Raw genomic sequence first — 115343 nt, forward strand, 5'->3', positions numbered from 1 at the left:
TCCACATTCTTTTTTATTTTGAATGTCCGCAAAATCCGTCCTACATCGGTCCTACAGTATGTATCACATAATCACATGACAGATTATATCCTTTTGTTATCTTTGCTTCTCCAGTCTCACATCCGTGTAGTGTCCTGCACTCCGCCAGAAGCTCCGGTCCTGCTGCTCTATGAATTGCACCATCTACACCGCCTCCGCCAAGAAGAGAGTTATTTGCTGCATTCACAATTGCCTGCACATCTGTTACTTTTGTTATATCTCCCATTAAAGTCTTAATTAAGTACATTTAGTTCCATCCTTTCCAGATATCCGGCTGATAACCAAATGTTGATTGCTTTCCGTTTCTTACTACTGGTGTTTTAATTACTTGTGGATTCTCAAGCACTTTTTCAAGCTTATCTTCATCTGCGATATACTTAATAAGAGCAAGTAAATCTTTGTCCTTACCATCCCAGTTAACCATATTTTCTAATCCACCATTTGCCTGAGCTACTGAATTAAATTCTCCTTTGCTCATACCTTTTTCTTTCATATCAATGAACTGATACTTTATGCCCCGCTCCTTGAAAAAACGCTCCGCCTTCTTAGTATCATTGCATTTCTTTGTTCCAAATATCTGTATATTCATATCAGTATTCCTTTTCTATCTCTCCATCTATTCCATACATTTTCTTGAATGCATCAAGGTCTGCCTGGTTCTTAATCAGCATAACCTCTTCTATTTTACCTGTATGAATATCCTTAAAACCTGCAACTTGTTCACCATTACATATGCTGGCCTTAATTACCGGTTTCTTATTTTCCTTATCATATGTCTTTGTAACTGTCTTTTTCCTAAATAGTCCCACTTTGAGCACCTTCTTTTGACTTTGCCATCAGTATAAGTTTTTCAAAGGACTGTGCAAAGCGTACATCATCTTCTTCCGTATGCTTTCTCGGTCCTTTCATATGATTCTTATGAGAGCTGCGTCTTGCCTTCTTGTTAAGATGTCGCTCCATAAGCATCTGATCTATGTTCTCATTCGTGTACCACTTGCCTGATTGGTGAATAACATATGCACCTTTCCCAAGTGCCATTGCAGCGACACCATAATCCTGCGATACTACTACATCCCCTTTATGACATATGCTAATTAGTTTATAATCTACTGCATCTGCTCCTGCGCCTACCACAATCACCTCACTGTAATCAGAATACAAAATATGATTCGTATCACACAGCAATGTGATGGAAATATTGTATTTCTCTGCTATTGTCTCAACAATGTCCACTGCCGGACACGCATCCGCATCTACAAATATCTGCATTTTTTCTCAAATCCGCTTTCTTCAGTTGTGGCTAACTGGTGTTCGTACTTCTATAAGATTTCCTGATGGATCATAAAATCTTACAAGCTTCTGTCCACATTCAAGTTCCATTAAATCCGTAACATAACTTACAACATACTTGCCAGACTCCAGTTTTTCAATAATACCTTCTATATCATTATCTTCAAAATAAAGTTCTGTCATATTGTTATGTGGAGTTGTATGTATTTTTGTACTATCATACCATACATCTACATCCTGCAATACAAGCCCCTCTGACATTATCACATTACCTTCCTGCCTTGTAATCACACGCAGTCCAAACAGTTCTTCATAAAAATCAATTGATTCGTCAATGTTATCAACAATAATCAATACATTTTTCAAACTCATATTTTATGTTCCTGCCTCTCCATTTCTTTTTGAATCCATGTCATAATTACATCTACAAGATAATCCTGCTGCACCTGACTTAGTTCCTTGCCAGGCTGCATTTTATGCCACTTTCGGATGCGCTCCCTGCAGCATGTTGCTGTAGCGTGCTGAGCAATAAATACTGGATGTCCACGCATTGGTGTCTGTTTGCCATCATTTGCTATATATGCCGGAGCTTCTCTCTTTGCAATAAAATCCTTTGCATGTTGTCTTATTGTATCAAGACCTTTTTCATTTATGTAATCAATATCTTTCTGCTTCAGATGGAAACTGCTTCTGAACTTGGAATTATCCAGTCTCTCAAATAACTGCTTGTACCATTCATCCTTAGTCATATCATCACCACAAATCGTATGGTTTCATGGTTTCTGAATTTCGATATTCATGTTTCTCATAATATCCTATCAGATTACCCTCATCTCTGAGTGCCACCATGTAAACATCTTTATTCTGTTTCTCATTATGAAAAGTATAAACGATATTATGTCTTTCATCTGCTGCAAACCAGTCCACTACCTGCTGTATTCTATCTCTTGATTCCGGATTATGGCAGTCTAACAGGCTTCTTCCGATAAGTTTGTCGCCTCCTCGCTTCGCATAGCTGGTAACAGCTGCCGGATTCATGTAGATAATCTCATGTTTGAGATTGCATATAACAACGGATGCCCTGTCCTGATCAACAATGCTCTTATAAAAGCTGACATATGATTTAAACTCAATCAACTTTTCACTATCAAGCCTCTTCTGAAGTTGTGGTTTCTTTCTTCGATAATAATCGTATATCTCTCCATCTGGTATCCAGATTTGTGCCTCATTTATCTTATCAAGTACAGCTTCAACAATCTGTTCATCAGCTAATGAATCCGGGGCTTTTTCATGTTCTGCTACATATTTTTTATATTCTTCATACACCCAGCCTGTAATCTTATCCTTCTGTTTCATCTTGAGATTACTAAACTTCTTGTTCATCTGTAAAAGCTGACCATCTATCTTTTTATGTGTTTTTGTCTTTTTACTTTTTGCCAAATTTCTCCCACCTTTATATAATTAATAACTTTTGCTAGTATAGCGCATGTTTCGCATTTATCTTTTCACATTATAACATCTATCAAATTGATCCGCACTAAAAAAGGACGCAGAATCTCTCCCACGTCCTCAAAACTATCTGGCTTTATCTTCTCTTACCTTTGATACTTCCTTATGTGCCGCTTCCTGCTTCACCTCATCCACACCTCTAGCATCAAATGCATCTGCATTATACTGATACTCCTGTGGTTCAGCAACCATCGGTGAATATACAACCTCTGCTTCCACTCGCTCAGCTTCTGCCCTCTCCGGCTCTGTCTGTTCCTGTTCCTTTGTTTTCACATTCTCCATATACTTTTCCTTATCAAGCTGCACATTCATAGCCAGATTATCCAGCTTATCTATAGATGCATCCAAATGCAGCTCCATTGATACAAACAACTTTCTCACTGCTTTCATAGGTGCAAGCACCGCCTTTGTAATGGGATGTTTCTGCTCTTTCTGTGAATAATCCACCTCTGGCTTGTCAGCAAAAGTACGGAATGCATTAGCTGCTGTCTGACCAGCTTCACGAAATCCTTTTGTAAGAAGCGCTGTCTTTGCTATATCCTTATCCGTGGTCTTGATTGCACCTCTTACATTCTCTCGGATATCAAGAAGCCTTTTCTTAATTGCTAAGAACTCCGACACCCTGTATAATGCAGTTCTTCCCTTTGCCTTTGCTTCATCAACTATGCTCTTTGCTGTAGATTTGACCTGTTCTTTCACTTCTAATACCTGTGACTTTATCTGCTCACATCTGGTATTAAGTCGCTCCTGTGCTTCTGACAATGCCTTTTTTGCATTATTGACAAGTGTATCTTCCTGCATTTCTTTGATCTGGTTCTGCATGTTGGTGAGTTCTTCCATCATGGAATCAATCTTTTTCTCCAGACCATCCACATAACTGCATATTTCAAATACATCATTTGCCTGCTCTTTCATGGTATTCTTTTTTAGTAATTTGAGAAGTTCCCTTATAACCTCCTCATTGGTAAGTGTTTTTCCTGCTTCCATATCCATTCTGTTTCCTCCATTCTGTAAATGGGGCAGCCTTGGCCGCCCCTGTACTCTGATTACTGATTATCGAAAGGGCGTCGCCTCTTTGTCCTTCTCTTTATCGGGATTGCCATGATGTTTCTCTGCACTCTCTCTTGCCTTTTCGTTGCTCTTATCCTTTGCTTTCTCATATTCAGAGATAATCTCATTATAGAGTTTTTCCCTGAAATCCTTTGTGACCGGATAGCAGACATCCTGATAGATTGGCTTGCCCTGCTCATCCACCTGCTTTGTCTTATAAGAAGGCATTGATACAAAGATTTTCTCTTTACCCTGCACGATATTGATATTATTTACGATGAAACTGTTTTCAAAATAAATGCGTGCAAGTCCCTTGATGTTACTACCTTCCCTCTCATAAGGTGTCACAGTTACGGAAAACTCCGGCATTTCCTGTGTACGCTCCTGCTTCTGTGTCTCCTCTTTCTCCGGTTCCTTAATTCTTGCATAGGCATCAAGGATATTGGTATAGAGTTCCTCTCGAAACTCTGCTGTAATAGGATTGCACACATCCTTATAGATCACACCGTTGCTTTCATCACGCTCATTGGAGCGGTATCTTGGCATTGATACGAAAAGCTCTCCCTTATCCTTATTCTCAAGGATTGCAATATTGGTGATCTTAAATGAATCACCGAATACCACTGTTGCAAATCCTTTGATATTGCTGCCCTCTTTTGCCCTTACTTCGTTTACCTTAATTGAATACTTCATATGCTATTCCTCGCTTTCTTTTTGTTCTTTGTTTTACTCCGGTATGATAAACTCACACCAAAGCTGTTCTATCTGTTCACAAGACAATCTGCCATTTAACCAGTTGCCAAGTGTAACGACCATTCCGTCCTGCTCATAGTAGAGCCACTCCTGTGTTTCAATGTTCCCCTCATACACGATGGTCACATCAAAATCAGGCATAAATAATCCTTCCACTGCATCCCATACACAGGCTATTCCCTGTCTGAGTGTCAGATTCAGGCTTTCGACATACACAGACCAGCCGCTTACGACTATCTGAAATTCATCATCAATCTCTGCAATATCATCCTCGATGTCAATTAGCTCTTCCATTTCCGATACTGCCTCTTCTATCTCACCTAACCGGTATCTCTTATTCATCCATCTCCGCCTCCTTATAAATGCACCTGACTACAAAACGCATGGTTCCTTTCTGGGAACAGGTAAAAAGAGTTAGTTCTTTTTCATCACCCTGTGTCTTGATGCTGTTATCATACGGATTTACTACATCTGTCTCTGTTACCTCATAGATATGCTTCTGTCCATTTTTGTCGGTTATCATTACTTCATCACCTATGGATATCTGACTTAGTGGTGTAAAAAATGTGCCATATCTGCTGCCATTGTGACCGCACAATACACAGTTGCCACTCTCCCCAATCCCTGCTGTTTCTTCTATATGACCGATCCCGGCATTAAGCACTTTACTTGTGGTTCCTTCCATTACCGGATACCGGATATCTATGCCCGGTATCTCAATGATACCGATAACACCGCCTTCTTTAAAAATGGCTTCATCCTCTTCACTAATGGAGGTTTGCTCTTCCTCCACACCTGTTTCTTCATCGTAATCATCCTCCAATGTCTGCTCAAATTCACTTATGAGCTGTTCTGTCTGTTTTTCTCCTGTTGCCCGCCAGAAAAAAGGGACTGCCATAATGGCAATCCCTGCTGTAATCAGTAGTCCTGCGACCACTTTTCTTATGCTCATATTATTCACTCTCCTATCGTGTTCTGCCCTCTCTGTCGGCTGGATAAGCACCTTTATCCTCTGCCACAATTGCTGCAGATTCCATCCTGTCATCTGTTTCTCTTTCTTTCTCCGGTCCGCTCAGGTCTGCATCCACAGCCTTTGCGTTCTCAAGGTCAAGCTGAGCATTCAGTTCACACTGCCTTGCCAGTTTTTCTTCCAGTTCCTTGCTGTATGCAAATGGCTTGTCATACTCTGCCTTTGAAGCTTCAAGGTCATTCTGGTACTGCTCAATCTTCTTTTCTAAGAAATCAATGTTCTCATGGAGTCCATTGAACAGGTTTTCCAGCTTTACCATGCTGCCGACCGGACTTGTGGAAAGTTCTGCCTTGTACTCAGTCTTTCCACGAAGCACCATATAATTGATGTCAAGGAAGTTCTTTTCCACAAGCAGCTCAAATCCATGGAACTTGCCGATTGCAGTTGTCTCTCCGGTCTTGCATTTGCTGATTGCTTCAAGCATCATCGTTCCGCCATCCACACGCTCAGTGTAAGTTGCTTTGCCTATAGTAATGGCAAATTCCGGATTATCAATCAGCTCCTTATCCCTTGCCTTTACATCCTCACGGACATTGGCAAGCTTTTCTGTTGCTGTCTTAATGAGCTTCGGGTACTTAATCATAAAGTTGTCCTGAAGTCCATATCTCTGATTGTCATAGGATGCCTTTAAGAGCTTTAATCTCTGGACATCATTGTCAATCTCCATCTTTTCTTTGATCAAAGGATTACCTGTGGCAACCGCCTTAATCTCTGCATAGGAAAGTGTTGCCTCGTCGATATCCTCGCAGCTTCGGCTTACTGCCTTGCTTGTCATAACCTGACTGATGAAACGCTGCTTATTTTCAACGAGCGACCAGTTGTATGCATCAAAGGTTCCTTTGGTGACATATCTGTAGATTGCCACCTCTTCATTTTCGTTGCCTTGTCGTATGCCTCGTCCTTCCCTCTGTTCAATAGAAGAAGGCTTCCACGGACAATCCACATGATGCATTGCAACAAGGTGTGTCTGCACATTGACACCCGTTCCACACTTGTCCGTTGAACCAATAAGAACTTTCTTTTTACCTGTCCTCATCTCCTTAAAAAGTGCATCCCTCTGTGCATCTGTCTTGGCATCATGGATAAATGCTATCTCTTCTGCCGGAATACCATACTGGATAAGAGTTTCCTTCAGATAATCATAAATAGTGAAGTCCTTATCCGGTCCCGGTGTGCCGATATCCGAAAAAATAAGCTGGCAGCCTATATGACCGTTGGCATTTCCTTTCTCATATTCTTTCCACACATTTTCTGCTACCTTATTGAGCTTTCCGTCAGGATTATTTGGTGCATCCTTATCAATCAGTCTTGCATCTGTTCCAAGAAGTCTTGCCTCATGGGTAATCTTTAAGAAGTTATCCACACTTGGATCAACTCCACCACCTCTGATACGCTCTGCCCTCACAACAAAGTCTTCCATAACCTGCTTCACATACCAGTCAGGCTCCGACTCCACAATAATAGGCTTGCCTCCTCTGAGGGCTGGCACATCAAGGTCAAGCATGTCTGCGGTCTGCACATCAGCTACCTCTCTAAAGATATTCATAAGCTCCGGCAGATTCGTAAACTTATTAAACCTGCTCTTAAAACGGAAACCGCTTCCCTCTACAGTAAGCTCAAGTGCTGTTGTCACTTCACCAAAGTTCGCTGCCCATGAATCAAAGTGATAAATCCCCATCTCTTCAAGTGCCGCTTTCTGTAAGTAAAGCTGCATGACATACATCTCACACATGGTATTGGATATTGGCGTACCTGTCGCAAACACAATGCCTCTGCCATCATTTATCTCAGACAAATACTGGCATTTAAGCTGCATATCCGTTGACTTCTTCGCTCCACTGCTGCTGATACCTGACACATTATTCATCTTGGAAAAAATCGCAAGGTTCTTAAAATTGTGCGCTTCGTCAACCATGATAGAGTCCACACCAAGTTCCTCAAAGGTTATAAGGTCATCCTTCCTGCTCTCATCTGATAAGGATTTCAGCTGCTCCTCCAGCTTTTTCTTCTGGCTTTCCATCTGTTTTACAGTCCAACGCTCCCCGTTACGCTCCTTCATCTCATCAATCGCATAGCTGATTTCATCAATCTGCTCATTGAGCATTCTTTCCTTTCTCTCTGCTGAGATCGGGATTTTTTCAAACTGCGAGTGCGACATGATGATACAGTCATAGTCACCTGTTGCAATCCTTGATACGAACTGCTTCCTGCGGCTCTTTTCAAAATCACGCTCTGTGGCAACCAGGATATTTGCTGACGGATAAAGCCTTAAAAACTCTGATGCCGTCTGACCGATAAGTGGCTTTGGAACAACCATGATCGTCTTATTGGCAAGTCCGAGTCTCTTCTGCTCCATGCAGGCAGCCATCATCTCAAAGGACTTTCCGGCACCAACGCAGTGTGCCAACAGGGTGTTTCCTCCAAGAAGGATTCTTGCCACCGCATTCTTCTGATGTGGCTTTAACTCAATCGCCGGATTCATTCCCGGAAACTGTAAGTGACTTCCATCATACTCACGCAGACGGATGTTATTGAATGTCTCGTTGTAATACTCCACATATTTCTGTCTTCGCTCCGGCTCTGCAAACAGCCATTCCTTGAACTTCTCCTTGATCATGTTCTGCTTTTCCCTTGCAAGCATTGTCTCGTTCTTATTGACTTCGTAATGATATTTGCCATCACCGTCATCAATCCTGTCCCTTACTGTTACAGTTTTAAGATTCAGCGTATCCTCAAAAATAGAATAAGCATCCATGCGGCTTGTACCATAAGTCTTAGTAGCTGCCACTGAATGCTTATCCATGCTCTTATTCTCGATGAACCATTCCATGCTCATCTTATTTAAGTGTACCTGAATGCCTGTATTGTAAAACTGGCTTCTGACTGCCCTTGCTCTTCTTGGTGTATTGAGAAGCTCATAGATAAACTGCTCATAATCAAGCGACTCAATCCATGTCGTACCAATCTTTACATCAATATCCGAGGCTTCAATCCATTCCGGCTGCACCTTTTCAAGTGCTGCCACATTGCCTGCAAATCTTTCTGCCTGCGGATTGTCTGTATCAGCCGCCATAGCCTTTGCTACACGAAGTTTGTCTCTCACATTTCCCGAAAGATACTCGTCTGCTGTCTCCCAGCCGATGTCGGGATTGTTCTCGTTGTAGCGGTCTGGATTGAGGAAAACCAGTCCGTCCAGCTCTTCCACAAGAACTGCCCTTTTAAGCTCTGCCAAAGCATCATCACTTAGCGTTATCTCATCCACTGTCTGTCCGGACTTTTCTGCAAGTTCTTCCTTTGCATTAATAATATCCGGCTCATAGATAGAAAGCATATAGGCAAGATTTACATATCCAAATTCATTGACGGATACATTTAATGCTTCCACAGCGGTCTCCACTCTGTCTATGACTGTCTTTGCCTTAATCGTCTGCTTATAAAACATATCCGCTTTTTTCACCTCCCCATCTTCGTTTACTTCCTCAAGGCTGCAAAGAAGTGGATAATCGCTGTCATCCCTGAATGCTATTCTGTTTGCTTTTGAAGTAATGGCTCCATACTGCTTTACGAAGGCATCATATTTTACATTAAGAAGTTTCTGCTTATCAGAAAGCTCCTCCTCGCTGCAGCCATCCATCTGGATATCAATCAGCTCTCTTGTTATCTGTCTGATTTCATCAAGGCTTCGGATTCGCTCTTCGGCAGTCTGTGATACTTCTTTTTTTACCATCTCGGAATTTTCCCTGTAATAGAGTTTTCCTTCAAAAAATGTGTAAGTGTAGTTTCTCACATCCGGATCAGCCGGGATAACTTCCTCCGTCTGCTCCGCCTCATCTGCCACTCTCTCAAAATCTGTCATCTGGGCTTTGATATTACCGATAGCCTTATTGAGAGTCTCATACATATTGAAGTTCTCATCATTATTCACACAGACTGTATATCTGCTGTCCTGTCCGTAAATCCTTGTGTCATATTCCATAGATCCAAGCATCATCTCCGGATGCTCTGCAAAATAAGAGTTGACTGCAATGCCATTCTCAGTTACACCAAGGTGTACCCAGTCAGGTTCAATATCAATCTTTCTCTCCCTCTTCTGCAAAAACAGGATATCTGCTGTCACTTCGGTTCCTGCATTATCTTTAAATGCAGTATTCGGAAGTCTTACTGCTCCCACAAGCTCTGCTCTTTCAGCCAGATACTTTCGGATAGTAGGATTTGCCTTATCAAGTGTTCCCTTTGTGGTGATTACTGCAACCATGCCTCCCGGTCTTACCTGGTCAAGTGCTTTTGCCAGAAAATAATCGTGGATACGAAAGTTATACTTGTTGTACTTCGGATCAAATACCTTATAATCTCCAAATGGCACATTTCCGACAACTACATCAAAAAAGTTATCCGGATATGTGGTATTCTCAAATCCTGTAATACTGATATTGGCATTCTGATAAAGCTGCTTTGCGATTCTTCCCGAAATGCTGTCAAGCTCCACTCCATACAGCTTTGCTTCATGCATTGTTTCCGGCATACTTCCAAAGAAGTTACCGATACCCATAGATGGCTCTAATACATTGCCGCCTCTGAAACCAAACTGGACAAGTGCCGAATTTATGCACATGGCAATCTCCGGTGAAGTATAAAAGGCGTTATTTACTGTTGCCCTTGCAGCACTGTATTCCTCATCAGATAAAAGGTCTTTCAGCTCTGCATATTCTTTGCTCCAGCCTGCGTTATTCTCATCAAATGCCTGTGACAGTCCGCCCCATCCGACAAACTTCGACAGAGTTTTCTGTTCCTCAGGTGTGGCAAGCCTGTTCTCTGATTCAATCTGCTTTAAAGTGCGGATTGCATCCATATTCCACTGGTATCTGGTCTTAGCACCGCCTTTTTCCATTTCCCAGAGGTTGTAGTGGAAGTTGTGTTTTTTCTGTACTGCATCATCTGAAACCACATGTCCATTCTCATCAATCTTGGTTTCCCAGCCATTCGCTATTGCTCTTTCCCTGGTTTCAAGACGATTGGCTTTTACACTATCCTCGATATCAAAGAATCTCTTATAGACCGGATTCATCTTATCCCTGTCAGCCTTCTGCTTTGTCTCATGATAATACTTCTTCTGGTCTTCTCCGCAGTAAAATGGCTGTTTTACCATATAGGATAAAATCTCGTATAACTCACGCCAGTCGAGAGCACCTTCCTTTCGCACACCATTCCTGTTCTTATAGCTGATCTTCACATATCCGCTTCTGATTGAGTACTCCACAAGACCATACTTATTGTTGGAATATGCTTTTCTTTCTGCATTATCTGTCCCTAATGCGATATCCCTGATAAGGTCAAGTTTATTGGGCATAAATGCAAAATCAGACTGCACAACATCCATAAGAAATGCTTTAAATGGTGTGTAACAGCTGCAATCTGTCACCAGAATCTCAGCTGCATCACGCAGGTCTTCATCAAGCTCTGCTATCCTCTTGGCATAATCAATCGGTGTAATATACTGCAATTCTGATGGATCTTTTTCAGTTGTTTCAGCTTCTATCTCAGCACCATATTCTGCCTGTGTTATCATCCGGTCTTCATCGGCAGCTTCCTGTGGTGTCATGCCTTTTGCACTTACATAATCTCTGTTAGAAGCATAGCTCTCCGGCTCATCCGGTATTGCATAATCATCAATCTCTGATTCTGCCTCCTCCGGTTGCACTTCCCGGTATTCGGCATCAATGACCTCATCATCCTCACGGAGTCCGTCCATCGCAAGCTCATCAATACGAGGTGTCTCAGGCTGGTATTCCCCTGTAAGAATAAGGACACCAAGCTCTTTTTCGATATCTTTCCACGAAACATATCCTTCTACCTCTCCATCCTCATCTCGCCACTGAAAACGCAGTCCGTTCCCATGAAATGTGTCATATCCGTGCAGTCCCAGTCCGTCAACCGGCCAGCCTGCACCTCCCTGACCATATTCTGCTTTGATACGCTTTGCCCTGGTTCCTGCATCAATCTCTGTTTCAAAAATCTTGCATACCCTGCCCTTGCCACCGATAAAACCTGTACCTCTCATAAGCACCTGTTTGATATACTCACTTGGTACTGTGGATGACTTCTTTGGATTCAGGTAATTGTATTTACCTGCTAATGCAGCTTTTCTGTCCTGCTCGAACTGACGCATAAACTGATTATTGTTTTCATCCTCAGTATGAATGGTGCCAATGCTTGCCTGCCCGTTCTGGTCGAAAAAAAAGGAAGCCTGTGTATATTCGGCTTCCTTACTGACACCCAATGAATTGATTTCATCAAGTTCCCTATTCAGTTCTGTATCATCTGATTCTAGTGGAATCGCATCACTATCTGATTCAGTACCACTTCCTCTGCCTGCATCTTCGCCTGCTCTCTTATCTTCCACATCTCCATTGTCGATGACAGATCCTGTGGCTTGTGCTTCGCCAGATACTGCATCTCTAACTGGTCGTACAGCTGGTTCGCTTCCTCCTCTACCGCTGACATCTTCTCGTACATCTTCCCGAATCTCATCAGCGTCTTGTATCTTGCCGGCTCGTTCTCTTTGAGATAGTTCATCGCCATCCTTCCGTATTTGCCCAGCTTCGTGAGATCCTCCGTCTCGTCCGGCATCTCTATCTGCGGATAAAACAGTCCGTCCACTTCCTTGTAAGTCATTTCTTCTAACATATCCAATTCTCCTTTCGCTCTCGATTGCCTTTAAGTTACGACTAAATTCTCTAAGAACACTACAGGAGACATCGCATACAATGGAACCAAGACGGTAAATGATCTCTTCGTCTTTGATATTTACGATCTGACTAAAATCCTGTTCTTGCACAGATAAGTCAAATCCGCATCTCGTCCCTACAACAAACATGACACTTGCATATACAAGCTGCTCCATGTCCATTTCCTGCTGTAAGCCATTGCGTTTCTTACTTTCTTCCTTTATCACACTACCTGATAGCTGCATAAGCTCGGTCATTCGGTCTCCGAACTCTTCTTTTATTATAAGCCAAACATCCGTTCCTGTAAACTGTTTTAGTGTATTTTTTAGAGACTCCTTATCATCGTTATCGTACTGCTCAATCTGACCTTCTGATACGAGAAAATCCACATAATCCTTTAGATTCTCTCCATCTAAGTCCCATGTCAGCTTAACATTCTTCCCTCCAGTATCACTGATATCAAAGATATACCTCATGCGTGGATTCAGTGCCCTTGACGGGAAGATGGCGCAGCCTTTCGCACCACGCTTTACATATCTTCCCACCTTTTTCCAGGTATCATAATCTGCCATGAGTGTGCTTTTTTCCGGAGGTCTCTGAGCTGTTACCATAACGATATTGTCAAATTCATAGCGGTATAACTGACCTGCGACCTTTAACACATCCTTCCAGTTCTTTTCTGATCTGGTGATGTTACCAATTTCAGAATCGTATATCGCTTTGACCTTCATATCAATGCCCATACCTTTGTCCTCCTCTACTTAAACATCTCTGCAAACAATCCCTTAAATAGCTTTAACTCATCCTTATCCAGCTCGATTGCAAATTCATTGTCGATTGCCTGTTTTTCGCATTTATCCTTTTTCTTTGCAATCTTACGCACCACACGAAGAATCACATAGCAATCCTTGGACTTTGCAATGCTCTGTTTAAAGGTCAGCTCATCCTCATCGACTGACTTCTGTGTCTGATAGATAATCTCTTTTAACTTATCATTGATACCATCTACTTCCTCAAGGGAAATAATAACGGATGCCTTAGAAGCACCCGATCTGTCCCACTCCTTATGAAGTTCCTTTACTAAAAACTCCATGTTCTTAATTACTGTTATTGAATCACTTTTCATCTTGCTCTTCCTCCGTTTTCTTTTAATGAAGAAGGGAGCTGACCTTCGCTGATAGGCGCAAAATCAACTCCCTTCATGTCCTCTGCTCCAAGGACTATCTGCTCTGCATAATACATATCCATTGCCTTATTGATGGCATCATCAAGCGACTCTGCCTTTACTTTCTGTACTCGTGAAAGCACTTCTTTTATCTCAACATCAAATTCCTGTTCCATATAATATCGCCTCCTGTAAAAATCTCATCACCGGCTCTTTTCTTCCTTTACCTGTCTTTCCTTAAAGCCTTCATCGTACTTTCCATCTTCCAGCCTGTCGTAAAAACAGTCCTCTTCAATCGTTCCAAAATCCTCATACATCTGGTAAAGGAAGTCATTCTGCAGCTTCTTTGGTACATCATCATCCTTTGACATATCCTGATAAAAATAGAACTTCTGCTTGAGCTTTGCCCTGTAATCATAGATATCCTCTATCTTTTCCGGTGTGCCATACTCCCTCTTGTATGCCTTGAAATTTGTAGTTGAAAGTGTGGAACCTAGATAAATGCCATGCTCCCACGATACCCCGATTGTGGTATTGTCCTTTGTAGGCTTCTCATCCTTCGGATAACGCTTATACTCTGTCGCACCAAGGGCGATTGTAAGGGAACCTGACTTCATATCCATCACCACAAGATTCCTTGGTGATAATGCTTCAAGCACCATGTAATCATGGTCATTGAAATTATGAAATGTCTGTCCCCTTTCAAATGAGCGGTTCTCCATTTCATAATGCAGGTTAAAATCATCTACCCAGCCCTTATCGGTCATTCCAATCTCCTTAAGCTTTGCAACACATTCATAAGAACTGGCTTCTTTATCAAACCGAAATTCTTTGGAATCGTTATAAAATCCCTGAAGAAAGTGTCCCAGCTGAATATCATCCAGACAGAATCTCGCAGATACAGTTACATTTGCTGCCCTGTAATACTCTGTGAAGTTATCTGCCTCACCAAGTGTCCTTCCAAGCTGCAACAAATTTTCTGCAAGCTCTGACATGTCATCAACTGCTATAAAACTCTTATAATCATCCAGAGTCATCAGCATATTTGTCTCTGTTCCCCTGTCGTTTTCTGTTACCAGTATCATATCTTTTAAATCCATTCTTACCTCCAGTCTCAGAGAGGGACTATGCCCTCTCTGCAAATTTCCTGTTATGGTCTTCCTATCACAACAATCTTTCCTGTGCTTGCCACATCCCTGTAGACCACACCAAGACTTTCATTAAGTGCCTCTACCACTTTGCCATTTCCGACATATACTGCCACATGGCTGATGTTCTTATATCTTCCATTGCTTGTAAAACTATAAAAGATTAGGTCTCCCGGCTGTAACTCATCAAAGGAGACTGTCTTTCCGGCTTCATCCAGTCCCTGTGCCTCCGCTGCCGCTGTAGTTGCACCGCCGTAACTAATATCCACACCTGCATCCTTCCACGAATAATAGGCTAAGGAACTACAGTCATAATAGTTACCGCTGTCTCTTAAATCCTGACTATAAGGAAAGCCAACTCTGTGAAGTGCATAGGAGCAGACTGTTTTCTGCCTGCTGTCTGTAATTTCGTTTAGGATGGCATTGATTTCATCCTCAGTCATGGAGCTTACTCCCGGACTTCCGCCTCCGCCGCCACTTCCGCTTCTGGCATATCCAAGCTGTCCCATAAACTCCGGACTCATGATCTGCTCAAGCATTTCCACCTGATCAGAGTTAAACCCATAGACTGAAATCATATCCCTGTACGATTTCAGTGTGACATTCACATATAGAACCGATTTTGTGACAGTTGTTACATTGCCATCTGCATCTGTTTCTTCCACGTCCTTTGTTCCGGTGCTTGTGGTGTATGAACACATATCATTTACAACTGCCTGCAGCCAGCCTTTTGAAGTGTCATTCATGACTGTTGCAGTATCTCCGACACCATGCTTGACCATATAGACTGCCATGATGTCATAGTAATTGCTTGGATTTTCTTCCATACCTTCATAATCCACATAGACAAGCTCTCCAAGGTCATATCCGGTGTGCTCATTCACTTTCGTGTTCACATCCCAGTTAAACTCCTGCACATAGGCACTCGTTACTGTCTGCACGGTATCTCCTGATTCAAGTGGTGGCAGGAATAAAGCAAATGGAGAATTGTAAAGGATTGCTATCACCGCTATAACCGGAACCGCAATCATGGCAACTACAAGAACAAGTAACAACAGCACCAGTCCGATAATCGGTACAGCTGCCTTTACCCAGGTAATCGCTTTTCGCACAATCAGATCCTTTACCAGTTTTGCCACGCTGTCTGTCTGATTCTCCTGTGCTTTCATCTTATCCAGAAAGAATTTTATCTTCCTGCTCCGGTTGGTCATCTTTTCATCCTTGACCTCTATGGACACACCTGCAGCATATCCGGCTGCCATGCCGATTGCAGTACCAACTCCCGGTGCAACCGCTGTTCCTGCCGCTGTAGCAGCTGCCTTTGTCGCAGTTTTTGTTGCAACCTTGGCAGTAGTCTTTGCTGTTTCTTTTGCCGTCTCTTTAGCTACCGTCTTGGCTGTATCTTTGGCAGCTTTCTTTGCTGTCTTTTTTGCCAGCTTCTTTCCTGCCTCTACCTTCTTGATACGCTTCTTTGCCTCGGCTGCCGCCTTTTTCCTGAAAAGTGCTGCCCCCTTGGAAGCAGTTCCGGTAACAGGTTGGCTTGCTTCATATGCAAGATATGCTGCCTGCGATACCTCATGCCCGCCTTCCACCTGCTCCGTTACTGCCCCGGCTGCAAGTACACCTGTTCTTCCTGCAATGTGAAGATTGGTGTTCTTAGTCTTGATGGAAGTGTTTGATTCTCTATAGTTTCGCTTAAATCTTGATAATCCCTTATTCTTCGACTCTGACTGATGAATGGTACTCTTGCGATAGGACTTCTTTTTATCATCAGATACCTTTGCACCGATAGTCTTAGGACCTTTCTCTACTGTATAGATGTTGCTGCCTTTAATCTTGGCTCCCTTTGGTTCGTGGGCATGAATCTTGGCTTTCTCCTTGGTGTGAATGACCATTGGCTTGTCATCCACCTTTTTAATTTTCATTTTCCTCACCTCCTATCGTGAAATAAAATAAGCCGCTAAGGAGCTTAATTACTCCTTAACGGCTATGTAAAATCATCCAATATTCAATTTTAAAAGCTCCGTAGAACTGGAATTTTCTGTTCCCTACAAATTGGAATTTGTCTATCGGCTCCAAGCCATAACCAACTCTTTTTCGTTGGTATTATCATCCGTGTTTTCTGATTGAACTACAAATTGTTCTCTCTGATAAAATTGAATTGCACGGATATTCTTATTATAAACGCTCAAATACATATTGGATTTAATGCCTTTTGCATAATTCAATAGTTGTTTCCCAATGCCTTTCGACTGCATATCTTCTTTTACGAATAATCCCGCAATATAATTATCTGTCAATCCAATAAAGCCTTCTATTTCTTTTGTGCCATTGTTTTCATACACATATATTTCTGCTTGTGGAAGAATCTTTTTTACCATATCATAATTATCCATCCAATAGTGCTTTGATATGAAACTATGTGCTTTAATGTTTATATCAAGCCATATCTGCATAACAGCAGATAAATCATTTTCCTTGACTGCTCTTATCATAATATAACCTCTACAAATTTGAATTTACAGTTATCTATACTCATTTGGAATTTCGATATGAAATGTCTCACACAATAGCTTCACATCATGTACATCATTTTCATCAAATTCATATCCCAAATGGAACATTACTTGACTATATGGTTCAATACAAGAAACCTCTATCTCCTCAATTTTTCCTTTACCAGAAAAAGTTTCTACCGGAAAGTTATCCCCCTCATAAAGAATTTCACCTTCGCCCGTATATTCAAAACAATGCAAATCAACAATCCTGTTTTTCGCATCTTTCCATACAGTATGGTTCAATGTTGTATATTCCATCTTAATCTCATAAAAGTCATTATCTTTCATTATCTCTATAAAGTTCTGATAATCTTTCTTTTCTACAAAAATATCAATATCGTTATGGACTCTTGACTGATGTCCAAGCAACGCATCTACCCCCCAGCCACCATCAAGAAAGACTTTAATCTCGGCATCTATCGCGAGTTGAAGAATCTGTTTTACATCTGTAATATTGACCATCTTATCCTCCATTCATTACAAATTTCTTAATCCACTATAATCTAACTCGTATATTTTATCACATACCTCATCAATATACTTTCTATCGTGAGAAATACTGATAATAGCTCCCGGGAACTCTCTAAGCATTTTTCTGATTACAGGTCCCGATAAGGGCGAAAAGTTTCTTGTTGGTTCATCTAAAATAAGTACATTTGCTCCGCTCAAACTCATACTTAAAAGAAGCACCTTGGCCTTTTGCCCTCCGGACAGTTCCCTTATAGGATGTTCCATTTCATCCGCAGTATATTTAAGGGAACCAAGATATGTTCTAATTCTTGTTCTTTCTTCCTTGTCTCCGGATTTATCAAGAAAATCAACAGGAGTCATATCCAAATCAAGTATCTCTTCATAGTTTTGCGGCATATACTCTGCCTTAATATCATCTCGCTGCGAAAGTTCTTCCGCTATTTTTCTTAAAAGAGTCGTTTTTCCCACTCCATTAGCGCCAATAATACATATTTTCTCCGAGCCTCTTATTTTCAAGTTAATGTCTTCAGCCAAAACCCTTTCCTCATCCTTAGTCGTAAGTTTTGCAAGAGTATACTCTATAACTGTTTTTCCTGCCGGAATAGATGAATCTTTGTCTCCCAGTTTAAAGAAAATAGCCTCCTCCTGTTCCGGCATCTCCGTCATGTTTTCATCTTCCTTTTCAAATCTTCGTTCCATAGACTTAACTGCGTGCATTTTATCTTTTAAGTTTTTGGCTTCGGCTGGTGACTGTCTGGAACAGTTCCCTAATGCGTTCTGAACACTTTGCATGATTTTTCTGTATTTTTCATCACGAATCTTTTTTTCTTTTCGATCATTTAATGCTTGTCTTTCCTGGCTCTCAAATTTATGAAATCTTTCTTCTAAATATTTTCTGTAAGGAATTTTTGCGACTGTATATCTGGTCTTTGTTTTTCGCACAATCTGTTCAATATGAATTACCATATTCGCTGTATTTTCTATCAAAGTTTCATCATGAGAAATGAAAAGTACTATGTGCTCCCAGTCATTTATTATTTTTTCAAGGATTTCCAGCGTATTGATATCTATATCATTTGAAGGTTCATCCAACAAAAGCACAGTCACATCCTGAATAATAAGTCTCATTAGGTGTGCCTTAACTTTTTCTCCACCCGAAAGACTTCCCATTTTCTGGTCACTATAGAAAAATTCACTTGTCATTCCGAATTTTCCGGTAATTTCAGATAACTCTTTCGGTGTTCTATTCCAAAACATTTCTTCTGCAGAAAAGAACTCATAAATAGTTTTTTCTTTATCTTCTTCAGATATTTCCTGTGGAAGATAACCGAGTATTTCTTTTCCGACCAACCTTTCTCCTTCAGCTTCTATATAATTATCAATAAGTAATGGATTGTAAATCCACTTCATCAATGTTGATTTTCCATTTCCTTCTTCACCAATGATTACCGCCTTATCACCTTTATTTAGTACAAGGTTAAATTCACTAAGTATGACTCTTAAATCCTTTTTATGTGTTAAATTTAAATTTTTTATCTGTAACATATTGGTTCCTCCTTTCGCCTGTGTGCAAAAGTAAAAAACGAGCCTTTTTTGCATACACAAAAAGACCCGCCAAATAAACCTTTATATATTCTCACAAATGAAAACAAAGGAAAATCTCTTGCGATAATCTAATTCAAGCGTACACAAAAACAAGCCTGTGTACCACAGGGCTTAAATCATATATGTCTTGCTCAAACCAAATTATCTGTTATACATCTCCTCACCTTTCACTTCATGTGCCTTTCTTTTTTCTGTTAATCATACTAACACATTGTTACGTAATTGTATATAGTTTTTATTATCCACCTCTGCAAGCCTATCTGCAGTATAAGAAATCATTGTCTAATATAATTCATTTATCTCACCGCCAAATTCAAATTTTCCATCCCTTAATGATTACTAGTATTCCTTAGAAATCGTTGCCACATCATACATTTCCATAAATGTATCCAAATCAGCTGTGTCACGAATCAGCATAATCTCGTCAAAGTGTCCGGTATATATATCCTTAAACCCAGCCACCTGTTCTCCAGTACAAATGCTACATTTAAGAACTGCCTTTTTGTTCGTCTTGTCATATTTGGGTCTTTGTGGTTTCTTCTTAAACATAGGTAATACCTTATTCATAATCATCAAGGCCGGACTTACATCCGACCTCTTGATTATACTATAGAATCATATAAATTTCATCTGTTATCCTTACGACATTGCCTCTTTTTTCTTCTGCTCCGCAATCTTCTCGTGGATATTTGTGTTATACAGTCTGTAAAGATCTGTATCTTTACTAATCTGATTGTCAAACGGAATCACCACAGAACCACACTTAATAAGTCCCATTCCGGATGCTGTATTGGTTACGAAACGAAGCTGTGCCTCTGATACCCCGATAACCTCCGCCATCTTTGAACTATCTGTATTTGCCTGCTTCAAGAGTGCCACAAACTCAGAGTTTGCAAGCATTGTGGTTGCTGTGTAATTCTGCAACAGATCGACAACATTCTGCGTGATACCGGTACAAAGACCTCCCTGCTTTCTTACCTTCTTCCAGAGCTGCTGCAAGTATTTTGCAGAATACTCGGAATTAAGCAGAACATGGAACTCATCAATATAGAGCCATGTTGCCTTGCCTCTCTTGCCATTCTCAACAATCCTGTTCTGAATGGATTCCATCATAACAAGCATTGTGATAGGACTAAGTTCTGTACCCAAGTCCCTGATGCCATATACTGTAAATCTGTTATCCACATCCACATTTGTCTGGTGATTGAAGATGTTAAGCGAACCATTTACGAAAAGCTCTAGTGACAGTGCAATGTCCTTTGCTTCCTCCTCCGGCTGCGCCATAAGGATATCGTAAAAATCACTCATCACCGGGATATACTTCTCTTTGCTTCTTGCAATGTCGATATACAGCTTTCTCACGCAGCGGTCAATGATTGACTTCTGTCTTGAATTTAAGCTGTCTCCGATACACTGCTCACAAAGACCAAGCATAAACTCGCCTTTTTCTCTTACCATTCCCTTGGAATCATTCGGATCAAGGCTCCATACATCCATCTCCAGCGGATTCACATAGTTATCCGTGTAAGTGGACATATTTACCACTGTTCCACCATAAGTCTCAGCAATATCAAAGTATTCGTTCATTGGATCTATGACGATTATCTCATCATCTCCCGACAAGAATACGCTGCCCATTTCCATCTTACAGAAGAAGGATTTACCGGAACCCGGCACTCCGAAAACGAAGCCATTTCCGTTTATCAGCTTCTTTCTGTTACCGATATTCACATTCTTGCTGATCTGATTGATACCATAATAGTTCCCTGTGCTGTCATTTAATTCCTGCACATTGAATGGCATAAGCACCGCAAGTGACTGGGTAAGAAGGGTACGCATTGTCTCCACCTGTCTTACACCAATCGGAAGCGCTGTGTTGAGTGCCTCCCTCTGCTTTAAGTAGTGTGTATCAATCGTACAGCTGTTACGCTTTCCGATAGTCTCCACTGTCTCACAGACGCTATCAAGCTCTTTTTTGCTCTCTGCCATAAGAATAATAGTAACTCCCACGAAGAAAAGGCACTGGTCATTCTCACGGACATCATCCATGATTTCCTCAATCTCCTTTTTCTCCGTTCTCTTGGCATATGAAATTTCCGTAGAAAAGTCGTTATTCTTATTACGGACTCTCTGCTGCTTAATGATATCCGACTCAATACCAAGGTATTTCTTCTGAAGCACCTTTGTAGTCAAATCCTTAGGAACAGGCACCACATCAATGCTCGTGATGGAATGAACCGGAAGGGAAGTAATCTCATTGATAAATCTGTCTGACAAACTGCTCGGATACTTTTTGATAAAAAGTGCCTTGCAGAATTTACTCTCATCCTCAAAATGGTCCGGGAAATATTTCACCATCCCATTGCACAGATCATTTCTAAAATCTGCTCCGACCTTCTTTGCCTTTTTGATATCAAAATCAAAGCTGCCCTCATCTCCAAGATGATAATAATCATAGAGCACTTTCAGTCTCTCATTGCCATTAAGCGGAACAATCTCTGCCCCAAGCTCAATGAAAGCCTTGTGTATCGTTGCCTCAAGGGTAGCAAACTGTGCCTTTGCCTCCTCGAAGTTCTTTCTCTCAATCGTGATTGTCAGGTATCTCTCCTGCTCAATCCCCTGTCTGCCCTCAATAATCTTCTCCTCAATGATGTCATTGTAGATTCTTCTATAATTATTGAAGCCATCGTTTTTCTCAGCAATCAGAACCTTGTCACGGAGTTCATCCATGTTTTTGTTCTTATTGTTGATCGTAATCTTATAATTACAGTCCAGCGAATTTAGGAACTTGCAATACCTCTCGAAAATACCGATCTGCTCATCCTCCGTTGCTGTCGTGTAATTGATGTCCTGAAAGCGGTAGCATTTGGAATACTTATTTTTGCTCACTTCAAAAATGCCGTTTTCAGCCACCGCCATAATCTCTATGGTTTCCTGAATGGATTTAGGTGTCTTATACAAAGGCTCACTCGCCTTCTTTAATAACTTAAATCCGTCTGTAAATAAACCCATGTCTCTAACCTCGCTTTCTTATAATGAAAGCCCGCCGGGAACTTCACCCTGCGGGCTGTGTTCCCGACCTTGCGGTCAGATACTATTCGTTTCTAATGCATTGCCTTATATGCTGCAATGCCTGCTGCTGCCGCCACAATGACTGCGACAAGTCCAAGCAGCATGTTTCTCGTCTTTTTCTTCATTGCTTCAAACTCCTCCTGCTTCTTTACAGCCGAATCAGCTGTTACAGTCTCCGGTTCAGCCTTTCTGCCTTTCTTCTTTACCTGTTCATTCTGTTCTGCTTCTAACTGCTTTATTGCAGGCTCTCCCTCTGTTGATACATAGGTAAGTGTCCTGTTCCCAAACATAAAATGCAGTTTCTTTCCCATATACTCGTAGAAATTCATCCCATTAAAGGAATAGAAACCACCAAGTGCAATCGGTGCCACACAGGGAATTGCCACATAAGCAGAACCCGTAAGACCGATATACTTGTAAAGAAGAAGGACGATACCGCCACCAACCACTACGCTTGCAATGGAAAATATAAGCTGCCTTGCAGTAAGTCCCATCGCAACCGATTCCTGATAGCGGTCAATATCCTTGTTTACTTCGATTACCATTGTCCCTGCCTCCTATCTTGATAAATCCTTTGTCTCCGGCTTTCTTGTCATTCCAATATTCGCCTCATACTTATCCATTCCATCCGGACACAGTTCTCTAAGCTTATCTACATTGAACAGATAAAGCGGATATTCGCAGAAACCACTCCTTTGCGTGAATCCTGTAAACTCTCCAATGTCATTGTCTGTAATAAACTTTTCAATATCCGGCATGTCATTCACATTCAGATATCCGCAGTAATTTGGTGCTGCAACCGACAAATTCACAGTCACATCCCCAAAATGCTCCTCATGTCCATCTTCATTACACATAAGACCAATAAACATTGCCCTGTTATTCATATACTGCTGGATATCAAATGTCACCTGCGTTTCTCCGGTTATGCTTGAATTATAAGTAACCTGTTTCTTTTCATTATCCATTTCTGCCTCCTTCTATAATCCAAATGCCTTGCTTGTAAGTGTCTGTGCTCCCTTCACACTTCCAACAGTCATTGCTATCGTAAATGTCATTTCACACAGATAGATAAGTGTCTGTGCCCAGTCAGCGTAACTTCCTGTAAATGCCGGAAGTCCTGCATTGATAAATGCATTACATACCACAATTGCAAGTGCCATCGTTACTGCCTCGAATACACACGAAAGAAAATATTTGCAGTAGGTAGCCATTGTATGACTGACCATTCTGTTTCCTGCCATTGTGGAGCATGCAATCGCACCAAGCGGCACAATAATCAGTATCTTTAAGAACCTGAAATACACTGTGTAAATGATAAAGAATCCACAGATAATAATGATGATTGCAAGCAAAGCTGTAAGTATCAGCATTACCAGACTCTCACCAAATCCGAGTCCCTTAATGATGTCTGCCTGTGTACTGTCAATGGCAAGCTGCGTCGTTGTCCCGGCAGATATAAGTCCCACCAGATTTCCTATGGAAGTAAAAAACGCTTTCATAATCGTGACATTATTTGCAACAAACCATTCTGCAAGTCCCAGTCGGATAAGCATACGAAATATAGACTCAAACCTCATCTCATCTTTTACATCTATGCTTTCCGAGCAGAAACCGATAACAAAGAACAGCACAACGAGGGAAGAGCCGACCGCTACAAAGACCGGCTCAATACCCTCAATAACTGCCCAAGGACCTCCGCCCTTGAAACTGACCGGTGACTGTCCAAGCATTGCAAAGACCAGGGATATCTGATTGTTCCAAAACCCAAACACCGCCTCAAGAAGTGCAAGGATCTTGTCTCCAAGCTTAAAAATATCCATACTTGTTATTCACCTCTTTCCTTTTACTAAAAGGGGAACTCTTTTTCCCCAATCTTAGAAGCCTAAGAATGTCAGTACTGTTGAAATACCAGCCATCATGACACCTGCTACAATTCCTTTCAGTGCAGAGTTCATAGTAGATGAATCCTGCTGCTGATAGGCTTGTGCGAACTCCATGACATTCTTTGCAAGAATGATGACACCAACAGCACCAATGACTGCAATGATAAGTGTCTTTAAGTTCTCAAGCGGCTGTGTTACTGCGGAAGTACCTGTACCTGCAGCAAAACAAGTAGTGCTCATAAGCATTACTCCCATAAGTGCTCCGGATACTGCCGGAACCATTCTTTTCTTAAAATGAAGTAATCTTCTCTTCATGCCTTTTCCCTCCAAACCCTTGTTTTCTGCACTATTGCAGACTGAATTGTTAGTTACTGTAATCTGTTCTTTTCTCATGATAAAAATCTCCTTTTTCTTGATGTGTGACAGATATGGAAAAAGCCAGAAAGGAATGTACACATTCCAATCCGGCTGATTTCCGAACGGAATATATACATTCCTCTCTGTCTTTGTTTTTTTACTATATGATTATCAGGCAATGCCTGTTGTAAAGATTAATCGGGCTTTCCCCGATGCGTTGTGCTTCAACCACCTCCTTTTATGGCATGAAAAAAGCACTCTAACCTATTATTGGCTAAAGTGCTTTGTAAAACAGTTATTAAATTATTTATCAGTCAGACAAACTTGAATTTATAGTCCTCTCAAAACCAATTTGCTTTTTCTTCTCGAAATACGGGAATATCACTATCTCGATATGGATTGTAATTATGAAGATTGCAACCAAACTCTTTTAATGATTTTATTTTGTTATCCTGTGTCCATACAATTAAAGATATTCCGTCAAATTCTTCAACATTTCCATTATTCATTTTGTTTTTAAAATACCACTCCACGATTGTTTGATTGCCTTGATGAAAAAATTGCTTAATCTCCCAGACAAGAACACTTCCACGTGTATTCCATTCGTCAAACCAGTGCTTTACCGTTTTGCGGTTTTCATATTTAGGACTCCAACTCTCAGTATATACAACATCATCTGTAAAAATATTGTCAATTCCTAAATCTGCTTTCTTAATCCACATATCAAACCATAATCGGATAATTTTTTCTCTCTCGTTCATAAAGCACCTCCACAACTTCCGATTTGTAAGTTTCTTTAATCTCACATAGACACAGTATACCACAACTTCTGTGCCTATGCGATAACTTACTGCTTCTTTCGATAAGAACTCATCTTCTCCACCGTTACCTCTGGATAGAAATAAGTCAGTATCGTTGCTCTAGGAATTCCTGCCGCAAGTGCCATCTTTAGCTCCTCTTTCTGCTCAGGTGTATATGACCAATGAAGCATTCGGTTTGTAATAGTATCTTCCCACTTAGGCTTTTCCCTTTCAGGATTCCTTACAGGCTTACTACCAGCGTTTCCACTAGAACCACTGGCAGTTGCTGTACTATCTGCTTTCTGCGATTCATCGACATACTCAAGCTCATTTGCCTGTTCCCTGTCTATCTTTGCTTTCTGCTCTGCTTCATCCTGCATGGAGAATCTTCTGCTTAATTCCGCATCGCCAAGCATCATAAACTGCTCATAGGTTAGAGAATCTATATACACATTCTCGCCCTTATCCTTCAGTTTTTCATAATACTTAACTGCCTTGTCTGAAAGAATCTCAAATGGCGGACCGATAAGATTATTTGCTCCTCTTATCTCGTGAACATAAGGCTCTCCCTTGCCATCTGCTGTCTGGTTAAACATCGGATGATTAAATGGAATAAACTTGTTGTCCATGATAGGATCAAATCCACGGATAAAAATAATACATTTCTTATTATCCAGCTTTCTTACCTCATCGGGTGTAAACAGTTCCCTGCCTAAAACATCATAATTTCTTGACGAGCTTCCCTGCCTCCCCTTTGTCTCTCCGCTTGATTTTTTATCAATCGTGCCTTTTCCAAGCAGTTCCGAGACATACTTGTGCGTACTCTGCTCATTGCCTCCAAGATAGATGAAAGTATCGCAGTTGCCTGGAATGGTTTCCCAAGTATCCTTGAAAAGTGCCTTTAACTGGGCAAAGTTCTGTATGATGATAATACTGGAAATTTCCCTGCTTCGCATTGTAGAAAGCAGCGAACAAAAATCATCTGGCAATGCAACATTCGCAAATTCATCTAACATAAATGTCACATGAATCGGGAGTCTGCCACCGCAGTTAAAATCCGCCTGATAGTACAATTCCTGGAATATCTGAGTATAGAGCATTCCGATAATAAAATTATAGGACTTGTCACTATCGGGGATTACACAAAAGAGTGCTGTCTTCGTCTCTCCATCACCATTGACTCCAATACCTATATCAGATAGATTCAGCTCATCCTTAGAAAGAAGTCGTAAAACCTGCTTATTCTCAAGAAATGCAAGTCTTGAGTTTGCACTGATAATAATGGAACGTACTGTATCTCCTGCACCTCTCATACACTTGTTGTACTGTTTTACTGCCGGATGATTAGCTCCAAGTGGAGAACTCTCCTCTAAGAACTTCATTCGCACATCCAGTTTCGATGCCTTTCCCTGCTCTGTCACTTCTGCTTCTCCAAGAAGCTTCAGTACTGTCTCAAAGTTTCTCTTTGCCGGCTGTACTTCAAGCCATACATAATAAAAGATTGACTGTAAAAATAATCCTTCTGCTTTCTCCCAGAATGGATCACTTGGAGTGGAACCCTTTGGTGTGGTATTACTGATAAGATTGGTAATCAGCTTTACCACGTCCGTTTCCTCTCTGATATAGGAAAACGGATTGTAACAGTCTGACTTATCCATCTCAAGCAGATTGATGACCTTCACATTGTATCCGTTATTCTTTAACATCTGCCCGCAGCTTCTAAGAATCTCACCTTTTGGATCAGTACAGATAAATGAACAGTTATGTGGCATCTGCATCAGATTCGGCTTTACCTCATAAAATGTCTTACCGGCACCGGAACCACCGCAGATAAGAATATTTCCATTGAGCTTCAGCCTTCTGAAATCAAGTGATATCTTCACATTCTGGCTTAGTATTCGATTGAAATTCTCGTCCTTATCCGCCAGTATCTTATTAACCTGCTTTGGATTTTCAAATCTCGCTGTACCAAACTCCTTGCCGGGCATATAGTTTCTCTGGCTGGTGTAATACATAACAATAGCCATCGCATAGATTCCTAATGCAATGGCTACCGCTTTTATAGTATTCGTATTGTAATAGTTTGCAAAGGGAGCAGCACATACTTCATTGAATCTGTTCATAAATTCATTAAATGCCACTCCCTCCGACCACGCACCATTTATCAGATAACCAAGGTACCCCGCTAATACTGCACCCACAAGAATGAATATCAGTGATGGTTTTTTCTTTGTTGTCTGCATATAAAACTACCTCGCTTTCTTGGTAGTGACTGTTTTCTGCTGCGTGGTCTTTTTCTGCTGTTTCTGGACTTTCTCATAACGCTCCCTGACAGATGCCTCCACCTTATCATAATGCGTATAAAGCTCTGTTCCCTTCTGTGTTGTTACAACACGATTCTGGCTGTCATACAGCTTATAATCCTTATTGGAATCGAGAAACGTGAGTATAGTCTTTCCATTATGGATGTCCATAATGTTTTCTTTACGAAGCCATACATATCTTGCTTCGTCTCCCCATGTTCCGGGGATTCTTGTCTTAACTGCATGGTCATTCTCCTCAATAATGAGTTTCTTACTGATTGTAACATCCGAAAGATTGGCATTCTTTGATGCGGCTACTGCCCTCATTCTCTCTGCAAGGTCCTGATATCCTCTGACACGGTTGATAAATGCATCCTTATCCATCATGACTGCATGCGTACCATCTTCCTTCTTACTGCCAAGCACACCGATTGTCTCAAGCTGTTTGATAACACTTTCAGCCTGCTCACCATTGATACTGAAATTCTCCTTGACCTGATCCACACTGATAGCTTTCTTTTCCATTGCAAACATTCCGACCTTTTCGATCAGTCCGTCAATGGCGGTATTAACCCTATCCCCTTCTATCGTGTGGCTTTTCTCGTTTCCCTGCTGTTTCTTCAAAAAATCCATCAGCTTGCCAAGGGATTTTTCATCTCCATTCTTCAGATAATCGTCAAATGTGGCAATCTTACCAAACTTGAGCTTCTGTATCATCATATTCACACGGGGAACTGCCTCTGTATGAAAGATTACCTCACTCAGTCCATCTTTCCTGTTACAGTCTGGAAGTACCGAATACAGGATTCCATACTTCTTTGCCATCTTTTCAACCTTTTTCATATCTTCGGTATTAAACTGCAACACCTGTAAATCGCCACCTTTTAAGATCAGCTTTCTCATGGATGTCTTGCCAAGTGACTTTTCATAATCAAGCATCCCTTTTAAGAAATCTATTGCCTTCTGCATGGCAGCAATGCCGCCGCTTCCTACCTTCATGGCAATCTCAATGCCATCATAAGCTACACGGATGATCTGCACCGCTTCCTGAATCTCTTCTGCCATTATCGCACCTCCACTTTCTCTCTGACTGTTGTTTTAAGCGTTTCTGTCTCTGTAGTACGGATTTCCTCGGCTGATACATCAATACCATAAGCAGTCAAAATATCTGCCAGATGATTGATTGCTTTCTCCTCCTCGATACGATACATTTCAAGTGCCACAAGCAGGTTTTCCACCTGTTCCACCCATGCAGGCTTCATATCATATTTAGACCTGTATGTGACCATAATCTCGTCCGACTCAGCTTTATCCGCTGAATGTGCCAAAGCTTCAATAAGAGAAATCGTGTCTTCCTTGCTGCCACTTCTGAATGCGAACTGGACAACAAAGTTTTTCTCTTCCTCTGTAAACTGATGCTCCACACCATTCATTTCTGTTACTGCTTCATTTACTACTGCTAAATTCATAAGTTCCTCCTAATCTGCCATGCTGTTTTCAAGCACAGCAATCTCAATGATCTCCTTCATCTTTTCCGCTGAAATGTTGTTGTTTATAAGCTCTACAAGCTGTGACTCAGTAAGTCCCTTTTCTATTGCACTCTTAATCTGCACAAGCTGCGCCGGAACAAGGTCTCCCGATGCAACCAGCTTTACAATGTCTGCTCTTGACTTTTTCTTAAATGACAGTCTTGCAAAAAGACTTGCCACTCCGCTGTTGCTGCTCTTTCTCACACTTCGCTCAATCGGAAGTCTCTGCACCACATTTCCAGTACCATCAACTACCGGAATCTGATAATAGACCGGAATTCCATTTGCCACAGCCTGCATATTCTGAGGAACTGCAACTGTATCAACCATCTTTTTATCTGCCTGTGATACGGACTGGCTTTCCTGCGGCTCTGCCTTACTTTCTGCCTCTTTCTTATTCTCTGTGGCAACACTTATGATCTTATCTTCCAATGACTCTATTCTGTCTCCCATACGCTTCATCTCCTTATCCTTTTTCTCAATATCATCCCTGAGTCTTGCAATCGTACTGCTTGCCTTATTCAGTTCATTCTGCTGACTGTTGATAAGAGCGTCCTTATCCTGGTTCTCCTTGACCAGACGCTCCCTGACTTCCTCGTCATCTTTGGAAGTTTCTATTTCAGAAAGCTTCTTATTCAGGGCATCATACCTTTCATTCTGATGATTGATCTTTGCAACCACTTCATCCATCTGAGCTACAAGACTTTTCACATACTCTAAATCCTGTGGCATCTGCTCTTTGGCTTTATTAAGCTTTTCTAATACCACATCAAACATCCTGCGCATGTTTACTGCTGTATCATCTTTTTGGACTACCTCTCTGATTGCATCAATCGGCACACCTTTTTCATAGTAATCCAATGCTGTCTGCATCTTAGGTGCTGCCATCCTGCTATCTTTCAGCAGCGTTAACAACTCTTCTGATACACCCTTATGCAGACATTTTGATAACACCTTCATCTGCTCAATGTCATAACTTTTGTTAAGATACAGACCGATTTCATCATCAGTCAGTCCATATTCATAATCGCTTTTGACAAGAGCAATAACCTCACTGTCCATATGCTTATTACGAAGAATCTGTATCTTTCTCTCAATCGCCATTTCACTTAATGGCTCTCTTTTTTCTTCCATATATGCCTCCTAACCACTAAAAAAACAGCCTAACGTACCGGCTGTTCTTTTCTGTCTCTTATTGTTTCTTTGTCATACTGCTTCTCTTCTGCCGAAGCTGATACCGTAAGTTCCTTCCATATTGATCTTCCAAGATTAAGTTCCTTTGATACCGCCCGTTCTGCCTTACAGTCCTGTGCATACTTGCTCTCATATTTTTTTCTAAGACTCTCGACCTCTTCCACACTGTATCCCTGTGCCAGAAGCTCAGTGTTAAGCCTTTCCCATGCATTGTGCTCATCTTCAAAGAAGGTATCCCCACTCTGATAACACGATTCCGCATCATCAAGCCCCCGGATCTGTTCAGCCTTGTCAAAAATATCTTTGAATCTTTCCTTAGCCTTATAGGTCTTACTCTTTTCCTTTGATGCTTCTTTTTTCTTATCCGTCAGATTATCAAGTACCGATACAAGTTCTTCCGCACTCTCAATCTTATGCCTTACCAGAAATAGATACTGCTCCTGCAGCTTATGCATCTTTCGGATATCATCCTTATACTTCCATACCTGACTGTATGGCTTCTTTTTCAGCTTTCCAATCCGGTAAAGCTTTGCATAATATCTTTTCTGCAAGCCTGACATCTTCGCCCTGCGGTATCTTTTGACATAGCACTTTACTATCGCTGCCTGTTTTTCCTCATTCTGTGACTGGTAAAAAGATAAATCTTCCTTAGCAATACGCTCCACAATAGCTTCCTGTGAATAATTCTCGCCAAGAGTCTTACATCTTCTGAATCTTGTCATCCCCTGTGGTCTGACTGCCAGATACTTTCCCTGCTTGACCTCATATCCTTTTTCCGACAGTAGTTCCAGAAATCCTCTGAAATCATTTGCCTGTAAAATGCAGGCATCCAAATCTCTTTTTATCATATCTGCCCACACAAAGCTGCCTTCACGATATTCGCTCCAATCCTTATAATTCTCGTGCTGTTTCTCTTTGCTGCCATCCTCCACATCTATAATGGAAAGACCATACTCCTGACACAGCTTATTGGTAATCGGCTGGATATACTTTGCCCAGTCACCTTTCTCGTAGCGATACTTTTTCCCATCCACAAAGCTTACACTGTTAAATACAATGTGTGAATGAACATGGTCTGTATTATCATGAACCACAAATACCGCTTCATAGGCATCGCCAAGATATTCTGCTACAAACTTCTGTGTTATCTCAAAAGCCCTGTCCGGTTCCACCTCATCCTCTTTGAAGGAAAGAATGATGTGATACCCCTGTCGCTTGTCTGTTTTTCCAAACTGCTTCTTTGTATCCATCATCTGTTCAAAAGCCATATCTGCCTGACAGTTAACAGCTCCCACAAGTCTTCCTCTCTGAGTTTTCTCAGGATTCATCACATAATCCAGTGCCCGTTTCAAATGCCTTGCATGAAAAGAATTCCCGCTGTCCTTCATGTGAAGTATCTTACTGATTGCCAATCTTTACCACCGCCTCGCTGACAGACTGATTCAGCTTTTTCATATATGCCACAAGCTGTTCCTTATCTTTCTTGGAATACAGCTGTGCATTGCTGTTAAATACAATCTGATTGATGTTAATGCCGATTCGGTTTATCTCATTGATAAGCTCTTTAAGAAGTTTCCTTACTTCCGGATAATCATTTGGTTTCTGACTGATTAGAAGCCTGATATATTCGGCTTCATTCATTCCATTTGCCTTTGCCTTATCAGAAAGTACCTTCGCTTCCTGTGGCATAAGTCTTAGTGTTTTCCTTATACAATGAACTTTATCCGCCATAGAATCACCTTCCTCTCTTACCCGTACTGTATTCTCTTACTCCTTCTGCTACTGTTACAGCAACTTTTTCCAGTTCTTTATTACCCAGCTGGGCAATAACCCTGTCTGCAAGCTCTGTGGCAACTTCTATAAGTTCCTTACCATAACAGGTTTTATCAAACAATCTGTCCAGTCTCTTTTCATCTGCTTTCAGACTTTCATACTTGCTCTGATACTCGTTATAGTCGTTAAAATCCTTTGGATCACTCCTGTGTGCTTCCGCATCAAGTATCAGTTCATAGTTCCATTCACAGACAATATCTATAACATCATCTATCGGGTATGGTTCAATTTCACCATTCTCCTCAGCTACATCCTGCCTGTACATCTTCCCATCTGAATCTATGCCAATGGCATAATCATGTCCTTCCATATAGTTAAGCAGAATTGCAGCATCTTCTATCGAAGGGTTTAGTAAGATATCAAATGTGTCTGCCCAGGCAATAAGTTCCTCTGGTTCTGCGATTATTGTAAGTTCTTTATCCATTGCTTTCCTGCACCTCCCTTATCCGTGTTTTGTATATCTCTTCCACCCACACGCCTGTCTGAATCTCTTAGGTTTACGGCTAGATACGCATTAGAGACATCTCTGTCCTAATGCCATCTAGTTAGGGAGAAAATCTCCCTAAAACCCTCTGTTTATGAAAGTGGGGGCGCTTTTTGCCCCCACTTTGCTACTTTGGGGGCGCTTTCTGCCCCCACTTTGTTATTTTGGGGGCGCTTTCTGCCCCCACTTTTATACTGACTTTCATCCGGATTTTGTCGTGTCCGAATTGCGGGGGCGCTTTTCGCCCCCACTTTGACATTTTGGGGGCGCTTTCTGCCCCCACTTTGCTGTTTTGGGGGCGCTTTCTGCCCCCACACATCAAAATCCGGTTTCTCATGCCCTGACTGGTTCATCTGCTCTCTGATTCATCTGGTTCAGATTAAGCTTTGCAGCCACAAGCCACTCGTTGTAATCCTTATATCCGGCTGGAGGCGGACAGTCTTCTACCTCATATCCAAGCTCATAATACTTTCTCATAAGTTCAGCTGCTGCTTTTCTCCCCGGCTCATCTCCATCAAGGCAGAACCGGATGGAAGTTATCTGCGGATGTTCCCGAAGAAATGTTTCAAGTGGTGCATCTGCAAGCATCCCAAGTGCCAGCTTATTTGATTCATAATCCGTGAAGATATCCACATAACTCATAAGGTCGATTGCAGCCTCAAATACTACAAGCTCTGTACTGTTAACATTTACCACATTAAATCCATAGTTCTTATCATTGCCTGTGACATCACACTTGAATGGCTTGCCCTGCTTATCAAACACTCCACGCATACTTGCAAATCTTGTCACTCCATTTTTATCATTTCCTTTGAAAACAACATTGTGGTAATGCCTGCTCTCATAAATCAGTCCATCTTTTAAAAACAGATCTATGACAGTCCTGCTGATTTCTCTCTCCTGATTCAGATATGAAATAAGATAGGAATTATCTCCCGCCGGTTCCGGTAGGACAAATGGCTTTCTCTCCTCTGCCTGCTTCTGCGATACCTGATGAACAAGTGGCTGCTTTACAGGATTCTCGATCCTTCTATATCCTGCAAAATCTAAAAGCCAGAACACAGCCTCTTTTACACTCATTCCACAAAACACCCGCAAGAAATCTACCTGTGAGCCGCCATTGTTGCCTTTGTCAAATTGCCTTGACCATCTGTACCAATGGCTTCTGTTATAGATACGGATGGAATCCATCTCCTTTAAAGTGTGGTATTTGCCAATCCTCTTTACTGTATACCCAAGGCTTTCAGCAACTGCACACAGGTCAACACTCTTTGCTATGGCAAGCTCTTCATCCGTAAATCTTCCATCCATGCTTTCACCTTGCCTTTCCCTGCTCTGCTACAAGCGGTGACTTGATATCAAGTGTCCGGTAATCTGTGCTCAGGGTAATCTTAGGATTATCAATCATGCCTTTTTCCCTGAAACTGAAAAATTCACGATTGTCTCCACCGACTATGATATGGTCAATGAGCGGTATTCCCATCAGTTCACACAGCTTGTTCATGCGGTCTGTCATCATCGTGTCTGCCTTGCTTGGGAATACATTTCCGGATGGATGACAATGGATTAACATCATGCTTGCGGCATTGCTTAAGATACTTGATTTAAACAGTTCTCTCGGATGTGCCATTGCCTCATTTAAAGAGCCAACACTTGCAAAATGCACATTGATAGGTTTTAAATCTGACCTTAGATTGACCACACACACTACTTCCCTGTCAAACTGGCACATACAGTCTCCCATGACAGCAGCTATATCCGCCGGATTATTAAAGGTGTGCTCCAAATAAATCGGAGCATCCTTTACAAGTCTTACCGAAACCACATCAAGCTTGAAGTCATTCTTCTTTGGCATCAGACACCGCCTCCTCTCCAGACTCGACACGGATAACAAAGTCACCTTTCTGGCTGTTTATGAGAGCAATGAGTTCTTCCATTGTAAGTTCCTGCTCCATAGCTGCCTCCTATCTGGACTTTTCCTTCGCGTCATATACAAGGGGAGGTTCTGCAACGATACCATCAAGTCTCTTGTTTGGTGTATCAGTTGCAAGGGTGAGTTTTCTTAAATCCTTATCATAGTGATATACCTGATTGGAAAGTCTCTCGTCCAAAGACACCTCCTGCATATTTACCTCGACTACCATCTGTGCAAGCATCTCAGGGCTTCCCATATCTGAAGATACTGCAATAACCTCATGCACGCTCGAAGGGAGAATATAAAGGTCACTCTCTAAACTCTCTGCCAGCTCATGAAGCTCATTCTCATAAAGCATGGACGCTGCACCATTGATACCCTTTTCATTGGAAATCACCCACATCGTCTGCTCCGGTGGAATCTCAGCTATCATCATCTCTGCGATCTCCTGTGGCATCCCATCCCTTGCGAACATTTCTCTCATAATGTCATTCATGCTACGAACGACAGGTGGGAAGAGTCTTCTTGTGTTTTCCGCTGCACACTTAAAGAGCTGTTCCTCGCTCATTCCAAGTCTTTTCGCAAATTCATTTGTAATTTTTGAACTCTGCACCGCATCCTTATCGGCACTGATTATTACCTTATACACAATAGAAAGATCCTGAAACTCCCTGTGAGGCACCTGTTCCAAAAATGTTTTATTCTGCTCTGTATTGATGAGCTGGAATACAATCTTCTCGTTAGCATCCTTCATAATGCTGTCCACATCAACAACCGGAGCCTGCTCATATGCCCTTTCCATAAAATCACATGCAGCCATAAGTGTTTCCTCAAGATCACCACAGTCCTGATACTTCTTATACATGTCATTGATATAAATCGTAGGCGAAATGTTCCTGCCTTCTTCTCTTAAGATGATGCCATCAAGAGTCACATTCACCTTTTCCACTGGCTCTGCCACAAGCTCCATTCCTTTGAATTTATCAGGCATATAATCCATAAACTTTTCTTTTACTACTTCCTTAAAAATCTCGTAATTCATCATATTACGGTTCCTCCTTAATCTAAAAAAGCTGGGAACATAAGTTACTGGCTTACATTCCCCGCAAGGTTAATTGTTACTGTTTATTCTTTTTCTTTCTTCCACGAAGTCCTACTCCAACACCTGTAATAAGTGCAAGTGCACCGATTCCAAGATAAAGAAGCGGATTTGCATTGTCGCCTGTCTGTGGAAGCTTAGGCTCTGTCGGTACATTGACAAGCTTAAGAGTTGCTACAACAACATCCGGTGCATTGTCATCATATCGAAGAGTTACATCATGAGCTGTTTCATCAAGGATATATCCGTCAGCTGCTTTTGTCTCAACTACTGTATAATGGATATCTTCCTTAAAAGTTCCATCCTCGTTGTAAGTACAGATAGGGAGCTCCTTGCTCTCTGCATGACCATTCTTGTCAGTAGTGAGTATATCAAGCACCTTTCCGTCCTTATCTCTTACTTCAAATACAACACCCTCGATTAGCTTTCCGGTTACTTTGTCAGTTTTCTCAATGACAATCTTTCCGACAACCTGCTCATCCTTCATGGATACCTTCTGGATTTCTGCTGTCTCCTTTACTTCAAAGGTTACATCACTTGCTACCTTATATCCATACGGTGCAGATTCCTCTCTGAGTGTGTACTTGCCAACAGGAAGTCTTTCAATCATATGAGTCTTTCCTGCTTCAGATATCCAGCTCTCAACAAGCTTTCCATCAGCATCAATAACAGAAAGCTTTGCTCCAGGCAACTCTTTCTCGCCTGTGATATCAGTCTTTGAAATCTCTACCTTGATCGGTGCGTTTTCAAATGCTGCGTCAAACTCGATAACCTTTACCTTATCTCCCTGATATGAAGCATCAACATCAAAAATCTTATCAGACTTCACATATCCCTTTGGTGCCTCAATCTCTTTGACATAATACTGTCCAAGCGGAAGGTCAGAGGTAAATGCAGCCTTTCCATCCTTACCTGTTACTGTTCTCTCAATCTGTGTATCAGCTTTTACGATTACCTTGCCATCTTTATTTACGATATCTTCTTTCGCAAATAAACCGAATACTGCTCCTTCAAGTGCTTCCTTAGTCTCTGAATCCGTCTTGGTTACAGTAATCTGCACTTTCTGACGCTCATTTGTCACATCCATTCCTGCGAAAACAACCTTTGTATTCTGGTCGATATAGGAAAGGTCTGCCTCAATCGGTGTATCATCTAATACAAATCCATCAATGGTCTTTGTCTCAACAAGATAATATCTGCCAAGTGGAAGGTCATCAATTCTTGCGATACCCTTATCATTTGTCACAATGGTTGCCACCTTGTCTCCTGCCTTATGATATACAGTGTCAAGTCCATCAGCACTTACGATATCCTCTTTTGCATATATATCAAAAGTTACTCCTGCAAGGCTGTCCTTGAAGTAATTGAAAATGAAATCATACCAGTGTCCCTTCATAAGAGTGGTATCTGTTACAAACTCGCCATCCTTGTTTATCACGATAGAACCAGTCGGAACTTCATCCTTCATCTCTACATGCTGCACTTTGCCCGTGTCCTCTACTGTAAACTGTATATCTGTTGCCTTGATATATCCGTAAGGAGCAAATTCCTCACGAAGAGTGTAAGTCTCTCCTACGACAAGTCTCTTGATCACATGTGCTTCCTTAGCATCAGATGTCCATGTGTCTACCACATTTCCATCCTTATCAAGTACAGTAAGTGTTGCACCTGTAAGCTCTGCACCGCTTGTGATATCTGTCTTTGTAAACTCAAAGGTTGTTGGAGTGTTTTTATACTCGCTGTTATATACAGCAGCCTTAACATCCTGTCCCTGATATTTTGTATCAAAGTTTACTGCTTCCTCATTTGTCACATATCCGGCAGGCTTTACAAGCTCCCTTGCAACATATTTTGCAAATGGATAATCCTTAACAAAAGCAATCTTTCCATTCTCATCAGATGTTGCCTTCTCAAGAAGTGTGCCTTTCTCGATAATTACCTTGCCAGCAACATTCTTGATATCCTCGTCTGCATAAAGACCAAATACTGCACCTGCAATCGGTGTGTTATCTTCTGCATCAAGCTTAGTCACAGACATATCAAGCTTCTGTCTGTCATCTGAGAAAGTAAGGCTCTCCTTGATAACAGGTGTCTTATCATCCACATATGTGAATGTCACTTTCTGCTCATTCGGATTTAATACATATCCGTCAGGAGCAGTTACTTCAACAACTCTGTACTGACCAAGAGGAAGATTCTTGGCTACTGCCTTTCCATCTTTTCCTGTTGTAAGAGTTGCCACAAGGTCGCCCTTGCTGTAATACTTTGTACGGTTGCCATCTGCGTCCTTCTGGTTGTCTGCTGTGAAAATATCTTCCGCTGCATACACCTTGAATACTGCTCCGGCAAGAGAGCCCTCTTTATAGACAAACTCCTTATCCTCAGAGTTTGCAAAAAGTCCGCCCTTAAATCCGTCAAGTACCTCTCCCTTCTTTTCAACAGTAAGTTCTCCTACTGCCGGGGCATCGGAATATTCCACTGTGATGATGGCATCATTGGTATCTCCATCAGTCTCAAATGCTGTGTCTGTATCAACCGAAATGTTGATATAGTTATCGTTTACCACATATCCGAATGGTGCTTTGACCTCTTCAATGCGGTAGTTACCGATTTTAAGTGCTTCCGGTAAGATTAAATCTCCATCCTCATCTGTAAAGAATGAAGTATGCTCTACCTTTGACGGATAAGTTGTGTACTGCTTTACATATTCGTTCTTATCAATATTGAAGATCTTAAACTCTGCGTTTGGTACAAGTACTGTCTGCTTTGTATCGGAATCCTTCTTGATTACACGAAGCTTTGCAGTAAACTCCCTGTCAAGGAATACTCTCCATGTCTGAGGCTTGTCAGGATGGTTCTCGCTGATTTTCACCTCAAATGGCTTGATTGTCTTCATGTTATGTGGAGTCTTTGACTCTACTACCACATAAGTTCCATAAGGAATTGCAATGGAAACTGCATGTCCCTTGTCATCGGATGTGATTATTGTTGCTCCGTTTTCCCCGATTACCACAGGAGTAGCCTTATCAAAGTCATAACTTCCATCTGCCTTTACGGATAAAGAAGATTTTAAGTATGCTGTGAACTCTGCACCTGCCAACAAGACTGCTTCAGTATCATCGCCATTGTCAGATACCTTGATAAGCTGGAATGGCTGCTTGATGACCTGCTCTGCTGATGTTGTGCTTCTTGATACCTCTGCTACAAGGTCTCCCTCATAGTCGCATACTACATCGTGCTCCTCTTCGTCTAAGAGATACCCCTCTGATGGAGTGATTTCTTTCACATAATAGTTTCCAAGGTAAAGGTTATTGACCTCTGCTTCGCCATTCTTATCTGTTGTAAGTGTTGCTACAAGGTCTCCTGCTTTGAATACAACTCCTGTTGCTCCGTCCGGATGCACGATATCGTTTCTCGCATAAAGACCATAAACTGCACCTTTAAGGCTTGCATCTCCCTGGGCTACTGCCTTGCCTGATTCCTTGTCTACCTTGTAGATATGAATCTTTGCTGTCGTTCTGTCATTTACAAATGTGTGACTGAATGATGCCTTTGCCTGTGTTTCAGGTAATACATTGAAATTGAATCTGTAAACATCTTTACTGTTTCTGATATACGCATATGGTGCCTGTGTCTCTTGGATATAATATCCGTTAGAGATTGGCAGATCCACGCTGTAGCTCGCCTTTCCGTCCTCACCTGTAGTTACTGTTTCAAGAGCTGTACCCTTTGTCACAATAACCTGTCCGGCATAGTTTTTGATGTCATTTCCGGCATAAAGTGTGTACTTACCGCCATCAAGAGGGTTCTCTGTGTCAGAGTCCTTCTTTACGACAGATACATCCGCTTTCTGTCTTGTATTCTCAATCGTAGCTGATTCATACTGTACTGTCACAGTCTGGTCCTTATACTCAACTGCTACTGTCTGAGGTGTGGTATTGATTGTATATCCCTCAATGCTCTTAATCTCTGTAACCACATAAGTTCCAAGATGAAGGTCAGATAATACCACCTGTCCGTCAGTTCCTGTTGTAAGGCTTTCTGCCACTACATCGCCAGCATTGTAAACCTTAGTACCATCTGCCTTGTAGATATCTGCTCCAGCAGTTACCTTGAATGCTGCTCCGGAAAGCTTCTTTTTCTCATAAATAAAGTTACTTCCATTCCATGAGCTGAGCACTTCACCTTCCTTGTAGATTGTGATTGCTCCAAGCTGCTCCTTATCTGTTGCAGAGATTCCGGTTGTCTGTCCCGCTCTTACAGTAAGAGTATGAACCTTACCGGAAAGAACATAGCCCTTTGGTGCTGTAATCTCTTTTACATAATAAGTGCCTGCGACAAGTGCAGCTGACTTTGCATATCCGTTTCCATCTGTTGTCATGGTCTGTACTCTGTTTGTGCATCCGCTGTCAGAATAAATTCCATAGACTGCACCGGAAAGCTTCACTCCGCTTGACTCATCTGTCTTTGTAAGCTCACCATATCCGATGTTCTCTGTCTTGACCTTGATATAGGATTTGACAGGATCTGCTGTCGGTCTTTCAGAAATAAACTCCTGATATCCGCTCTTTCCTGTAAGCCAGAATACACAGCTTGATGTTGTCTCAACCTTGCCAGCATTGGATGTGAATGTTCCTGTTGTAGCTGTGGTATTCACACTCGTTGAAGAGATTGTAATACTGTTGCCATTCTTATCAACAGAATATCCGCTGATGCCAAAATCAAAGTCTGATAAGACACCATTGCTGTCAGATAATGTTGCTTCAAATCTCTGACTTCCCTCATTCCACTTCAGCTCATAAGTTGGTGCCTCACTGGTTCTGCGTGATGCAAAACTTGGAAGTGTTGCATTGTAGGAGCTGCTGATATTGTCCCTAAGTCTCTCATAATAGCTGTATGAAGAATCAGGACTTGGTGCTGTGTTACAGAGCTTTCTTGCTGCTGAATCACCGCTTCCGGTTCCAAAGATATCTGCTACAATAACCCATACCATTGCCTGAGTTGCGATATACTCATCGCACTGACTGTTGCTTGGTGCCGCCTTTTGTGTACTGTTAAACCCATAATAAAGGCAGTAACTTAAAAGCTTTCTCTGCTGTGCTGACATTGATGTGCTCGCATCATCGTAGCTGTTCATAAGCTGACCGCCATCTGCTCTTAATCCGAAATTCATACAATATGCAGAATTTCCGTCAAGAATTGAATACAGAATCTTGCCATGATTATATCCGGGCTTCAGCTCACTTACTTCTCCGGAATTTTTGACTGACGCATTCCAGAACGCAATATTTGCCTGCGGACTGGCTGCAAATGCTGTTGTTCCATTCGTAAAGAGTGTTCCAACCAGTGTGAGCATAGCCATAAATCCTGCCATAAAACGCTTTAGTTTCTGTTTCATGTGCTCTTTCCTCCTTAATTTACGCATAAAAAAAGAAAGACATAAGTTTATAGCTTACATCTTTCTTCCTTCTGCTTCTATTCGTTTTTATTTATCTGTGACATCGAAACTCGTAATAGTTTGTACCGCCTGTCGTGTAAACTCCATCATAACTGATGTAGAATACCGGATCTGTTTCCAAAAGTAACATACTTGCAATATATCCTGCGATTGCATCCTCAGATGATAACCGCTGTCCATCAATGGTACTTGCTTTGTTGAGGTCTGTCTCTACAAACACACTATAATAAGAGCCTTCCATACCATCGTAAGGATAATACTCATTGTACTCTTCCTGCGTGATACTGCCGTCATTCAAATGATTCTGTAAATTCTGCTGTGTGGTAATCATCCCTCCTGCCTGACACTTTGCTGTTGCAAGTGACACAACATTCTGTGGACTGTATGCCACGGATGCAGGCTGTGGATTGCTCACATTGTCTTTCGGACTGTCTGTAGTCTGACCACCATTACCTGCATTACTCTGATTTCCGCCAGCTTCCTCATTATCATTTACTGAAGCTTTCTGTTCCGGCTCGTCATTCTGCTCTGGCTTTTCTTCCTGCCTTGAAGCAGTTTCATTATCAGCGGACCGGTTATCTTCCTTATCATTCTTCTCTTCTGAATCTTTAACCTCGGCAATATCTTTCTCTGTCTCTTCGCTTCCAGCTTCGGTTGTGACCTCTGTGACAGCTTCCGTTGCCATTTCTGCTTCTTCAGTTGGCTTTACGCTTTCCGTCTGTTTCTCTGTCTGATTATCAGCCTTTTCCTTACCACCATTACAGGCAGCCATTGAAAAGACCAGTACTGCGGATAATAAGATAATACTTATCTTCTTCATAGTAATCGCCCATCCCTTCTCCGCAAGAGGGACGGGCTTTGTGTTCCGTGCCATCCACCCTTGCGGTGAACTATTTATCTGTAATGCACGGGACACATAGGACTGTCCCGTATTCTGTGCATCTTAAACTCCTTTCATTATACCAGCTCTCTTATTCTAAAGAAATACTGCATAAGTCTTCTGTTTTTCTTGTAATTTAAGAATAAACCCTTTACCTGCATACGCTCACCTCCTCTCAGAATGTGCCCATTCTTACGAATGAAAGAAATATCCTTGCCACCATAGCGAATAGAAGAAGAATTATTCTGGCAAGTCCTAAGACCAGCTTCAAAGCTCCAAGAATTATCCTTAATATCCACTTGAGTATCTCTAAAATTACTGTTCCTACGGCTCCCATAACTCTTCTCATAATAATCAGTCTCCTTTCGACATCCATCCCATTGCAAGTCCTGCAACATCTGCATCGTCCATAACATCTTCTGTAGGTTCTTGTGCTTCACTATTGGCTGCCTGCATTATTACCGGCTGACCAACATTCATCCCGGATATCACTACGCCTAACAGCTTTATTACCTCTTTTCTAGCCTCATTGGTTGCTGCTTCAATGACCTCTTCCTTAATGTCATCAATATCTTCTGACCGGATATATTCAGCCCTCTCTTTTTCCTTCTTCTTGATAACAAAGGTTTCTTTTCCATAATTATCAATGTAAAACTGAATCGCATCTATGATGAACTGATTCTTAGATTTGAAAATCTTCGGATCAAGGTTCTGAATCACATCATTGATTTTCACATGCTGAGGATTGCTCATGTTGAGGCGGACAGAAGTTTTTACTTCATATTCAAGTCTTCTTCCCATCATCTGCCTCCTTATGATAATCGCTTAGTGCTTTTAAGTCCCATTGTGGCAAGCTGCTCATATCCTCTTGCATTTGCCTTTACATCAAGGTTATAGGAAATGTTCTTAGCATCATGACTACCAAAATTCTTCATCACAACTGCCCCGCCTCCGACAAATACAATCGGTGTAGTCTTTAAGTTATACCCAAACTCACGGATTGAGTTATATACCTTATCAACAAAATCCTCTATCTCTGCCTTAATAATGGCAAAGTATTCATCATCAATATCTGACCTGCCATATCGCATGATGTTCTGTATCTCTGACTCGTCTACCTCTCCGTTAAGTTGTCTTACACACTGTTCATTGATAGAACGCATACAGGTAATAAGACCTTTTGGTATCGTCACACACTTTGATTCATCCGGTGACTTGTTGATTACCGGCATAATGTCGATTGTCCAGCTACCGATATCTACTATCAGCGTTTTCTTTGCCATTGTAGGAATCTTGTCCACTACTGCCGCATAGCACTGTGGGAATACTGCCACATCATCAATCTCGATATGATACGGCTCATTCTCATATTTGAAGCTCACCCGCTTATTCTTTGTCAGGTACTTGATAAAATCATTCTTCTCAGCTCCAAACCTTGTAAGTGGAAGTCCTACAGCAAGGAATACCTTTGCCTCTGCAAGACCTCTTCTTTTAAGTTCCTTAGCAACTGCTGCAAGAGTGAGAAGATAAAAGCTGTCATCTTCGACCTTGGTATCCTTTACTTCCTGCCTCACAGTTCCAACCTTATAGAACTTTCCTTCATACTCAAGTACATCGCCGAAAAGTGCCGGAGTTGTTGTAATCTCCTTAACACCTGTGACAAATACCTGAGAGATTGTTTTCATCATTGACCATCCATGATCAATGCCGATTACTTCTAACTTGTTATTCATGTTCCTGTCTCTCCTTCCCTTCCGTAATATTTGCTTCCATATCCTGCTCATCTGTATCTTTTCTCCCTTCCTCTTCCATAAGCTGCTCAATAAACCTCTCTGTTCTGGACGACATTGCAACTAATGAATATAGAAAAACCAGGATGATACTTATTCCGACCAACACTACAATCCAACATAGCTTCATGTAAATACGCCTCCTTCCGTAGATTCTTCTAAGAGACACTTACAATTTGCCTGACATTTTCGTGCCAGTCTTTGGAAATAAACACATTTCAAACATTCGTGCTCTGCCATAAATAATGCTTTCTCATTTCTGGCTACAATCTTTCGGTAACGCTTTTTCAAATAAGAAACATCATATAAATCCTGCTTGATTTCATTCATGGCATTTTGCTTCATTATCGCTGTGTTCAGTGAATTAATGTAGCTGACGAACTTTTCCTCAGTGCTTATATCCACACCTTTAAAAGTTAATTTCATTCACTACTTACCTGCTTTCTACACGGCTCATGCCATGTAGGTGTGCTTTTTTCCCATTTGCCTGCACACATAGGAATTACAGATAAGCCGCATCTGCGTTTACGACGCATTAAGTTAAATTAAATAATGCTATCCTCTCTACCGCCTTTTCGAGAGCCAGGAAGTTCCCTTTGAACACCTTCATAGTTTATTATCCTTCCGCAACAGTATTGACTACCCTTACTCGCTCCACTTTCATTTCTCAATCCTTCAGCACTCTTCGCAAGTATATTTGATTTCCATCAGGTATCTGAACCGGAATTATCACTATATCTGTAATTGTTATTCAATTGTATGAGCTGCTTTGCAACTCGCAGGATTATGATATAGCAAAATTTTGAATCCTTGAACTTCGCCAAAAGAAGTATTTTCAACATATCTATTCTTTTTATGTTAGTCCTCATTTGTGGTCTGTTCGCATTTTTATTATATAGTCCACATTTGTGGTTGTCAATATATTTTCAAAATAATGTACCACTTTTGTGAACTCTGTGTTAAAATATTCATATCAATTTGTTTGAGGTGATTATTAATGGATAATAGACATTCAATTGGAAGTAAAATTCAAAAATATAGAAAATTAAAAGATATGACACAGGACGAATTATCAAAACAGTCCGGTATTTATTTATCTACCATAAAGAAATATGAAAGCGGTGAACGCAATCCAAAACCAGATCAACTTCAAAAAATAGCTGAAGCTCTTGGCATTAGCGTAACTGTATTTCTTGATTACGATATTAATACCGTTAGTGATGTTCTTTCTTTGGTTATGAAGCTTAATGAACAATCTTCATTGAAAATATCTGCTGATAAGGATAAAGATGGCAACTACATCCCCAGCAGCATACACATGACATTTGAAGATTCACAAATAAATGAAGCTATTTGTTCTTATCTAAATTGTAAACAACAGATGGATTTAATTTCCTATGAGGATAATGATAAAGCTGTGATTGAACAGCAAAAAGAATTTTATGATGATAAGATTAACAGATTGCTTTTATTTAATGAACGTATTAAAAAAATCCGCTAAATTGCGGATTTTTCTTTGCTAGGACTCTTTTATAATACTTCTCTTTACATATCCTGAGTAGTTTATCCACTACTCAAATAGCTTTGGTAAATCGTTGGTAAAATCTACTGTAACATCCCCAAAACACTGTAAACTCAAGTATTTTTAATCAAGGTTAGTATATTGCCGTGGCACACGAAAAGTATTTTTATCATCTATCTAAACCTCTTGAATTTACTGATTTTCCTTGATTTTCAGGCATTTTCTCAAATGGTCCGATGCTCGTTCACTTGGCATATCGTAGCATAAATTCGCACATCTTTGCCAGCAAAAGTAGTACAACAAGTAGTAAATTGAGCCTAAAATCGTGTTTTACTACTGGCCCTTTTTTGCGATATATGGCGAAATTCTATGGCAGAGCTTTGCCGTAAATCCTTGCCCTGCAACAAGAGTACGGATTGTACCGGGAATTTTCTGCCGCTTTCATATTTTGCCGTATCGCATACCCGCTGAACTCCCTCTACCACGAAAAGTAGTAACTACTCAGCATTGGCTACTCGCTGCAATTCCTCCTGCGCATCCTCAAATCCGATGTGCGTATAAGTATTGAGCGTCACGCCAATGTCAGAATGACCCATGATGTATTGAAGCGTCTTGGGGTTCATTCCGCTTTTTGCCATGTTCGAGCAGAACGTATGTCTGCAAACGTGCGGCGTGATCTTCGGCATCTGCACTTTATAGATGCTGTTGTACTTCTCGCAAATATGCTGGAAATACTTTTCCCAATGCAGGGCCACCATCGGCATATCGTTTTTATCCAGATAGAGAAAACCGCTTTTGCCGCAAATCATCGGTTCCACTTTTGGTTTTTTCCTGTTGGCAATGATGCGCTTGAAGCACTCATACACATCATCCGTCATAGGGATAACCCGTGTACCGCTGCTTGTCTTGGTGTCCTCGATGATATACTCCATATTCCGCTTCCGCTGCAACTGATGGTTAATGTTAATCTTTCGATTTTTCATATCCACATCCGCCAGCGTCAAACCCACAAACTCTGAAATCCGAAGCCCGGTCTTAAACAGAATATAGATACCATCATAGTATTTGCAAAAATGCTTGTCACTCGCCACAAATTCAAGAAACGCTCTTTCTTGCTTTCTGGTAATCGCTTCCCTTGTCACGCTGTCGTTGACTACGACGGTGGCAAGCTGAAATTCAAATGGATTCTTGCGTATCAAATCATCATCAACGGCCATCTGAAAGGCAGGTCGGACAACACCCCTGATAGAATGGATGGAGCTGTAACCCCTGCCATCCTGCTGCAACTTTATCAGCCAGCATTTCGCGTCAGACTGCTTCACTTTGTCAATCCGGCGCTTGCCGAATTCCTCTTTCTTAATGATATTGAGGACAAAGTTGTAATTGGCCTCGGTATTATGCCGGACGCCTGTTTTCTGCATGAGATATTTTCTTACCAGTTCCTCCACAGTCATTTCACCACCGCGAGGTACAATCTGATCGTCAATATCTTTCTGAATCAGTTTTTCTTTCTCCCGCAGAGAAAGATCGTCCCGCTTGCCCGTTGGCAGCTTATCCGTTTTCTCCAATTTCCAGCTATAAACAAACTGGGGCTTTCCTGTTGCGTCGATATATTTGAACGCATATCGTCCATCTTTGCGTTGGCTCTCTCCGTTGCGAAGAATACGATTTCTGTTATCTCGTCTTTTCTCGCTCACCGTTCATGCTCCTTTCTGTGAAAAGAGCCTCCGCGCGATATACTAACAGTATATCATAGCGGAGGCCCTTTTTCTATTGCTAAATGAAGCAAAACTCGGAGCCAAAAGGCAGAATATATGATCTTCAAGCGCGTATAGCAAATGCTTTTATCATCAGCGAAAGATCAGATGGCCGACAAATCATCCAGAAAGGCTTCAAAGCGTTTCCGCTTAATCAAAACCTTTACTCCATTCTGAATTACAAAGCCAGAATCCATATTCTCGGCTACCAGCTTTCGCATTTTCTTCTCACCAATATTGAAATATTCCGATGCTTCATCAATGGTAAGGCAAAATTTATCTTTTACCTGAACTTCAATTTCGCCTGCCATGATTCACCTCCCTTTCTTCAAGCGGCAGCATAGACTATCATTCCATGCCGCCATGAAAGATGAATAAATGGGCAAGAAACGGACGGCTGGTGGCATCAGCTCCACAGGAATTTCACCTCGGCCCATGCTTGTGGGTGCGCCGCGCAATGCTGTGTGGGCGTTCAACGCGGGAGTATCGTTAGCGTATGTGCCGCTGCTTATGAGCTGCCAACTCTCGGTGTAGATGGTTCTCGCTCACTCATGGAACATGAGGTCATGGCGCATCAACCGACGCGGAACATACAGAATGTGTCCGTTGCCCTATACTGCTCCGATGGCATCCCACCGGGCTTTCTTTTTCAAGGTGCTGCCAGCGGCCCGCAGCAGAGGGAAGAAACAGGGAAAGGGTTAAGCTGTTTCAGCCTCCGGGGGCCGGTTCGTCACGGTATTGTGACGATGGAAGAAATGAGCTTGATTTCCAGACGGCGCTTCATGTACTCGTCCACGCACACATGAGGCTGGCCGTATTCGTCGTAAAGCGTCCGGGTACATAACTTGTTGATGTAGCCCTCGTAGTACCGCAATGCTCGTTCCACAGCCTCGGCATCACCGGCGCGGGCGGCCTTGATCACCGAAAGGGGCAAAAGCTCAATGCCTTTGTAGTTGGGATTTTTCATCCGCGTCTAACCTCCCTCCGGCATCAACGCCATCAATTTTGTTCGCAGCTCTTTCAGCGTTTTAGTCCTGTGCCGCTGGACGGCACTTCTGGACATTCCCATGAGTGCGCCGATCTCGCCGTCTGCCAGTTCCAAAACACAGTGCAAAATCAAAATGCTCTGCGCCTGCTGGGACAGCTCAGCAAATGCGGCGGCCACAAGCTCGTTGTCGATATGTAAATCATAGCCATGCGACGAAAACACAAAATCGTCGCTGGGGTAATGATCTACGGTGTAGAGCTTGTCCAATTCTGCCTGCGGGAGAACGCTGAACGACGTTTCACGGTCGCGCTGGCGTTTCATATCCCGGTGGTAGTTTCGGGCCTCATTTCGCAGTACGGTTTTGCAGAAAGCATCAAACCGGCACTGTTCGCCATAGTCGCGGGGGATAGCTTCCATCTTCTCACCCCCTTTCTGTGGGGGATGTTGTGGTTCTGTCCCTTTCCGCCAACATGACACCGGCAACGCCGTGCGCTGCCCGCTAAACGCCTCTTTTTTGAAAAAATCTCAAAATATTTTTTCGAAGCGGGTTTGTCCTCAGAAAACAGCAAAAAGCGCCCAGCAAGTCGCAACGGACCTGCAGGGCGCAGAAATGTTTTATAAAGATGATTGCTTACATGGTATAGTTCATATTCAAAGCCGGACTGCTCCGACGGAGGGGCTATGCTTTTTTTAACTGATGTAAATCATGTGAGTTCTGGAAAAGCAAATGAGACACGGCAAATTAACCTCCCATCGGCTACCGCGTCCCTGCAAGTCGTCATTGGTTTGTGCAAGCGCAAAGAAACGGCGGCTCTGAAATTCAAAGCCGCCGCTTCATATAGGCGTGTTGATAGGACTGCTGTACGGCGGCTTTTTTCTTTTGCCGTCGCCCGGCAGTTTGATAACAAACTATTCGTCTTTCTGAGAATTATAATACAATTCAAATGTTACACAAATGTCCGAGGTAACTTTGCGTTCGACAGAAAATCAGGCTGAATTGTTACAAAGCTCGGACATTTCAAGGAAATCGGATAAAGTTGAAATCAGCGAAGCAACATTTATTGGTTGCTCCGCTGATGTACTGCTATTCTTCGCGTATGGCAGGCAGAATTTCCGCTTTCTTTAATTCAGCTTTGGCGTATGCGGTAAAGATTAAATATATAACTGCCAGAACAGCAATTAAAGCCAACAGGAACAGCCACGGCAGTTCCAGCGTAATACAATGATTTGCTGCATCTAATTTCCTACAAGCAATTACACTTAGAATGCTTCCGCATACAAGGGATATTGCTAATGAACCTCCAAGGTAGATTCCAATTTCCCTGTTCAGCATTATTTTCAACTGTTTTTGCGTTGTTCCAACGGCTTCAAGCAAACCAAACTCACGTTTTCTGCTCTGGAAATCAACAATAAGCATATTCATAAGACTGATACTGCCAAAGACAAACAGAATAGCAGAGGCCATATACAGAGCATTTATAGAGGCTCTGTATTGATGCTGAATATTTTTAATCGTTTGCTCAATCGTATTTACTTCTATTTTCCCGTTTTTATCCGCGATCTCCTGAACTGCGGTCAAAACGTCGTCAAAACGTCCGTCTGAATTTTTGACTGCCAGAATACCTGTCTGCTCTGTTATCCCTGTCAGTTTTTTTGCTGTATCATAAGTCATAATGAAGTAAGGACTTCCGGGAACAACCGGGCTATTCTCCATTAAATCAGACCTATTGTATGTGCCTACCACAACGGCTTCCACATCAAAGGTGCTGCCATCGAAAGCTCTGCCCGCAATCTTCAAAGTATCGCCAACTTTTGCTATATCTTCTTCAACCAATATTCCATTTTTCTCAACCATATCATCGTAATCTGCCGTTCCAGAGGATAGCACCGCCTGCTTTTCTTCCGTCTGTTCCCGGTTTAAGGTTGGAAAGAAGTCTGAAATGCTTGTGATAGAACCACTTCCGCCCGAAAAAGTAACCGTCATATAAACGCTGTCGAATGCGGTGATTTTTTCTATCCCGTCCACCTTTTCTAATTCCTGCATCAGTGTCTGATCCTCAAGCGGATTTTCTTCCAGTTGCAATTTTGCGCTTCCGTATGGCTCCGCTTCATTATCAAAGGAACTACCCACTGTATTTCTTATTTGTATGAGAATGTTACCGGCTGGATAGTATTTGAAGCTCGCCTGTTTTGCCGGATCAATGGAACCAGCAACCGTAGAAGTAACCAGTAAAAGAGCGCCGCTCACTCCAAGCATTAGCAGCGTCAAGACTGCTTTTTGCTTGTTTCTTTGTATATTTAATTTTGCCAGATTAAACGGCGTAAGTTTCCGATGCAATTTTGGACTCTTTTTTGCCTTTCCAGCATACGCGAGGTATTTCGCGCCCTCTACCGGGGAAGTATTCATTGCTACCCGGACAGGCTTAAAAATGGCAATATTCACTGTCATAAAGGCTACTGCGGCAATCAGTACAGCATAAATAACTGTTGTTTTCAGCCGGAATCCGTCAGGACAACCAATAAATCCAATCAGTACGCCCGTGACAAGTCCTAAAGGAATACCGGTCAAGGCATATAACCGTCCCTCTTTTCCTGCCATCCGCTTAATCTGCCTTTTTGTCATGCCAAGTGTCCGAAGTTGCCCAAACATCTGAACATTTTTTACAATCTTTGTGTAAAAAACACCATAGACAATCGCTGCCGCCAAAATAGCCGTCAATGCCGCCAGCAACGGTACTGGAATCGGAATACCCGATGTTATTACCCCCGACATAACAGCAATATATTCTGTAAGCATTACCTGCTCCTCGACAATGCCTGTATTTTGTATTGCTTTGCTGGCAAAATCAAGAATAGCCGTGGAGCTTATGGCGTCTGTATTCAGCCTTGTATATGCTGTAACCTGAAAAGAATCTTTTGCCAAATCTCGGGCAAGTTCTTTACTGACATAAATAAAATATCCGTTGCTTTCTTTTGTGTCGTCCAGAATACCAGAAAGCGTATATTCCGCTTTCTGCCCTGTGCCGGTCACGTCAAGAGAAATAACATCGCCAGTTTTATACGCTTTTCCTAAAAAGTCAATATAATTCTGCGGAAGCATAATCTCATTTTCTTTCTGCGGCACACTTCCCTGTAAAGTCTTTTCTTCCTGATGCGAAAAGTAATCTTCATCTCCGTAAGCAACCGTGATTGTTTTATCATCCACATAAAAAAAGCCAATAGCGGAGTATTCTCCGATCCATGAAATATCTTTGTTTTGACGCAGCAGGGCTGTCTGTTCATCCGTAACTCCCAAAATGCCAATCTGCGCTTTATTCCTCTGTGTGTTCTTAAATTCCTCTTGCGTACCTGTTGATATTAGGATAATCGAAAAAACCATGCAGACAGAGAGGGCGATTGTCAAAAGTAAAAAAGCCTTGCTTCTCTTATCCGCTTTCATACTCCTATCTGCCAATTTCTTTACAATGGAGCTTGTATCATTTTCAAAAGGCCAAGTCATAGCCCGTCACCTCCTTATCTCACGATTTTGCCGTCCTCAATCCGTACAATACGGTCGGCAAGCTGGGCAATCTCGCTGTTGTGAGTAATCATTACAACGGTCTGGTGAAATTCTGCGCTGGTGCGCTTGATAAGCCCCAGTACCTCGGCGCTGGTCTTACTGTCAAGGTTGCCAGTCGGCTCGTCGGCCAGCACGATAGCCGGTTTGGTTATCAGGGCACGGGCAATCGCCACACGCTGTTGTTGACCGCCGGAAAGATTGTTCGGCATATTTTTCAGCTTATCTTCCAGCCCCAGCAGGTGAACGATTTCATCCAAAAACTTCTGATCCACCGTGTCCCCGTCCAGTTCCACCGGCAGGACAATGTTTTCATACACATTCAGAATGGGAACAAGGTTATAATTCTGGAAGATAAAACCGATGTTGCGGCGTCGAAAGATAGTAAGCTGCTCGTCGTTCTTTTTGGCCAGTTCCTCACCCCGAACGATCACTGTTCCGCTTGTGGGGGTGTCCAGCCCACCCATCATGTGTAACAGGGTGGACTTGCCGCTTCCAGAGGTTCCCACAACGGCCACAAACTCGCCGTCCTCCACGGAGAAATTCACACCGTCAAGGGCGCGGGTAATATTCGGCTCTGTGCCGTAATACTTTTTCAGGTCAATCGTCTGTAAAACACTCATATTCAAAACTCCTTTCAAGGCTTCTGCCTGTTGATAAGTGTATTGTAAAGTCCAAATGTCCAGGAAATGTTACAGCGGCCAAAAAAATTCATTGAAAATCGGGGCGAATTGTTACGCCGCTCGGACATTTCCGCCGAAAACCTGCCACTGGCAGCTTTATCGGCACACTGTTGCGAAAAGACTTACGGCGGGCAGCCGAGAATGACCGTCCGCCGCATTCTATTTTGTCGGCAGCATAATGGAAAATTCTGAACCCTTGCCCGGCTCAGAAACTACTTTGATGTAGCCGCCCTGCCGTGTTACGATCTCGCGGGCCAGATACAGGCCAATGCCCACGCCCTGTTGATCGTGTACTTCTTCCTCACGATAAAAGCGCCGGAAGATAGCGGCCTGATTACTTTCGGAAATGCCCTTGCCGGTATCGGCTACTTTGATCTCCACATACATTTCCCACAGTACCACCGACACAGCAATTTTCCCGCCTGCTGGGGTGTACTTCACTGCATTGTCCAGCAAGTTAAAGAGGGCTTCGGATGTCCACTTGCTGTCATGGGAAAAGGTCAAATTCTCCGGGCAGTCCACAGATACAGCGATTTTCTTTTTTTCCGCTGCATACACGATCCCACTCATGGCTTGCGCCACGGTATCAAAGAGGCAGGCCGGTTTCTTATCCAACTGGATTACGCCCGTTTCCAACCGTGAGGTTTTCACAAGAGCCTGAAAGAGAAAGTCCAGTTTATCTGTCTGGGTGCGGATTCCGCGGATGAAATCGGTACGCTCCGCCTCGGTCATAGGCTTTTCCAGCAGGGTGTCCGTCGCCATTTTCAGATTGCTTACCGGCGTTTTTACCTGATGGGAAATATCCGATACAAGGGTCTGTAACTCCTGTCGTTCCTCGTCCACCCGGCGACGGTTCTCCTGCATGATCTGGTAAAGCCTTGCCAGCCGGTGTCCGATTCTGGCAAGCTGGGTTTCGCTGTCCTCCGGGCGTTCTGGCGCTTCGTTTCCGGTGATCATGTGGTCTAAGGTTTGGCACAGGTCTACGGTAAACTGCGACAGCCGCTTTCCAAATGCCTGCGTCAGTACAAAGATCCCTGCAAGGGCGCACAGCAGCATCGCTCCGCCCGTCAGCAGCGCCGCCGTCTGTTTTGTCACAAGAAACAGGGCTATGGTGATCCCAGACATGGAGAGGACAAGTCCTATTGCCACCCGGCCAAACAGCCGCTTTACCGAGAGGTTTTGAAACTTCATTTTGCCTCGCCTCCCGTCCATTGATAGCCCATGCCGTAAACGGTCTTGATGTAGGGCGCGCCGCCGTCGGATTCAATCTTGCTGCGAATCCGGCTGATGGAGGTTGTCAGGGTGTGTTCGTCCACATACTTCTCGTCTATATCCCACAGCTTTTCCAAAAGCTGTCCACGGGTCAGCACTTGCCGGGGATTTTTGCGAAACAGGTTCAGCATTTTGTACTCCATCGGGGATAGAGTCAGAGGTTTTCCGTTTAAAGAAGCCGTCTGCTCTGAAAAGTCCAGAAACAGCCGTCCATCGTCATAAATGTCTTTAGCCGGTTTGTGGTGTTCCAGCATGGCGAACATGGCTTTGATTTTTCGCTGCAAGGCTCTGATCACAAAGGGCTTTGTGATGTAGTCCACCGCGCCCACCTCATAACCCCGTATCTGGTCGCTCTCCTGATCGTTGGCGGTCAGGAATATTACGATGGTGTCCGGGTGCTGAGGCTTTATTAGCTTGCACAGCTCAAAGCCGTTCCCGTCCGGCAGGTTGATGTCCAGCAGCACTAAATCAAATTCCCGCTGGCGGATGGCGTCGGCTGCGGTTCTGGCATTTAGGGCAGAAGTCACGCCATAGCCGTCTGCGGTCAGGTTATAGGCCACCATCTTATTCAAAAAACTGTCGTCCTCGACAATTAAAATCTGCTTCATATCCTCACTTCCTTTGCTTTTTGCAGATAGTATAACAGGCAAATGTCCGCGAAATGTTACAGCGGACGGATTTTTCAAAAAAGGGTTTCTTCCTTATTATAGGATAGCCCACTTTACAATACAAGGCGAAAAATATGAATTATAAAGTTTGAGCTATACGCATATAGCAGCATTCCATGAGCAACCTATGAAATATAGAATGTAAGTGGGTGATGCAATATGGCGAATATCAAAGACTGCCCTGGCTTTGAAACCTTCGGTGCAGACATAAAGGCAGCGCGGAAAGCAAAGCATCTCACACGAAAAGACTTGGCGGAAAAGGTAAACATCGAATCCCGGTATCTTGCCAATATCGAGAATGAAGGGACGATTCCCAGCCTGCCCGTCGTGATACAGCTTATCAAGATTTGCGGCCTGCCCGTGGAACACTACTTCAATCCAGAAGTCATGCGGGAGGAAAGCGAAGATCGGAAACGTGTCAGCCACAAGCTGAAACTTTGCCCGGAGCAGTATCTACCAATCGTGGAGGGTGCCATTGACGGGGCCTTGAAAATCAAACAGCCAGAAGAAGAAACGGAGGGTGAATAAAAACATCCTCTGTTTTCTTTTTTATGGGGACGCGCAAGCGCCCTCTTTTTTTGCACTTTTTTCTGTCCAGCGGTCTATTTTGCGGGTAGTTTTGGCGTTTGGGAACGTCTTGTTAGCGGAGAAACAGTAACGTAGCAAGCATAGGAAGTGTAGCCACACTTCCGAAAACCGGCCCGCCCCTGTCCCTGCGGGCCGTGGCCGGTTGCTTGTTGGGGAAAGCCCCAAACCCCTGTTCAGAAAGGACGGTGAATGAATGGCAAACCGAACACGAAACTTTGTGCTGCGCGTCCCTGTGACGCCGGAAGAACGGGCCTTGATCCAGCAGAAAATGGCCCAGCTCCATACGAAAAACTTTTCCGCCTATGCCCGGAAAATGCTGATTGACGGGTATATCGTCCACATGGACACCAGCGACATCCGGGCGCAGACCGCCGAGCTGCAAAAGATTGGCGTCAATGTCAATCAGATTGCCCGGCGTATCAACAGTACCGGGACTGTGTACGCGCAGGACATTGAGGACATCAAAGGGGCGCTGGCGAAGATATGGCAGTTACAAAGATACATCCTATCAAGTCAACGCTGAAAAAGGCGCTGGACTACATCGAGAACCCGGACAAGACCGAGGACAAAATGCTGGTGTCCTCCGTTGGCTGCTCCTATGAAACAGCGGACATAGAATTTGAAATGCTGCTGGCGCAGGCGATCCAGAAAGGCAACAATCTGGCCCACCACCTGATCCAATCCTTTGCCCCCGGCGAGGCCACGCCGGAACAGGCCCATGAGATCGGCAAGCAGCTTGCCGACGAAGTGCTGCAAGGCAAATACTCCTATGTGCTGACAACCCACATCGACAAGGGCCACGTCCACAATCACCTGATTTTCTGTGCTGTGGATATGGTAAACCACCGCAAGTACAATTCTAATCGGCAGAGCTACGCCTATATCCGGCGCACCAGTGACCGGCTGTGCCGGGAACACGGTTTGTCGGTGGTACAGGCCAGCCGGGATAAAGGCAAGAGCTATGCGGAATGGGATGCCGGGCGCAAGGGTAAGAGCTGGAAAGCCAAACTGAAAGCTGCCATCGACGCCGTAATCCCGCAGGCCAAAGACTTTGACGATTTTCTCCGGCTCATGGCGGCGCAGGGCTATGAGATCAAGCAGGGCAAATTTATCTCGTTCCGCGCCCACGGACAGGAACGCTTCACCCGCTGCAAGACGCTGGGTGAGAACTATACCGAGGAAGCCATCACCCGCCGGATCAAGGGGCTGGCCGTGGACAGAGGCCCGAACCGGCAGCGCAAGGGTATCACCCTGCGGATCGACTTGGAGAACAACATCAAGGCCCAGCAGAGCGCGGGCTATGCACGTTGGGCGAAGCTCCAAAATTTGAAGCAGGCCGCAAAGACAATCAACTTCCTTACCGAGCATGGCATAGAGCAATATGCCGAGCTGGAAAGCAAGGTCGCGGAGATCAGCGCGGCCAACGACGAGGCGGCTGCGTCCCTCAAAGATGTGGAACATCGTCTTGGGAACATGGCGGTGCTGATAAAGAACCTCACCACCTACAAGCAGCTCCGGCCCGTGGTGCTGGAATACCGCAAGGCCAAAGACAAGGCCGCGTTCTGGCGCGAACATGAAAGCCAGCTCATTTTGTACGAGGCTGCGGCAAAGGCCATCAAGGACGCCGGGATCACAAGGCTGCCCGATCTGGCCGCCCTGAAAGCCGAGTACCGGGAGCTGGACAAGCAGAAAGCGCGGCTGTACGAACAGTACGGCGAAGTCAAGCGAGAGCTGAAAGAATACGGCATTATCAAGCAGAATGTGGACAGCATTTTGCGGGTGATGCCAGGAAAGGAGCAGGCACAAGAGCTATGAGCATACCGAGAATGAATTACCCTCAATATCGCAAGGCCCGGAAGCTGACGCATGAGTGCTGCAACTACTGTGACGGGAACTGCCTCTTGCTGGACGACGGCGAGGAATGTGTGTGCGTCCAGAGCATTTCCTATTCATTGCTGTGCCGGTGGTTTCGTGCCGCTGTTCTCCCGCTGGATGGGGCGCTGTATGCCGAGATCATCCAGAGCCGGGACAGCGTGAAGCGGTGCGCCGTGTGCGGGGCTGCATTTACACCGAAATCCAACCGGGCGAAATATTGCCCGGATTGCGCGGTTCGGATGCGCCGGAAGCAAGAGGCCGAAAGGCAGCGGAAAAGATACCTGCAAGCTACGCAGTTAAGCCGCTGAATAGGCCGCCACAGCGGGCTTCTGGCAAGCGATTGACGGGGCGGCAATAGGATTGCTCCAATCCCCGCCGAAACGGGATTTGAAATGCGTAGAATATCCCCCATAGGAAAACGCCGGGCGCAGGGCCAGCAGGCCGCCGCGTCCGGCGCTTTCTTATGGGCTGTTCAAGATGGCCCAGATCAGTCTGCTTTGTAATCGGCGCTTCATGTACTCGTCCACCCGCACACGGGGCGAACCGTCCAGATCGTAGAGCGTCCGGGTACAGAGCTTGTCCATGTAGCCCTCATAGTACCACAAGACGCGCTCCACGGCCAGAGGATCACCGGCACGGGCCGCCTCGATCACAGATAGTGGCAACAGCTCCCGCCCACAGAAAGTCGGCTGCTTCATTTCGGTTTCCTCCTTTCGTCCTCCAATCGTTTCCGCAATTCGTTCAGGGCCTTGGTGCGGTGCCGCTGGACGGCGCTGCGGGACATTCCCACAAGACCGCCGATCTCACCGTCTGCCAGCTCCAACACACAATGCAGGATTAAAATGCCTTGCTCCTGTTCCGGCAGGCTGGCAAAGGCGTCGGCCACCAGCTCGTCCCGGATATGTAAGGCATAGCCATAGGCTGTGAATAGGAAGCTGTCACTTGGGTATTCGTCTACTGTGCAGAGCTTGTCCATTTCTTGCTGCGATAAGGCGCTGAACTCGATTTCCCGGTTCCGCTGGCGGCCCAAATCCCGCAGGTGGGTTCTGGCCTCGTTGCGGAGAACGGTTTTGCAGAAAGCGTCAAACCGGCAGCGTTCTCCATAACCATCAGGAGTGTACTTCATCTTCTCACCCCCGATCTGCGGGAGAGTGAGAAGCCGGGGCCGATTGCGTCGCCCCCTGTGTCTATGTTGCTGCGGCAGCTCCGGCCCGCACCGAAATACCGCAGGAAACGACAAAATTCGCCCGGCAGGTCGTAGACCCCACCGGGCGAAAATTAAATTGATATGAAGTTTCCTTACATGGTATAGTTCATACCATTGGCCGGAGCTGCCCCCTGTTGGATACAGGCTTTTTTTAAGAAGTTATGCTTTGGAAAAATAGGGTATATCAGCATGGCGGCTCCCTCCGTGGGCCGCCGATCCTGCGCTGGGCAAAGAGAAGCGGCGGCCTTGATTTCTCAAAGCCGCCGCTGGTTTTATGGGCGTGTCAAAAGGGCTGCTGTACGACGGCTTTTTTTCTTTGCCGTCGCCCGGCAGTTGAAACAATACTGTTTATTTGATTTCCAATGAAATGGTTAGTGTATCATTTTCAATTTTAGCGAACACATTGCCGCCGAGCTTGTCAGTTAATAGTTTTACCACAGCAAGCCCCACTCCTGTACCGCTATTATGCCTTGATTTGTCCCCGGTATAAAATCTTTCAAATAGTCGGTTTGGGTCTATTTCCACCTTACTATCAATGGGATTTTCAATGATAAAAATAGCACTCTTTTCTTTGCCTTGCTTCAAATCAATTTTAATCGATCCAGAGGAATATCGAATAGCATTTATAATAAGATTTTGAAAAATACGTTCTACCATACCATAGTCCGAATGGAGATAAACGGAATGATCTGGCAGACCAATTACAGGAGATATGCCTTTTGCTTCCAATGCTGGGGCGTTCTCTGTGATAAGATTTATCAGCAAATTTGTTAAGTTGAAATCTTCACGCACAGGAGTTACTTCTTTTGCGTCTATTACAGAAAGATCGTAAAAGGTTTGTATCAGCTCTTTCATTCTTTCTGCTTTATTAAAAATGGTTTCTATACGCTGTGTTTGACCTGCTGATAAATTCTCCTTTTTTAATAATTGTAAATGGCCAAGTATTACCGTCAGAGGGGTACGCAAGTCATGTGAAATATTAGCAATGGACTCTTTCAAATACATTTCGTGCCGTAATGTGCTTGCAATGGACTGTCTTTGCTTTTCATTATACTGGTTTAATACTGCGGCCAGTTGTTCTATATCTTTATCAACAAGAGAGATGTCCAGCATCTTTTCCGATTTTCCAGTTGTAAGATCGGTCATTTGTTTCGATAGGTTACGGATTTGTCTTTTGATTTGCACATATTTGAAAAGCACTACTATCAAGACTGCGATAACTAAAATTAACAACAGCTTTATTCCAGACACCTCCCTCCTTGTTATTTGAGTTCACATTTGCGAAAGCTAATCCATGAAAAGGTTATCAAAGCAACTATCCAAACAACGCCAACTAAAATGGCCCATGGCAAAAAATAGGTCACAGAAAAAACCGCTTCCCGTATCTGATAGGTTGCCAAAAATGCAACAGGAAGATCGAACATCATTCCATACCCAAGATAAAGGCTAAGAACAAAAGTGACTAAAGCGGTAACAGCTATTGCTCTTGCAGAGCTTCTTAACCAAAAAACAATCCAGATTGCAATAAGAAAAGTCGCACTGTTCAAAAGCAGAGAATATAAAATCGCCTTACTGACCTGATAACAAAGGTTGCCTGCTTCGGTAATACCAAAGCGGACGCTTTCTCTTATACAACCAGCCACAGGATAAACAAGAGCCATGATATTAAATGCAATTAAGTATGAGATTACTTTAGCAAAGAAAATGGTTTTTCTCGAATGTCCTGCATTGACCTCAAGATCAATCGTCCGACTGGAAAATTCCTGTCCTAAAATCAGAGCTAAAATACTGGATATAATAATCAGGAGAAAGGTTGAATCGTAAACCATTCCATTAAAAATATCTGCGAGGGATGTAGCAGCCCCACCCATAGGCCCCATAGCTTCCGGGACATAAGTATCTGCGGTAAAAAAACCAATCAAAAATATCCCTATTAAACCGCACCAATAAAAGATATTATGTGATAATTGATATTTTTCCATTTTCAGTAAGTTGTTCATTCCCACACCTCCTTGTTATTTCAAATCCGAGCGTCGGAACCACAGATAAGTACCTAAGCATAATGCCAGTACCCATAAAAAATCTGAAAACATGAATTGCCCGCCGGATATGTTGGATTGTTGCAATGCCATAAGCCGAAGCTGGCCCATAGGCAATATTTGTGAGATAAGCTGCGCTTGATCTCCATTCATCAAAAAGACCATTAAGAAAAAGAGTACCATCGGCACAGCCATACTCTTTCCTATATCACGGAAAATGAAGGCAAAGAAAAAAGGTAATAGGCACATTGCAAATTGCGAAGCAATCACCATTACAACTATGCCGATGCTTGCCAATGCTCCTTTAGTGACAAACGTACCAATTATGCTATGTAACAACAGTGGAAAAGACAGGATAACCATGCAGGCGATTTGATGAACTACCAGCTTCGCAAATAGTATCTTTCCGCGTCGATGTCCGGCATTGATATATGATTGTAATGTTCTTCTGCCAAAATCATTTCCAACAAACAGGGCAGAAAAGATGATTGTGAGGAAATATAGGATTGGCATATTGTATATCGAAGCAAAGAAAAGGTTGGATGTTTCCCCAACGCTATCCAGTAACAACACACTACTTAAAAGGAGATTAAACAACCCTATTCCCCAAAAATACCAGCTATGGAACAGCTTATAAAATTCAGCTTTTAGGAGATTTGACATTTCCTGTCCCTCCTATTTTGCTTAAAAAGTAATCTTCTAATGTATCACCGGCCACAGAAAGACCTGTAACGAGAATATGTGCATCTGACAAAGCAGCAGCCACTTTTTCCATATCATCGAGATAATCATATAGGCGAATCATGCCATCTGGCATCAGCTTAAAACTATCTGTGTGTAGCGTTTCTTCCAAAACGATCAGAGCTTTTTGTGGATCAGTTGCCTTTATTGAGATATGCCGTTTGCAACGATCATTTAGTTCTCGATCTGATATTTCTTCGATAATTTTGCCTTTGTCTATTAAAATAAACTCTGATGCTGTCTGATACAGTTCCTCTAAGATATGGCTGGATACCAATATCGTCATTCCGTATTCCTTATTCAAGGACTTTAGCAAATTACGAATTTCCACAATTCCAGCAGGATCAAGCCCATTGATCGGTTCATCCAAAATAAGAAATTCTGGTGTATTTAATAGTGCGATTGCAATACCCAATCGCTGTCGCATCCCCAGCGAAAAATTACGGACAGCTTTTTTCCCGGTATCTTTCAGACCTACCATGTCTAAAGTTTTTTGGATAACTGCTTTGTCAGGGATACCACGTTGGATACGCTGTATCTCCATATTTTGATAAGCGGTCATTGTCGGAAAAAGCGCAGGTGTTTCGATCATGCAACCGATCCGCTTTCTCTGTTCCTGCAATTCCTTTTCGACGGTTTTTCCCCACAACGATAAGGTGCCGCTTGTCGGAAACGCTAATCCTGTAACCAATCTCAAAAAGGTGGTCTTTCCTGCTCCATTTTGGCCTATGAAGCCATAAATTTTTCCTTTTTCAATTTTCAAATCAATATGATCTAAGGCAACTGTGTGCCGGTATTCTTTTGTTAAGTCATGTGCTTCCAAAATAACAGAACTCATGTTGTCATCCTCCTTTACATTTTAGTGTAAGGGGAAATCATAAAGAATTTCTTAATTTCTATTTGGAAACCATAAAAAAAGCATAAAGCCAAGAGCTTACCCCTCGGCTTTATGCAAACGGTATCCAATGCCCCACACAGTATCTATAAACTCTTTATCCGGGCAAATGGCTTTCATCTTGTTTCGCAAGTTGCTAATATGGACATTCAAGGTGTTGTCCTCGCTGATATACTCTGTATTCCAAACACTTTGAAACAAATTCGCCTTTGAGAAGATCTTGTCCGGGTATTTCATAAGCAATTCCAGTATAGCAAATTCTTTCGCAGTTAAAGGTAACTCCGCCCCTTGTAGCATAGCTCTGTTGCCGTCTAAATCTAAAACCAAATCATTGCACTTCAAAGATGACGGCGTGCTGTTTTGAAATTGAATCCGGCGTAAGTTGCTTTCAATTCTGGCGAGAACTTCTTCCATATCGAAAGGTTTTGTAATGTAATCATCCGCACCAAGCCGCAACAAATCAATCTTGTTCTGTGTTGTTTCCTTTGCTGAAATTACTATGACAGGAACCGTTGAGAATTTACGAATATCCGCAAGTATAGTATCACCACTCCGATAAGGCAGCATTATATCAAGCAGAATAAGATCAATCTGATGTTCTTGTATGTAGTCTAACACATGAAGCCCATCATACTGACAAAGCACCTCATATCCATTTCCCTGTAAAAAATCAGCCAGCAATTTGCTGATCTCTAAATCATCCTCAACAATCAAAATTTTCATGTTGTTCTATGTTCACCTGCCTTATGTCAGCATTGCACTACACTTTTTATCTCTAATAGATTTAATTATATTTCCTTTCAGGAGAGAATACAAGGCGTAAAATATGAATTATTAGATGCTAGAAGAACACATTTCTATTGCTGGGTACACTGGAAATATGAAACCAAAAGCCAGTAAAAGCCCCTCCTGTCTACGCATTTAGGGGGCAAAAAGCCCACGGAAATCAAGACTTTTCGGCGGTGGTCGGTGGGGTGGCAGAATGATTTATCAAATACCTGCCGGAACGGACTTTGAAATGCGTAGGAAAATCTTTCCGGCGCTGGTTTTCCTGCCGGTTCTGTGGTATGCTGGAATAAGACAAAAAACGACAGGAGTTGACACGATGGCCGAACAGGAAATGTTACTGGACACTGATACCATCAGGGCCGCCGTCGCCGGTGAGAAGTGGGCTAAAGATAAAGTGATCGAACACTACACCCCCATGATCGACGAGCTGGCCGTTGACGAGGATATGAAGCAGCACCTTATTCTGAAGCTGCTGGAAGAACTGCCACACTTCCCGATGGAACAGGAATAAAAAAGAGCGCCGGACGCAGAGGCATACAGCCCCCGCGCCCGGCGCTTTGCTATGCTTGGATTACTCGTCCGTGAAATGGAACTGCCGCGCTTCAAAGTCGGCGTCGTTCATGGCGTCCAGCTTGTCGGCGGTCTGGCGGGCCAGCGCCGCCATGTCCTCGTCCATGTCCGGCAGAGCGGCCCGGATGTTGGCCGCCGTCCTGCGCCGGTCGCTCTTGTGATACATACAGATCAGGTTTTCTTCCTCCACGGTAAACTGCATTGTCATACCTCCAATTCATTTTTCTTGGTTCTGGCCGGGGCCTTTTTCGGGGCTTGGGCCTGTTTGGTTTCGGATAGCTGCCTGCGGATGGAAGCGCGGGGCCTCCGCACTTCCTTGTCCCGGTTCTCGTCCTTGCCGATCACCGCATACAGGCCGTGCCGATCTTTCATGCCGGTAAAGCACAGGGATTTATAGGGCAGCATGGAAAACAGCCGGTCGGTGTCCTTGCTGGATGCAATCTGCACAAAGTATGGGGACAGCTCCACCATGAAATGCGTCTTGTTGGGGCTGTTGGGGGCGGACAGATCTTTCAGTCCGGCCACGATCCGCTGCGCCTCGGTCAAAATCATGCTGTCATGCAGCGCCGTGACGTGGGCCTTAAAGTCGCCGGGCGCAAGCTGCGCCCGGCCTTTCTGTTCATGCCGCAACAGCTCCCGCAGGTGTTCCGGCTCATTGGACTTGGCCTCATACCGCAGGAACGCCCCCAGATTGGGATCGGGCCGTCCGTCGAAGTACAAGACCGGCGGGCTGCTCCCGGTCGCCCTTTTCATAGTGCAGGATGATGTTGTCGGCCTGTACCGCCTCGGCTGCGACGTGCCGGAAGTGCTGGGGATAGTCCAGCTCATAGAGATTGCCGCGAATGACACCCCGCACCTTGCCGGTCAGCTCCACGGCGTAGGCCAGCACCCGGTCACGGGTCTGCTCCCCGTAAAACTTCCATGTGTTGTGTTGCGCGGTGCCTTGCAGGTACACATCACTTTCCCGGAAACAGTACGTCCCGGACGGGCGGGACATCCACAAAAGCGTCTTGTCCTCGGCCTTATCGCTGGCAGCGGCCCACCCGATGATCTCCTTGTCGATCTCAAAATCGTTGCGATAAAAGGCGGTGTTCTGCCGCATGAGCTGTTCCAGCGCGGCCAGAACATCCACATTCTCAAACCTGTTCATGGTGTCACACCTCCAATTCCTGTGCTTTCTCCCGCTGCGGCGGTTTCTTCTGCTGTTCCTCCTTGGCGGCTTTGAGCTGCGCCCGGATGGACGGTTTTTTCTGTTTCTGCGCCGGGCTCTGGGGCTGCTTGGGCTTTTGGGCCTCTGCCTTGGCTGCCTCGGCCACGTCAAACAAGGAAATCTGTTCCCCGGCTTTGACCTTGGCTTCCAGCTCACTCATGGTCGGGGCATTGTTCAGAACGCCGTCGATCATGTTGTAGTTCTGCTCGGTCGTCATTTCAGCGGCCTTGATGGGGCTTTCCTGCTGGGCGGGAATGGCAAAGGCATCCGTGCCGTTGCCCATGATAAGATACTTGCCGTCCTCGGATTGGTGATGGAAACCATAGGCTGCGGCCTCCAACTGCCCCCGGCTCATGTCGGTTACAAGGAAGCTGCCCCTTGGGGTCTGGATTCTCTCGCCGGTCAGCAATTCCCGTGGTGTAAGCTGCTTTTCCCGCTGCAAGAAGAACTCCGGCACCGGCGTAAAGCCGAAGCTGTCACAGTAGTGGGCTTCCTCCTTGCCGCTGCGGGTCAGCACCACAATGTCGGAAACGGAAAGGCTGTGGCCGGTGAAGTCGGCGGGACGGTCAAGGTTGAATGTACGGTAAATGTCCTCCAGCGTGGTTTTGCCGTCCAGCGGGGCCGTGTAAACCAGATCGTAATTCTGCCGGTCAACGGCCAGCCCCGCTTCCTGCAAGCTCTCGTAAGCCTCAAAGCGATAATCCCGTGTTTCCGGCCCGCCTTTGATCTGGTAGATGGCAAAGATGTCGCCCTGCTCCGGCGCGGCGGCGCTGCGCTCGGCCAGTGTCTTTTCGGCACGTTCCCGCACATCGTCCCGCAGCGGCACCGTATAGAGGGTGGATGCAGAGGAAAAGCCCACGTTATTGAGAACGTAGTCCACATCGGCCTCTTTCAAGGCTCCTGCTGGGTAGTAGTCGGCCCGTGTGGGGGTGTCGCTCACCTTGCCGCTGGCAATATCATGGTTCAATCCCGTTTCCAGATGGGTACAGATTTTGCCGTCCACGGCCAGCGTCACATAGTACCAGCCAATATAACCGCCGGTCTTTTCGTCAGCTCCCTCGTTAAATTCCACATTGAGCAGCGTGTAGGGCTTCAAGCCCTTTTGGGCCGCGATCTCGTTGTCCTTGGCCTCCTGCTGCAACAGCGCAGGCAGGGCCGCTTCCTTGGTGGCCTTGACAATCTCCGGGTTGTACTGCACTAAGGTACGGTTGACACATTCCGTCTGCACCTTGACCGTCTTGGCTTTCGGCGTCAGGTGGTTGCCGTCCTTGTCCATGACCGGCTGACCCTGTTCGTCCAGCTTCGGCATTTCCTTTTTCACCTTGTAGGGAGCCGGAGCCAGAATTTTGATGCCTTTCTCGCCCCGCTTCACATTGCGGTGAAAATCGTCCCGCCACTTGTTGTAACCAGCCACAAGCTGGCCGCCCTGCATGGCGATCAGCAGCGTATTGTTGAAGCTGTAACTGTGGAACTTCGCCATAGAGGTGAGATAGGCTGTGTAGCGTTCACTCTCGAAAAGCTCCTGTATGCCGGTTTCCAGCCGGTCGGTGATTTCTTTCATGCGGTCGGCGCTGTTCTGGCTGTTGAGAATAATGGGGACGACGGGCGGCGGGGCCGCAGCTTCGGCGGTGGGCGCTACCTCTGGCTGCACCGTCCGGGCCGGGGCCTCGTCCCGCAGAATTTCCGGCGCGGGATAGGCCATCACACGGTATTCCTCCGGCACCGGCTGGCCCTCATGGACACGCTGCCACTCGTCGCCGCTTTTCACCAGATAGCCGTAATCGGTGAAAACACCATGCTCCGTATTGGCAATATGCAGGCCGAAACGGGGCAGGAAAATTCCCGCTTTCCATTCCTCCGGCATATCCACCATGCCGGAACGGTTCAGGTAGTAGTCACCCAACTGGCCCGTGCCGGTGACATCCGGCAGATGCACAAAGTAGTCCACGTTGTCGGGGTAGTCGATAATCTGACCGATACTGTGAAAATCGCTCTGCGGGCTTGTCAGGGCGGCGTTCAGCTCCGCAAGCTCGGCAGCGTCCAGCTTTTCCAGCCTCGCGGCAAGGAAGTTCAGCTCTTCCACATCGGCGGACAGCACCAGATCGCAGGGCAGCTTAACGGGACGCTCCTGCGGGCTTCGGTAGCCGTACAAGAAAAAGTCCTGCGGATTGTCGGCACTGATCCCGATTTCCCGCAGGGCTGCTTGCAGCTTTTCGGTTGTGGTCGGCAAAGAAAACCAAAGGCCCTCTTTGCCTTGCTTATAACGCTGTCGGTTATGCAGCAGGATAGAAAATACTTCGCTCATTTGTCGCTCCTTTCTGAAAAATGGCATAAGAAAAGCAGGAAACCTTTGAAAGATTTCCTGCTAAACCTTTTAATTGAAATATCAATAGAATGGTGTTTTTAACATCTCTGAATAATATAGGGGTTTATTCAATTCATATTTTTGCATTACATCACGCACCACGTCCTCAAACCATTTTGGCGCATAAGGAGAAATGTATACTGCCGAAATTAGCTTCTCAAGATCGACGGCTTTTTCTATACCGCTATGTGCTTGATGACTTGTGATAATAGCGCGTACTTCTCTCTCGTGTTCAAATGCTTTTCGTTTATACCAGAACGAACCATTTGCGGAAGAAAATCTTTTGGAAAAATCAATATATTTGACTTTCCCAATTTCTATTGTGGGGGTCTTTGTCAAGAGCCTCGTACAACTGTTGGTATGTAGTTTGAATTGCAAGTACATTGTTCACATTTGTTGAGTACAATTTCCACATTGCTTCCAATTCAGATTCGTTACAATGCCAACAACTTATAAATGTATGTTTCCTTCGGGCATTTCCACTGGCGTTCAACTCGGATAACAAACGTGTTGTATTTTCCTCAATGTATTCGTCTGTTAAATCTTCTGGTTTCATGCCGGGCGCAGTTTGAATTGCTTCTCTAAAAAAATCAAGATAAAATGCGTCCCATTTTTCTTTCCGCTCCAATGTGCCTTTTGCACCCTCAAATATATCCTCAAATGATTCCGCAGATGCAAAGTATAGTGTCTTTTTACCAAGCATCGAAAGGAACTTGCTTAAATCCATGTAACGCCAAAGTTTAGATTCTGGCGCAACTTTTTCGTATTCTGGTTCTGTCCAATGATAACGAACTACGGTTTCTGATAGCAAATATGCGCAATCATCACAAAGGACAACAGGATTTCTTTCTGTATCATATCCCAAATGCGCACACATACCGTTTTGAAATCTTCTTCCACAATTCGTACAAGCATCGCTATGCTCGTTGTAAAACACATCCAATTCGCGGGTGTGCCTATGTGTCATTTCCTGCATAACTTACCCCAACTCTCTTATGTTTTATTATATCAGTACAAACATCTATTTGAAACAAGATAATTGTAAATTGTAAGCGTGTAGGGGTTTGGGGCTTTCCCCAACAAGCAAAATCCCCGGCCCGGCAGGGTGGCCGGGTCAGGGATTTATCGGAAGCGTGGCTACACTTCCTATGCTTGCTACGTTACTCCGTCAGCTCTTTTTCTCCACGCGGTAGTTGACGTACTTCCCGCCGGTATCGGCCAAAAGCACCGTCCCGTCGTAGGTTTTGCCGGTTTTCATGGAGCGCAGGCCCTTTACCTTTGCTTTTCCGTCTTTGAGCAGCGCGGCGGCGATCTTCGGGGTGAACGTCTTGCCTCGTTCCTCAAAAAATCGGTCATTCTTCCACATGACAAACTGGCAGGCCCGGTTTCCGCAGTAATAGTTTTTCTTGCCCTCGTAGACGGCTTCGCCGCAGCGGGGACACTTGCCGATAACAACACGCTCGGCCTGAAACAACTTCTGCGCGACCTCGCTGATCTGCGAATGACGAGAAATCAGGTTTCGGGTCATTTCCTCAATGCCTACCATGAAGCCCTCCGGGTCGGCCTCGCCCTTGGCAATGGCCGTCAGCTTGGTTTCCCATTCCGCCGTGAGCTGGGGAGAATTCAGCACATCCGGCAGGACACACACAAGGTTGTGGTCGTCCTTGGTGGGAAGTAGCTGCTTGCCTTTGCGTTCCACAAAGCCCATCTGCACCAGCTTTTCCAGAATGGAAGCGCAGGTTGCCGGGGTTCCCAAACCTTGGCGCTCGGCGTCCTCCGGCATATCCTCGGCCCCGGCCCGTTCCATAGCAGACAGCAGCGTATCTTCGGTGTAGGGCTTGGGCGGTGTGGTGAAATGCTCGGTGACACTGGCCTCCACCGGGTCAAAGGTCTGGCCCTCGGTGATCTCCGGCAACTCCCTTGCCAGCTCCGGCACGTCCTCGTCGGCATCGGTCTTGAACGACGCCTTGAAGCGGCGCTCAATCTCTTTCCATCCGGGGGTGAGAATGGTTTTGCCCTTGGCGGTGAACTCGTTCCCAGCGCAGGTGAATGTGGCGGTGACAGCCTCATACACATGGGGCGCAGCCACGGCACACAGCAGCTTGCAGCACACAAGGGACAGCAGCTTCTTTTCGTAGAGCTGTTGGGCATAGTCAAGGGTCTGCTTGGCGGTAAATCCAAACAGGCGGTTGGCCTCTCGCTGCAAGGTGGTAAGACCGTAAAGACGGGGCGGCTGTTCCGTCTTTTTCTCACGCTTCACCGATACACAAACGGCCTGCGCTCCTGCACAGGCCGTCTTGGTGGCGTCGGCGTCGTCGGGGTTCAGAAAGCGGTCGCTGACCGCCTCCATACCGCCCGCCGCGATATGGACAACGTGATATCTCTCTTTCTTGAAATTGCTGATTTTGGCCTCCCGGTCAACCAGCATATTGAGGGTAGGCGTCTGGACACGGCCCACGGTCAGGGTCTTGTGATAGAGAATGGAGAAAAGCCGGGTGGCGTTGATCCCCACCAGCCAATCGGCCTGCGCCCGGCACAGGGCCGATTGATACAAGTCGTCGTAGTCGGCCCCCGGTTTCAGGTGGGCAAAGCCTTCGCGGATCGCGGCGTCCTCCATGCTGGTAATCCAAAGGCGCTTGAACGGCTTTTTGCAGCCCGCCATCTGGTAGACGAAACGGAAAATCAATTTGCTCTCGCGCCCGGCGTCGGTGGCGCACACAAGCCCCGTCACGTCGGGGCGCTCCATCAGGGAGCGCAGCACGGCAAACTGTCCTTTCTTCTCGGCGGGGATGATGTACTGCCACTCCTGCGGCAAAATCGGCAGGTCGTCATAGCGCCACTTCTTGAAACGCTCGTCATAGGCTCCGGCGTCGGCAAGGGAAACAAGGTGGCCGATACACCAGCTCACCAGATAGCCGTTTCCCTCCATGTAGCCGTCCTTTTTCTGATCCGCACCGATCACGCCCGCAATGCTGCGGGCGACGCTCGGTTTCTCTGCAATTATAAGTTGCATAAACACACACTCCTTTCATTGTTTCTTTGCGATTTGTGTTGTATAATGGTATTTGTGAGGTGGTAGGTATGGTCTTTAAGATAATCACATCACTTGTCTTTATTGCTGTCTTTATCGCAAGAATTGTTAAACCCGAATGGAATATTGATACTACTTCCATTATTCTTCTTATACTTGCTTTCGTCCCGTGGTTTATCCAATACATTAAAACACTGGAAATCAGCGGACTTGGCAAAGTTGAGCTGGTTGGCAAAGAGCAGAAAAAAGAAATTGATAAAAAGGCAAGTGAGGCAGGAATCCAAAAAAGTGAAACAGCGGACAACGAGCAATACACTTTCTATGGATTGCGGTACAGCGATCCCAAATTGGCTTTAGCTGGTTTGCGGATCGAAATTGAAAGTGTATTGAGAAAAATAGCTGAAGCGAACCAATTAGATACTTCTCGTACTGGTATCGGGCAAATGGCAAAAGTTCTTAGCCAACACCAGCTTATCAATGATAATGAACGAGCTATCATATTTGACCTTGTTGGTATTTTGAATAAAGCGGTACATAATCAACTTAAAGAATACGAAAGCGAATCGTTCGACTGGGTATTTGACCTCGGTCTTGATTTGCTTAAATCACTTAACGCCAAACTATCGTAATAAAAGCGGCATTGCTATTTCTTGTTTGATAAGCAATGCCGCTTTTTCTTTACTCTTTATCCGTTTCCATGCTGTCGTCCACTTCGGGTGTCACTTCGTCCTCGTCGTCCTCGTCGTCCTCGTCGTCCTCGTCCTCGCCAAAATCGTATTCGTCCAGCTCGTCGCCGCCCTTGGTGTCGGCCTTGGGTTTCTTAAACTTGACGAAGTAAAGGGCCGCGCCGCCGCCAATCAGGGCCACCACAAGGAACACGACAAGGCCGCCCATGCCGGTGCTTTTCGGTTCATCTTTCTGTGGCTGCTCGGTTTCCTCCGGCTCCGGGCCGGTACACTCGGTCATATTGGTTTTACATACCGGGCAATTCGTGTTGACGGCTCCTGCCGCGCACTTGGTCGTACAGGTGCAGGTTTCCGGGGCGGCTTTGCCGTCCTCCAACAGTGCTTGCAGGTCGGCGTCGTCTACTTGGTTGAGGAAGTGAACGGCGGTTTCCTTGTCCTCGTTAGCACGGTCGATCAAAATATAAAAGTAATTGCCCGCCTTGGTGGTAACGGTGATAAGCTGCTTATTTCCGTAGAAATCATCCACCAGTGTTGCGTTGCCCTCCGGGGTGACAGGTACGCCCTCCGGCTCCATGCTGCCGGTGGTGGGTTCTTCCTCCTGCGGTGCCTCGGTGGTTTCCGGCAAAGGCTCCGGGTTGGGGTCAGTGCCACCAGATACTCATTTTTCATATATTTTTCTGTAATCGGGCACATATTTTGAATCAAAAATGCCTTCTCATGACCAAGCACTTCTCCAAAAACAATTGTATCGCACCTATGATACTTTTGCATTTTCTTATTATAGATTCCTTTAAATTTAGAAGTCTGTGATGAAAATGGTATCATCCAAAACAGCTGCGTATTACTATCCTGGAATGCATAAAAACATGGTCTATCATGTAACTGTCCATTTACCTTTTCCTTATTCTGCATCAAATAAGAATCTGGAAAATCCTTAAAGTATTGATCATCAATATAATAAAAATGTCCTATTTCCATTTCTTCTCCTAACGTCAAAAAGAGGCTCCGTCCTCTCGAACAGAACCTCAAAACATTTGAACTCGACCTTTTCTAAGTCGCATATCGAGTAGCGACAGACATTTGAACTCGACCTTATTTGAGTTGCATATCGAGTAGCAACAAACATTTGCAGTAATCTCTTACTGTGGTTAAAGTATACATTCAAATGTGCCGCCTGTCAAGCTGTCAAGGTCAAATATAAGTTCAAATCACAGCTTGCGGCTGCATTAATATTATATGTCCGTATCCAACTAGATATTCATTTTACACGATACTGCTAGACTATTCAACGATTGACACTCTGGATACCACTATGGTTATCAATGCATGTAAAAAGGCATTTAAAGTAGCAAAGCCGTTAATCATCAACTCGGATCAGGGCAGCCAGTTTACCAGTGATAAATATATTGCTTTCATTTGTGATAACGGTATTCGCCAGAGCAGCCGCATAATATAAAAAGTCCGGGAGACGCTACATTGCATTCTCGAACCTCTGAGTTTATCCGCACTCTTCCACAAAGCTTCTTCCATTGTGATTTCTTTCTTAGGTTTAGCCGCCTTAGCCATTTTGGTTATCTCCATCTATTTGTACTATAAACCTTAATCCAAAGTTAATCCAACAACACTTAATCCCTATTTTACACAACTCGCTGTCCCTTAATACGGACTCACAACATCATTTTAAGACATTTTCACTTTTTTCACAACCTTATCAAGCAATCTCAAAAAACAGATTGCCCCCTCATCGGTCGACGTCACATTAACTTTACGCCCATCCGTATAAGAAATTTGTAAATCAAAACGCTTTTCTGGACAACTATTCTCCCTTGCAAACACTGGTACATTCAACTCTTTTCGCAAAGCTGATGACAATTTCTGCACTTCTTTCTTTTCGATATGTTTAACTTGTTTATCGACAGATTTTCTTGATGTTCCCTCATACCGGTAAATCCGAACCAATCCATTCGGAAACATTTCATACACGGTATACCGTTGTATATCTTCGCTAATTCCTATTGAAGTCCATACTTTAAAACGTATTTTCACCATATAAGAGGCAGGTAATAATTCTGGTGCCCATTCGAATTTACAATCAAGACAACCGTAGTCAGGTTGTGGCAAATCGTCTATAATGATATCACAACCACCAAGAATCATTTTACCTTGTTCTGCCAATTTGTACGCCTCTCCCGTTGGCATTCCATATAGAATTTCACACACATTACTTGAACCGCATTTTGGACATTTAAGATTCATAGTTATCTTCTCTCTCCAGCATCCTCTTATCTTGTACTATTCAATTGTTCCGCTATTTTTTCTGCCTCTTCATTCGAGCTCATTGGAATCTGACATACACCACCTGTAATCGCCGCATGAACATATGGCGCGGCAATTCTATTTTCATTTATATAAATTTCCACCTGGTCTCCAATATGCTCCTCCGTTATCTTTGCAAATTTATTTGCCCCTTCATCCGTAAAAGTAATCTCTACTACCGGCTCCTCGCCGTCAGATTGGTCCACTTTCTTTGCTTCTGCTTTCCCTATTCCACCAGACATAATAACATTACCATCTGTATCTTTTAGATAAAATTCATTTTTCCTTGTACTTTCACTTGATTCTGTCTTTTGAAACCATGCCGTACCATGACACCCCTGATACGCACCTATGCTCGCATTTATTATGGTTAACACAAGACACAAAACTAGAACTAATCTGCATAGCGCAACTCCTCCTTAATACACATTAAACCTTACTGTTTTACAAAATAGGAGTACAATGGGGGTACAAATCCCATCCACATTCCCTAAAAGCCTTGATTTTAAGCCTTTTCAGCCGAAAGTACGGTTTCTGGGAAAATTATAGCATATTGTTGCAAGTCTATTCTTACAATTCCATCAGAAAATGTTCATGTAGCGCACGTTTCACCTGATCGAAATTACCTCGCTCCGGACATTGGATGGAAACAACCAATCCCTTCTCTGGGAGAATCGTTGTAATCTGTCCGAATGCGCCATCAGCACGATAGGATCCTGGATATGGACTGATCCAGAACTGATAGCCATATCCTACATGCCAGAGATCTGCAGATGGCTCGAAGGTAAATTTCGGGGTGGACACCTCCTGCACCCAGTCCCTGCTGACAATCTGCTCACCCTTCCAGTTACCCTCAGCCAGATAGAGCTGTCCCAGTTTCATCATCTCGGTACAAGTCAGATACATACCTCCGCCGCCATTCGGATGTCCCTGTGGATCATGCTCCCAGAGCGGCCATCCCATATCAAGGGGCTGGAATACCTTCTCATACAGATACTCTCCCATCCGCTTGCCAACGGCCCGTTCTACCATATGAGCAGCCAGAATACTGTCGGCAGAGGAATAGCAGAATGCACTGCCTGGCTCCACAGGAACCGGCTGTGCCATCATATATTTCTCATAATCCGGTGCGCCGACGCCCGGACGTCTGTCCGCATTCATCAGAAGTGCCTTACCAAAGCCACTGGATATGCAGAGCAGATGTTTCAACTGAATCTTCTCCAGATTTGGATCCGGATTTGAAGGAAGTTTATCTTTAAATACTTCCGCCACATGATCTTCCAGGCTTAGTTTTCCCTCTTCCATTGCAAGTCCAACTGCTGTTACCGTAAAACTCTTGGTATGTGAATAAATATTTCTCGGTGCATTTGCTGCGTAGTGCATCTCACAGAGTACCTTATTCTCATCTCCGACACTGATAGCTTCCAGCGGCAGATTGTGGCTGCTGGCATAACGATGAAATTCCAAAAACTTTTCTTCCAGTAACATAATACCTCTATCCTTTCCGGCAAATCTCTGATGTCAGTCCGATATAACCGGTGCGACGTGTCACAAGGTTAAAACCAATCTATCTGACATCTCCAATGTATAAGTTTTCTATATTTTATCCGTACAATATTTGAAGCTTGCTGATAAAATCCTCAATAATAAAGCGTGAATTGATCGATGTGTATACTCTCTGATCTGCGGACTGTTCTCCGGATAGCGATAAGAGGTATCCTCCTGTACCTCCGGTGCTTTGCAGCACATAAAGCTGCCGCAATTTGGTTCCAGGGTCACTCCTACCGCCGGGGAGTCTCCAAGCGACCAGCTCTCTCCCGCCGACCACGAGGCGTTTTCTGTTTCATAAAATGATATGAGATTTTCGTACAATAATCTGCCGATCTCGCCATAAGGAGCGATCCGCCGTTGTATTTCTCCAAAACCAATATGCATGGTTCCGTAAACATTGTTGGGAATCATCCATATATCTCCTCCACAGTGAAGCACTGTATTGGCCGCCTCCACATCATTTCCAAAATTAAATTCCCATCCCGGCTTCTCACAACCAATGGGATTGCCTCCAATGCATACTACTGTCATTCTATCCACAATTTCGGACTTTGCCCGGATGGCTTCCGCCACATTTGTAACTGCCCCAATACATAAAACAAACAACGGCTTGTCGTCCTCCTTCATGGTCTCCTCGATGATAAACTGCGCCGCCTCTGTCAAGGGTTCCCCCTGATGCTCTGACATTTTGCCGGTCTGTCCCCGAAACACCGGCACATCTGCCCCCATTGCCTCTGTTACACGACAGATCATCTCATAGCTCTGTTCCATGCTTCCCTCTGCCACAAAATGTTCCGCACATATTCCCTTGACCTCAAGCATTTTACTCATCAATGCCTGTGCGATTGCAAAAGGATCATCCGCCTCACAGGCGGCATCCGTATCAATGATCACTCGTCTTTTACGGTATTCCTGCACATGATAATGCAGGGAAGCTTTTCTCTGTTCCAGTGTAATTTTACCTGATGACATTTCCTACTCCTTTATCATTTTGCCCATGTTGTTTTATCCCGTTCTCCCTGATAATCAAAAAGTCCGTCGTTTTTCTCCTTGTGGGATGCCACCTTGATCAGAGAACGAAAAACCCTGTCATCCCCGACCTGCTCTGCTCCCAGTCCATCATCGTCCCTCGCACCTTATAAGACATTGAATCACAAAACGTACTCAGATAACATCCTGCCAATCTTCCCAATATCTACAGCACCCTTAAATTCAAATTTGGCTGTAAATCCGTTCGTAAACATTACGAATAATTCTGAATCAGGAAACAATTCCATAAATCCCGGTGTCTGAATTGAAAAATACTGAATTTTGGAATACGGCATTGTCGCAAAGGATTTTCTCTTTCCTGTAATCCCCTGCACATCAATAGAAATAATCCTCTTGTTTGTAAATACTAACTGATCGCGAATCGTTTTAAATGCAAACTCCACCTTTTCGTCTGCAATCAATAACCCGTCAACCTCTCCACGTACCTCATCATTGCTAATCGGTTTCAAATTAAAAACACTGTCCTGATTAAAATTTACTGCCATATTTTCCTCCTATCATTCTGTTGTGTTTGTTTACTTTATCTGATATCTCATTGTATCACATACCGTTTTTATCATGTTGTCTTTATATAGTATGATAATTTACCCTCTGCCTTCTGTCAATCGTACTTGTTGAAAGACCACTGCGTTTGGCAAATCAGTCTTTCTATAACTGTCCTGCCCTTCTATATTTTTGAATTTCCCACTTCTATCCCCTTACCCATTTTGTCTTTTGTTTTTCCGATATTCACTTGGTGTGGTTTTATAGCGTTCTTTAAACACTCTGTTAAATGTTCTCTGACTGTCAAAACCGCTGTCCAGACAGATATTCAGGATCGTATCATTGGTATTTACCAATCTTGTGCATGCATAACTTAATCTGGCATCATTGAGATACTGATTGAAATTACGGTGAAATGTTTTAGAAAACACCCTGGATAATACATACTTGCTCACTCCAAGATCGCGTGCCATATCTTCCAAAGAAAACTGTCTCCTGAAATTTCCTGATATATAAGATACAGTACGATAAATTAAGTCATCACTTCCCACACAACTTTTTTCCACCAATTCCATTTTTCCTATACATCTTGCCAGCACAATTTGAACATAAGCTTGAACAATCATAGGTTCGTTTTCTTCCATTTGGATAATCGCCTGAATTGCATTATAAACATCTGGTTCAATCTGCCCCGCACGAATAACCGGATATTTAGGAGCATATCCTTGTATTTTATCTTTAAGTACTCCTGCAAAAGAAGACGGAACCAAGATATAATCCGCCCGGCTCGTTTTTTCTGAAAACACTTGATAATGATGAATAATATCAGAAAAGACAAATCCGATATCACCCTTTTCCATATGATATAATTCCTGCCCCACTCCCATCTCAAGTGTTCCTTCCGTTACGCACACAATCTCCAATGCATTATGCAAATGTGGAGATACATGTTTTGACACTCTTTGCGCCGCATATACCTCTTCCTTTGTTTCCTTAAACGTCAAATGCATTGATACATCTCCCCTTTATTACTTAATTGTTGATTTCCTCTGCAACATTTGTCTACATTTTCTTTTAATTTGGCAAGCATTCTTATCCAGCCTGTCCTATAATGAACTTGCAAACAAGAAAAGGAGGAATACAAAATGAGCAAATTCAAAAATTATATGAACAACCTTTTAGCTTTCTATGAAGGATACTTTGAGCATGTATATCATGCATAATCTGGCTAAAAGGACTATTTGTGAAAACTGAATACTGAAAAAGCAGACCACTTCCCCCCCCTTTACACATTCTGGTATCCATTGGGATGACTTTTATGCCATTTCCATGCCGTACCGATAATTGTTTCCAAATCTGCATATTGTGGATTCCATCCCAACACTTCCTTTGCTTTTGCACTGGAAGCGATCAACATAGATGGATCTCCTGCTCGACGTGGTTCTTCCTTCGCCGGAATCGGATGACCGGTTACTTTTCTCGCAGTTTCTACAACTTCTTTTACCGTAAAACCGACTCCATTACCAAGATTGAATATATTGCTGTCGTTTCCATCACAAAGATACTTCATTGCAAGAATATGAGCCTGTGCAAGATCATTTACATGAATATAGTCTCTGACACAAGTACCATCCTTTTCTTTTCCTTTCGTAACAAAAAGCATTGCCTGTAATTGTTTATTCAATTAAGACAATGCTTTCCTGTTACCAATTTCTGCTCATTACCGCTGAGCGGTTTCTACTGTAATTCCCTTTTCTTTTTTGATCTTTGCATTTGTCTCCTCCACATTCATTCTGGAAAGGATAAACATAATAAGTACATCAAAGATCAGTGGCAGCCAAAGATACATAAACTGCATCATATTCAACGCAGACTGTGGCTGAACAGCATGTGTTCCCACATAACCACTAAGTTCTAAGAGCCATCCTACGACCGCCGTTCCAATACCTCCGCCAATCTTAACGCCAAGTGAAGTACAGGAATACATCGTACCATCCACACGCTTTCCCTGTGTCAGATATGTATACTCGGAACAAGATGCGATCACTGCATTCATGTCTCCCTGCCAAGGTCCCTGTCCTAATGCTGCTAATGCTGTAAATGCCATCATCAAAGGAATACTTCCCATATATCCGGCAACAACAACAAGAGCTCTGCCAATCACAGCAAGGATGTAACCTCTCAAGTTCAGCTTATACATACCATTCCACTTTCCAACCAGTGTTGGTGTAAAGATTAATGCAATGATAAGAGGAATGTTTACCGCCCAGGCAAATTGTCCAAACAGATTTTTGTTTTTCAAAACCCAGGTCATATAATAAATACCGGCACCGATCATTGCACTGTATAACTGCTGTAAAATATAAGTATCACAGATCATCAGATAAAATTTATTCTTTACCAGCAGCTTGAATGCCTGAACCAGCCCATATTTTTCCTCTTCACCTGTTGTGCCTCCTTCATTTAATTCCTCTTCCGGAAGTTCTTTAACAGATAATGCGGAAATAGTATTCACAACTAATCCGATCACTGCATAAATAATTGCAACCATACGCCATGCGGCTGCATCTCCACCACATTTTGCAACAAATCCAACAGTAACTGCTTGAATCAGAAGACTGGTTGAAAAAGCAAAAATGAAACGGTAAGAACCCATCTGCACACGCTCTTTACTGTTCTTGGTAACAAGTGATGTCAGAGCAGAATAAGCAATGTTGTTTGCCGTATAAAACACTCCATTCAACAGCGTATACGCAATAAAGAACCACGCATACTGTGCCGTCCTGCCAAGACTTGTTGGAACTGCAAAACAGGCTACCAATGTAATTGCACAACCAACGTAACCATACAGCATCCATGGTCTTGCCTTTCCCATCTTACTATGCGTCTTATCAATCATTGATCCAAAAAAGATGTCTGTAAATCCGTCGAATAATTTGGAAACGGCAATCAGTGTTCCCACTATACCGGATGCCAATCCTATCGTATCTGTCAGATATACCATCACAAATGATGTCAAAAATGCATACACTACATTTCCCGCAATATCGCCAGATCCGTATCCTATCTTGTTGTACCATTTTAAGTATTTCTTTTCCTCCATAAGAATCGCTCCTTCACTATTTGTTATTTAGAAACCCCAGTAGTCTATCGTTTTTGTCTTTTCTAATTGTTTGTTGTCAATTTTCCAGAGAAAATTTTGACTGTCCGGACAAAATCTTCATCTTCTCTGGAAATTTGCTTTGGTTATCAAGTGTCTTGTATTATCCTTTTACAAACGGAATTAATTCAAACTGAAACTGAAATGCTTCCTCATTAAACCGATATTTATCCATGACATCCGGTCCGCAGCTATTTGAACCAATTCCATTCATTGCATAATCCATACAGAATACGGTGCTATCCGATTCTTTCAATTCATAATTGTGTGATACCCGTTCCAACTCCTCCTGTGTATAAACAGAAGCGTTAAACGAAAATGGATTCTTTGAAACTGCTGCAATTCCACATTGACCATTTGTAAGCTCTACATAATCACAGTCATAATGGCTTCCATTCTCCTGTGGACGAATATAATCTTCATGCATCTGAGCCACCTTCGAACGGAACAATCCATGACAGGAAGCCTGGTGTTTATCCCGGTAGCTTTCCTGTGGTCCCATTCCAAAATAAGTAATCTCATCCATTTTCTTATTCAAAAACATCCGAATTCCAAACCTTGGCAGATCCGGGAATTCTTTATCTTTTACTGCCTCTATAACCGCCTCTATTTTCCCGTCTTCATTGATCTTCCATGTCATTTCCACATCCAAAATCTTTTGTACGGTATCAGCTACCACTGCCAGATGCTCCATGATCAGCACACCGTGCTTGTTCTGAAGCACCTCTATACGGTATGCTCTGGTATAGGCAGCATCATAATGTGCCTTTTTCCATTCCAGCTTTATATACATATCGTTATCCGTCGGAGCCCGCCAAATATTTAATTCCATTGGATGGTTAATATAACTTCTTCCGGCAAACTGCATGTTCTCAAACAATCCGGTACGCTTATCTAAAACATAAGTAAAATCCTTTGCCTGTAATACGATCTGCTTATCGTTTTCCTTAACAGCAATGGTTCCGATTCCTTTTTCCTGCTCCAGCCACTTTACAGCCTGTCTGTTTCTATCATCCTCATTTGCAAGCTTCATTTCATCAAAACCTAATTCATACCCCTGTTCAAGCAACGGCATTTCCTTTTTCAACCGGTAAATAAGCTTCAGATAAATCTTACCGGTATTTGGAACCTGCAGTTTCAACTCCACTTCCGCATCGCTATGGGGTGATGCAACAACATTTGCCAGTTTTCCTTTTTCCACAGTCAAGCCATCCTGTGTCATTTCATAGAAAATATCCACATAATCCTTCAAATCATCAAAATCCATATAATTGTGAAGAACCATCTGTCCGTTTTCTTGGTCATAAGACACGATTCTCACCGGACGATAGACATTTTTATATTCCAGCAGTCCCGTATGCGGTGTACGACCGGGATAGACCAGCCCGTCCATACAGAAATTGCCATCATGAATGGTTTCTCCATGATCCCCTCCATAATAATATCTGGTCTTTCCATTTTCTGCCGTTCCATGTGCGATTGCATGATCACACCACTCCCAGACAAACCCGCCACACATCCGGTCATCCTTATGAATCATCTGAAAATAATCTTCAAAATCTCCCGGTCCGTTTCCCATACTATGGCAATATTCTACCAGCAGAAACGGTTTGCTTCCGTCATTTTTCAGATAATCCTCTATCTCCTGCAGTGACGGATACATCCGGCTGTAAAGATCCAAATTGTCATAATCATAGGTAATATCATAATTACGGTATCTTGCACTTTCGTACTGCGTGATCCTGTCCGGATCAAACTTCTTTGTCCATGCAAGCGCCTTTTCAAAATTACATCCATACGCACTTTCATTTCCCATAGACCACATTACAATGCTTGGACGGTTTTTGTCTCTCTGTACCATAAGCTGGACACGGTCCACAATTGCCTTTTCCCATGCCGGATCATCTGCAATCTTTTCATTCCAACGGTGAAAACGGTTCTGGTCTGTATCCTCCTTCCGGTACAGCATAAATGGTCCATGTGCCTCAATATCCGCCTCGTCAATCACCATAAATCCATATTCATCGCACATCTGATAAAAATATGGTGCATTTGGATAATGACTGGAACGAATAGCGTTAAAGTTATGCTGCTTCATCAACATTAAATCCTTTTTGATCTGCCAGGCATCGATCACAAATCCTGTCTCCGGATCAGAATCATGGCGGTTGACTCCACGGAATTTAATCTTTTCTCCGTTAAAATAAACAACCTTGTCCTTAATTTCAATCGTACGGAAACCAATCCGATCAACGATCACTTCATCCGGCATTGTCAAAATAACCTGATACAAATAAGGATTCTCCGCATTCCATAAAACCGGATTTAACACGGTCAGTTCTAACACACCATTCTCTGCTGTTTCCCCTCTTGCTACGACTGCTCCATATTTATCTTCTATAGTAACTTTCGTTTCCACTGGTTCTGCAAAATGCATATCCAATTTCACAACAACGCTGTCTTTTTCTACATCTGTCGTAATGTAATAATCTCTGATTGTCTTTTCTGGTCTTTTCAGCAAATAAACATCTCTGAAAATGCCACTCATCCGAAACTTATCCTGATCCTCCAAATACGATCCATCACACCATTTGAGCACCAGAACCGCTAATGTATTTTTCCCTTCATTCAACAGGTCTGTTACATCAAATTCACTGGTAGCGTGAGGCACCTGACTGTATCCGGCATAAGCACCATTTACCCATACATAAAAACAGCTATCGACACCTTCAAAATTCAGAAATGCTTTTGATGCCTTTTTTTCTCTGTAATATTCAAAGTTATGAACATATGCTCCACATGGAATATCCTGTGGCACATATGGTGGATCGAATGGAAACGGGTAACGAATATTCGTGTACTGATGCGTGTCATAACCATCCATCTGCCATACACCCGGAACAGTTACCTGATCAAACCCGGAAACATCATAGCCTTTCTCATAAAATGATTCCGTTACGTCATAAATGCTGTTATAATACTGAAACTTCCACTCTCCGTTTAACAGCTGAAAACGATCCGATCTTTCCCGATGCTCCACTAGATCATTCATACGAACTGATGCCGGAATGTAATATGTCCTCGCTGGCATTGTCTTGTCGTGCATAACATTCAAATCTTCATAAAAGCGTGGTACGAGCATTGTGTAATCCTCCTTTAATATATATTTTTTTGTTCACCGCATTAGGTAATCAATAAAATACCTTCTGTGTCTCATTGTCTTCCGTCCCTGTATTACCTTGAAATCATCATACATTTTTACAAAGAAAATGTCTATAAACAGAAATGGACAAAACATGCACAAAATGATACACTAAAGTGAATGCAGTTTTAGTTGTATACCAATATTGACTGCTTGCAGTCAAATATTGGTATACGGCCAAAACTATATGAGCGCAGCTCTCACCGAAAAACCGTAGGTTTTGAGGTGACATTCACTTTATGTATAGTTTCCGGTTCACCATTGACTGCTAACAGTCAGACATTTCACTTTCCAAAGGAGGACTCAAAATGTATATAAATTCCGGTTATCACAACCACTCCCTTATCGACTTCAAAGACAAAAGCCGACCACTTATCGTAGGAAGCTGTGGCACCTATCGCCTATCCTCACACCCAAAGCTTCCAACTTATCGTCCCAAAGGAAGACTTGACTTTCAAATCATCTATATAGCAGCCGGACGAGCTCATTTTCATTTTGACAACGCAGATGACGATACTGTCGTTACAGCAGGAAACATAGTACTTTACCGCCCCAAGGAATTCCAGAAATATGAATACTATGGCATTGATAAAACAGAAGTTTACTGGGTGCATTTTACCGGAAGTGATGTAAAGAACATTTTAAGAAATTATGGTTTCTCGAATGACCAGCGTATCTTCCATGTTGGAACATCTCTGGAATACGAACGTATTTTTAAACGCATTATTTTAGAATTGCAAAGATGTCAGGATGATTACGAAGAAATGCTGACACTACTGCTACGCCATTTACTGATCATTTTTCACCGGGAGCTTACTCGTAAATATGTACTAAAAAACGAATACCTCGATCATGAAATGGACACTGCAGCGTCCTATTTTAACGAAAACTATAACCGTGATATCAACATCGAGGAATATGCTGTTTCCAGAGGAATGAGTGTCAGTTGGTTTATTCGGAATTTCAAAAAATTTACCGGTACAACACCTATGCAGTTCATCACCTCCATCCGAATCACTAATGCTCAGATGTTATTAGAAACCACAAATTACGCCGTAAATGAAATTGCACGCATTGTCGGTTATGATAACCCACTTTATTTTAGCCGACTGTTTCATAAACAAAAAGGCTGTTCACCATCTGAATATCGAAAACTTTTAAAATGAACCAATAAAAGAGGCTCTGCATACGGCGAGTGCTGAAATGCCCAAAGTAGTTTTCCCCATTGCTAATATTTTAAATGCTAATCCTAAATCATCCAAATCGGTACAATATAATTCTCTCTGTCAATTGCACTGAGTCCTGGTTTCATACAAATAACAGCTCCTTTCGCACGAGTTGTAGATGACTTATCTAACAAATCAAACACCTTTACCAGCTCAGTACCCGGATTTGAAGTTTTCTTAATCTCAATTGGATTTAAAACGCCATCATGCTCAAGAACTATATCAATCTCTTTGGCATCCTTATCTCGATAATAATACAAGTATGGTTCTTTTCCACAATTCAAGTAGGTTTTCATGATCTCAGCTACTACATAATTTTCTAGAATTGCACCATTCATAGCTCCACTCTCTAACGTTTCTGCACTACTCCACTTCGTTAAATAACACACTAATCCTGTATCATAGAAATATATCTTAGGTGTTTTTACAAGACGTTTTAATAAATTATTAGAATACGGGTGGAGATAAAAAATTATGCCCAATGTTTCTAAAATAGCCAACCATTTCTTTGCTTGAGTCTGATTAATATCTGCATCCCTAGCGATTTCTGCCACATTCACCATCTGACCACATCTTGCAGCTACTGCAGTAATAAATCTAAGAAACTTAAGCGAATCTATAGCATCTGACAATTCTTTTACATCTCTCTCAATATAAGTGGACAAATAACTACTATAGAAAATCTGGCTATTACTGTTAGCACCACTTACAATTGCCGGCATAGATCCTTTATATATTCTTTCAAAAATCCCTCTTGTATCAGCCTCTTCTCTTTTCTTCTTTCTTTCGTTTAAAGCCTCCATTTCAATTGAAAATGGTTCCATCTCTCCACCGGATATTTCCGCCTGTGATAAAGATGTAAGTGATAGAACAGCCACCCTTCCTGCCAAGGACTCTTGCACCCCTCTCATCAATTTAAATACTTGAGAACCAATAAGCCAAAATGCTCCCGGTTCATGATTCTTATCTACATGCATCTTTATATAAGTAAATAATTCCGGTGCATACTGGACTTCATCAATCAATACAGGTGGCTTATGCAACTGCAGAAACAATTCCGGATCCGTTTTTGCAATATTTCTTTCATTCAAATCATCTAGCGTTACGTATCCTCTTTCTGTTCCTTCCATTAATTTCTGAAGCATTGTTGTCTTGCCCACCTGCCTCGGTCCCGTAACTAAGACTACCGGGTATTCCTTTGTCACCTGACTTACTACATTCTCCAAATTTCGTTTTATATAATTCATATTTTCAACCCTCTTTCGGCTAATTTATATTCTGGTTATATTTTAGCCGAAAAAATATTTTTTATCCAGCTACCATATTCCCTAAAATACAATTTTCTTTGCCTCGCTTCTAATCGCAATGTTTGTGCAAATGTTTGATTATGACGCTTGGCATATTTTTTATCTGGCGTACTCATATTCCATCAGGCGTACATCCACTCTCTTTGTTTTTGGATTTTTCACTTTCGGTCTTCTTGGCCTTGCCATTTTTATATATCTCCGTCACATCCTAACCACAATATGCTTTTTGTCCTCCAAAAAATCAAGCACTTTCTCCATAATTTTCTCATTCATCCTTTTCCACATCGGCATGGATATACTACCATACTTTTATTATTTTCTGCTTATCTATAATATCATCATTGTAATGTATTTCTCTTTCCTGAAACTTTACATATCCTTCTAAGATTGTAAGTCCAATTTCCCCATTGTAATCATATAATTTTTCTTCTTTATCTGATCCTAATTTTGTATAATAAACACCGTCTAATTTATGATACAGACAATTATATTCATCTTCATATATAAGTTCAATGTTAGTATACTCATTTACCTTATATAATTTATCTTCTTTTTCATCATAAGAAAAAGAAAAACTATAATCCAAATCATCCGTGCAAAAAGTTAATAGTTCCCCATATTGACTATATACATTACAAATGCCGTATATTTTATCATTGGTTTGAAAACTATAAATCAGAAAATTCTCTTCCTTTTTTTTCATCATACTATATATTTGATTCAAACGGGAACGGATTTCTTTATCCGACTCCTCGGAAGCTATTTTCCCATCACAATATCTCACATAATCTATTTGACCAAAAACAGACAAAGGTTTTTGATCACTATAATAGTCTGTATTATGACAATAATCCGATGAACAGCGATAAAATTGTTGTTCACCAACATTTGCTATTTCGTCCCCGCTTATTTCATTCCAATCATCCATACAGTTAGGAAATTTTTCTAAAAATTTTCTCTCACTAATATAATGGGTTGCTTCAATATGACTATTCGAGATATTAGAATCCCATCCATTAAAATCAGCTGTTTCATCATAATATCCATACACAATTCCATTGCTGACACTAACTCTACTGAACGGTAATGATATTTCTTTTATTAACTCTCCTTTCTTGTCAAAAACATTTAAAAAACCAGCTGTTTCATCTTCGTTGGAACAATACACATAAAAGTAATCATTTCCTGCAGTAATCTCTAAAGATTGACGATTCTCAGATAATTCAACAGAGCGTCTGTTTTTCTGTTTTTCATCCAAAAATACAACTTCTTTTGAATCTATAGTAAGAAAAGCAATCTCCCCTGTTCCTAATACAGCAAATAAAAAATCTGATGAGATTGTCCCAATGGAAGAAGGTAAATCCTGATTTTCCTCCTCTAACATCATTTCACTTAAACCTTTAAACGAACAGCCACTTAAAATATTTATTATAATAAAAAACATAAAACATTTTAATATTTGTTTCATACTAATCCTCATTTCTGAGCGACTTGTTGCTTGGTAGTAACACCTCAAAGTCGTACTATTTAGAATGCTACACTAAATTTTACAAAAAAAAAGAACCCGACGCATCAGGTTCTTCCAGGTGTAATCCGAAGACATCCACCGCAATTGTTATATATAAGATACTACTTCTGCATAAAATATGCAAGAATTTTATGATTTGCTAATGAATTTTTGTAAGGCATTCATATTAGGTCTATGCTGCATAAACAGGTTTAATTCACTTCTATCATCGCCTATCATTCTTAAGTTCAATAATAACATTGCAATGTAAAAGCCGATTATAAATTCGCATAGACACAGCATCCCTTGATGAACCACTAGAATATGCGAGACTGTATCTTGATGGGAATTTACAGATGTGGGTAGATGCAGAAGATTCCTTGACATTATAGTAATGTTCAAAAAAAGCTCTCTGTGCAATGCACAGGAGCTTTTTATATGTAGACCTCTATTTATTTGTGCTGTCTGCATCAATTACAGACTGAATCTGCTTCATAAGGGCATTATAGTTGTCCTTGTTATCAATTCCGCCGAGCATTGGTTTGCCTACAATATTGCCATTTCTGTCAACAAGTATAGTTGTTGGAAAGGCCATGATTTCTGAGGCATATTTACCGGCAGCACTAGAGGAGTCAATTGACAGATTACGATATTTGACACCCTGGCTTTTAAGAACAGCGGCAGCCTCTTTGATAGCTGTTTTATTGCCATCGAAGGTCTCAGTGTTGATGCCAACAACTTCTCCGCCCTTTGATTTGATAGCATCATTTAATTCGTTAAGCTTGGATAATTCAGCGACACATGGTTTGCAGCCGGTAAACCAGAAATTGACGACTGTTACTGCATTACCGGAAAACAGGCTGTCATCAACCTTATTGCCATCAAAATCCTCACCGGAAAAATCACTGAATACAGATGAGGCTTTAGAGCTGTCCTTCTTGTTATCGTCTGATGATGTATTTTTGTTTTCAATCTCAGCTATCTGTTTCTCGATTTTTCGTATAGTTTCAATATCCTCATTAAGTGTTTTAAGCTCATCGTCTGTGAATGAATTCTTGTTTGATTCTACGGTACCGGCAAGATAATCAGCATAATTTCCGTTTGGATCGGCGTCACTTTTGTTCATCATGCCAAATGCCTTGTTCCACACATCAGCATGATCTGCAAAAATCTGATTTTCCTGCTGATATAAATCATCCCGCCTGGAATTTGATTTGCCGGATGCTTCTGAGCCGGCTCCAGTCTGAGTGTTCTTAGAATCTGTTGTGGAATCTTGCTTTACGCCACATGCTGTAAGTGATAATGCTATGCAGAGTGTAAAAATAGAAATAAATAATAATTTGTTTTTCATGAGTAATGTCTCCTTTAAATAATAGTAAAATGTTTAATAGCTATCTGTTGTCATTTTTTTGACATGATTTTCCCATAAACCGGTAGCAGATGGCGTCCTTCGGACAGGCCTTTATGCAGGCACCGCAGCGTATGCACTCGAGGTGATCCGGTGTCTTACACACATCCACATCCATCTTACATGCCTTTGAGCATTGACCGCATCCAACACATTTGCTGCTATCAACGGTGATTTTGAGCAGGCTGACCTTATTAAATAATGAGTAGATTGCTCCAAGCGGACAAATCCATTTACAGAAAGGCCTGTAAAATAAGATACTTAGTACAATCACTGCAATTAAAATCATACACTTGAAAGAAAAAAGCTTTCCCAGCGCAGAACGGATAGCAGCATTTCCAATAGATAACGGTATAGCACCCTCTAAAACACCCTGAGGACAGATATATTTGCAGAAGAACGGGTCTCCCATTCCTATAGAGTTCGTTACAAGCATCGGAAGAAGTATAACGAAAACAATAAGAATGACATATTTTAGGTACCTAAGAGGCTTTAGTTTGGCTGTGGATAATTTCTTTCCGGGGATTTTATGCAGTAAATCCTGAAACCATCCAAATGGGCACAAAAAACCACATATAAATCTGCCGAGAGTTACACCGAGTAAAATAAAAAATCCGGTTATGTAGTATGAAAACTTAAATTTTGATGATCCGACAACTGCCTGAAATGCCCCTATTGGACAGGCTCCTGTCGCGGCAGGGCAGGAGTAGCAGTTTAATCCGGGTACGCATACTGTTTTTGCATTGCCCTGATATATTTTACCCTTAAATAAATTTGGAATATGAATATTGGTCAGCAGCGTTGCTGCGGCCTGTATCCAGCCACGTATTTTTGCCAGTTTTCTTGATAGTAATTTCTTTTCCTTATCCAATTCCGACACACTCCAAACATAGTTTTATTGCTTTACCAAGCACTGTAGCCGCCTCACCTCTGACTGCACCATAGCTTATCATGGATACTCCAAGGATAAGCAAAATGATTTGACATGTTTTTTGGTATTTCAACATAATGTTGCTCCTTTTTGTTGTATTATTGACCAGCTGACTTTGGTATTATACAATATAGGTTGTAAAATTATTGTTAAGAAGCAGGAGAACATTTTGAGATTATTAATTGTTGAAGATGAGAAACAAATATGTGATATGGTTGCAAAGAGTCTGTATGCTGCCGGTTATGAGGTGGATACCTGTTATGATGGGAAAGAGGCTCTTGAATATATACTGTCGGAGAATTATGATCTGATAGTTTTGGATTTGAATCTGCCGGGGATGGATGGCATGGAGCTTCTTAAGGAGCTTAGAAAATACAATGATGAAACTAAGGTTTTGATATTATCTGCAAGAGGTCAGATTGCTGATAAGGTAGAGGGACTGGATGCAGGAGCAAATGATTACATGGAAAAACCATTCCATCTGCAGGAGCTTGAGGCACGTATCAGAAGCCTGACAAGAAGGAAATTTGTACAGAATGATATATGTCTTAAATACAGAGATATAAAGTTTGATACGATTAAACGCGAGGCATATGCAAAGGAAGAGCCGGTTCCACTGACAAGAAAAGAGAATGGTATTTTGGAATATTTACTTATCAATATAGGCAGACCGGTGAGTCAGGAGGAGCTGATAGAGCATGTATGGGATGCCACGGCAGACAGCTTTAGCGGAGCAATCAGGGTACATATGTCTTCACTTAGAAAAAAGCTTAAGGCGAAGCTGGGATATGATCCCATTCAGAACAAGGTAGGTGAAGGCTATAAAATACGGGAGGAGTCTGACAGATGAAAAGAATGTCGCTACAGTGGAGACTTACGTGCATTACTACATTGTGTATTGCTATTATATGTGGCTGCCTGACCATGTTTGTCTATAAAAATGGTGTGCATTACATCGATTCTCTGCAGGATGCGGTAGAGTCACAGGGGGATGAAAAAGGAAACAAATCTGATGAAATATATATCAGCATACCGGACGATAAGTGGGATGAGTTTGCGGATAAATTTTCGGTTCAGGTGTACAATAATAAGGCCGACTATAAAAGAAACAGTCTGATAATCACGGTTTTGCTGGCGCTTTTGGGAGGTGTCGTCACTTATTTTATAAGCGGGCATGCACTCAGATCAATCAGGGAGTTTTCAGATAAAATTGAAGAGGTACAGGCTCAGAATCTGTCTGATTCAAGAATAGAAGAAAACAATGTTAAGGAACTGAACCAGCTGAGTATTTCTTATAATAAGATGCTTGAGCGTCTGTCGGAAGCATTTGAGATACAGAGACAGTTTACTGCAAATGCAGCACATGAGCTGCGTACTCCATTAGCGTTAATGCAGGTACAGCTTGATTTATATAATTCTGCCTCTCACCCGGGAAATGATGCAGACACTTTGCAGACCATAAAAATGGTTACGGAACAAAATGATAAATTAAACAGGATGGTAAAGACTCTTCTTGACATGAGTGAGCTTCAGACGGTGGGAAGGAATGATAAAATTATATTGGATGCTATTGTTGAAGAGGTTTTGGCAGACCTTGAGCCTCTTGCCGTGGAAAAGAATATAAAGCTGATTGGAAAATGTGAGGATGCCACTATGATAGGCAGTGATATCCTTATTTACAGGCTTGTATACAATCTGGTTGAGAATGCCATCAAATATAATCATCCGCTCGGACAGGTTACAGTAACCGCATATCAGAGAAACAAGCATGTTTATCTGTCTGTAGAAGATACGGGAAGAGGAATACCAAAGAAGCTTAGGGAGAGAGTGTTCGAGCCATTCTTCCGTGTGGATAAAGCCAGAAGCCGTGAGCTGGGTGGCGTAGGGCTAGGGCTTGCTTTTGTCCGTGAAATCGTTAGAGCACATGATGGCAGTATTTGTATCAAATCAGGCAAGACTGGGGGAACGATTTTCGAGGTGACTTTTGCACAGCATTCAATGTAGCGTTCCATTTTACACATTTGTCAACGCTATTAAAACGGATTTGCTAAAAGAAAAAGTTCTTTGGCATATGATGCCATATTATAATTCCTCTCGGCTGGTCAGCACTCTGCTGCAGCTCACCGTAAGATTGGCATTGCGGGTACGGATGTCATCGATCATCTCCTTAACAAGCGCATCCTTTGCCAGCGCAATTTCATAACGAAGTTCATACATACTGCCCATGTTGATGGTTTTTACCTGAATCAGACGGGCAGTTTTGGTGTATTTCTGCAGAATATCTTCAAAGACTCCCTCATAATCAAGATCCTCCGAGATCACGATCCGCAGGAGATGCTGCTGCACGCCGGCATGTCCGACCACCTTGTAAGAAACCAACATCATAGCTCCCACGATCACAGTGATCATCACCGCATAAGCCAGATAGCCCATACCGGTCGCAAGTCCTACCACGATCGCATAGAATACGCCGCTGATCTCACGGGATGTACCCGGAACAGACCGGAAACGTACCAGACTGAATGCACCCATGATCGCCACACCGGTTCCCAGATTTCCATTGACCAGCATGATCACCGCCTGCACCAGAGCCGGCAGCAACAGCAGCGTCACCACAAAATTCTTCGTATACTCCCCCTGCAGCATGTACACTGCCGCGATCACCAACCCCAGTACCAGGGACACACATGTACACAACAGCGCCGCCTGCACAGACACACTCCCCGCCCCATTAATCACACTTACCATCATATTGTTGATTCCTCTCTTTCGTATAAAATGCTCCGTATTTGGAAAAGGATGTGGGATAGATTTTTTGTCCCCCAAGCATCCTGCAAAGCCACAGCGGATATGCACTGCCACATTTGATCTCCATAACGACCTCACCCTGTTCAAAGTACAAATTCTCCGGTTCCTCCCCGTCAAGCGTCAGTCCCCGCCTGCGGTTGCGGATCCTCTGATCGAATGTCAGACGCAGGGACCTGTCCTCTTTTCCGTACAGGGCTACGCGGTCGTATGCGATATACATGTTCGGCCGCAAGTCATATCGATCTCTGGTGTATTCCAGTTCCCGCAGGATCTGGCGATGCACAAAGTCTCCCTCTTCCTGATTTGGGCGTTCCTTCTGCGGCTGGAAAACCTTCCTCACCATCTCGCTCTGGCTTCCTTTCTCTCCCTGGCAACAAACATCTTTTCCTTCAACTGAGTTCCAGCTCCTGCGCCGCGCCAGAAATTTCTCTGCCTCCGAAAGTGGCATGCTCACCCTTCTCTTATAGACGATGCCCTGGTATTTGCGCTTCAGTTCCACAAACACGTCATCGTTTCGTCCGATTTTTCCATATCCCCGGACGCGCACTTTCTCCTTAAACTCCGGCTTCTGGATGGAATGACGGATCATCTCCTCCCCAGGCGTATCATAATAAACATTGCGGATCGTACTCTGTCCATACTCATCCTCCACCGTATACTCTGCAAGGGACTGCCGAATCCACTCATACTGCTCCCGGCTGATCACATACTTTTTCTCCACCCTTGCAAACGTATCCTGACTCATTCGTAATCAATCCTTCCCCGTTTTCCTTATACTGCTATTCTAGCGAAAAGCCGGGGCTAAATAAACATCAAAAATTTGTATGAAAGTACACTATAAAAGAGAGACTTGTCGAAAGTCTCTCTTTTATGGTGTCGATAACTACATTATCAACCTTCATATTTTAATATTTGGCGAACATTATAATTGATACTTGGAAAATCAGCTTGTTTAATATTCAATCCTAAAATAATCCAAATATGCTTTATATTTATATTGTGCTGTCAGACAGGTATCTGTCAGATAACCTTGTTCGTCGTTCCATTCCTTCAATCCACGATAATAGAACATCTTCAGATTGTCCTCAATGATGAACGGAACAATATTGTATTTCAGGCACTCCTTAAACATAATCAATCTGCCCACACGCCCATTACCATCCTGGAACGGATGGATTCTCTCAAACTTCACATGAAATTCCAGAATATCTGCAAAGGTCTTTTCCTCTTTGGCATTGTATTCCGTCAGCAAGGCCTTCATTTTATCAGCAACTTCTTCCGGAAGAGCTGTATCCCTGCCACCGACTTCATTCGGAAGTTTCTTATAATCACCAACAGCAAACCAATCTTTTCTGGAATCGCTGGTGCCATTCTTCAAAGTCAAGTGAAGTTCTTTGATGAATTTCTCCGTTAAAGTTGCTTTCGCGTGATCAATAATCATGTCAATGCAACGAAAGTGATTTGCCGTTTCGATCACATCATCCACATTCAACACTTCTTTTTCTACGCCAATAGTATTGGTTTCAAAGATATATCTGGTTTGATCGTGTGTCAGGCGGCTTCCCTCCATATGATTAGAGTTATAGGTCAAATCAATCTGTGTCTTATGATAAATCCCACCGGAATATTTACTGACCTTCTGCTCTTTTAGAATATCCAACAGAGTAATCGGTTCTTCTTTTCTTTTGTTAGCGCGCTCCGGTTTCTGTGCGTTTTCTGGAATGTTCCATGTCTTACCGGTAAGACATGCACCGTTCACACGCCCTTGGGCACAGTAATTTCTAACACTGCGTTCTGACATATTCCATTTTTTTGCTATATCAGCAACTAAAAGGTATTTCATCTACAATCCTCCGTCATAAATCAAATCCAAAAAACGTACCAACCTACTAATTAGTATATCACACCATCGGCAAAAACACCATTCTTTTTTCGTATGCCGCGCTATTTTTAGCCGATACGGCAATTATATCATCTAATAAATTTTACTTTTATTTTCGTACATGATCATGAGGCTTTTTCCGTTCAAATTGTGCAATCATATGTAAAAGGTGGATGTTCTTTCCGATCCACTCACAACTTTTCCCTTTCCACCCAATATGGATTTGTACCCTCTTCTTGTTTTTTCTAATCACCACGCGAATACAAATCGGCAAGAATGACTACAATGACTATAATAGCGATTAATAAAACTACAAGAGGTGTCTTATGACATTTATTGAGAGCGAAACTATCGAACTCAAGTCTTCGGTTGTCGCAGGCCTTTGCAAAGAGGAAGGTTCCCTATGATGCTGCTAAGAACAGGCTCAGCCGACTGCCCTCTTTCTTTTGAAAGTGAATTCTTATTTTCTTAATTATACAAACTGGGATTTGCAGAACTGATTAAAACAGAATATATATTTGACATATGAGTGGTTAGATGTTAACATGTCAATAAAGAAGGCGCTGCTGATAGACAGTTAGCCTGATATATGGATCAAAAATGATCGCTTAGTTTATCAGACAGGGGCGGTCATTTTTGTGTTTTATTATTGCTCTTAGAACCAACGGTATAACCAAGAGCAATGCGCGTTCTTCCTCTCCCATTTCAGGATAAAAATAAAATCCCTTCTTGGCATCAAATCGGAACATATATGCCAATACTTGCAGATAGTCCTTGTTTCCAATATTATCAATCGGTTTGTACTTCGCATCTGCAATCACTCGTGCCTCTGAGTCTCTGCTGATGAAGCCTGGGTAGATAAGTCCGCGATTATGGTCAAACAAACGCTGAGAACCTTTTGTATTCTATCTTATATGTCCTGCCTTTCTCCCTCATAACATAATACAGCGCTGCCGTTTCGTAAATGGATGCCTGCATACCCTCCTCCGGTATGACATCAAAAAACAAATTCAATGTTACTTTATCCCCACTATCTATAGAATCTTTTTCCGTTGTTTGGACATTACCGTACCAAATACTCCCTCCAGACAGCAGGCAGTAATTGGGTACGATATCATAGATGGATACTGTCTTGTCACTGTGATTCACAACTGTAACCTTCGTCTCGTATTTGTATATTTTCATCCGATAATCTTCATCATATATTTTTCTCCAAACCGGTGATTTCTGTATGTTGTAGGTAATGTCTGCCATCTCATAATTCTCACCATATGGTATCACCTCATGTTTCACATGATGTAAGGCTTTTCCATTTACTATCTGATACCGCACGACAAAAAGGACGATTAGGGCAAGAAATATCATAACTATTGCCCCAAATTTAAATCGTTGTTTGCTTTTTTCAGAAATTAATACTTTCATCCTAGGTTCCCTTTCTTTCATTCCATAATTTTGTGAAACATTCTCCACTAGTTATACTCATTATCACCTTAAGCTTCCCTCTTTCATTTCGTAACACTGCGAAGTCACCGCATCCAAGAAGTCGCGATCATGGCTTGTTACGACAATGGTGCTTCCCGCTTCTTTTAGATGCCGCAACAATTCTTCCAACATTTGTATACCATCGCTGTCGATTCCATTCGTTGGTTCGTCCAATAAAATCAACTTCGGCTTTTTCAAAATTGCCTGTGCAATACCGAGCCGTTCTTTCATTCCCAGCGAATACTTTTTATAATGTCTTCGATCTTTCGGATCTAACCCAACCGCATTCATCGCTTCCTCAATATCTTCTTCTGTTACTCCCTCTTGCAGCATTCCCAATAACTGCAGGTTTTTCTTTCCTGTAAATTCCGGCAAAAATCCCGGCATTTCGACAAGGACTCCTATATCTTTGGGGCACTCTCCCGGTTCCATTTTCTTGCCACCAATCTCCACACTGCCATCCACACGAATAAGCCCCGCTATTGCTCGTAAAACCATTGTTTTTCCGGAACCATTAATTCCCCTTATACCTACGATATCCCCCTGCTCTACCATAAGATTTACGCCTTTTAATACCTGCGTTCCTTTCATTGTTTTATATACATCTTTTAATCTGATATAGTCCATCGTCTACCTCATTTCCGCTCGTTGTTAAGCCTTTTTTCTATTGTTTTACTCACTAAAAATATCCATACGATTTATTTTCTTTGTACCGGCAATTAGTGTAAACGCCAACACAATCCCTGCCATTGCAATTGCCATACCAATCGTTCCCCGACGATACATAAAACCGGCACAATAAAATACAGGAAACTTCACCGGCAAACCCAAAACAACATAAGCAGTGCACACTATAAATCCTATTATTTCATTTCCAAACAAGGATACAATCGCATACAGCCAATATATGGTACACATTCCAAGCAGCAATAATATCTCAGACTCCAATAGCATTGTGCTATTTATATTAATACAATAATCCGCACTGCTATAAGCAGATAAGATGAATTGTTTTTCCAGTATTTGAAAGACGACTATCCCACACGCCAAAACACCTCCGCATAATATCTTGCTATACCAATACCATTTTCTTTTTGGAATGTGCGGCATAAAACAGCTTGTATTCCGTGAAAGATCTTTTCGAATAAAGTCAATGACAATGATTAATATCCCCACTTGGTTCCATACCCACTGAATTGGAAATTTATCCGGTTCTGAAAGAAAGCTTTGCACAGAAACCCCCAAAATTTCCTGTTCTATAACTGCGCTACGCTCATACATCACTAACATAATGTCTATCAGCAAAATACTCCCAAAATATACAACGAGCCTCCTCCACTGATGCAGCAACAGCCAACTATCTCTTTTTATCAACCCAACCATCATGTTTTTCACGCGTTACTCTCCTCTGCCTTTCACTGAACTCACGACCTGTTACTAATCGAAACATCATGTTTTCATTCAGTCATTCCCCGATCTGTTTAATCCAACTCATGCCTCTTTGCTCCCCAGCACATCCCAATTATTGTGATTCCCAATAACAGGATCATTAACGTTACCATAACCGATAATTCCATCTCTCCCAAGGGGGCGACTTGATGTGCATAGGTGAGCGGATAATAGGTTGCCGCACCATTTTTGCAGACAACGCCAACCAAAGATTCATATAAATAGTTCAACACAAACACGGACACCCAAACCATAAATATATTTTTAAGCAAGCCGCTAAGCGCTAACGCAACACCTGCCAAAAGTCCCCCTATGCAAAAGGCAAAGAATAAAAACAAACAGATATGCAATAACGGATAATCATAAAAAACGCTCGGAAATAACGTCTCTTTTCCATATAAGCTCACGGTATGTGTATCCCATAATATCAAATCCGGCTTTTCATCCGGGACGAGCAAAAAACACGCATAGAGGTTTATCGCCAACGGAAAAATAGTAACCAAACCGCCCGCCGTAAAATTGCACACGTATAATCCACGAAAATACTGCTTTGTCTTATTTCTAGTCTGCACAAATTGATAATAACCGCTTTGTCTGTCAGAAAGCCACGTGTCCGCCATTGGTATTGCTGCAAGCAATGGCACTAATAGATAAAAAAGCGAAGCATATATCGACCCGTTAAAACCTCCCATCCATATTGTATATACGGAATGTCCATATTTTAACGCTCTATATGGATACACATCCTTTGCAATGTATAACATAGATAGCATTGCTCCAGCCAATAATGCCAGATAAAAATTCTTTTTATGTAGTAATCTTTTCCAAAAATACAGAAACATCTTATTACTCCCCATCTACTTTTTTACGATATATTCCGTGCGAAATTGTTGTATTTGATCCTCGTCTTCCTCTGGTTCCGTTGTATAAAACAAACGATAATTCGTCATGTCTCCCGAAACATCCTGCTCGCATTTCACTAACATTTTTGCCTCTGTTGTTTCATGATATTTGAGGGTTTTTCTCCCCGTAAGCAAAACTGCATTCCACTCTGCTTCTCCCAGTTTGACCGAAAAACCCTTTGCAAACTTCTCCACATCAACGGTCTCGCCTTTACGGCTATTTTTTATTTTACAAGACAAAACGTACTTTGCCTTTTTGTAAGTTACAGACTGCAATGTAAAAAAAATGCCACAATCTTCGTTTTCCTCATTTAGCTGCAGCGTATTTACCTTAATCTGAATATCTTTTTTGTGAACGTCTTTGACACCTTGTTTTCCGTCTGGTGTTTTTTTATCGGTTGTATTTTTCGTATCTTCTAAATTTTCTTCCTTCTGCGCCCGCTCCTGAACACTCCCCGTGCTATTGTCCGAAAATTCACGAACCTTCGCAGTCACAATCCCTGCTACAATAGCTGCACAACACACAAAAGAAATGATCTTGATCGTTTGTTTTCTTGCCCCCATATACCTTCTCCTCCTCATAGCAATTCTTGATGATGTCACGCTACACAACAGCAGTTTCCTATTAATTAAAATAGTACACCCGCAATTGCTCTTTGTCAAATACTTTTTGTTAAATAGCATTATAGAAATATTTATATTGACATGAATTTTATTTTCTTCTAATATGGAATTGTAACTATTCTTTATCAGAAAAGGTGTATGATTATGGCGAAAAAAATACGAAGACACAACAATATAAAACATGGCACAATAGAACTGGTCTTATTACTGCTACTGCAATCCGGCAGGAAATATGGCTATCAGCTCGCCCAAGAGCTTTCTGAACATACCAGTAGCCAATATGAGCTCAAGGAAACAACGATGTATCCAACGTTGTACCGATTGAGCCAAAACGGCTATTTAGATTCCGAACAGGTCAAAGTCGGCGAAAGACGAACTCGCGTCTATTATTATATAACCGACAGCGGACGGCAGTATTTACAGGAATTGCTTACCGAGTACAAAGTGATTTCCGGTGCTATTGAACAACTACTATCATATACAGAATCTGAAAACAAAGATTCCTAGGGAGGGCTTTTTTGAAAAATACAGCAGCGACGAAATATATCCGACAGGTTAAACGCCTGTACAGAGGAAAACGGCGATTTAAAAGACAATTTATTCAAGAATTAAAAGATGCTCTTCTATGTTATTTAGAAGAACATCCTGAAGCAACCTATACTGACTTGACGAAAGAATTTGGTCACCCGTCCGAGATTAGAGATCAGCTTTCTTTTCACACGGCTGATGAATTACACCTGAGAAATATGACGCTTTATTGGACGGTTGTCGGACTATGTTCTGTGACCGTTATCACAGTAGTATTTTTTACCGTTCGTCACGTAGTATTTATGCATGACTACTCTAACGGCTATTACATAGAACAGTGGGAAGATGATGAAAATGGCTCGAACAATATCAATCCTATCACCAAAGCGACGGATCCGCCTTTGGAAAATCATCAGACCTTTGACGACTAATTAACTCAAACTTCCCATACCGGAAGTTATTGCGAAACCACATATTGCTTATTATGTCAGCAATATATAAACTATTTTGCAGCCAATATATTAAATTGTTCTGTCATCAGAGAACTAAGATAATTGCCGCAGAACGCAACGTTTTTACGTGATTTCTTATTTTGTTAAGTCTCTGATGTATACAAGCCTGAAGGAGTGTCTGAGATGTCCCGGTTTAGCAAGGTATCATCAATTTTTGGACGGGACGCTTTCGCTACGATGCGCTACGTCACGTTACTTAATGTCTCTGAAATACGAGACATAAGTAACGACGAGCGCAAAGTCCCTTTCAAAAATGATGAATACCTTGCTTCCGGGGCCTCGAGTTCTCCGTAAGGCATGTAAATCATCCATCAGAGACAACAAAATTTAGAAATCACTGTAAAAACAAAATGCGGCAAGGCAATTACTATAGTTCTCAGATGGCAGAAATCACTCTTTGGTGGCTGCAAAATGCACTATAGTCATTGACATAATAAGCAATATGTGGTCGTTGGAAATTTGAGATATGGGAAGTTTGAGTAATTAATATGTGGACATAAATGCGATTACAAAAACACTTGACCTTAGAGGAGGTAATTATGCTAAACAGACGTCAAATTCAAAAAATTGTAAAGCAGGCATACCCATCAGGTATGTTTATATCTGGCGAACAAAAACAACTTCGCAAAATACTAATGCAGGATATTATGAGCGATCTAGAGCAAAACCCGGATATAACGTATCAAGAAGCTGCGGCACATTACATAGACCCTGCTGAATTAGCATCGGTCAATGAACAGCCGCACCTTCCAAAACACATCGGTATATTGATTGGAATCACTATGGTCATTATCGTTCTTTGTATCCTTTTATACATAATTTCCAATCAATTTACTCCACCTACTTACTATTTTTAAGGCTCCTTTTCTATTATTCTTTGATCGTACCGTCAATTCCAATGGTCACTACCTGCCACTGAATAAATTTACCACTTTCCTGGAGTGCTTTCTTTGCCGCCATCTCAAGACCTCCGCAGCAAGGCACTTCCATTCTCACGATTGTCACAGACCGGATATCATTATTTGCAATGATCTGTGTCAGTTTTTCACTGTAATCCACAGCATCTAGTTTCGGACATCCAATCAGCGTCACTTTTCCTCGAATAAATTCGTGATGAAAGTTAGCGTAGGCATAGGCTGTACAATCCGCTGCAATCAGCAGCTTTGCACCATCGAAATACGGTGCATTCACAGGCGCCAGTTTAATCTGAACCGGCCAGTTGCCCAGTTGTGATACTTGTGCGGGCATGGTTACATTTTCCGGGGCATCCTCTTTATGATCCATCATATGGATTCTGGAGCCAGGACATCCCCCCTCATGCATATGCTTCATCTTTTCTTGCAGTTCCTTTTTCTTCTGCGCTTCCTTCACTGCCTCTTCATCATATTCCGGGGCTTCTCTCTCTTCAAAAGTAATTGCTCCGGTCGGACAAGCAGGAAGGCAATCTCCCAGCCCGTCACAAAAATGCTCTCTTACAAGCTTTGCTTTTCCATCTATGATATCAATTGCTCCTTCATGGCAGGCATTGGCGCAGATACCACAGCCGTTGCATTTTTCTTCGTCTATATGGATAATCTTTCTAATCATGTTTGTCCTCCTCAAATATTATATTTTTGCTTTTCTGATGCAATCATATTATAATTATTGCAACATGTATGTTTGATTTCAAACAAGGAGTAAATAATGTGAAAGAAAGTTGTGCCGCCAGCCAAAGATGGCAGAATGGAGATTTTTATGGAAAAATATTTACCGATTTTGAGAAGTTGTCCGTTCTTCATGGAACTGAATGATACTGAAATTCTGTCTATACTTCATTGTGTGAATGCAGTTAAAGTATCCAAGGCTTCTAGATCCTATATTTTTAAAGCAGGAGATTCGACAGACGTGATGGGACTTGTACTAGCCGGCTCAACACTAATCATTCAGGAGGACCTTTGGGGACATCGCAACATCCTTTCAAAATGCAATGCGGGAGATTTTTTCGGAGAACCATATGCCGCAACCCCGGGCACAGTATTAAATATCAGTGTTGTCGCTGAAGAAGATTGCGATATTCTCTTTTTGAATATCAAACGTCTTCTGACATCCTGTCCAACCGCCTGCGATCACCATCAAAAACTGATCCGGAATCTGGTCAGTGTACTGGCAAATAAGATACTGATCCTTAACGACAAGATCACTCATGTCAGCAAACGATCGACCAGAGATAAGCTGTTATCCTATCTCTCATCTGAATCCGTCAAAAAATCATCGCTTTCTTTTGATATCCCATTTGACAGACAGCAACTGGCAGATTTCCTTTGTGTAGAAAGAGCCGCTATGTCCGTAGAATTATCAAAGTTGCAAAAGGAAGGATTACTAAAAACAAACCGTAATCATTTTGAATTAATAACAAAGTAAATCGAAGCTTCGTAACGCACCTTGGGACTTACGTTTTGCAGATGCAAAAATCGGATAAGATAGAACAAGTAAACTCACGAAACTTATGGAGGAATACAGTTATGTCAAAAGATGAGTATTTAATCACAGATGCGCCTCTGAAAGCACTGACAATTTTCGCATTGCCAATGATCCTAGGCAGCTTTTTTCAGCAAATATACAATATGGCCGACTCCATCATCGTCGGTCAATTCGTTGGCTCCTCTGCACTGGCAGCTATCGGTGCATGTGCAGCTCTGACTAATGTTTTTATTTGCGCGGCGTTGGGAGCCGGTGTCGGTGCCGGTGTACTCGTGAGCCGCTATTTCGGTGCCAGAGAGTATGGGAAAATGAAGACCATCGTGTCAACATCCTTGCTTAGCTTTCTAATTCTAAGTGTAATCCTTGGTGTTTTTGGCTATTTCTTTTCCTACTCGATGATGCGTATATTACAAACCCCTACCGATATAATGCATGATGCCGTTTTATATCTTCGGATCTATTTTGTGGGATTTCCGTTTTTGTTTATGTACAACGTTCTTTCAACGATGTTTACTTCCATAGGCGAATCAAAGATTCCACTAGCACTCCTGATATTCTCGTCTATCTTAAATATATTTATGGATCTTTGGATGGTAGCCGGTCTTGGTCTTGGCGTGTTCGGTGCGGCACTTGCAACCTTGATCGCCCAAGGCATTTCCGCCGTATTGTCGTTTTTGATCTTCTTCTTTCGGATGCGACGTTATAATAGCCCATTCCGCCGATTTGACTGCCACGAGCTGCGTTCCATGCTGCGGATCGCTGTTCCGTCGGTTCTCCAGCAGTCCACGGTATCTATCGGTATGATGATCGTACAGGCAGTTGTAAATCCTTTTGGCACACAGGCACTTGCGGGATATGCGGCGACGATGCGGATAGAAAATGTTTTTTCCCTGATCTTTGTATCCATCGGCAATGCAGTGTCTCCATATGTTTCCCAGAATCTCGGTGCAAACAAACCACGGCGTATCAAAAAAGGATACCAAGCCGCATTAGTATTGGATGTATGCTTTGCAGTACTTGCTTTCATCATCATCGAAACGCTGCATACGCAAATTTCCTCTCTATTTCTCGGTAAAGACGGAACAGCTTTTGCCTATCAGGTATCCGGAGATTATATGAGATGGCTTGGTTGTTTCTTTATCTTTATGGGAATCAAAATGGCAACCGATGGAGTCCTTCGTGGTCTGGGAATCATGCGGCCATTCCTCCTGGCAAACATGGTAAACCTTGCGATTCGACTGTCCGTTGCTTTGATCTTTGCACCTCGTTTTGGCATTGCATTTGTCTGGCTGGCTGTACCGGCCGGTTGGCTTGCAAACTTTTTAATTTCTTATATGGCTCTTAGGAGATCATGGCCAACCGATAACGTGGTGCCATCTCGATAACTTAAAGCGATTTACAAGCTATAATTCTCTGCCGGCAGAACAAGTCAGCTTGTTGGCTGCAAAATAGCTATTATTTTTGTGACATAATAAGCAATATGTGACCAGACAGTAGCATTGGAAGTGCGAAGTTTGAGTCATGAATTCAAACTTTACGTTTTTATGCAGAAGGAGGGACTTATAAATTCGAGGCTCTTATGCCATACGTTGATCACTGCTGCGTCGGAGGAAATCGCCTACTCATGCAGATAAATGCCTATCTTGATTTTAATCCATTTTCCCTTGGTTTCCTTGGCAGTGATTTTCCCAAAGAGTAGTTTTCCTGCATCCATCAAACGTGAAAATACTACATTATCCTCTCTGGGCACATATCCAATTTTGACCCCATTACTGTTTTTTATCACTATCGCTTGGGGATCGAAACGATTATGTGGCTCACGATAAAAATCCAACTTATCGTTAACATTAAGATACTGAGCCAATTCCTCAATACCTTCAATGTGCGTTGTCCCGGCAATAAAAGTATCAAACAAAAAAATATCACGTTCATAAGGTTTCGGTATAGTAAGGCCACCGCCTTTGCCATGAAGTAGGCTTGCAAGACTGCCGCCATCTGTTTTTACGATATTACTCATCCTATCACCTCAACACTTCTTTCAATCTTCCAACATACAGATCATATGCTTCTTTCAATTCCTCTATCATTTTCTCAAGTTCCGTCCGTTTTTCAGCCACCTGTTCCGGGGCATTCACCAGTTCCTTCATTGTGTACGGATATTCCGATTTTATATTTGCAATTTGTTCACGGATAAGTTCCAACGTTTTAGTCAGCCGTTCCTTGTCTTTAGTAAGAATAGATAACCCACTTTCACTTTGTTCCGGAACGACAGGTCCCGCTACCATCTCACTGATGATGAGAAGATTCCCTATATCACCATTTTCATACGCTTGTACTGCGTTTTGAAACAACTGCATCTGTGCAGGTGTAATCTCCGGATGCAGATCGGGATGCAGAGCCTTTACAATGCTGCGATACAATTTCTTTATCTGCTTGGTCTCTTCATCCGTAAGAACATGTCCCTGACTATGATCAAGAGCCTTATTCATCTTATCGATCTGCTCATTGAGCTGACACTGAAAACCGGCAAACTCTTTATCAAGCAATTTATCAATGGCTGATAACGCAATCTTTTCCTGTCGATTTTTCTTTGCTTGGATAAGATCAATTTTTCTTTTGATACGCAACACATTACAGTTCAATTCAAAAGCTTTGTATTCAAGGCTGCCAAGAGCAAGCATATATGCCGTTTCTATGTTTTTGCAGATTACAAAACGTAATTCATCCCGCTCAAGCAAAAGCATGGAAATTTCAACTCGCAATTTTTCTACTTCCGCTTTCAATGCGGCGAATTCCGGAAAAGGGACAACCGTGCAATTAGTATTCCGGTCGCGAAGCTTATCGCTCCGTTTAGCAGCGAAATCATGTATTTGTTTCATATCTTCCACAGCAGAACACCTCCCAATTTCTTTTATCAATCCGAATGTTTACTAACGGCTCTTCAAATATTCTCATACGGATGCGCACTCGCTAATCGCTCTTTAAATATTCTCATACGGATGCGCACTTGCTAATCGCTCTTTAAATATTCTCATATGGATGCGCACTCGCTAATCGCTCTTCAAATATTTCCTGTGGCAGAGGTTTGTCGAACACATAGCCCTGCACGATATCGCAACCAACTCCTTTCAGATATTCAAGCTGCTCCACCGTCTCAACCCCCTCAGCAATGGATTTCTTATCCAGTTCATTGATGAGCTGCACAATGCTGTGAAACATAACAAGATCTCGGTCTTTTCCCGGGTAATCCGTTTCCAACGGAATAAAGGATTTGTCTATTTTTATCGTCTCGAGATCAACTTCTTTGATCATATTGAGTGAAGAAAAACCGGTTCCGAAATCGTCAATCGAGGTTCCAATGCCATTCGCCTTGAACTCATCAATAATTCCAGACATGATCTCATAATTTTGGAAATCTTCACTTTCGGTAAGCTCGATCTCGATCAAATGATGATCAACACCATAGCGGTCAATAATCTCCAAAGTACGTTCAACGAGATTTTCTTCCTCCAAATGTCTTCTGGAATAGTTCACTGAAATCGGCACAACCGAAAGCCCCTTGTTCTGTCGATCTTTCAAAAAAGCACAGACACTTTCCAACACATAGTAATCAAGTTTGCACACGCTTCCCTCGCGCTCCAACTGTGGAATAAACTGCATTGGCGGTACCATCTTTCCATTTCTGATCCAACGAACCAAAGCCTCTGCACCATACATTGTCCGATCTGAGACGTTGACTTTAGGCTGGTAATATATGACAAATTCCTTTGCCTGTAATGCCGGAAGGAAATTGGACACAATGCTCTGATTGGCTAGTATTTCCCGTTCGATCTCCGGCGAAAACTCTACCACGCTGCCAACCCCTTTTTGTCTGGCTGCCTGATAAGCAATGCTGGCTCTTCCCATGATGGCACGCGGTACTGTGATGCCATTCAAATTGCTGACACCGATCGTTGCGCCAAACACAAATTCCCGCTCTTTCATTTGCCATTGATGATGTATCCTGATATTCTGAAGCTGTTCGATCAATTTTTCGCGGCGTTCCTTGTGAAAAACAAGCACAAAATTATCTCCACCTAATCTTGCAACAATTTCATCATTTCCCATTATATTTTTGATATGCTGGGCATAATTACGCAGGATAATATCACCCTGCTCATAAGAAAACACTTTATTGACATATTTAAAATTATGTACATTAAAAAATATAATATTGTAATTTGCAATTTGCCCGGAAGCGATCAATCCTCCGGCAAAATGCATTAAATAATCCTGATTTGCTACACCGGTACTCATATCTGTCATCATAACCTGCTGCAGTAAGTTCTGCGTCATCGTTCTGCTGATCTTATAAAAAATTTGGCGTAATAACATATTATGCAATTCCAATTCTTTGGATGAAAACTTGCTTTGGTCACGCGGATAATCCATGATCGTTACCGTTCCGCCGGACGGTAACGGGAATACCGAAATATTCGGTTCACCGTCAGATACATCTCCTGTGTCATACAAAACTTCTACGGCACGCTGTCCCTCCGGACAAAGTTTACTGCCCGGTGCCTCTAGCTTAAGTTCCACTTTATTTATATGAAAAAGTTCTGCCGCAATAGAAAGAGAACGTTTGATCTTAGCCATGCACGCTTCCATGGTAGATGCATCCTCCGCTAATAATTCAAACATCGCTTTTATTTCCGGATCAAGTATTATCTCTTTATTCATTTTTTACCTCCACACTCTTAACAATAACGCTTTATACCTGGCCGCCTGATTCAGGCTTTTGTTGCGTATTTCCATAAATCCCAATATTTATTATAACACATTTGTCGAATCATAGTGGTGAATTATGTCAAATTGTAACAGAAATGATCGCTTTACACTACATATATCTTAGGTGAGCGAAGACAATGATGCCTTTGATACAAAAGGCGGCGATTACGGTAGCGTCAACAAAGCGAGGCACAAAGTGTTTGATGATTATGTTGTAAACGGCGGTTTGCGTCCGGTAATTCATATTACCGTGAAATAGTTTTAGGAAAACGTGATCTGGTAATAAAGAACCTCGAGCACTTGATTTCTTACCGCAGTTTAGAACTTTCTCGGCATATCCCAATATTATCTCTACCTTGGATGCTTGATTTCTCCTCTCATGGTAGAGATTCTCCGGCTATGACCGACGTTTTCTCTACCCCGGGCACTGGATTTCTCCTCTCATGGTAGAGATTCTCCGGCTATGACCAGCGTTTTCTCTACCCCGGGCACTGGATTTCTCCTCTCATGGTAGAGATTCTCCGGCTATGACCAACGTTCTCTCTACCCCAGGCGCTGCAAATCACTACTCTTGCACCTTCTCAAAAATCAAAATTTTCTGCGTCATTTTACGAATGATCGGCAGCCAGCCAAATGGCCTTAACACTGGAATAATCTTGGTCATGCCTCGTGTAATATTATCATCTTTGATCTTGCGGAATCCCTTGGCAACATCTCCCAGATCTTCAAAACAATCCGCTCCAAAAATAAATTTTGCGCCCGTCTTTTGAATAGATTCTTCAATGTCCTCTTTATTGACCCATTTCTTGGCCAGACACTCCATCATCACCGTTGCATTGTCAAAATGGTCCCGAATAATTCCAAGCATCGTCGCATTTTCTTCTGGCGTCAGATACATGCTAAGGCCTTCGATAATAAACAACATTTTTCCTTGTGCATCAATCTGATCCGCCCAAGCCGGATCCAAGGCAGAAATCCCAATCGTTGATACTCTTCCTGATTCCTGATAAATCTGATCTCTGACGGCGATCGTCTCCGGAAGATCCAAATTGTACCACCGCAGCTTGCCGTTATCCATTCGATAAAATCTAGTATCCAATCCGCAGGCAATATTTACAATCGTACAATCTGGATTACGATCAATAAAATCCTCTACCAACTCATCAAATACAAGCGTTCGTGCGATAACACCATTGCTCATGGTGGAATCTTCCTCTGCCGACGAAAAATCATAATCTATCTTATTCACCAGTTCCACTGCTTTCGCATCATAAAATTTATGTCCCTTTTTCAGCGAATATTTTGCTCTCGCATAAAAACTTTGCAACATGGTCTCTGCTGTTCCATCCAAAGTCACTTTGATTTTTTCACTCATTTTTTCCTCCTATCCATCCAGAAAAAAATATCTGCAGTTTTCAAGGTCCCAATTAAACCTTTTCCCTGACTCGTTTTTTTCACATATCACTTGACACGATCATAGCGCAGATATTTTATACATCACCTAGCTTTACTCACTATTTGCGCGGCAGTTAGTTGCAGCTAACCACGTTTAGTGTACCACATATGCAAGATAGCTGTCAAAACGAAAAACCGTCACTTCTTTATTTCTATTGTGTTTTTCGCCTTTTATAAGCTCGGTATCCCTCATCTCATCCGATCATGTCTTCCAATCCGCTCAAATCTTTTTCCGAAATGCATTCTTTTATTTCAATTTTACTCACAATCATGATTGAGAATCGTACTCATTTATGCTAAACTTATTTTAGTTGCGCAAATATTCTATTCACTCGCAAAATAGAGTGTATAGATACATTTGAGACAGTGATTCTTTTATTTATAAGATTAAGATGTCAACGCGCCAACACTTCAATATGTTGACAGCGAAAACATCACATGTACTCTCGAATTCATCTAAACGAAGAATTTCAAGATGAATTTTTGATACACAATGACATTTTCGCAGTGCGTACACGGTGTGTACGACGAGGAAATGGAAACAGTATATCGGAAATGCAGCCGAAATGGCTCGTTTTAAGAAGATACCGAGAGTACATTCACTTGAAACGGAGGATAATTATGTTATTAGAAGAAATGAGACAAAAGGTAGTTGACTATGGGAATCAGTTGATTTCATCGGGTCTGACGATTGGAACTGCAGGTAATATCAGTATGTATGACCCGGAAACCGGATATATGGTGATCAGCCCATCTGGTATTCCTTACGCAAAAACAACAGCAGAAGATGTTGTCGTTATGGATCTGCAGGGCAATATTGTGGACAGCAAACGCACACCTTCCAGTGAACACAGTTTACATGCTGCCTTTTATTTAGAGAAACCGGACGCTCGTGCCGTTGTCCATGCACATTCTATGTATTGCACAACGCTTGCATGTGCCGGCGTTGATCTGAAGGCGACTCATTATGCAATCGCAGATACTGGTGTTGCTACGGTTCCTACGGTTCCATATGAGACTTACGGCACTCCAGAGCTTGCTGATGAGGTTCGCAAATGCTTACGCGAATCTGACAGCAAAGCACTCCTCATGGCAAATCACGGAATGGTCGCTTACGGCGATTCCTTAGAAAAGGCATTTGCCATCGCAAATACTTGCGAGTGGTGCGCACAGGTTCAGTGGCGCGCAATGGCAATCTCTACGCCAAATGTATTGTCTGATGAGCAGATGGCAGAAGTAATCGAGCATTACAAAACATACGGTCAAGCAAAAGAAGATGGCAAGCAGTCCCAGGGCTATTTTGGATAGATCACATCTATTTGCTAAATGCAATCAAACAAGTACTCGATATAGCTATTTTGGATAGACTGCATCTATAAATTTACTCAAACTAAAAAACTCCCCGGCAAAGCGTTGCAGGGGAGTTTTTTATTAATATCCATTTACGATACCATCTGACGTAATCGGAATGGTGAGTCCATTATCTACGTCAGTCTTCCATTAATATTGCTTAAAAGTCACAAATATTTTCTCATAGTTGCCTCTATTTTTTGAAGTGATATGGCAAATAGTTCTTATATGTTTTCACATGATAACTATAACTAAACTTATGATCCTTGCTCAGCTTCTTTTTGCTTACCAAAAAATATTTCGTATTTCCCTTTTTATTTTTAATAACAGCGAACGGCTTCCTCGGATTAAATTTTCTCATCAGAACCGGATCATCCCATGTCGTATCAATATAGCGATATTTACCACCAACCTTAACCATGTTCCACGCATGTGCTATTCCATAAGTAGTCCCGGTTACATAAACGCATGGAATTCCCGCACGACGCGCCAGCAGTGTAAATGCCTTAGCATACCCTTCGCAAACTGCTTTTTTCCGGATCAGTGCTCCATATGCAGTAAACGACAATTCGCTTGGTTTCTTTTTATTGACATATCGTTTTCCTTTATAGCGAAAAGATTTATATACCATGCGATCATAATCACATCGCTTTATAATATAATCATGAATTGCACGCAGACGCTTTTTGGTCGATTTGTTTTTCTTAAGAATCCCTTTTAATACACTGTCCGCTTTTCGGGTCATCTTCTGCACATATTGTCGGGACTTCGGCTGATACATCCGGAAATGATAACCCTCTCTTCCATCCTGCAAGTAAACAGCGGCTCCTGATCCCAAAGGTTCATCATATTTCGTACAATTCGGATTGTCAATGACGTATTCATCATACATATTGATCGCTTTATCCAACTCGTCAATTAGATTAAAATTTAACAATGTCTTTGGATAAATAACACCAAACTCGTAGTTTCCAACTTTCAAATGATCGAAAACATATTTGTACAATTCTTTTTTAGAATGAATTTCTTTGCCATACTTGCTGACGTAGTTTGTCTTTTCCTCATCAGATTGCACCGGCTCTACCCATTTTTTGCGGGGATTCGGTTTGACCGTTACGGTAAGAGTATCTGTGCAGCCGCCAATAGATACTGTCAAGACAGTCTTTCCCGGTTTTAGCGCCTTAAATCCGCCAAAATGAACATATTTCACATCAACAATGGAATTGTTTGCACTCTTCCAGCGAAGTTTGTTGCCATATTCTATATTAGACGATAACGCCTCAAATGTTGATGACACTTTGCCATCCGTAATATATTGATACCAATATCGTGCGGGCACCTGAAATTCCTTACCCTGCATTACCGTTAATGTATTTCCCGGCTTTGACTCTCCTTCACTATTTAATGGCCACATCTGTACTTTTAAAAATTTTGTAGTAGATTTTCCTGCAATAACAAACGTTTGCGACACACTATGCTTTCCCAAACGTGCTGTGATCGTTGCAGTACCCTCTGACTTTGCTACCATGCGTACGCATCCTGTCGCATAATATTCCAGGTCGATCACCTTACGATTCGATGACGTCCAAGTAACTGCGCTTTCGTAGTATGCCTTGGCTTTGTTTGCATTAAGACAATTCGCATAGGAAATCGGCTCGCTTGTGTTAAGACCTGTCGTATTGCTTGGATATATATTTAAAATCGGGACATATGTCCAGCCAACCCTTGACGTCTCAATCGGTATATCCAGCTCCAATCTTCCAACCTCTTTTTCCATTTGTGCAGCTGTCGATTTGGTTGCACGCTGCGCCCCTGCTAGCGATGCCGGCAACACACTAACGACACATATTAACATAAATATTTCAATAAACTGCCATATTTTTCTGCATTTTTTTGATGTGTGACTCATAAGTAACTCTCCTTCCTCATATCATCAAATGTTTTATTAAATATTAAAGGTTTTTCAACCTTTTATGTCGCAGCAACTAAGCCACTGGCATGATCATCTCCCGTTTCCGACCAAATACCTTTTCGCTCGTTGCTCTGATTCCATTTATCAGCATCCTATCCAGCGAAAAGACAACAGTTTATCAGCATCCTATCCAGCGAAAAGACAACAGTATATCACATATTTGCTGGCACATATTTAATTGCGCATTTTTACTTGCGCATTTTTAATCGCACATTTTTAATCGCGCATTTTTTCTTTTAATTTTACCACAATATCCTGATATTTTCTATGCTTCATATCCGGGAATGCCCGAAGCAAACGCCCCTGTCCAAAAAGACGGTGCTTGGTCATAGAACCAACTAATTCTTCATATTTCTTCTGCAACTCTGCTCTCTTCGTGCGAATCACTTCTCTATACTCTTCTGCGCTGATATTTTCTTTCAAAGAACTAAGCGCTGCACGCAATTCTGCCGTACTCAGGTTATCCTTCAGGGAGCCGACTTTCTCTTTCATTTCTGACGTGCTTAAGCTATCCTTCAAAGAACCGACTTTCTCTTTCATTTCTGACGTGCTTAAGCTATCCTTCAAAGAACCGACTTTCTCTTTCATTTCTGACGTGCTTAAGCTATCCTTCAAAGAACCAACTTTCTCTTTCATTTCTGACGTGCTTAAGCTATCCTTCAAAGAACCAACTTTCTCTTTCATTTCTGACGTGCTCAAGCTATCCTTCAGAGAATCTACTCTATCTCGTAATTCCGCCTTAGCTAAGGCCGCCTGTACTCTGCCTTCTCCAATATTTTGCGCCGTTTCGATCGTTGTCTCACCAAGTTTCTCACTTACCTTATCACTAACAATCCGAAGATCGCCACTAAGCTTATCAAGCTGTCCAAGCTTCTTATTAAAGCCTCGAATCACTGCTACCGTAACAACAAAGTCAACAAAATACACAACGTATAATATCACCAGAATGGTCCACCCAAGTACACTGCTGTCATGCCCCGTGATCAGCTTGTCAATATATTTCTGGAAGATCCGGACCACAAACAAGATTGCAAATCCCCAGATCAATGAAAACTCCAAACATATATATCCACGAAAATTAAATGGTTGCTTGGAATAATCCCACCATCTCGCATGAAAGCATATATCAAGAAGCCAGCCTGCGACCAACTCAATTAATGTTGCTAAAATCACGCCGAACACGTAAACCAACAGATCACTCATCTGTGTCCCTTCAGGCTGGATCAGATTGATCAATGCAAACACACTCACAACCCCGAATCCATATACCGGGCAAACCGGTCCATTCAAAAATCCACGGTTCGTAACCTCGCCCCAAGTGACCGCGTGGTAGATCACTTCCACACACCATCCCAAAAAGGAATAGATTACAAATAGCCACGCCAATTGATAAAATGTCATTCCAAAAATCATAGGTATCCTCCTGTAATATCTCGATAATGTCTACCCTAAGCTGGTTATTCTCGCCTCTGGGGTAGAGAAATCCGCCCTGACTTCTTGTTTGACTCTACCCTGGACCGGTCATTTCTGCCCCGGGGGTAGAGAAATCCGCCCTGATTTCTTGTTTGACTCTACCCTGGACCGGTCATTTCTGCCTCTGGGGTAGAGAAATCCGCCCTGACTTCTTGTTTGACTCTACCCTGGACCGGTTATTTCTGCCTCTGGGGTAGAGAAATCCGCCCTGACTGCTTGTTTGACTCTACCCTGGACCGATTATTTCTGCCTCGGGGATAGAGAAATCCGCCCTGACTGCTTGTTTGACTCTACCCTGGACCGATTATTTCTACCCCGGGGGTAGAGAATTTTCTCTTTGAGAGAGTATATCATGATTTATTACAAATAACCATATGATACTATCTAAAACCTAAGACTTAAAATCAGCGTCTGCTTTCGCACCAGAATTTCAACTTACCATTTCATATTTGGCCTTCTAGATTAAGATTAAAAACTATGCATCCATTTTCATCTCACAAATATTGTTTTCACCGTAAATGAATCTATATCTAACTATTAACTTTTATTCACACAATACAGCCAGACATCAAAAAGTCAGCCCCTATTTTAATACATCTTTTTAATATATGTTTGTATTTCATCCAAATATTTCTCTGGATCTAACCACCTTTTTTCCAGTTTAGAATTCTGAGTCACTATAATAGCCGGCACACTCGTTATCCCAAATCTTTCTAAAAGCTGATACATCTCCCTGCTATTCTCTCCATCTCTGTCCTTAGATGTATAATATGTTGGCAATTCCACCTGACATTCCTTTAGAGTCTGTTCTAATTTTTTTTCAAAATTAAAACAATCTGTACAATCTGCCCTTCCTATATATATCACGATTTGTTCATTTGACTTTATATCTGTTTTTAGTTCTGCAAGTGAAATCCCATAATAGTATTCTGAATCAATATAATCCCTTTTTTCGGTATTAATGTACTTTTTATTAACAATATGGTAATACCGACTACCATAATACAAATTAGTTCCAAACAAACAAAACAAAACGAATATTATAAGCATCTTCTTTTTCTTTTTGACTTTTGGCTGAGTTATAACATTTCTCAAAACAACTCCTAAACCAAGGGTAGTAAGCACAAGTGAAATCCATGTAAAATATATAATATCTTTATCCACTTTAACATTAGGATATACATCACCAAAAAAACCATAATGAACCAATAGCACGATATTACATAGCAAAAAAAAGAAATCAAGACCTAATATACATAACCATCTTTTCACTTAAATTCTCCTTTCATATTACATCTTTCGGACACATGAATGCCCCTTAACATTTGTACTATAAACTTGCTGAAAAAATAATACCAGAGCAACTATTGTAACCATTATTCTTCTCATAAATTCCTCCTAAAAATATAGAACTATAGGTTTTCTTACCACTATCGATCGATATAATACATCATAACATATACTTAAGAACTTATCCACGTGCTTATCAATAAAAATTTCTCATTTAGGACCCTTATTCATATTGCCAACTATCATAACTCCTATATATACAGATCTATAAAAATGCACACAACTCCTATACTTCAAACACCATAATAACAGCTCCCAACACCACCAGCACCAGTCCTGTCGCACGGTTCAGTGTTTTCGGCTGCGCTTTATTGGCAAACAATGCTGCAATCCGCGCCCAGATAAATGTAAAAATAATGCACAATCCCATCACTAAAAAATCCGGTTTCCCACCAATGGCAAAATGCGAGGCTGCTCCGGTAAATGCTGTAAATGCCATGATAAAAACGCTCGTTCCAACAGCTGTTTTCAATTCATAGCCAAGCACGGACGTAAGAATCAACAGCATCATCATACCGCCGCCCGCTCCAACAAATCCACAGATGAACCCAATGATCATTCCACACAGAACAGACTGCACCGCTCTTTTCTTGGCAGACACACTATTCATCGCTTCCTTGGTCGTCATGACCGGACGAACGATAAATTTAATTCCAAGAAAAAATGTCATAACTACCGAAAAACTTCCCATCGTAGTCGATGGTACCAGACTTGAAATATAACTTCCGATCACTGTAAATACAAGCACTGTCACCATCATAATACTGCCGTTTTTGACATCAAGATTTTTATTTTTGCCATAGGTGTACGCTGACACCGCACTTGCCAACACATCAGAGGACAGCGCGATACCGACCGCCATAAAAGGATTCATATGTAAAAAAGTAATGAGCATCGGACTGATCACGGCAGCCGCACTCATTCCGGCAAAACCGGTGCCAAGACCTGCCCCCATTCCTGCAAAAAATGTCACAATGATCGTCATAAGTAATTTCATGGTAAGTACCTTTCTATATCGACAGTGTCAATGTCCAAAAAAATTCATTATATTCATTATTTCTCAGACATGTTGCGTCACAGAACGGCGAGCAATTCGACACTGTGTTTTTATTATCATTTTGCAACGAAAAAGTATAACACGGTTTTGTATTTTTTGCCACCTATTAACAAAGACTTTGTATAATCAATACAGAAATCGGCGTGACAAAAAGCCGAAAAAAAGAAAGAAGATTAGGAACCGTAATAATTCTATTCAAATTTTCTTCCTGATTCACTTCACTCTGTATGTACGGTCACCTCACTTTCCTTTTTTTAGACATAAACCAATAAAATATAACACAAAATGCTAAAGCAAACACAACACCAAAAACATTTTGAATCACTCTAAGACTAACCGCTCCTTGTAGTCCATAAGTCTCTGCAGCAATGGCTAAAGCACCAAATGTGTTAAATACTGCCTGCCAGCCATATTGTGCTGAAAATCCTACACCGATTCCACCAAGAATTCCTATATATGCATAGATTGACGAAGGAAGCAGAAAATATAATACTGTAAAACATATAACACCTGCAATATTTCCGACAATCCTTTTACGGACTCTGTAGTGCATATCTTCCATAAACGGCAAAATCGCGGACATGGCCGCAATACCAGCCCACATTGCACGTGGCATATTACAAAGTTCTGCAATGCAAAGGACAATCGGTACGCATAAAATCTGACATATCTGCCATTTTGTTCTGGAAGAAGTGATATCAAATTCTTGTATCAGATCTTTCAGATTTCTTTTATAGGTTCTGTTT

Annotated in this window: 109 protein-coding genes and 8 pseudogenes (1 of these 117 running past the window's edge); 19 read left to right on the forward strand and 98 right to left on the reverse strand. The window is 42.5% G+C overall.

What is annotated here, in order from left to right; genetic code table 11:
• Positions 1 to 43 precede the first annotated feature (43 nt).
• The 44 genes and pseudogenes from DXB73_RS04020 to DXB73_RS04235 form a co-directional block, all read right to left on the reverse strand.
• Positions 44 to 286, reverse strand: a pseudogene (locus tag DXB73_RS04020) (macro domain-containing protein); the annotation flags it as partial.
• The gene (locus tag DXB73_RS04025; RefSeq protein ID WP_117918755.1) at positions 287 to 628 is read right to left on the reverse strand and encodes an arsenate reductase family protein; all 342 of its coding nucleotides are present in this window, start codon (positions 626 to 628) and stop codon (positions 287 to 289) included.
• 1 nt (position 629) lies between these two features.
• Positions 630 to 848 carry an aspartate dehydrogenase gene (locus tag DXB73_RS04030; RefSeq protein WP_117918756.1) on the reverse strand — a complete coding sequence of 73 codons (219 nt, stop codon included), beginning with the start codon at positions 846 to 848 and terminating at the stop codon, positions 630 to 632.
• On the reverse strand, positions 835 to 1308 hold the full coding sequence (locus DXB73_RS04035) for a YaiI/YqxD family protein (RefSeq protein ID WP_117918759.1): 474 nt from the start codon (positions 1306 to 1308) through the stop codon (positions 835 to 837). The genes DXB73_RS04030 and DXB73_RS04035 overlap by 14 nt, the downstream gene beginning before the upstream one ends.
• 21 nt (positions 1309 to 1329) lie before the next feature.
• Positions 1330 to 1701: a VOC family protein gene (locus tag DXB73_RS04040; protein WP_117918761.1), complete on the reverse strand. Its 372-nt coding sequence runs from the start codon at positions 1699 to 1701 to the stop codon at positions 1330 to 1332.
• Entirely contained in the window at positions 1698 to 2078 is a 381-nt protein-coding gene (locus DXB73_RS04045) for a DUF4186 domain-containing protein (RefSeq protein WP_117918763.1), read from the reverse strand. The genes DXB73_RS04040 and DXB73_RS04045 overlap by 4 nt, the downstream gene beginning before the upstream one ends.
• 4 nt (positions 2079 to 2082) lie before the next feature.
• Positions 2083 to 2769, reverse strand: a complete 687-nt coding sequence (locus DXB73_RS04050) for a PAS domain-containing protein (RefSeq protein ID WP_117918765.1) — start codon at positions 2767 to 2769, stop codon at positions 2083 to 2085.
• Positions 2770 to 2904: 135 nt separating this feature from the next.
• Complete coding sequence (locus tag DXB73_RS04055; protein WP_117918767.1) at positions 2905 to 3831, reverse strand: DUF6674 family protein; 927 nt, start codon at positions 3829 to 3831, stop codon at positions 2905 to 2907.
• A gap of 60 nt (positions 3832 to 3891) precedes the next feature.
• Positions 3892 to 4581 carry a SpoVG family protein gene (locus DXB73_RS04060; RefSeq protein WP_005340521.1) on the reverse strand — a complete coding sequence of 230 codons (690 nt, stop codon included), beginning with the start codon at positions 4579 to 4581 and terminating at the stop codon, positions 3892 to 3894.
• A gap of 33 nt (positions 4582 to 4614) precedes the next feature.
• Positions 4615 to 4983 carry a hypothetical protein gene (locus DXB73_RS04065; RefSeq protein ID WP_117918769.1) on the reverse strand — a complete coding sequence of 123 codons (369 nt, stop codon included), beginning with the start codon at positions 4981 to 4983 and terminating at the stop codon, positions 4615 to 4617.
• Positions 4976 to 5593: a class D sortase gene (locus DXB73_RS04070; RefSeq protein WP_117918770.1), complete on the reverse strand. Its 618-nt coding sequence runs from the start codon at positions 5591 to 5593 to the stop codon at positions 4976 to 4978. The genes DXB73_RS04065 and DXB73_RS04070 overlap by 8 nt, the downstream gene beginning before the upstream one ends.
• Before the next feature lie 13 nt (positions 5594 to 5606).
• Positions 5607 to 11837, reverse strand: coding sequence for a helicase-related protein (locus DXB73_RS15135; RefSeq protein ID WP_347560012.1), 6231 nt, complete (start codon positions 11835 to 11837; stop codon positions 5607 to 5609).
• A gap of 158 nt (positions 11838 to 11995) precedes the next feature.
• Complete coding sequence (locus tag DXB73_RS14780) at positions 11996 to 12355, reverse strand: TnpV protein (protein ID WP_347560011.1); 360 nt, start codon at positions 12353 to 12355, stop codon at positions 11996 to 11998.
• Positions 12356 to 13153: 798 nt separating this feature from the next.
• Positions 13154 to 13522, reverse strand: a complete 369-nt coding sequence (locus tag DXB73_RS04080; RefSeq protein WP_117715685.1) for a hypothetical protein — start codon at positions 13520 to 13522, stop codon at positions 13154 to 13156.
• Positions 13519 to 13737, reverse strand: coding sequence for a DpnD/PcfM family protein (locus DXB73_RS04085; RefSeq protein WP_117715684.1), 219 nt, complete (start codon positions 13735 to 13737; stop codon positions 13519 to 13521). Before DXB73_RS04085 ends, DXB73_RS04080 begins: the two co-directional genes overlap by 4 nt.
• A gap of 27 nt (positions 13738 to 13764) precedes the next feature.
• Positions 13765 to 14661, reverse strand: coding sequence for a hypothetical protein (locus DXB73_RS04090; RefSeq protein WP_118690233.1), 897 nt, complete (start codon positions 14659 to 14661; stop codon positions 13765 to 13767).
• Between the two features lie 50 nt (positions 14662 to 14711).
• Entirely contained in the window at positions 14712 to 16634 is a 1923-nt protein-coding gene (locus DXB73_RS04095; RefSeq protein WP_330422753.1) for an NlpC/P60 family protein, read from the reverse strand.
• Positions 16635 to 16775: 141 nt separating this feature from the next.
• On the reverse strand, positions 16776 to 17204 hold the full coding sequence (locus DXB73_RS04100) for a GNAT family N-acetyltransferase (protein ID WP_117922625.1): 429 nt from the start codon (positions 17202 to 17204) through the stop codon (positions 16776 to 16778).
• A 30-nt stretch (positions 17205 to 17234) separates the two neighbouring features.
• Complete coding sequence (lnu(C), locus tag DXB73_RS04105; RefSeq protein WP_117922624.1) at positions 17235 to 17729, reverse strand: lincosamide nucleotidyltransferase Lnu(C); 495 nt, start codon at positions 17727 to 17729, stop codon at positions 17235 to 17237.
• A gap of 15 nt (positions 17730 to 17744) precedes the next feature.
• Entirely contained in the window at positions 17745 to 19283 is a 1539-nt protein-coding gene (locus tag DXB73_RS04110; RefSeq protein ID WP_117922623.1) for an ATP-binding cassette domain-containing protein, read from the reverse strand.
• A gap of 399 nt (positions 19284 to 19682) precedes the next feature.
• Entirely contained in the window at positions 19683 to 19892 is a 210-nt protein-coding gene (locus tag DXB73_RS04115; RefSeq protein ID WP_243006952.1) for an aspartate dehydrogenase, read from the reverse strand.
• Between the two features lie 90 nt (positions 19893 to 19982).
• Complete coding sequence (locus tag DXB73_RS04120) at positions 19983 to 22355, reverse strand: VirB4-like conjugal transfer ATPase, CD1110 family (protein ID WP_117922622.1); 2373 nt, start codon at positions 22353 to 22355, stop codon at positions 19983 to 19985.
• Between the two features lie 92 nt (positions 22356 to 22447).
• Positions 22448 to 22960 (reverse strand): PrgI family protein, encoded by a 513-nt coding sequence (locus DXB73_RS04125; RefSeq protein WP_055062573.1) that lies wholly within the window; start codon positions 22958 to 22960, stop codon positions 22448 to 22450.
• Positions 22961 to 22972: 12 nt separating this feature from the next.
• Positions 22973 to 23383: a DUF4313 domain-containing protein gene (locus DXB73_RS04130; protein ID WP_055062572.1), complete on the reverse strand. Its 411-nt coding sequence runs from the start codon at positions 23381 to 23383 to the stop codon at positions 22973 to 22975.
• Positions 23384 to 23395: 12 nt separating this feature from the next.
• Positions 23396 to 24238, reverse strand: a complete 843-nt coding sequence (locus DXB73_RS04135) for a hypothetical protein (RefSeq protein ID WP_004611540.1) — start codon at positions 24236 to 24238, stop codon at positions 23396 to 23398.
• Positions 24239 to 24292: 54 nt separating this feature from the next.
• Positions 24293 to 24694 carry a hypothetical protein gene (locus tag DXB73_RS04140; protein WP_044986705.1) on the reverse strand — a complete coding sequence of 134 codons (402 nt, stop codon included), beginning with the start codon at positions 24692 to 24694 and terminating at the stop codon, positions 24293 to 24295.
• Between the two features lie 305 nt (positions 24695 to 24999).
• Positions 25000 to 25419 (reverse strand): nuclear transport factor 2 family protein, encoded by a 420-nt coding sequence (locus DXB73_RS04145; protein WP_006573504.1) that lies wholly within the window; start codon positions 25417 to 25419, stop codon positions 25000 to 25002.
• 86 nt (positions 25420 to 25505) lie between these two features.
• Complete coding sequence (locus DXB73_RS04150; protein WP_118341523.1) at positions 25506 to 27701, reverse strand: VirD4-like conjugal transfer protein, CD1115 family; 2196 nt, start codon at positions 27699 to 27701, stop codon at positions 25506 to 25508.
• A gap of 6 nt (positions 27702 to 27707) precedes the next feature.
• Positions 27708 to 28826, reverse strand: coding sequence for a PcfB family protein (locus DXB73_RS04155; protein WP_118341524.1), 1119 nt, complete (start codon positions 28824 to 28826; stop codon positions 27708 to 27710).
• Entirely contained in the window at positions 28826 to 29230 is a 405-nt protein-coding gene (locus tag DXB73_RS04160) for a hypothetical protein (protein WP_006858865.1), read from the reverse strand. Before DXB73_RS04160 ends, DXB73_RS04155 begins: the two co-directional genes overlap by 1 nt.
• 9 nt (positions 29231 to 29239) lie before the next feature.
• Positions 29240 to 30424, reverse strand: a complete 1185-nt coding sequence (locus DXB73_RS04165; protein ID WP_077326144.1) for a hypothetical protein — start codon at positions 30422 to 30424, stop codon at positions 29240 to 29242.
• Positions 30425 to 30453: 29 nt separating this feature from the next.
• Positions 30454 to 31896: a relaxase/mobilization nuclease domain-containing protein gene (locus DXB73_RS04170; protein WP_330418087.1), complete on the reverse strand. Its 1443-nt coding sequence runs from the start codon at positions 31894 to 31896 to the stop codon at positions 30454 to 30456.
• Entirely contained in the window at positions 31883 to 32215 is a 333-nt protein-coding gene (mobC, locus tag DXB73_RS04175) for a plasmid mobilization relaxosome protein MobC (protein ID WP_055262787.1), read from the reverse strand. The genes DXB73_RS04170 and mobC (DXB73_RS04175) overlap by 14 nt, the downstream gene beginning before the upstream one ends.
• A 4-nt stretch (positions 32216 to 32219) precedes the next feature.
• Positions 32220 to 32741 carry a multidrug transporter gene (locus DXB73_RS04180; protein WP_117477939.1) on the reverse strand — a complete coding sequence of 174 codons (522 nt, stop codon included), beginning with the start codon at positions 32739 to 32741 and terminating at the stop codon, positions 32220 to 32222.
• Between the two features lie 393 nt (positions 32742 to 33134).
• The gene (locus DXB73_RS04190; RefSeq protein ID WP_117947322.1) at positions 33135 to 34112 is read right to left on the reverse strand and encodes a DUF3991 and TOPRIM domain-containing protein; all 978 of its coding nucleotides are present in this window, start codon (positions 34110 to 34112) and stop codon (positions 33135 to 33137) included.
• 4 nt (positions 34113 to 34116) lie between these two features.
• Positions 34117 to 34656 carry a JAB domain-containing protein gene (locus DXB73_RS04195; RefSeq protein WP_117947321.1) on the reverse strand — a complete coding sequence of 180 codons (540 nt, stop codon included), beginning with the start codon at positions 34654 to 34656 and terminating at the stop codon, positions 34117 to 34119.
• A 109-nt stretch (positions 34657 to 34765) separates the two neighbouring features.
• A complete protein-coding gene (locus tag DXB73_RS04200; RefSeq protein ID WP_118341525.1) occupies positions 34766 to 35761 on the reverse strand; it encodes a DUF5688 family protein in 996 nt (331 codons plus the stop codon).
• A 73-nt stretch (positions 35762 to 35834) separates the two neighbouring features.
• Positions 35835 to 41213 (reverse strand): SpaA isopeptide-forming pilin-related protein, encoded by a 5379-nt coding sequence (locus DXB73_RS04205; protein WP_182447796.1) that lies wholly within the window; start codon positions 41211 to 41213, stop codon positions 35835 to 35837.
• Positions 41214 to 41304: 91 nt separating this feature from the next.
• A complete protein-coding gene (locus tag DXB73_RS04210) occupies positions 41305 to 42093 on the reverse strand; it encodes a hypothetical protein (protein WP_243036983.1) in 789 nt (262 codons plus the stop codon).
• 235 nt (positions 42094 to 42328) lie between these two features.
• Positions 42329 to 42502, reverse strand: coding sequence for a hypothetical protein (locus DXB73_RS04215; RefSeq protein ID WP_015516967.1), 174 nt, complete (start codon positions 42500 to 42502; stop codon positions 42329 to 42331).
• Between the two features lie 5 nt (positions 42503 to 42507).
• Positions 42508 to 42957: an ATP-binding protein gene (locus DXB73_RS04220; RefSeq protein WP_118341528.1), complete on the reverse strand. Its 450-nt coding sequence runs from the start codon at positions 42955 to 42957 to the stop codon at positions 42508 to 42510.
• Between the two features lie 8 nt (positions 42958 to 42965).
• Positions 42966 to 43886 (reverse strand): ParM/StbA family protein, encoded by a 921-nt coding sequence (locus tag DXB73_RS04225; protein WP_118341529.1) that lies wholly within the window; start codon positions 43884 to 43886, stop codon positions 42966 to 42968.
• Positions 43879 to 44073, reverse strand: a complete 195-nt coding sequence (locus DXB73_RS04230) for a hypothetical protein (protein WP_015568850.1) — start codon at positions 44071 to 44073, stop codon at positions 43879 to 43881. Before DXB73_RS04230 ends, DXB73_RS04225 begins: the two co-directional genes overlap by 8 nt.
• Positions 44070 to 44369, reverse strand: a complete 300-nt coding sequence (locus DXB73_RS04235; RefSeq protein ID WP_015568851.1) for a hypothetical protein — start codon at positions 44367 to 44369, stop codon at positions 44070 to 44072. The genes DXB73_RS04230 and DXB73_RS04235 overlap by 4 nt, the downstream gene beginning before the upstream one ends.
• 571 nt (positions 44370 to 44940) lie before the next feature.
• Between DXB73_RS04235 and DXB73_RS04240 the strand changes: the two genes are divergently transcribed.
• Positions 44941 to 45444, forward strand: a complete 504-nt coding sequence (locus DXB73_RS04240; RefSeq protein ID WP_015516962.1) for a helix-turn-helix transcriptional regulator — start codon at positions 44941 to 44943, stop codon at positions 45442 to 45444.
• A gap of 518 nt (positions 45445 to 45962) precedes the next feature.
• Here DXB73_RS04240 and DXB73_RS04245 read toward each other — a convergent pair.
• From DXB73_RS04245 to DXB73_RS04285, 8 genes are all read right to left on the reverse strand, one after another.
• Positions 45963 to 47162 (reverse strand): site-specific integrase, encoded by a 1200-nt coding sequence (locus tag DXB73_RS04245; RefSeq protein ID WP_118690234.1) that lies wholly within the window; start codon positions 47160 to 47162, stop codon positions 45963 to 45965.
• Between the two features lie 164 nt (positions 47163 to 47326).
• Complete coding sequence (locus tag DXB73_RS04250; RefSeq protein ID WP_118359677.1) at positions 47327 to 47533, reverse strand: excisionase; 207 nt, start codon at positions 47531 to 47533, stop codon at positions 47327 to 47329.
• A gap of 419 nt (positions 47534 to 47952) precedes the next feature.
• Positions 47953 to 48189, reverse strand: coding sequence for a helix-turn-helix domain-containing protein (locus tag DXB73_RS04255; protein WP_118690235.1), 237 nt, complete (start codon positions 48187 to 48189; stop codon positions 47953 to 47955).
• Positions 48190 to 48195: 6 nt separating this feature from the next.
• Positions 48196 to 48627: a sigma-70 family RNA polymerase sigma factor gene (locus DXB73_RS04260; RefSeq protein ID WP_118690236.1), complete on the reverse strand. Its 432-nt coding sequence runs from the start codon at positions 48625 to 48627 to the stop codon at positions 48196 to 48198.
• Positions 48628 to 49294: 667 nt separating this feature from the next.
• Positions 49295 to 51709 carry an ABC transporter permease gene (locus tag DXB73_RS04270; protein ID WP_118690237.1) on the reverse strand — a complete coding sequence of 805 codons (2415 nt, stop codon included), beginning with the start codon at positions 51707 to 51709 and terminating at the stop codon, positions 49295 to 49297.
• A 14-nt stretch (positions 51710 to 51723) separates the two neighbouring features.
• A complete protein-coding gene (locus tag DXB73_RS04275) occupies positions 51724 to 52389 on the reverse strand; it encodes an ABC transporter ATP-binding protein (RefSeq protein ID WP_118359667.1) in 666 nt (221 codons plus the stop codon).
• A gap of 219 nt (positions 52390 to 52608) precedes the next feature.
• Positions 52609 to 53640, reverse strand: a complete 1032-nt coding sequence (locus DXB73_RS04280; RefSeq protein ID WP_118359665.1) for a HAMP domain-containing sensor histidine kinase — start codon at positions 53638 to 53640, stop codon at positions 52609 to 52611.
• Positions 53637 to 54329 (reverse strand): response regulator transcription factor, encoded by a 693-nt coding sequence (locus DXB73_RS04285; RefSeq protein WP_118404199.1) that lies wholly within the window; start codon positions 54327 to 54329, stop codon positions 53637 to 53639. Before DXB73_RS04285 ends, DXB73_RS04280 begins: the two co-directional genes overlap by 4 nt.
• A 219-nt stretch (positions 54330 to 54548) precedes the next feature.
• Between DXB73_RS04285 and DXB73_RS04290 the strand changes: the two genes are divergently transcribed.
• From DXB73_RS04290 to DXB73_RS04305, 4 genes are all read left to right on the forward strand, one after another.
• Entirely contained in the window at positions 54549 to 54917 is a 369-nt protein-coding gene (locus tag DXB73_RS04290; RefSeq protein WP_118690238.1) for a helix-turn-helix transcriptional regulator, read from the forward strand.
• A gap of 253 nt (positions 54918 to 55170) precedes the next feature.
• Positions 55171 to 55500, forward strand: coding sequence for a plasmid mobilization relaxosome protein MobC (mobC, locus tag DXB73_RS04295; RefSeq protein WP_118359661.1), 330 nt, complete (start codon positions 55171 to 55173; stop codon positions 55498 to 55500).
• The gene (locus tag DXB73_RS04300; protein ID WP_118690239.1) at positions 55461 to 56792 is read left to right on the forward strand and encodes a relaxase/mobilization nuclease domain-containing protein; all 1332 of its coding nucleotides are present in this window, start codon (positions 55461 to 55463) and stop codon (positions 56790 to 56792) included. Before mobC (DXB73_RS04295) ends, DXB73_RS04300 begins: the two co-directional genes overlap by 40 nt.
• Positions 56789 to 57160 (forward strand): cysteine-rich VLP domain-containing protein, encoded by a 372-nt coding sequence (locus DXB73_RS04305; RefSeq protein ID WP_087171117.1) that lies wholly within the window; start codon positions 56789 to 56791, stop codon positions 57158 to 57160. Before DXB73_RS04300 ends, DXB73_RS04305 begins: the two co-directional genes overlap by 4 nt.
• A gap of 153 nt (positions 57161 to 57313) precedes the next feature.
• Here DXB73_RS04305 and DXB73_RS04310 read toward each other — a convergent pair whose 3' ends face one another.
• The 7 genes from DXB73_RS04310 to DXB73_RS04340 form a co-directional block, all read right to left on the reverse strand.
• The gene (locus DXB73_RS04310) at positions 57314 to 57550 is read right to left on the reverse strand and encodes a helix-turn-helix domain-containing protein (RefSeq protein WP_118690240.1); all 237 of its coding nucleotides are present in this window, start codon (positions 57548 to 57550) and stop codon (positions 57314 to 57316) included.
• Positions 57547 to 57978, reverse strand: a complete 432-nt coding sequence (locus DXB73_RS04315) for a sigma-70 family RNA polymerase sigma factor (RefSeq protein ID WP_118359653.1) — start codon at positions 57976 to 57978, stop codon at positions 57547 to 57549. Before DXB73_RS04315 ends, DXB73_RS04310 begins: the two co-directional genes overlap by 4 nt.
• A 429-nt stretch (positions 57979 to 58407) precedes the next feature.
• A complete protein-coding gene (locus tag DXB73_RS04320; RefSeq protein WP_118690241.1) occupies positions 58408 to 59310 on the reverse strand; it encodes a HAMP domain-containing sensor histidine kinase in 903 nt (300 codons plus the stop codon).
• 11 nt (positions 59311 to 59321) lie between these two features.
• Positions 59322 to 60059, reverse strand: a complete 738-nt coding sequence (locus tag DXB73_RS04325) for an ABC transporter permease (protein ID WP_055267780.1) — start codon at positions 60057 to 60059, stop codon at positions 59322 to 59324.
• Between the two features lie 15 nt (positions 60060 to 60074).
• Positions 60075 to 60761 carry an ABC transporter permease gene (locus DXB73_RS04330; protein ID WP_118690242.1) on the reverse strand — a complete coding sequence of 229 codons (687 nt, stop codon included), beginning with the start codon at positions 60759 to 60761 and terminating at the stop codon, positions 60075 to 60077.
• Complete coding sequence (locus DXB73_RS04335) at positions 60739 to 61677, reverse strand: ATP-binding cassette domain-containing protein (RefSeq protein WP_118690243.1); 939 nt, start codon at positions 61675 to 61677, stop codon at positions 60739 to 60741. Before DXB73_RS04335 ends, DXB73_RS04330 begins: the two co-directional genes overlap by 23 nt.
• 96 nt (positions 61678 to 61773) lie before the next feature.
• On the reverse strand, positions 61774 to 62457 hold the full coding sequence (locus tag DXB73_RS04340) for a response regulator transcription factor (RefSeq protein ID WP_118690244.1): 684 nt from the start codon (positions 62455 to 62457) through the stop codon (positions 61774 to 61776).
• A gap of 259 nt (positions 62458 to 62716) precedes the next feature.
• Here DXB73_RS04340 and DXB73_RS15140 point away from each other — a divergent pair, with 259 nt between their 5' ends.
• The gene (locus DXB73_RS15140) at positions 62717 to 63034 is read left to right on the forward strand and encodes a helix-turn-helix domain-containing protein (RefSeq protein WP_347559518.1); all 318 of its coding nucleotides are present in this window, start codon (positions 62717 to 62719) and stop codon (positions 63032 to 63034) included.
• A gap of 60 nt (positions 63035 to 63094) precedes the next feature.
• Here the strand turns inward: DXB73_RS15140 and DXB73_RS04350 are convergent, their stop codons facing one another.
• The 5 genes and pseudogenes from DXB73_RS04350 to DXB73_RS04370 all read right to left on the reverse strand — a co-directional run bounded on the left by DXB73_RS04350 (position 63095) and on the right by DXB73_RS04370 (position 69687).
• Complete coding sequence (locus DXB73_RS04350; RefSeq protein WP_087171110.1) at positions 63095 to 63295, reverse strand: transposon-transfer assisting family protein; 201 nt, start codon at positions 63293 to 63295, stop codon at positions 63095 to 63097.
• Positions 63296 to 63297: 2 nt separating this feature from the next.
• Positions 63298 to 64243, reverse strand: a pseudogene (locus DXB73_RS04355) (hypothetical protein).
• 4 nt (positions 64244 to 64247) lie between these two features.
• Positions 64248 to 66608 (reverse strand): YodL domain-containing protein, encoded by a 2361-nt coding sequence (locus DXB73_RS14785; protein ID WP_243103988.1) that lies wholly within the window; start codon positions 66606 to 66608, stop codon positions 64248 to 64250.
• 352 nt (positions 66609 to 66960) lie between these two features.
• The gene (locus DXB73_RS04365; protein ID WP_118690245.1) at positions 66961 to 67644 is read right to left on the reverse strand and encodes a hypothetical protein; all 684 of its coding nucleotides are present in this window, start codon (positions 67642 to 67644) and stop codon (positions 66961 to 66963) included.
• Between the two features lie 192 nt (positions 67645 to 67836).
• Positions 67837 to 69687: a DNA topoisomerase gene (locus tag DXB73_RS04370; RefSeq protein ID WP_118690246.1), complete on the reverse strand. Its 1851-nt coding sequence runs from the start codon at positions 69685 to 69687 to the stop codon at positions 67837 to 67839.
• 62 nt (positions 69688 to 69749) lie between these two features.
• Between DXB73_RS04370 and DXB73_RS04375 the strand changes: the two genes are divergently transcribed.
• Positions 69750 to 70328 carry a hypothetical protein gene (locus tag DXB73_RS04375; protein ID WP_118690247.1) on the forward strand — a complete coding sequence of 193 codons (579 nt, stop codon included), beginning with the start codon at positions 69750 to 69752 and terminating at the stop codon, positions 70326 to 70328.
• Between the two features lie 49 nt (positions 70329 to 70377).
• On the opposite strand, the pseudogene DXB73_RS04380 reads toward DXB73_RS04375, so the two are convergent.
• Positions 70378 to 71040, reverse strand: a pseudogene (locus DXB73_RS04380) (DUF4366 domain-containing protein); the annotation flags it as partial.
• Between the two features lie 639 nt (positions 71041 to 71679).
• Here DXB73_RS04380 and DXB73_RS04390 point away from each other — a divergent pair.
• A pseudogene (locus DXB73_RS04390) lies at positions 71680 to 71826 on the forward strand (IS3 family transposase); the annotation flags it as partial.
• A gap of 239 nt (positions 71827 to 72065) precedes the next feature.
• Here the strand turns inward: DXB73_RS04390 and DXB73_RS14460 are convergent.
• From DXB73_RS14460 to DXB73_RS04440, 9 genes and pseudogenes are all read right to left on the reverse strand, one after another.
• Positions 72066 to 72560, reverse strand: a complete 495-nt coding sequence (locus DXB73_RS14460) for a hypothetical protein (RefSeq protein WP_182448225.1) — start codon at positions 72558 to 72560, stop codon at positions 72066 to 72068.
• A gap of 107 nt (positions 72561 to 72667) precedes the next feature.
• Positions 72668 to 73078, reverse strand: a complete 411-nt coding sequence (locus tag DXB73_RS04405) for a hypothetical protein (protein WP_147354460.1) — start codon at positions 73076 to 73078, stop codon at positions 72668 to 72670.
• 193 nt (positions 73079 to 73271) lie between these two features.
• Positions 73272 to 74189, reverse strand: a complete 918-nt coding sequence (locus tag DXB73_RS04410) for a serine hydrolase (protein WP_118690250.1) — start codon at positions 74187 to 74189, stop codon at positions 73272 to 73274.
• A gap of 108 nt (positions 74190 to 74297) precedes the next feature.
• On the reverse strand, positions 74298 to 75224 hold the full coding sequence (locus DXB73_RS04415; protein ID WP_118690251.1) for a nucleoside hydrolase: 927 nt from the start codon (positions 75222 to 75224) through the stop codon (positions 74298 to 74300).
• A gap of 179 nt (positions 75225 to 75403) precedes the next feature.
• On the reverse strand, positions 75404 to 75787 hold the full coding sequence (locus tag DXB73_RS04420; RefSeq protein WP_118507642.1) for a PH domain-containing protein: 384 nt from the start codon (positions 75785 to 75787) through the stop codon (positions 75404 to 75406).
• Between the two features lie 213 nt (positions 75788 to 76000).
• Positions 76001 to 76795 (reverse strand): AraC family transcriptional regulator, encoded by a 795-nt coding sequence (locus tag DXB73_RS04425; RefSeq protein ID WP_118690252.1) that lies wholly within the window; start codon positions 76793 to 76795, stop codon positions 76001 to 76003.
• A gap of 275 nt (positions 76796 to 77070) precedes the next feature.
• Positions 77071 to 77421, reverse strand: a pseudogene (locus DXB73_RS04430) (GDP-mannose 4,6-dehydratase); the annotation flags it as partial.
• Between the two features lie 84 nt (positions 77422 to 77505).
• The gene (locus tag DXB73_RS04435) at positions 77506 to 78888 is read right to left on the reverse strand and encodes a glycoside-pentoside-hexuronide (GPH):cation symporter (RefSeq protein ID WP_118690253.1); all 1383 of its coding nucleotides are present in this window, start codon (positions 78886 to 78888) and stop codon (positions 77506 to 77508) included.
• Between the two features lie 160 nt (positions 78889 to 79048).
• On the reverse strand, positions 79049 to 82087 hold the full coding sequence (locus tag DXB73_RS04440; protein WP_118690254.1) for a glycoside hydrolase family 2 TIM barrel-domain containing protein: 3039 nt from the start codon (positions 82085 to 82087) through the stop codon (positions 79049 to 79051).
• Positions 82088 to 82455: 368 nt separating this feature from the next.
• On the opposite strand from DXB73_RS04440, the gene DXB73_RS04445 reads away from it, so the two are divergent.
• Positions 82456 to 83313, forward strand: coding sequence for a helix-turn-helix domain-containing protein (locus tag DXB73_RS04445; protein WP_118507637.1), 858 nt, complete (start codon positions 82456 to 82458; stop codon positions 83311 to 83313).
• Positions 83314 to 83396: 83 nt separating this feature from the next.
• Here the strand turns inward: DXB73_RS04445 and DXB73_RS04450 are convergent, their stop codons facing one another.
• On the reverse strand, positions 83397 to 84620 hold the full coding sequence (locus DXB73_RS04450; protein ID WP_118507636.1) for an ATP-binding protein: 1224 nt from the start codon (positions 84618 to 84620) through the stop codon (positions 83397 to 83399).
• A 358-nt stretch (positions 84621 to 84978) separates the two neighbouring features.
• Positions 84979 to 86148: a hypothetical protein gene (locus DXB73_RS04455; RefSeq protein ID WP_118690255.1), complete on the reverse strand. Its 1170-nt coding sequence runs from the start codon at positions 86146 to 86148 to the stop codon at positions 84979 to 84981.
• A 329-nt stretch (positions 86149 to 86477) separates the two neighbouring features.
• On the opposite strand from DXB73_RS04455, the pseudogene DXB73_RS14650 reads away from it, so the two are divergent.
• Positions 86478 to 86579 (forward strand): annotated as a pseudogene (locus DXB73_RS14650) (toxin-antitoxin system protein); the annotation flags it as partial.
• A gap of 56 nt (positions 86580 to 86635) precedes the next feature.
• Here the strand turns inward: DXB73_RS14650 and DXB73_RS04460 are convergent.
• Genes DXB73_RS04460 through DXB73_RS04470 form a run of 3 tightly spaced genes read right to left on the reverse strand, consistent with a single transcriptional unit; the run spans position 86636 to position 88602 of the window.
• Positions 86636 to 87538, reverse strand: a complete 903-nt coding sequence (locus DXB73_RS04460) for a TlpA disulfide reductase family protein (RefSeq protein WP_118690256.1) — start codon at positions 87536 to 87538, stop codon at positions 86636 to 86638.
• A gap of 40 nt (positions 87539 to 87578) precedes the next feature.
• On the reverse strand, positions 87579 to 88466 hold the full coding sequence (locus DXB73_RS04465; protein ID WP_118507524.1) for a 4Fe-4S binding protein: 888 nt from the start codon (positions 88464 to 88466) through the stop codon (positions 87579 to 87581).
• Entirely contained in the window at positions 88459 to 88602 is a 144-nt protein-coding gene (locus DXB73_RS04470) for a CD1871A family CXXC motif-containing protein (protein WP_009263530.1), read from the reverse strand. Before DXB73_RS04470 ends, DXB73_RS04465 begins: the two co-directional genes overlap by 8 nt.
• A 93-nt stretch (positions 88603 to 88695) precedes the next feature.
• Between DXB73_RS04470 and DXB73_RS04475 the strand changes: the two genes are divergently transcribed.
• Entirely contained in the window at positions 88696 to 89376 is a 681-nt protein-coding gene (locus tag DXB73_RS04475; protein WP_182448224.1) for a response regulator transcription factor, read from the forward strand.
• The gene (locus DXB73_RS04480; protein ID WP_118690257.1) at positions 89373 to 90530 is read left to right on the forward strand and encodes a HAMP domain-containing sensor histidine kinase; all 1158 of its coding nucleotides are present in this window, start codon (positions 89373 to 89375) and stop codon (positions 90528 to 90530) included. The genes DXB73_RS04475 and DXB73_RS04480 overlap by 4 nt, the downstream gene beginning before the upstream one ends.
• Before the next feature lie 78 nt (positions 90531 to 90608).
• Here the strand turns inward: DXB73_RS04480 and DXB73_RS04485 are convergent, their stop codons facing one another.
• The 8 genes from DXB73_RS04485 to DXB73_RS04525 form a co-directional block, all read right to left on the reverse strand.
• Positions 90609 to 91277, reverse strand: a complete 669-nt coding sequence (locus DXB73_RS04485) for a DUF4956 domain-containing protein (RefSeq protein WP_118690258.1) — start codon at positions 91275 to 91277, stop codon at positions 90609 to 90611.
• Entirely contained in the window at positions 91258 to 92079 is an 822-nt protein-coding gene (locus tag DXB73_RS04490) for a polyphosphate polymerase domain-containing protein (protein WP_118690259.1), read from the reverse strand. Before DXB73_RS04490 ends, DXB73_RS04485 begins: the two co-directional genes overlap by 20 nt.
• A 207-nt stretch (positions 92080 to 92286) precedes the next feature.
• Entirely contained in the window at positions 92287 to 93177 is an 891-nt protein-coding gene (locus DXB73_RS04495) for a Fic family protein (protein WP_118690260.1), read from the reverse strand.
• Positions 93178 to 94092: 915 nt separating this feature from the next.
• The gene (locus tag DXB73_RS04505) at positions 94093 to 94638 is read right to left on the reverse strand and encodes a hypothetical protein (protein ID WP_118690262.1); all 546 of its coding nucleotides are present in this window, start codon (positions 94636 to 94638) and stop codon (positions 94093 to 94095) included.
• A gap of 63 nt (positions 94639 to 94701) precedes the next feature.
• A complete protein-coding gene (locus tag DXB73_RS04510; protein ID WP_118690263.1) occupies positions 94702 to 95325 on the reverse strand; it encodes an ATP-binding cassette domain-containing protein in 624 nt (207 codons plus the stop codon).
• A gap of 45 nt (positions 95326 to 95370) precedes the next feature.
• Positions 95371 to 96093, reverse strand: a complete 723-nt coding sequence (locus DXB73_RS04515) for a hypothetical protein (protein WP_118690264.1) — start codon at positions 96091 to 96093, stop codon at positions 95371 to 95373.
• An 86-nt stretch (positions 96094 to 96179) separates the two neighbouring features.
• The gene (locus DXB73_RS04520) at positions 96180 to 96989 is read right to left on the reverse strand and encodes a hypothetical protein (RefSeq protein ID WP_118690265.1); all 810 of its coding nucleotides are present in this window, start codon (positions 96987 to 96989) and stop codon (positions 96180 to 96182) included.
• Positions 96990 to 97004: 15 nt separating this feature from the next.
• On the reverse strand, positions 97005 to 97613 hold the full coding sequence (locus DXB73_RS04525) for a hypothetical protein (protein ID WP_118690266.1): 609 nt from the start codon (positions 97611 to 97613) through the stop codon (positions 97005 to 97007).
• Positions 97614 to 97817: 204 nt separating this feature from the next.
• On the opposite strand from DXB73_RS04525, the gene DXB73_RS04530 reads away from it, so the two are divergent.
• The 3 genes from DXB73_RS04530 to DXB73_RS04540 all read left to right on the forward strand — a co-directional run bounded on the left by DXB73_RS04530 (position 97818) and on the right by DXB73_RS04540 (position 99570).
• Positions 97818 to 98180: a PadR family transcriptional regulator gene (locus DXB73_RS04530; protein WP_182448223.1), complete on the forward strand. Its 363-nt coding sequence runs from the start codon at positions 97818 to 97820 to the stop codon at positions 98178 to 98180.
• Positions 98181 to 98191: 11 nt separating this feature from the next.
• Positions 98192 to 98632 carry a DUF6120 family protein gene (locus tag DXB73_RS04535; RefSeq protein WP_118690268.1) on the forward strand — a complete coding sequence of 147 codons (441 nt, stop codon included), beginning with the start codon at positions 98192 to 98194 and terminating at the stop codon, positions 98630 to 98632.
• Between the two features lie 620 nt (positions 98633 to 99252).
• A complete protein-coding gene (locus DXB73_RS04540) occupies positions 99253 to 99570 on the forward strand; it encodes a hypothetical protein (RefSeq protein WP_118690269.1) in 318 nt (105 codons plus the stop codon).
• Positions 99571 to 99583: 13 nt separating this feature from the next.
• Here the strand turns inward: DXB73_RS04540 and DXB73_RS04545 are convergent, their stop codons facing one another.
• Positions 99584 to 100300 carry a 4Fe-4S binding protein gene (locus tag DXB73_RS04545; RefSeq protein WP_022025420.1) on the reverse strand — a complete coding sequence of 239 codons (717 nt, stop codon included), beginning with the start codon at positions 100298 to 100300 and terminating at the stop codon, positions 99584 to 99586.
• A gap of 147 nt (positions 100301 to 100447) precedes the next feature.
• Between DXB73_RS04545 and DXB73_RS04550 the strand changes: the two genes are divergently transcribed.
• On the forward strand, positions 100448 to 101113 hold the full coding sequence (locus DXB73_RS04550; RefSeq protein ID WP_118690335.1) for a Crp/Fnr family transcriptional regulator: 666 nt from the start codon (positions 100448 to 100450) through the stop codon (positions 101111 to 101113).
• 101 nt (positions 101114 to 101214) lie between these two features.
• Positions 101215 to 102558, forward strand: coding sequence for an MATE family efflux transporter (locus DXB73_RS04555; RefSeq protein WP_118690270.1), 1344 nt, complete (start codon positions 101215 to 101217; stop codon positions 102556 to 102558).
• A gap of 233 nt (positions 102559 to 102791) precedes the next feature.
• Here DXB73_RS04555 and DXB73_RS04560 read toward each other — a convergent pair whose 3' ends face one another.
• The 3 genes from DXB73_RS04560 to DXB73_RS04570 form a co-directional block, all read right to left on the reverse strand.
• Positions 102792 to 103190 carry an HIRAN domain-containing protein gene (locus DXB73_RS04560; protein ID WP_022025423.1) on the reverse strand — a complete coding sequence of 133 codons (399 nt, stop codon included), beginning with the start codon at positions 103188 to 103190 and terminating at the stop codon, positions 102792 to 102794.
• Between the two features lie 4 nt (positions 103191 to 103194).
• Positions 103195 to 104061, reverse strand: a complete 867-nt coding sequence (locus DXB73_RS04565) for a molecular chaperone DnaJ (RefSeq protein ID WP_118690271.1) — start codon at positions 104059 to 104061, stop codon at positions 103195 to 103197.
• Between the two features lie 133 nt (positions 104062 to 104194).
• On the reverse strand, positions 104195 to 105892 hold the full coding sequence (locus DXB73_RS04570) for a bifunctional diguanylate cyclase/phosphodiesterase (RefSeq protein WP_118690272.1): 1698 nt from the start codon (positions 105890 to 105892) through the stop codon (positions 104195 to 104197).
• A 172-nt stretch (positions 105893 to 106064) separates the two neighbouring features.
• Here DXB73_RS04570 and DXB73_RS15065 point away from each other — a divergent pair, with 172 nt between their 5' ends.
• Positions 106065 to 106199: a hypothetical protein gene (locus DXB73_RS15065; protein ID WP_279221296.1), complete on the forward strand. Its 135-nt coding sequence runs from the start codon at positions 106065 to 106067 to the stop codon at positions 106197 to 106199.
• Positions 106200 to 106505: 306 nt separating this feature from the next.
• Here the strand turns inward: DXB73_RS15065 and DXB73_RS04575 are convergent, their stop codons facing one another.
• A complete protein-coding gene (locus DXB73_RS04575) occupies positions 106506 to 107315 on the reverse strand; it encodes a class I SAM-dependent methyltransferase (protein WP_118690273.1) in 810 nt (269 codons plus the stop codon).
• 701 nt (positions 107316 to 108016) lie between these two features.
• Between DXB73_RS04575 and DXB73_RS04580 the strand changes: the two genes are divergently transcribed.
• On the forward strand, positions 108017 to 108703 hold the full coding sequence (locus DXB73_RS04580; RefSeq protein ID WP_022024727.1) for a class II aldolase/adducin family protein: 687 nt from the start codon (positions 108017 to 108019) through the stop codon (positions 108701 to 108703).
• 235 nt (positions 108704 to 108938) lie between these two features.
• Here DXB73_RS04580 and DXB73_RS04585 read toward each other — a convergent pair whose 3' ends face one another.
• From DXB73_RS04585 to DXB73_RS04610, 6 genes and pseudogenes are all read right to left on the reverse strand, one after another.
• The gene (locus DXB73_RS04585; protein ID WP_118690274.1) at positions 108939 to 110654 is read right to left on the reverse strand and encodes a transglutaminase domain-containing protein; all 1716 of its coding nucleotides are present in this window, start codon (positions 110652 to 110654) and stop codon (positions 108939 to 108941) included.
• 279 nt (positions 110655 to 110933) lie between these two features.
• Positions 110934 to 112130, reverse strand: coding sequence for a hypothetical protein (locus tag DXB73_RS04590; RefSeq protein ID WP_118690275.1), 1197 nt, complete (start codon positions 112128 to 112130; stop codon positions 110934 to 110936).
• A 648-nt stretch (positions 112131 to 112778) separates the two neighbouring features.
• Positions 112779 to 113462, reverse strand: coding sequence for a DUF6568 family protein (locus DXB73_RS04595; RefSeq protein ID WP_118690276.1), 684 nt, complete (start codon positions 113460 to 113462; stop codon positions 112779 to 112781).
• Positions 113463 to 113766: 304 nt separating this feature from the next.
• Entirely contained in the window at positions 113767 to 114537 is a 771-nt protein-coding gene (locus tag DXB73_RS04600) for a sulfite exporter TauE/SafE family protein (RefSeq protein ID WP_118690277.1), read from the reverse strand.
• Between the two features lie 196 nt (positions 114538 to 114733).
• A pseudogene (locus DXB73_RS04605) lies at positions 114734 to 114826 on the reverse strand (CDP-alcohol phosphatidyltransferase family protein); the annotation flags it as partial.
• Positions 114816 to 115343: pseudogene (locus tag DXB73_RS04610) on the reverse strand (FUSC family protein) (it continues 536 nt past the right edge of the window). The pseudogenes DXB73_RS04610 and DXB73_RS04605, both read right to left, overlap by 11 nt.

It is taken from the genome of Clostridium sp. OM05-6BH (assembly GCF_003481635.1).
Classification (GTDB): domain Bacteria; phylum Bacillota; class Clostridia; order Lachnospirales; family Lachnospiraceae; genus Butyribacter.

What these genes read in the sequence shown, in the direction of transcription:
- DXB73_RS04120 (WP_117922622.1), bottom strand. Translation starts at nt 22,355, where the DNA reads ATGGGTTTATTTACAGACGGATTTAAGTTATTAAAGAAGGCGAGTGAG.
- DXB73_RS04490 (WP_118690259.1), bottom strand. Translation starts at nt 92,079, where the DNA reads ATGAGTCAGGATACGTTTGCAAGGGTGGAGAAAAAGTATGTGATCAGC.
- DXB73_RS04225 (WP_118341529.1), bottom strand. Translation starts at nt 43,886, where the DNA reads ATGAATAACAAGTTAGAAGTAATCGGCATTGATCATGGATGGTCAATG.
- DXB73_RS04600 (WP_118690277.1), bottom strand. Translation starts at nt 114,537, where the DNA reads ATGAAATTACTTATGACGATCATTGTGACATTTTTTGCAGGAATGGGG.
- DXB73_RS04480 (WP_118690257.1), top strand. Translation starts at nt 89,373, where the DNA reads ATGAAAAGAATGTCGCTACAGTGGAGACTTACGTGCATTACTACATTG.
- DXB73_RS04215 (WP_015516967.1), bottom strand. Translation starts at nt 42,502, where the DNA reads ATGAGAAGAGTTATGGGAGCCGTAGGAACAGTAATTTTAGAGATACTC.
- DXB73_RS04300 (WP_118690239.1), top strand. Translation starts at nt 55,461, where the DNA reads ATGGCAGTTACAAAGATACATCCTATCAAGTCAACGCTGAAAAAGGCG.
- DXB73_RS04495 (WP_118690260.1), bottom strand. Translation starts at nt 93,177, where the DNA reads ATGAAATACCTTTTAGTTGCTGATATAGCAAAAAAATGGAATATGTCA.
- DXB73_RS04270 (WP_118690237.1), bottom strand. Translation starts at nt 51,709, where the DNA reads ATGACTTGGCCTTTTGAAAATGATACAAGCTCCATTGTAAAGAAATTG.
- DXB73_RS04040 (WP_117918761.1), bottom strand. Translation starts at nt 1,701, where the DNA reads ATGAGTTTGAAAAATGTATTGATTATTGTTGATAACATTGACGAATCA.
- DXB73_RS04545 (WP_022025420.1), bottom strand. Translation starts at nt 100,300, where the DNA reads ATGATTAGAAAGATTATCCATATAGACGAAGAAAAATGCAACGGCTGT.
- DXB73_RS04340 (WP_118690244.1), bottom strand. Translation starts at nt 62,457, where the DNA reads ATGAAAATTTTGATTGTTGAGGATGATTTAGAGATCAGCAAATTGCTG.
- DXB73_RS04530 (WP_182448223.1), top strand. Translation starts at nt 97,818, where the DNA reads ATGGCGAAAAAAATACGAAGACACAACAATATAAAACATGGCACAATA.
- DXB73_RS04035 (WP_117918759.1), bottom strand. Translation starts at nt 1,308, where the DNA reads ATGCAGATATTTGTAGATGCGGATGCGTGTCCGGCAGTGGACATTGTT.
- DXB73_RS04110 (WP_117922623.1), bottom strand. Translation starts at nt 19,283, where the DNA reads ATGTTACAGATAAAAAATTTAAATTTAACACATAAAAAGGATTTAAGA.
- DXB73_RS04220 (WP_118341528.1), bottom strand. Translation starts at nt 42,957, where the DNA reads ATGATGGGAAGAAGACTTGAATATGAAGTAAAAACTTCTGTCCGCCTC.
- DXB73_RS04135 (WP_004611540.1), bottom strand. Translation starts at nt 24,238, where the DNA reads ATGGATATTTTTAAGCTTGGAGACAAGATCCTTGCACTTCTTGAGGCG.
- DXB73_RS04510 (WP_118690263.1), bottom strand. Translation starts at nt 95,325, where the DNA reads ATGGACTATATCAGATTAAAAGATGTATATAAAACAATGAAAGGAACG.
- DXB73_RS04235 (WP_015568851.1), bottom strand. Translation starts at nt 44,369, where the DNA reads ATGAAATTAACTTTTAAAGGTGTGGATATAAGCACTGAGGAAAAGTTC.
- DXB73_RS04435 (WP_118690253.1), bottom strand. Translation starts at nt 78,888, where the DNA reads ATGGAGGAAAAGAAATACTTAAAATGGTACAACAAGATAGGATACGGA.
- DXB73_RS04125 (WP_055062573.1), bottom strand. Translation starts at nt 22,960, where the DNA reads ATGGTAATCGAAGTAAACAAGGATATTGACCGCTATCAGGAATCGGTT.
- DXB73_RS04045 (WP_117918763.1), bottom strand. Translation starts at nt 2,078, where the DNA reads ATGACTAAGGATGAATGGTACAAGCAGTTATTTGAGAGACTGGATAAT.
- DXB73_RS04375 (WP_118690247.1), top strand. Translation starts at nt 69,750, where the DNA reads ATGGTCTTTAAGATAATCACATCACTTGTCTTTATTGCTGTCTTTATC.
- DXB73_RS04570 (WP_118690272.1), bottom strand. Translation starts at nt 105,892, where the DNA reads ATGAATAAAGAGATAATACTTGATCCGGAAATAAAAGCGATGTTTGAA.
- DXB73_RS04085 (WP_117715684.1), bottom strand. Translation starts at nt 13,737, where the DNA reads ATGGAACAGGAATTTGATGTTGAGATAAAAGAAGTGCTTTCACGAGTA.
- DXB73_RS04130 (WP_055062572.1), bottom strand. Translation starts at nt 23,383, where the DNA reads ATGGATAATGAAAAGAAACAGGTTACTTATAATTCAAGCATAACCGGA.
- DXB73_RS04145 (WP_006573504.1), bottom strand. Translation starts at nt 25,419, where the DNA reads ATGAACGAGAGAGAAAAAATTATCCGATTATGGTTTGATATGTGGATT.
- DXB73_RS04060 (WP_005340521.1), bottom strand. Translation starts at nt 4,581, where the DNA reads ATGAAGTATTCAATTAAGGTAAACGAAGTAAGGGCAAAAGAGGGCAGC.
- DXB73_RS04205 (WP_182447796.1), bottom strand. Translation starts at nt 41,213, where the DNA reads ATGAAACAGAAACTAAAGCGTTTTATGGCAGGATTTATGGCTATGCTC.
- DXB73_RS04335 (WP_118690243.1), bottom strand. Translation starts at nt 61,677, where the DNA reads ATGAGTTCTGTTATTTTGGAAGCACATGACTTAACAAAAGAATACCGG.
- DXB73_RS04100 (WP_117922625.1), bottom strand. Translation starts at nt 17,204, where the DNA reads ATGATAAGAGCAGTCAAGGAAAATGATTTATCTGCTGTTATGCAGATA.
- DXB73_RS04280 (WP_118359665.1), bottom strand. Translation starts at nt 53,640, where the DNA reads ATGAAGTTTCAAAACCTCTCGGTAAAGCGGCTGTTTGGCCGGGTGGCA.
- DXB73_RS04445 (WP_118507637.1), top strand. Translation starts at nt 82,456, where the DNA reads ATGTATATAAATTCCGGTTATCACAACCACTCCCTTATCGACTTCAAA.
- DXB73_RS04450 (WP_118507636.1), bottom strand. Translation starts at nt 84,620, where the DNA reads ATGAATTATATAAAACGAAATTTGGAGAATGTAGTAAGTCAGGTGACA.
- DXB73_RS04350 (WP_087171110.1), bottom strand. Translation starts at nt 63,295, where the DNA reads ATGCAGTTTACCGTGGAGGAAGAAAACCTGATCTGTATGTATCACAAG.
- DXB73_RS04310 (WP_118690240.1), bottom strand. Translation starts at nt 57,550, where the DNA reads ATGAAGCAGCCGACTTTCTGTGGGCGGGAGCTGTTGCCACTATCTGTG.
- DXB73_RS04090 (WP_118690233.1), bottom strand. Translation starts at nt 14,661, where the DNA reads ATGGATTTAAAAGATATGATACTGGTAACAGAAAACGACAGGGGAACA.
- DXB73_RS04415 (WP_118690251.1), bottom strand. Translation starts at nt 75,224, where the DNA reads ATGTCATCAGGTAAAATTACACTGGAACAGAGAAAAGCTTCCCTGCAT.
- DXB73_RS04590 (WP_118690275.1), bottom strand. Translation starts at nt 112,130, where the DNA reads ATGATTTTTGGAATGACATTTTATCAATTGGCGTGGCTATTTGTAATC.
- DXB73_RS04190 (WP_117947322.1), bottom strand. Translation starts at nt 34,112, where the DNA reads ATGGATGGAAGATTTACGGATGAAGAGCTTGCCATAGCAAAGAGTGTT.
- DXB73_RS04560 (WP_022025423.1), bottom strand. Translation starts at nt 103,190, where the DNA reads ATGAGTAATATCGTAAAAACAGATGGCGGCAGTCTTGCAAGCCTACTT.
- DXB73_RS04470 (WP_009263530.1), bottom strand. Translation starts at nt 88,602, where the DNA reads ATGTTGAAATACCAAAAAACATGTCAAATCATTTTGCTTATCCTTGGA.
- DXB73_RS04055 (WP_117918767.1), bottom strand. Translation starts at nt 3,831, where the DNA reads ATGGATATGGAAGCAGGAAAAACACTTACCAATGAGGAGGTTATAAGG.
- DXB73_RS04410 (WP_118690250.1), bottom strand. Translation starts at nt 74,189, where the DNA reads ATGTTACTGGAAGAAAAGTTTTTGGAATTTCATCGTTATGCCAGCAGC.
- mobC (WP_118359661.1), top strand. Translation starts at nt 55,171, where the DNA reads ATGGCAAACCGAACACGAAACTTTGTGCTGCGCGTCCCTGTGACGCCG.
- DXB73_RS04240 (WP_015516962.1), top strand. Translation starts at nt 44,941, where the DNA reads ATGGATAATAGACATTCAATTGGAAGTAAAATTCAAAAATATAGAAAA.
- DXB73_RS04250 (WP_118359677.1), bottom strand. Translation starts at nt 47,533, where the DNA reads ATGGCAGGCGAAATTGAAGTTCAGGTAAAAGATAAATTTTGCCTTACC.
- DXB73_RS04210 (WP_243036983.1), bottom strand. Translation starts at nt 42,093, where the DNA reads ATGAAGAAGATAAGTATTATCTTATTATCCGCAGTACTGGTCTTTTCA.
- DXB73_RS04315 (WP_118359653.1), bottom strand. Translation starts at nt 57,978, where the DNA reads ATGAAGTACACTCCTGATGGTTATGGAGAACGCTGCCGGTTTGACGCT.
- DXB73_RS04555 (WP_118690270.1), top strand. Translation starts at nt 101,215, where the DNA reads ATGTCAAAAGATGAGTATTTAATCACAGATGCGCCTCTGAAAGCACTG.
- DXB73_RS04115 (WP_243006952.1), bottom strand. Translation starts at nt 19,892, where the DNA reads ATGTTTAAGAAGAAACCACAAAGACCCAAATATGACAAGACGAACAAA.
- DXB73_RS04325 (WP_055267780.1), bottom strand. Translation starts at nt 60,059, where the DNA reads ATGAACAACTTACTGAAAATGGAAAAATATCAATTATCACATAATATC.
- DXB73_RS04065 (WP_117918769.1), bottom strand. Translation starts at nt 4,983, where the DNA reads ATGAATAAGAGATACCGGTTAGGTGAGATAGAAGAGGCAGTATCGGAA.
- DXB73_RS04330 (WP_118690242.1), bottom strand. Translation starts at nt 60,761, where the DNA reads ATGTCAAATCTCCTAAAAGCTGAATTTTATAAGCTGTTCCATAGCTGG.
- DXB73_RS04255 (WP_118690235.1), bottom strand. Translation starts at nt 48,189, where the DNA reads ATGAAAAATCCCAACTACAAAGGCATTGAGCTTTTGCCCCTTTCGGTG.
- DXB73_RS04425 (WP_118690252.1), bottom strand. Translation starts at nt 76,795, where the DNA reads ATGCATTTGACGTTTAAGGAAACAAAGGAAGAGGTATATGCGGCGCAA.
- DXB73_RS04150 (WP_118341523.1), bottom strand. Translation starts at nt 27,701, where the DNA reads ATGCAGACAACAAAGAAAAAACCATCACTGATATTCATTCTTGTGGGT.
- DXB73_RS04365 (WP_118690245.1), bottom strand. Translation starts at nt 67,644, where the DNA reads ATGCAGGAAATGACACATAGGCACACCCGCGAATTGGATGTGTTTTAC.
- DXB73_RS04230 (WP_015568850.1), bottom strand. Translation starts at nt 44,073, where the DNA reads ATGAAGCTATGTTGGATTGTAGTGTTGGTCGGAATAAGTATCATCCTG.
- DXB73_RS04460 (WP_118690256.1), bottom strand. Translation starts at nt 87,538, where the DNA reads ATGAAAAACAAATTATTATTTATTTCTATTTTTACACTCTGCATAGCA.
- DXB73_RS04200 (WP_118341525.1), bottom strand. Translation starts at nt 35,761, where the DNA reads ATGATGAATTACGAGATTTTTAAGGAAGTAGTAAAAGAAAAGTTTATG.
- DXB73_RS04260 (WP_118690236.1), bottom strand. Translation starts at nt 48,627, where the DNA reads ATGGAAGCTATCCCCCGCGACTATGGCGAACAGTGCCGGTTTGATGCT.
- DXB73_RS04160 (WP_006858865.1), bottom strand. Translation starts at nt 29,230, where the DNA reads ATGAATTTAGCAGTAGTAAATGAAGCAGTAACAGAAATGAATGGTGTG.
- DXB73_RS04290 (WP_118690238.1), top strand. Translation starts at nt 54,549, where the DNA reads ATGGCGAATATCAAAGACTGCCCTGGCTTTGAAACCTTCGGTGCAGAC.
- DXB73_RS04165 (WP_077326144.1), bottom strand. Translation starts at nt 30,424, where the DNA reads ATGGAAGAAAAAAGAGAGCCATTAAGTGAAATGGCGATTGAGAGAAAG.
- DXB73_RS04305 (WP_087171117.1), top strand. Translation starts at nt 56,789, where the DNA reads ATGAGCATACCGAGAATGAATTACCCTCAATATCGCAAGGCCCGGAAG.
- DXB73_RS04095 (WP_330422753.1), bottom strand. Translation starts at nt 16,634, where the DNA reads ATGAAAATTAAAAAGGTGGATGACAAGCCAATGGTCATTCACACCAAG.
- DXB73_RS04420 (WP_118507642.1), bottom strand. Translation starts at nt 75,787, where the DNA reads ATGGCAGTAAATTTTAATCAGGACAGTGTTTTTAATTTGAAACCGATT.
- DXB73_RS04540 (WP_118690269.1), top strand. Translation starts at nt 99,253, where the DNA reads ATGCTAAACAGACGTCAAATTCAAAAAATTGTAAAGCAGGCATACCCA.
- DXB73_RS04575 (WP_118690273.1), bottom strand. Translation starts at nt 107,315, where the DNA reads ATGAGTGAAAAAATCAAAGTGACTTTGGATGGAACAGCAGAGACCATG.
- DXB73_RS04440 (WP_118690254.1), bottom strand. Translation starts at nt 82,087, where the DNA reads ATGCTCGTACCACGCTTTTATGAAGATTTGAATGTTATGCACGACAAG.
- DXB73_RS04140 (WP_044986705.1), bottom strand. Translation starts at nt 24,694, where the DNA reads ATGAGAAAAGAACAGATTACAGTAACTAACAATTCAGTCTGCAATAGT.
- DXB73_RS04455 (WP_118690255.1), bottom strand. Translation starts at nt 86,148, where the DNA reads ATGAAACAAATATTAAAATGTTTTATGTTTTTTATTATAATAAATATT.
- DXB73_RS14785 (WP_243103988.1), bottom strand. Translation starts at nt 66,608, where the DNA reads ATGAGCGAAGTATTTTCTATCCTGCTGCATAACCGACAGCGTTATAAG.
- DXB73_RS04550 (WP_118690335.1), top strand. Translation starts at nt 100,448, where the DNA reads ATGGAAAAATATTTACCGATTTTGAGAAGTTGTCCGTTCTTCATGGAA.
- DXB73_RS04285 (WP_118404199.1), bottom strand. Translation starts at nt 54,329, where the DNA reads ATGAAGCAGATTTTAATTGTCGAGGACGACAGTTTTTTGAATAAGATG.
- DXB73_RS04525 (WP_118690266.1), bottom strand. Translation starts at nt 97,613, where the DNA reads ATGGGGGCAAGAAAACAAACGATCAAGATCATTTCTTTTGTGTGTTGT.
- DXB73_RS04195 (WP_117947321.1), bottom strand. Translation starts at nt 34,656, where the DNA reads ATGCCAAAGAAGAATGACTTCAAGCTTGATGTGGTTTCGGTAAGACTT.
- DXB73_RS04025 (WP_117918755.1), bottom strand. Translation starts at nt 628, where the DNA reads ATGAATATACAGATATTTGGAACAAAGAAATGCAATGATACTAAGAAG.
- DXB73_RS04580 (WP_022024727.1), top strand. Translation starts at nt 108,017, where the DNA reads ATGTTATTAGAAGAAATGAGACAAAAGGTAGTTGACTATGGGAATCAG.
- DXB73_RS04070 (WP_117918770.1), bottom strand. Translation starts at nt 5,593, where the DNA reads ATGAGCATAAGAAAAGTGGTCGCAGGACTACTGATTACAGCAGGGATT.
- DXB73_RS14780 (WP_347560011.1), bottom strand. Translation starts at nt 12,355, where the DNA reads ATGTTAGAAGAAATGACTTACAAGGAAGTGGACGGACTGTTTTATCCG.
- DXB73_RS04585 (WP_118690274.1), bottom strand. Translation starts at nt 110,654, where the DNA reads ATGAGTCACACATCAAAAAAATGCAGAAAAATATGGCAGTTTATTGAA.
- DXB73_RS04080 (WP_117715685.1), bottom strand. Translation starts at nt 13,522, where the DNA reads ATGAAAAGTGATTCAATAACAGTAATTAAGAACATGGAGTTTTTAGTA.
- DXB73_RS15140 (WP_347559518.1), top strand. Translation starts at nt 62,717, where the DNA reads ATGATTTATCAAATACCTGCCGGAACGGACTTTGAAATGCGTAGGAAA.
- DXB73_RS04505 (WP_118690262.1), bottom strand. Translation starts at nt 94,638, where the DNA reads ATGAAAGTATTAATTTCTGAAAAAAGCAAACAACGATTTAAATTTGGG.
- DXB73_RS04155 (WP_118341524.1), bottom strand. Translation starts at nt 28,826, where the DNA reads ATGGCAGAAGAGATTCAGGAAGCGGTGCAGATCATCCGTGTAGCTTAT.
- DXB73_RS04180 (WP_117477939.1), bottom strand. Translation starts at nt 32,741, where the DNA reads ATGGATAAAGAACTTACAATAATCGCAGAACCAGAGGAACTTATTGCC.
- mobC (WP_055262787.1), bottom strand. Translation starts at nt 32,215, where the DNA reads ATGGCGGATAAAGTTCATTGTATAAGGAAAACACTAAGACTTATGCCA.
- DXB73_RS15135 (WP_347560012.1), bottom strand. Translation starts at nt 11,837, where the DNA reads ATGCGTCAGTTCGAGCAGGACAGAAAAGCTGCATTAGCAGGTAAATAC.
- DXB73_RS04485 (WP_118690258.1), bottom strand. Translation starts at nt 91,277, where the DNA reads ATGATGGTAAGTGTGATTAATGGGGCGGGGAGTGTGTCTGTGCAGGCG.
- DXB73_RS04520 (WP_118690265.1), bottom strand. Translation starts at nt 96,989, where the DNA reads ATGTTTCTGTATTTTTGGAAAAGATTACTACATAAAAAGAATTTTTAT.
- DXB73_RS04275 (WP_118359667.1), bottom strand. Translation starts at nt 52,389, where the DNA reads ATGAGTGTTTTACAGACGATTGACCTGAAAAAGTATTACGGCACAGAG.